Source organism: Pseudaminobacter soli (ex Zhang et al. 2022) (assembly GCF_014595955.1).
GTDB lineage: Bacteria > Pseudomonadota > Alphaproteobacteria > Rhizobiales > Rhizobiaceae > Kumtagia > Kumtagia pseudosoli.
Window position 1 is genome coordinate 57,672 of record NZ_JABVCF010000008.1, and the last position, 115,343, is coordinate 173,014.

At 64.0% G+C, this 115,343-nt stretch carries 94 protein-coding genes (2 of these 94 cut by a window edge); 48 read left to right on the top strand and 46 right to left on the bottom strand.

Annotated features, from left to right (window positions below; all coding sequences use genetic code 11):
* Positions 1-856, bottom strand: the 5' portion of a protein-coding gene (locus tag HUI96_RS15745) for an SDR family oxidoreductase (RefSeq protein ID WP_188255627.1). The gene continues 53 nt to the left of window position 1, outside the view; the window shows 856 of its 909 coding nt (coding positions 1-856); the start codon lies at positions 854-856; its stop codon lies off the left edge, out of view.
* Positions 857-947: 91 nt separating this feature from the next.
* On the opposite strand from HUI96_RS15745, the gene HUI96_RS15750 reads away from it, so the two are divergent.
* Positions 948-1,541, top strand: a complete 594-nt coding sequence (locus tag HUI96_RS15750; RefSeq protein WP_188255628.1) for a TetR/AcrR family transcriptional regulator — start codon at positions 948-950, stop codon at positions 1,539-1,541.
* A gap of 20 nt (positions 1,542-1,561) precedes the next feature.
* On the opposite strand, the gene HUI96_RS15755 is transcribed toward HUI96_RS15750, so the two are convergent.
* Both HUI96_RS15755 and pgi read right to left on the bottom strand, forming a co-directional pair.
* Positions 1,562-2,275 (bottom strand): HAD-IA family hydrolase, encoded by a 714-nt coding sequence (locus HUI96_RS15755; protein ID WP_188255629.1) that lies wholly within the window; start codon positions 2,273-2,275, stop codon positions 1,562-1,564.
* Positions 2,276-2,281: 6 nt separating this feature from the next.
* Positions 2,282-3,925 carry a glucose-6-phosphate isomerase gene (pgi, locus tag HUI96_RS15760; RefSeq protein ID WP_188255630.1) on the bottom strand — a complete coding sequence of 548 codons (1,644 nt, stop codon included), beginning with the start codon at positions 3,923-3,925 and terminating at the stop codon, positions 2,282-2,284.
* Between the two features lie 241 nt (positions 3,926-4,166).
* On the opposite strand from pgi, the gene HUI96_RS15765 reads away from it, so the two are divergent.
* A complete protein-coding gene (locus HUI96_RS15765) occupies positions 4,167-5,660 on the top strand; it encodes a PLP-dependent aminotransferase family protein (protein ID WP_188255631.1) in 1,494 nt (497 codons plus the stop codon).
* A 56-nt stretch (positions 5,661-5,716) separates the two neighbouring features.
* Here the strand turns inward: HUI96_RS15765 and HUI96_RS15770 are convergent, their stop codons facing one another.
* Positions 5,717-5,974, bottom strand: coding sequence for a hypothetical protein (locus tag HUI96_RS15770; RefSeq protein ID WP_188255833.1), 258 nt, complete (start codon positions 5,972-5,974; stop codon positions 5,717-5,719).
* Positions 5,975-6,255: 281 nt separating this feature from the next.
* On the opposite strand from HUI96_RS15770, the gene HUI96_RS15775 reads away from it, so the two are divergent.
* Entirely contained in the window at positions 6,256-6,474 is a 219-nt protein-coding gene (locus tag HUI96_RS15775; protein WP_188255632.1) for a hypothetical protein, read from the top strand.
* A gap of 245 nt (positions 6,475-6,719) precedes the next feature.
* Here HUI96_RS15775 and HUI96_RS15780 read toward each other — a convergent pair whose 3' ends face one another.
* Entirely contained in the window at positions 6,720-7,202 is a 483-nt protein-coding gene (locus tag HUI96_RS15780; protein WP_188255633.1) for a VOC family protein, read from the bottom strand.
* Positions 7,203-7,386: 184 nt separating this feature from the next.
* Between HUI96_RS15780 and HUI96_RS15785 the strand changes: the two genes are divergently transcribed.
* Positions 7,387-8,643, top strand: coding sequence for a sensor domain-containing diguanylate cyclase (locus tag HUI96_RS15785; protein ID WP_188255634.1), 1,257 nt, complete (start codon positions 7,387-7,389; stop codon positions 8,641-8,643).
* Between the two features lie 162 nt (positions 8,644-8,805).
* On the top strand, positions 8,806-9,981 hold the full coding sequence (locus tag HUI96_RS15790; RefSeq protein ID WP_188255635.1) for an Mrp/NBP35 family ATP-binding protein: 1,176 nt from the start codon (positions 8,806-8,808) through the stop codon (positions 9,979-9,981).
* Between the two features lie 21 nt (positions 9,982-10,002).
* Here HUI96_RS15790 and HUI96_RS15795 read toward each other — a convergent pair whose 3' ends face one another.
* Positions 10,003-10,473: a CoxG family protein gene (locus HUI96_RS15795; protein WP_188255636.1), complete on the bottom strand. Its 471-nt coding sequence runs from the start codon at positions 10,471-10,473 to the stop codon at positions 10,003-10,005.
* Positions 10,474-10,805: 332 nt separating this feature from the next.
* Here HUI96_RS15795 and groES point away from each other — a divergent pair, with 332 nt between their 5' ends.
* The 3 genes from groES to HUI96_RS15810 all read left to right on the top strand — a co-directional run bounded on the left by groES (position 10,806) and on the right by HUI96_RS15810 (position 13,418).
* Positions 10,806-11,120 carry a co-chaperone GroES gene (groES, locus tag HUI96_RS15800; RefSeq protein WP_188255637.1) on the top strand — a complete coding sequence of 105 codons (315 nt, stop codon included), beginning with the start codon at positions 10,806-10,808 and terminating at the stop codon, positions 11,118-11,120.
* A 56-nt stretch (positions 11,121-11,176) separates the two neighbouring features.
* Positions 11,177-12,805, top strand: a complete 1,629-nt coding sequence (gene groL / locus HUI96_RS15805) for a chaperonin GroEL (RefSeq protein WP_188255638.1) — start codon at positions 11,177-11,179, stop codon at positions 12,803-12,805.
* A gap of 196 nt (positions 12,806-13,001) precedes the next feature.
* On the top strand, positions 13,002-13,418 hold the full coding sequence (locus HUI96_RS15810) for a DUF982 domain-containing protein (protein WP_188255834.1): 417 nt from the start codon (positions 13,002-13,004) through the stop codon (positions 13,416-13,418).
* Between the two features lie 57 nt (positions 13,419-13,475).
* On the opposite strand, the gene HUI96_RS15815 is transcribed toward HUI96_RS15810, so the two are convergent.
* The 11 genes from HUI96_RS15815 to HUI96_RS15865 form a co-directional block, all read right to left on the bottom strand.
* Positions 13,476-15,065, bottom strand: coding sequence for a trimethylamine methyltransferase family protein (locus tag HUI96_RS15815; RefSeq protein WP_188255639.1), 1,590 nt, complete (start codon positions 15,063-15,065; stop codon positions 13,476-13,478).
* A 532-nt stretch (positions 15,066-15,597) separates the two neighbouring features.
* The gene (locus tag HUI96_RS15820; protein WP_188255640.1) at positions 15,598-16,914 is read right to left on the bottom strand and encodes an N-acetylmuramidase domain-containing protein; all 1,317 of its coding nucleotides are present in this window, start codon (positions 16,912-16,914) and stop codon (positions 15,598-15,600) included.
* A 126-nt stretch (positions 16,915-17,040) separates the two neighbouring features.
* Complete coding sequence (locus HUI96_RS15825) at positions 17,041-17,892, bottom strand: sugar phosphate isomerase/epimerase family protein (protein WP_188255641.1); 852 nt, start codon at positions 17,890-17,892, stop codon at positions 17,041-17,043.
* Between the two features lie 183 nt (positions 17,893-18,075).
* Complete coding sequence (locus HUI96_RS15830) at positions 18,076-19,503, bottom strand: gamma-aminobutyraldehyde dehydrogenase (protein ID WP_188255642.1); 1,428 nt, start codon at positions 19,501-19,503, stop codon at positions 18,076-18,078.
* 46 nt (positions 19,504-19,549) lie between these two features.
* A complete protein-coding gene (locus HUI96_RS15835; RefSeq protein ID WP_188255643.1) occupies positions 19,550-20,365 on the bottom strand; it encodes an ABC transporter permease in 816 nt (271 codons plus the stop codon).
* A complete protein-coding gene (locus HUI96_RS15840) occupies positions 20,355-21,323 on the bottom strand; it encodes an ABC transporter permease (RefSeq protein ID WP_188255644.1) in 969 nt (322 codons plus the stop codon). Before HUI96_RS15840 ends, HUI96_RS15835 begins: the two co-directional genes overlap by 11 nt.
* A 91-nt stretch (positions 21,324-21,414) precedes the next feature.
* Positions 21,415-22,413 carry an ABC transporter ATP-binding protein gene (locus tag HUI96_RS15845; RefSeq protein WP_188255645.1) on the bottom strand — a complete coding sequence of 333 codons (999 nt, stop codon included), beginning with the start codon at positions 22,411-22,413 and terminating at the stop codon, positions 21,415-21,417.
* Positions 22,414-22,613: 200 nt separating this feature from the next.
* Positions 22,614-23,771 carry an ABC transporter substrate-binding protein gene (locus tag HUI96_RS15850; RefSeq protein ID WP_188255646.1) on the bottom strand — a complete coding sequence of 386 codons (1,158 nt, stop codon included), beginning with the start codon at positions 23,769-23,771 and terminating at the stop codon, positions 22,614-22,616.
* Between the two features lie 177 nt (positions 23,772-23,948).
* Complete coding sequence (locus HUI96_RS15855) at positions 23,949-24,581, bottom strand: Uma2 family endonuclease (protein ID WP_237684155.1); 633 nt, start codon at positions 24,579-24,581, stop codon at positions 23,949-23,951.
* 46 nt (positions 24,582-24,627) lie between these two features.
* The gene (locus tag HUI96_RS15860; RefSeq protein WP_188255647.1) at positions 24,628-25,536 is read right to left on the bottom strand and encodes a LysR family transcriptional regulator; all 909 of its coding nucleotides are present in this window, start codon (positions 25,534-25,536) and stop codon (positions 24,628-24,630) included.
* 80 nt (positions 25,537-25,616) lie between these two features.
* A complete protein-coding gene (locus HUI96_RS15865; RefSeq protein WP_188255648.1) occupies positions 25,617-26,381 on the bottom strand; it encodes a DeoR/GlpR family DNA-binding transcription regulator in 765 nt (254 codons plus the stop codon).
* Positions 26,382-26,651: 270 nt separating this feature from the next.
* Here HUI96_RS15865 and HUI96_RS15870 point away from each other — a divergent pair, with 270 nt between their 5' ends.
* Together HUI96_RS15870 and HUI96_RS15875 are read left to right on the top strand one after the other, a co-directional pair.
* A complete protein-coding gene (locus HUI96_RS15870) occupies positions 26,652-27,131 on the top strand; it encodes a CAP domain-containing protein (protein ID WP_237684156.1) in 480 nt (159 codons plus the stop codon).
* Positions 27,132-27,333: 202 nt separating this feature from the next.
* Positions 27,334-27,579, top strand: coding sequence for a hypothetical protein (locus HUI96_RS15875; protein ID WP_188255649.1), 246 nt, complete (start codon positions 27,334-27,336; stop codon positions 27,577-27,579).
* Between the two features lie 96 nt (positions 27,580-27,675).
* On the opposite strand, the gene HUI96_RS15880 is transcribed toward HUI96_RS15875, so the two are convergent.
* From HUI96_RS15880 to HUI96_RS15900, 5 genes are all read right to left on the bottom strand, one after another.
* Positions 27,676-28,956: an amidohydrolase family protein gene (locus HUI96_RS15880; RefSeq protein WP_188255650.1), complete on the bottom strand. Its 1,281-nt coding sequence runs from the start codon at positions 28,954-28,956 to the stop codon at positions 27,676-27,678.
* Positions 28,953-29,897, bottom strand: a complete 945-nt coding sequence (locus HUI96_RS15885; protein ID WP_188255651.1) for an ABC transporter permease — start codon at positions 29,895-29,897, stop codon at positions 28,953-28,955. The genes HUI96_RS15880 and HUI96_RS15885 overlap by 4 nt, the downstream gene beginning before the upstream one ends.
* A complete protein-coding gene (locus HUI96_RS15890) occupies positions 29,897-30,946 on the bottom strand; it encodes an ABC transporter permease (protein WP_188255652.1) in 1,050 nt (349 codons plus the stop codon). Before HUI96_RS15890 ends, HUI96_RS15885 begins: the two co-directional genes overlap by 1 nt.
* 207 nt (positions 30,947-31,153) lie before the next feature.
* Complete coding sequence (locus HUI96_RS15895) at positions 31,154-32,716, bottom strand: ABC transporter ATP-binding protein (protein WP_188255837.1); 1,563 nt, start codon at positions 32,714-32,716, stop codon at positions 31,154-31,156.
* Positions 32,717-32,853: 137 nt separating this feature from the next.
* Entirely contained in the window at positions 32,854-33,888 is a 1,035-nt protein-coding gene (locus HUI96_RS15900) for a BMP family protein (RefSeq protein WP_188255653.1), read from the bottom strand.
* Positions 33,889-34,106: 218 nt separating this feature from the next.
* Here HUI96_RS15900 and HUI96_RS15905 point away from each other — a divergent pair, with 218 nt between their 5' ends.
* From HUI96_RS15905 to HUI96_RS15915, 3 genes are all read left to right on the top strand, one after another.
* Entirely contained in the window at positions 34,107-35,309 is a 1,203-nt protein-coding gene (locus HUI96_RS15905) for a glycosyltransferase family protein (RefSeq protein ID WP_188255654.1), read from the top strand.
* 125 nt (positions 35,310-35,434) lie between these two features.
* Positions 35,435-36,661, top strand: coding sequence for a glycosyltransferase family 4 protein (locus HUI96_RS15910; protein ID WP_425299226.1), 1,227 nt, complete (start codon positions 35,435-35,437; stop codon positions 36,659-36,661).
* Positions 36,646-37,791, top strand: a complete 1,146-nt coding sequence (locus HUI96_RS15915; RefSeq protein WP_237684157.1) for a glycosyltransferase family protein — start codon at positions 36,646-36,648, stop codon at positions 37,789-37,791. The genes HUI96_RS15910 and HUI96_RS15915 overlap by 16 nt, the downstream gene beginning before the upstream one ends.
* Positions 37,792-37,804: 13 nt before the next feature.
* Here the strand turns inward: HUI96_RS15915 and HUI96_RS15920 are convergent, their stop codons facing one another.
* Positions 37,805-38,479, bottom strand: coding sequence for a class I SAM-dependent methyltransferase (locus tag HUI96_RS15920; RefSeq protein WP_188255655.1), 675 nt, complete (start codon positions 38,477-38,479; stop codon positions 37,805-37,807).
* Positions 38,480-38,621: 142 nt separating this feature from the next.
* Between HUI96_RS15920 and HUI96_RS15925 the strand changes: the two genes are divergently transcribed.
* The 3 genes from HUI96_RS15925 to HUI96_RS15935 all read left to right on the top strand — a co-directional run bounded on the left by HUI96_RS15925 (position 38,622) and on the right by HUI96_RS15935 (position 42,839).
* Positions 38,622-41,336: an ABC transporter ATP-binding protein gene (locus HUI96_RS15925; RefSeq protein WP_188255656.1), complete on the top strand. Its 2,715-nt coding sequence runs from the start codon at positions 38,622-38,624 to the stop codon at positions 41,334-41,336.
* Between the two features lie 38 nt (positions 41,337-41,374).
* The gene (locus HUI96_RS15930) at positions 41,375-41,839 is read left to right on the top strand and encodes a cyclic nucleotide-binding domain-containing protein (protein ID WP_188255657.1); all 465 of its coding nucleotides are present in this window, start codon (positions 41,375-41,377) and stop codon (positions 41,837-41,839) included.
* Between the two features lie 190 nt (positions 41,840-42,029).
* The gene (locus tag HUI96_RS15935; protein ID WP_337918393.1) at positions 42,030-42,839 is read left to right on the top strand and encodes an MBL fold metallo-hydrolase; all 810 of its coding nucleotides are present in this window, start codon (positions 42,030-42,032) and stop codon (positions 42,837-42,839) included.
* Between the two features lie 10 nt (positions 42,840-42,849).
* On the opposite strand, the gene HUI96_RS15940 is transcribed toward HUI96_RS15935, so the two are convergent.
* A complete protein-coding gene (locus HUI96_RS15940; RefSeq protein ID WP_188255659.1) occupies positions 42,850-43,614 on the bottom strand; it encodes a polysaccharide deacetylase family protein in 765 nt (254 codons plus the stop codon).
* Positions 43,611-44,690: a glycosyltransferase family 4 protein gene (locus HUI96_RS15945; RefSeq protein WP_188255660.1), complete on the bottom strand. Its 1,080-nt coding sequence runs from the start codon at positions 44,688-44,690 to the stop codon at positions 43,611-43,613. Before HUI96_RS15945 ends, HUI96_RS15940 begins: the two co-directional genes overlap by 4 nt.
* A gap of 105 nt (positions 44,691-44,795) precedes the next feature.
* Here HUI96_RS15945 and HUI96_RS15950 point away from each other — a divergent pair, with 105 nt between their 5' ends.
* From HUI96_RS15950 to HUI96_RS15985, 8 genes are all read left to right on the top strand, one after another.
* The gene (locus tag HUI96_RS15950; RefSeq protein ID WP_237684158.1) at positions 44,796-45,950 is read left to right on the top strand and encodes a DUF3095 domain-containing protein; all 1,155 of its coding nucleotides are present in this window, start codon (positions 44,796-44,798) and stop codon (positions 45,948-45,950) included.
* A gap of 50 nt (positions 45,951-46,000) precedes the next feature.
* Positions 46,001-46,795, top strand: a complete 795-nt coding sequence (locus HUI96_RS15955) for an FkbM family methyltransferase (RefSeq protein WP_188255662.1) — start codon at positions 46,001-46,003, stop codon at positions 46,793-46,795.
* 15 nt (positions 46,796-46,810) lie between these two features.
* Positions 46,811-48,157, top strand: coding sequence for an adenylate/guanylate cyclase domain-containing protein (locus HUI96_RS15960; RefSeq protein ID WP_188255663.1), 1,347 nt, complete (start codon positions 46,811-46,813; stop codon positions 48,155-48,157).
* Between the two features lie 17 nt (positions 48,158-48,174).
* Complete coding sequence (locus HUI96_RS15965) at positions 48,175-49,104, top strand: polysaccharide lyase (protein WP_188255664.1); 930 nt, start codon at positions 48,175-48,177, stop codon at positions 49,102-49,104.
* Between the two features lie 178 nt (positions 49,105-49,282).
* Positions 49,283-51,184 carry an ABC transporter ATP-binding protein gene (locus tag HUI96_RS15970; RefSeq protein ID WP_188255665.1) on the top strand — a complete coding sequence of 634 codons (1,902 nt, stop codon included), beginning with the start codon at positions 49,283-49,285 and terminating at the stop codon, positions 51,182-51,184.
* The gene (locus HUI96_RS15975; RefSeq protein ID WP_188255666.1) at positions 51,184-53,082 is read left to right on the top strand and encodes an ABC transporter substrate-binding protein; all 1,899 of its coding nucleotides are present in this window, start codon (positions 51,184-51,186) and stop codon (positions 53,080-53,082) included. Before HUI96_RS15970 ends, HUI96_RS15975 begins: the two co-directional genes overlap by 1 nt.
* A 2-nt stretch (positions 53,083-53,084) precedes the next feature.
* Positions 53,085-54,083, top strand: coding sequence for an ABC transporter permease subunit (locus HUI96_RS15980; protein ID WP_188255667.1), 999 nt, complete (start codon positions 53,085-53,087; stop codon positions 54,081-54,083).
* The gene (locus HUI96_RS15985) at positions 54,080-55,258 is read left to right on the top strand and encodes an ABC transporter permease (RefSeq protein ID WP_188255668.1); all 1,179 of its coding nucleotides are present in this window, start codon (positions 54,080-54,082) and stop codon (positions 55,256-55,258) included. Before HUI96_RS15980 ends, HUI96_RS15985 begins: the two co-directional genes overlap by 4 nt.
* A gap of 53 nt (positions 55,259-55,311) precedes the next feature.
* Here the strand turns inward: HUI96_RS15985 and tagH are convergent, their stop codons facing one another.
* The 3 genes from tagH to HUI96_RS16000 form a co-directional block, all read right to left on the bottom strand.
* Positions 55,312-56,826 carry a type VI secretion system-associated FHA domain protein TagH gene (gene tagH, locus HUI96_RS15990; RefSeq protein WP_188255669.1) on the bottom strand — a complete coding sequence of 505 codons (1,515 nt, stop codon included), beginning with the start codon at positions 56,824-56,826 and terminating at the stop codon, positions 55,312-55,314.
* 105 nt (positions 56,827-56,931) lie between these two features.
* On the bottom strand, positions 56,932-57,480 hold the full coding sequence (locus HUI96_RS15995; protein ID WP_188255670.1) for a DUF6931 family protein: 549 nt from the start codon (positions 57,478-57,480) through the stop codon (positions 56,932-56,934).
* Between the two features lie 46 nt (positions 57,481-57,526).
* Entirely contained in the window at positions 57,527-59,326 is a 1,800-nt protein-coding gene (locus HUI96_RS16000; protein ID WP_188255671.1) for a type VI secretion system Vgr family protein, read from the bottom strand.
* Positions 59,327-59,630: 304 nt separating this feature from the next.
* Here HUI96_RS16000 and HUI96_RS16005 point away from each other — a divergent pair, with 304 nt between their 5' ends.
* The 9 genes from HUI96_RS16005 to tssH all read left to right on the top strand — a co-directional run bounded on the left by HUI96_RS16005 (position 59,631) and on the right by tssH (position 70,775).
* A complete protein-coding gene (locus HUI96_RS16005; protein WP_188255672.1) occupies positions 59,631-60,155 on the top strand; it encodes an OmpA family protein in 525 nt (174 codons plus the stop codon).
* 99 nt (positions 60,156-60,254) lie between these two features.
* Positions 60,255-61,586, top strand: coding sequence for an ImpA family type VI secretion system protein (locus HUI96_RS16010; protein WP_188255673.1), 1,332 nt, complete (start codon positions 60,255-60,257; stop codon positions 61,584-61,586).
* A gap of 76 nt (positions 61,587-61,662) precedes the next feature.
* Entirely contained in the window at positions 61,663-62,202 is a 540-nt protein-coding gene (gene tssB / locus HUI96_RS16015; protein WP_188255674.1) for a type VI secretion system contractile sheath small subunit, read from the top strand.
* Between the two features lie 41 nt (positions 62,203-62,243).
* Positions 62,244-63,743, top strand: coding sequence for a type VI secretion system contractile sheath large subunit (tssC, locus tag HUI96_RS16020; protein WP_188255675.1), 1,500 nt, complete (start codon positions 62,244-62,246; stop codon positions 63,741-63,743).
* A gap of 89 nt (positions 63,744-63,832) precedes the next feature.
* On the top strand, positions 63,833-64,315 hold the full coding sequence (locus HUI96_RS16025; protein ID WP_188255676.1) for an Hcp family type VI secretion system effector: 483 nt from the start codon (positions 63,833-63,835) through the stop codon (positions 64,313-64,315).
* Positions 64,316-64,425: 110 nt separating this feature from the next.
* A complete protein-coding gene (locus tag HUI96_RS16030) occupies positions 64,426-64,974 on the top strand; it encodes a type VI secretion system baseplate subunit TssE (protein ID WP_188255677.1) in 549 nt (182 codons plus the stop codon).
* A 15-nt stretch (positions 64,975-64,989) separates the two neighbouring features.
* A complete protein-coding gene (gene tssF / locus HUI96_RS16035; protein ID WP_188255678.1) occupies positions 64,990-66,942 on the top strand; it encodes a type VI secretion system baseplate subunit TssF in 1,953 nt (650 codons plus the stop codon).
* Positions 66,939-67,976, top strand: a complete 1,038-nt coding sequence (tssG, locus tag HUI96_RS16040; RefSeq protein ID WP_188255679.1) for a type VI secretion system baseplate subunit TssG — start codon at positions 66,939-66,941, stop codon at positions 67,974-67,976. Before tssF ends, tssG begins: the two co-directional genes overlap by 4 nt.
* 15 nt (positions 67,977-67,991) lie before the next feature.
* Complete coding sequence (gene tssH / locus HUI96_RS16045) at positions 67,992-70,775, top strand: type VI secretion system ATPase TssH (RefSeq protein ID WP_188255680.1); 2,784 nt, start codon at positions 67,992-67,994, stop codon at positions 70,773-70,775.
* 94 nt (positions 70,776-70,869) lie between these two features.
* Here tssH and HUI96_RS16050 read toward each other — a convergent pair whose 3' ends face one another.
* Both HUI96_RS16050 and HUI96_RS16055 read right to left on the bottom strand, forming a co-directional pair.
* A complete protein-coding gene (locus tag HUI96_RS16050) occupies positions 70,870-73,215 on the bottom strand; it encodes a peptidoglycan DD-metalloendopeptidase family protein (RefSeq protein WP_188255681.1) in 2,346 nt (781 codons plus the stop codon).
* A 70-nt stretch (positions 73,216-73,285) separates the two neighbouring features.
* Complete coding sequence (locus tag HUI96_RS16055) at positions 73,286-73,678, bottom strand: DUF1036 domain-containing protein (RefSeq protein WP_237684159.1); 393 nt, start codon at positions 73,676-73,678, stop codon at positions 73,286-73,288.
* Between the two features lie 284 nt (positions 73,679-73,962).
* On the opposite strand from HUI96_RS16055, the gene HUI96_RS16060 reads away from it, so the two are divergent.
* Genes HUI96_RS16060 through HUI96_RS16080 form a run of 5 tightly spaced genes read left to right on the top strand, consistent with a single transcriptional unit; the run spans position 73,963 to position 77,940 of the window.
* On the top strand, positions 73,963-74,388 hold the full coding sequence (locus tag HUI96_RS16060; protein WP_188255682.1) for a hypothetical protein: 426 nt from the start codon (positions 73,963-73,965) through the stop codon (positions 74,386-74,388).
* A 37-nt stretch (positions 74,389-74,425) separates the two neighbouring features.
* Positions 74,426-75,136, top strand: coding sequence for a MotA/TolQ/ExbB proton channel family protein (locus HUI96_RS16065; protein ID WP_188255683.1), 711 nt, complete (start codon positions 74,426-74,428; stop codon positions 75,134-75,136).
* A 1-nt stretch (position 75,137) separates the two neighbouring features.
* Entirely contained in the window at positions 75,138-75,581 is a 444-nt protein-coding gene (locus HUI96_RS16070; RefSeq protein WP_188255684.1) for an ExbD/TolR family protein, read from the top strand.
* The gene (locus HUI96_RS16075) at positions 75,578-76,009 is read left to right on the top strand and encodes a biopolymer transporter ExbD (protein ID WP_188255685.1); all 432 of its coding nucleotides are present in this window, start codon (positions 75,578-75,580) and stop codon (positions 76,007-76,009) included. Before HUI96_RS16070 ends, HUI96_RS16075 begins: the two co-directional genes overlap by 4 nt.
* On the top strand, positions 76,006-77,940 hold the full coding sequence (locus tag HUI96_RS16080) for a hypothetical protein (protein WP_188255686.1): 1,935 nt from the start codon (positions 76,006-76,008) through the stop codon (positions 77,938-77,940). The genes HUI96_RS16075 and HUI96_RS16080 overlap by 4 nt, the downstream gene beginning before the upstream one ends.
* 22 nt (positions 77,941-77,962) lie before the next feature.
* Here HUI96_RS16080 and HUI96_RS16085 read toward each other — a convergent pair whose 3' ends face one another.
* From HUI96_RS16085 to HUI96_RS16120, 8 genes are all read right to left on the bottom strand, one after another.
* Positions 77,963-80,107 (bottom strand): serine/threonine-protein kinase, encoded by a 2,145-nt coding sequence (locus HUI96_RS16085; protein WP_188255687.1) that lies wholly within the window; start codon positions 80,105-80,107, stop codon positions 77,963-77,965.
* A complete protein-coding gene (locus tag HUI96_RS16090; RefSeq protein WP_337918397.1) occupies positions 80,097-80,885 on the bottom strand; it encodes a PP2C family protein-serine/threonine phosphatase in 789 nt (262 codons plus the stop codon). Before HUI96_RS16090 ends, HUI96_RS16085 begins: the two co-directional genes overlap by 11 nt.
* Positions 80,886-80,930: 45 nt before the next feature.
* Positions 80,931-81,602 (bottom strand): type VI secretion system-associated protein TagF, encoded by a 672-nt coding sequence (gene tagF, locus HUI96_RS16095; protein ID WP_188255688.1) that lies wholly within the window; start codon positions 81,600-81,602, stop codon positions 80,931-80,933.
* Between the two features lies 1 nt (position 81,603).
* Positions 81,604-85,215 carry a type VI secretion system membrane subunit TssM gene (gene tssM / locus HUI96_RS16100; RefSeq protein WP_188255689.1) on the bottom strand — a complete coding sequence of 1,204 codons (3,612 nt, stop codon included), beginning with the start codon at positions 85,213-85,215 and terminating at the stop codon, positions 81,604-81,606.
* Positions 85,216-85,257: 42 nt separating this feature from the next.
* A complete protein-coding gene (gene tssL / locus HUI96_RS16105) occupies positions 85,258-86,886 on the bottom strand; it encodes a type VI secretion system protein TssL, long form (protein ID WP_188255690.1) in 1,629 nt (542 codons plus the stop codon).
* Positions 86,883-88,214, bottom strand: a complete 1,332-nt coding sequence (gene tssK / locus HUI96_RS16110; protein ID WP_188255842.1) for a type VI secretion system baseplate subunit TssK — start codon at positions 88,212-88,214, stop codon at positions 86,883-86,885. The genes tssL and tssK overlap by 4 nt, the downstream gene beginning before the upstream one ends.
* 224 nt (positions 88,215-88,438) lie before the next feature.
* The gene (locus HUI96_RS16115; protein ID WP_188255691.1) at positions 88,439-88,966 is read right to left on the bottom strand and encodes an invasion associated locus B family protein; all 528 of its coding nucleotides are present in this window, start codon (positions 88,964-88,966) and stop codon (positions 88,439-88,441) included.
* 1 nt (position 88,967) lies between these two features.
* Entirely contained in the window at positions 88,968-93,137 is a 4,170-nt protein-coding gene (locus HUI96_RS16120; protein WP_188255692.1) for a beta strand repeat-containing protein, read from the bottom strand.
* A 373-nt stretch (positions 93,138-93,510) separates the two neighbouring features.
* Here HUI96_RS16120 and HUI96_RS16125 point away from each other — a divergent pair, with 373 nt between their 5' ends.
* Positions 93,511-94,953 (top strand): caspase family protein, encoded by a 1,443-nt coding sequence (locus HUI96_RS16125; RefSeq protein ID WP_188255693.1) that lies wholly within the window; start codon positions 93,511-93,513, stop codon positions 94,951-94,953.
* A gap of 645 nt (positions 94,954-95,598) precedes the next feature.
* Here HUI96_RS16125 and HUI96_RS16130 read toward each other — a convergent pair.
* The 6 genes from HUI96_RS16130 to HUI96_RS16155 form a co-directional block, all read right to left on the bottom strand.
* Positions 95,599-98,247 carry a caspase family protein gene (locus HUI96_RS16130; protein ID WP_188255694.1) on the bottom strand — a complete coding sequence of 883 codons (2,649 nt, stop codon included), beginning with the start codon at positions 98,245-98,247 and terminating at the stop codon, positions 95,599-95,601.
* Between the two features lie 316 nt (positions 98,248-98,563).
* Positions 98,564-99,592 (bottom strand): histone deacetylase family protein, encoded by a 1,029-nt coding sequence (locus HUI96_RS16135; protein WP_188255695.1) that lies wholly within the window; start codon positions 99,590-99,592, stop codon positions 98,564-98,566.
* Positions 99,593-99,603: 11 nt separating this feature from the next.
* Positions 99,604-100,128, bottom strand: a complete 525-nt coding sequence (locus HUI96_RS16140; RefSeq protein ID WP_188255696.1) for a GNAT family N-acetyltransferase — start codon at positions 100,126-100,128, stop codon at positions 99,604-99,606.
* A 237-nt stretch (positions 100,129-100,365) separates the two neighbouring features.
* Positions 100,366-101,307 carry a 3-keto-5-aminohexanoate cleavage protein gene (locus HUI96_RS16145; protein WP_188255697.1) on the bottom strand — a complete coding sequence of 314 codons (942 nt, stop codon included), beginning with the start codon at positions 101,305-101,307 and terminating at the stop codon, positions 100,366-100,368.
* 5 nt (positions 101,308-101,312) lie between these two features.
* Positions 101,313-102,668 (bottom strand): aspartate aminotransferase family protein, encoded by a 1,356-nt coding sequence (locus tag HUI96_RS16150; RefSeq protein WP_188255698.1) that lies wholly within the window; start codon positions 102,666-102,668, stop codon positions 101,313-101,315.
* Positions 102,669-102,732: 64 nt separating this feature from the next.
* A complete protein-coding gene (locus HUI96_RS16155) occupies positions 102,733-104,367 on the bottom strand; it encodes a N,N-dimethylformamidase beta subunit family domain-containing protein (RefSeq protein WP_188255699.1) in 1,635 nt (544 codons plus the stop codon).
* A 171-nt stretch (positions 104,368-104,538) separates the two neighbouring features.
* Here HUI96_RS16155 and HUI96_RS16160 point away from each other — a divergent pair, with 171 nt between their 5' ends.
* On the top strand, positions 104,539-105,696 hold the full coding sequence (locus HUI96_RS16160; protein WP_188255700.1) for a fumarylacetoacetate hydrolase family protein: 1,158 nt from the start codon (positions 104,539-104,541) through the stop codon (positions 105,694-105,696).
* A gap of 235 nt (positions 105,697-105,931) precedes the next feature.
* On the opposite strand, the gene HUI96_RS16165 is transcribed toward HUI96_RS16160, so the two are convergent.
* Together HUI96_RS16165 and HUI96_RS16170 are read right to left on the bottom strand one after the other, a co-directional pair.
* Positions 105,932-106,777, bottom strand: coding sequence for a fumarylacetoacetate hydrolase family protein (locus HUI96_RS16165; protein WP_188255701.1), 846 nt, complete (start codon positions 106,775-106,777; stop codon positions 105,932-105,934).
* A gap of 20 nt (positions 106,778-106,797) precedes the next feature.
* Positions 106,798-107,532 (bottom strand): SDR family oxidoreductase, encoded by a 735-nt coding sequence (locus HUI96_RS16170; RefSeq protein WP_188255702.1) that lies wholly within the window; start codon positions 107,530-107,532, stop codon positions 106,798-106,800.
* A gap of 210 nt (positions 107,533-107,742) precedes the next feature.
* Here HUI96_RS16170 and sppA point away from each other — a divergent pair, with 210 nt between their 5' ends.
* From sppA to HUI96_RS16210, 8 genes are all read left to right on the top strand, one after another.
* Entirely contained in the window at positions 107,743-108,699 is a 957-nt protein-coding gene (gene sppA / locus HUI96_RS16175) for a signal peptide peptidase SppA (RefSeq protein WP_188255703.1), read from the top strand.
* A gap of 77 nt (positions 108,700-108,776) precedes the next feature.
* Positions 108,777-109,061, top strand: a complete 285-nt coding sequence (locus HUI96_RS16180) for an integration host factor subunit beta (RefSeq protein WP_188255704.1) — start codon at positions 108,777-108,779, stop codon at positions 109,059-109,061.
* A 32-nt stretch (positions 109,062-109,093) separates the two neighbouring features.
* Positions 109,094-109,420, top strand: a complete 327-nt coding sequence (locus HUI96_RS16185; protein ID WP_188255705.1) for a lipopolysaccharide assembly protein LapA domain-containing protein — start codon at positions 109,094-109,096, stop codon at positions 109,418-109,420.
* Between the two features lie 34 nt (positions 109,421-109,454).
* Entirely contained in the window at positions 109,455-110,420 is a 966-nt protein-coding gene (locus HUI96_RS16190; RefSeq protein ID WP_188255706.1) for an ornithine cyclodeaminase family protein, read from the top strand.
* A gap of 423 nt (positions 110,421-110,843) precedes the next feature.
* Positions 110,844-111,794, top strand: coding sequence for a class I SAM-dependent rRNA methyltransferase (locus HUI96_RS16195; RefSeq protein ID WP_237684169.1), 951 nt, complete (start codon positions 110,844-110,846; stop codon positions 111,792-111,794).
* Positions 111,791-112,627, top strand: coding sequence for a TrmH family RNA methyltransferase (locus tag HUI96_RS16200; RefSeq protein WP_188255708.1), 837 nt, complete (start codon positions 111,791-111,793; stop codon positions 112,625-112,627). Before HUI96_RS16195 ends, HUI96_RS16200 begins: the two co-directional genes overlap by 4 nt.
* A gap of 11 nt (positions 112,628-112,638) precedes the next feature.
* Positions 112,639-113,139, top strand: coding sequence for a signal peptidase II (lspA, locus tag HUI96_RS16205; protein ID WP_188255709.1), 501 nt, complete (start codon positions 112,639-112,641; stop codon positions 113,137-113,139).
* A 137-nt stretch (positions 113,140-113,276) separates the two neighbouring features.
* A protein-coding gene (locus HUI96_RS16210) for a response regulator (RefSeq protein WP_188255710.1) crosses the window boundary here: on the top strand, positions 113,277-115,343 show its 5' portion. 195 nt of this gene lie beyond the right edge of the window; 2,067 of the gene's 2,262 nt are visible here — the first part of the coding sequence; its start codon is at positions 113,277-113,279; its stop codon lies off the right edge, out of view.

Sequence of the window (115,343 nt, forward strand, 5' to 3'; positions counted from 1 at the left end):
TGTAGCGCCAGGCATCCGGCCGCGAGCCATCGAGGTCCGTGAAGCCGTAGACCTGAGCCAGGCCGCCGCTCGACAGCGACTGGCCGTTCCACCGCACCTTGTCGGGATCGGCGGCGAGCGCAGCGATGGCGCGGCCGACGAAACGCGGCGTCTCCGAGATCACGAAGTGCGGGACCTTCTCGGTCGCGTCGCGCCAGTTCCCCTCGCTGACGCCAAAGTGCTCCAGCATCATCTCCGAGCGCAGCCAACCCGGCGTGACCGAGACCGCGGTCGCGCCGTGCGGCGCGAGATCCTTCGCATGCGCCCAGGCCATTCGGTTCGCCGCCACCTTGGCGAGGTCATAGAAGGGCGACAGGCGGTAGTGGTCGGCGTTGTATTCCGCCGTGCCGTCAGTCACCTCCACAAGCAGACCGCCCGGCCGCTCGATCAGCAGCGGCAAGGCAAAATGCGCCGTGATCAGATGCGTGTCGACGCCGAGCCGCAGCAGACGCAGCCCGTTCTCAAGGTCATGGTCCCAGACCGGCTTGTTCCATTCGAACAGCTTTTCCCCGCCCCAGATGTCGTTGACGAGGATGTCGAGCCGGCCCTGCTCGGTTCGGATGCGCTCTACCAGCGATCTCACCTGATCGGGCTCGAGATGATCGACCTGCACGGCGATCCCCTCGCCGCCTGCAGCCGTGACCAGTTCCGCAGTCTCCTCAATGGTCTCCGATCGCTGGTATTCCGACTGGTGCTGCCGGGTGGTGCGCCCGGTGACGTACACTGTGGCTCCGGCCGCGCCGAGTTCAATTGCAATGCCGCGGCCGGCGCCGCGCGTGGCGCCGGCGACGAGCGCTACCTTCCCACGAAGTTTCATGTCGGTCTCCCTGGCAGGCGAGGATGAAACAGGCTGGCGCAGTCTGCACCAGCAATATATAAACAATCATTCGGTTATATTGGGAGTCAAGATGCCTCGGCCGAAAACCATGTCCGACGAGGAAGCGCTGCAGGCCGCCCTCGATCTAATTCATATCCGCGGCCCCGAGGCTCTGACCTTCGCCAGCCTCTCGCAGTCTTGCGGCCTTTCGCCGGCCACTCTGGTGCAACGCTTCCGAAGCAAGGAGGAGTTGAAGCAGAGCGCCTTGCTGCTCGCCTGGGACCATCTCGACGTGCGCACCCGGGCTCTCGCCCAAAGGATGCCGAAGACACCCGCGGGCGCCATCGCCCTGCTCGTTGGCCTATCGCGCAGCTATGGCGGGATAGAAGCCTATGCCGAAGGTTTGCTTGTGCTGCGGGAGGATTTTCGCGACCCCACGCTCAGGGCTCGCGGCGCCAAGTGGAAGCAGGAACTCTCACGCGCCCTGGACGTCTGCTTCGCCGATTTGAAAGGCGCCCCGGCAGGAATCGGCCTGCTTATGGCGGCGCAGTGGCAGGGAGCCCTGCTGTGGTGGGGTTTCGAGCCAGACGGCAAGGTGGAGGATTTTATCGCGCAGGTGCTGGAGCGGTTCGTCGGGCTGGTGGCGAGTGGATCGACAAGCAGCAACCAATACAAGGCCAAATGAGCGACGCTCAACCTTCTTAGTCAGCTCACTTCCACCCTCAGTAGGGCTGGCAGATCGGCCACCGAATCCAGCAGCACATCGGCCATCGGGGTGAGGCTCTCGCGCGTGCCGGTGCCCGACAGCACGCCGATGGCGAGGCCTGCGCCTCCGGCGCGCGCCATTTCGAGGTCGTGGCGATTGTCGCCAATGATCGCCACCTGCGAGGGTTTTAGGCCAGTCAGATCACAGAAGGCGTGCACCGCGTCAGGCGCGGGCTTCGGTCGGGCAACGGCATCATACCCGTAAGCTGCTTCGAACAACTGGGCGATGCCGAGCGCGGCGAGCGTCTTTTCCGCACCGCCAGTCGAGTCGTTGGTGACGACCCCCAGCTTGAGGCCCGAGGCATGCAGGGACGCGACAGCTTCGCGGCTCCCCGGCAGCGGGACGGATTGAAGCGCCCCCTCCTCCGCCGTGATGCGGTCGAAGGCGACCGTCATCTCAGCGCGCTCCGCCGGCTCTACTTCCGGATACCAGAGCGCGATGATTTCGGCGTTGGTGCCGGCCGCGAAGACAGAGTCCGCCTTGAAGCAGCGACGCTCGAAATCATAGCCGGCGATGTCGAGCAGCCGATCCGCTGCACTGCGATCCCCGCCTGCGGCCTGCAAGGCGAGCCGATCACCGACCGCAAACCAGGTCGCCTGGAAATCGACCAGCGTCCCGTCCTTGTCGAACAGGATCCCCTTGATGTCACGCACGTCTTGTTACCCGCCCTGCCTCAGCCGGTGGATATGGGCCACCAGACCGGCCGTCGAGGCGTCGCTACCAGCGGCATCCTTCTTCCCCTCCACGACGGGCTGCAGCGCGGTCGCCAGTTCCTTGCCGAGTTCAACGCCCCACTGGTCGAAGGCATTGATGCCGAACAACTGCGCTTCGACGAAGACGCGGTGCTCGTAGAGCGCGATGATGCGGCCCAGCGTGCGCGGATCGAGCATCCGGTAGAGGATGGTAATCGAGGGACGATTTCCCGAGAAGACGCGATGCGGCGCGATTTCTTCGATCTCCTCGGCGCTCCCGCCCTTGGCGCGCATCTGGCTCCTGGCCTCTTCGAGAGTGCGCCCCTTCATCAGCGCTTCCGATTGGGCCAGGCAGTTCGCGAGCAGCAGGTCGTGGTGGTTGCGAAGGTCCGGCTCGTGTCCCTCCGCCGCCGCCAGGAATTCGACCGGGATGATGTCCGTTCCCTGGTGCAGCAGTTGGAAAAAGGCGTGCTGCCCATTGGTCCCGGGCTCGCCCCAGACCAGCGGACCCGTGGGCGTCGACACCGGAAGGCCGTCGATGGTGACGCTCTTGCCGTTCGATTCCATGTCGAGTTGCTGCAGATAGGCGGGCAGGCGCGCGAGCCGCTGGTCGTACGGGATGACGGCGCGCGCCGGATAGTTGCAAACGACCCGGTGCCAGTAGCCGACCAGGCCCATGACGATCGGAATATTCTCAAGCAGCGGTGCCGTCGCGAAATGCCGGTCCATCTCGTGGGCGCCGGCCAGCAATTCGCGGAACCTCTCCGGACCGACCGCGATCATGACCGGCAGACCGATCGCCGACCACATGGAGTAGCGGCCACCGACCCAGTCCCAGAAGCCGAACACGCGGTCTGGCACGATGCCGAAGGCGGCGACCTTGTCCAGCGCGGTCGAGACCGCCGCGAAGTGCCGCCCCACGGCCTGGGCACCGAGCGCCCGCTCGATCCAGCGGCGCGCAGTGGCGGCATTGGTCATCGTCTCGATAGTCGTGAAGGTCTTCGAGGCGACGATGAACAGCGTCGTCTCCGGATCGAGCTCCTTCAGCGTGTCATGGATGTGCGCGCCATCGACGTTGGAGACATAGTGGGCGCGAGGCCCGTCGTGATAGGGGGCGAGCGCCAGGGTCGCCATCGCCGGTCCCAGATCCGACCCGCCGATGCCGATATTGACGATGTCGGTGATCGGCTTTCCCGTGGCTCCGGTGGCCGAGCCGTCCCGGACGGCTCGCGCAAACCGATCCATCGCATCCAGCACCGCCTGGACGTCCGGCATGACATCGACACCGTCGAGGACGACAGAGGAACCGGGCGGATTGCGCAGTGCCGTGTGGAGGACGGCGCGGTTCTCCGTGATGTTGATCTTCTCACCGGAGAACATGGCATCGCGACGGGCCGCCACACCCGCGGCCTCGGCGAGCGAAGCGAGCAGCCGCATCGCCTTTTCATCCACGGCGCATTTCGACCAGTCGAGAAGGAGGTCTCCATCGGCAAGCGAGAATCTCGCGAATCGATCGGGATCATCGGCGAACGCCTTGCGCATGTCACCCGGGGCATGGGCGCGATAGGCGCGAAGTGCGTCGAGCGCTTGTTGAAAAGCTGGCGAGGTCACGAGTGTTGCTCCGGCTTCGGCAGGGTTTGGCCACAGCCCTAGCACGGCCCGGCCTGTTCGGGGAGAGAACTTCCAGGTGGAGAAGGCGAGAGTTGGGCCAGAGGCGCCAGATTGCACAGTGTGGCATAACCGCAACCATCACTGGTACAAATCATAGCGATTAGAATTATTCATTGGCGCAGTCGATTGGACCAGCGATAGCTTCCTTTCGGTACACGCGAAATGCCGGGGAGGGGCGCCCATGTCGCAGCGAAACGATACGGCCATATGGTCTGGCCTCTTCCGGATCTCGCCGGAGTCCGGCCAGACGCTTCAGGCGCAGATCAGGCAGGCGATCGTCGCCGCCATTCTCGACCGGCAGATCGCAGCCTCGATGCCCCTGCCCTCTTGCCGCATCCTTGCGGAAAAGCTGGGCGTCGCGCGCGGCACGGTGGTGCTTGCATTCCAGCAACTCGTCGACCAGGGTTTTCTCATCGCCAAGGAACGCCGCGGGCACTTCGTCAATCCCGAGGTCCTCACCACGCCGGCGAAGCCGAGTGCCAAGCAGGCCGACAACGCCAACGAAGTGGATTGGAAGTCGCTCAGGCAGTTCACGCCAAGCGCGTTCCCGCGCCCGGCCAAGCACGAGAACTGGATCAAGTCGTCCTACCCCTTCGTCTACGGGCAGTTCGATCCGGCACTGTTTCCGACCGCGGAATGGCGGGAGTGCAACCGCATGGCGCTGGCGGTGCTCGAGATCCGCAACTGGGCCGCGGACATGGTCGACCGCGACGACCCGCTGTTGATCGAACAGATCCAGGCGCGCCTCCTACCCCGGCGAGGCATCTTCGCCAACCCGGACGAGATCATCGTGACGCTCGGCGCGCAGAATGCGCTCTACATGCTGGCGACGCTGCTGATGACCAAGGGCAGCAAGGTCGCGATGGAGGATCCGGGCTATCCCGATGCGCGCTCCATATTCCGGCTGGCCGGCGCGGACGTGCATGGCGCTCCGGTCGACAATGACGGGATCGTCACCTCATCGATACCCGACGATGCGCGTTTCGTGTTCGTGACGCCCAGCCATCATTGCCCGACCATGGTGCCGCTCTCGGCGGAGCGGCGGCAGGACCTGCTTTCGCGCGCCGCACGCAACAGCCAGATCATCATCGAGGACGGCTACGACAGCCAACTCATCGACGAGGCTCCGCAGCAGGCGCTGAAGAGCCTCGACCGCTCGGGCCGCGTCATCTATGTCGGCTCGATGTCGAAGACGCTCGCACCCGGCCTGCGCATGGGCTACATCGTGGCGCCGGCGGAACTGGTCGCGGAGTTGCGCGCGCTGCGCCGCTTCATGCTCCGACATCCTCCGGCCAACAACCAGCGCGCGGTGGCCCTCTTCCTGTCGCTCGGCCATCACGAGGCACTGGTACGGCGTCTTTCAACCGCGTTCGAGGAACGGCGCAAGCGCCTCGCTCAGGCGATCGGCGCCTTCCTGCCGGAATGGCGCACCACGGATTCCGCCGGCGGCACCTCGCTCTGGCTGGAAGGGCCGCGCGGAACCGACGCCCGCAGCCTGGCGGAAGCGGCATCGGCGCGCAGCGTCATCATCGAACCGGGCGACCGCTTCTTCGACATGACGCCGAAGCCGACACGCTTCATGCGGCTCGGAATCTCATCGATCTCGCTGCAGCATATCGAGCCGGGAATTCGGGAGTTGGCGACCGCGGCGGGACGGCGACCAGCCGCCGCCTGAGTTTTCGTTAAGGCCAGACCGAGTGCAGCGTAACGACCGCTGCCTCGCCAGTTGTGTCATTCCCTACTGATGGAACCGTCGCCAGGATCGATGGCTGGTTCATCGGATCCGCTCTCGATCACGCCGAAGTCGCGCGATCTGACGCCCGACTTGGCCATCGCGAAGCCTTCGGCCGCCAGTCCTCTTCTGAGCAGTTCGCGAACGGCCGCGGCGCGGCTTGGCATACGCTTCTCGAAGCGCCAGTTCTCCACCGCTTCCAATTCTTCCGCGCTCAGCATGATCTGCAAGCGCTCACCGCGTTCGAGTTCTGTCATGGTAGTGCCCGAGAGATCGAAGAATGCTGCCAGAGTGCGCAAAGTGAGTAAGTGGATAATTAGGTGGTTTTGAAGCTTTTGCAAGCATCTGTGGCTGGTGCCCCATGAGCAGCCGTTGACGCAACGACGCCTGCTCCGCAAGGGACTGGAGCAACCCCTTAGGCTGACAATGATAACTATCTGTTTTTTATAAGTAATTTTATGAAATCGGTTGCCCGTTCCAGCACTTCGTGATACGGTCTGTTTTCAACGTTTTCGGCCCATCCGATTGCGAGGGCGCTATGAAACGACCTTTCTCTCAATTGCTGAAATCCGACATTCTTCGGACTGCGCGGAGCGCTGCTTCGACGCTCGGAGTCATAAATATTCCGCTGCTTGCAGAGCAGGTTAGAAAGCGCAACGAAGCGGAGAATATCGCCCTCGAGGACATTGAATACGAGTTGCTCCAACAGGCGCAATTGCTGAACGTAGTGATGGAGTTCGATGCCGGCCGACGCTAGCCCGGCAAGCCGCGTGGCCCATCTTTAGCTAGCCGATCTCCTCGGGGGCACGATCGAAAGCAGAAGGATTGGTTAGCGGCAGTCCGATTGCCCTCCCCGGCCGAGGCGAAGACGCCGGCGAGCGCGGTCGCCTCAGCAATCAGTGCAGACGCGAGCGGCGTATGCGGATCGCGCTTCGTGGCGATCAGCCCGACGAGATGTCTGGCGTCGATCCAGCAGCGGCCGCACCACGAGGCCCGCGGTGGTCAACCCCTGGCCGCTTCCTCGAGCGTGGCAATGTCAAGCTTGATCATCTGCATCATGGCCCGCATGGCGCGCGCAGCCTTCGCCGGGTCAGGATCGCCGATGAGACGCGGAAAGATTCTCGGCACTATCTGCCATGACACGCCGTACTTGTCCTTAAGCCAGCCGCACTGCACTTCCCGGCCGCCATCTGCGGTCAACTTCGACGAGTATTCGTCGACCTCGGCCTGGTCGTCGCACATGACCTGGAACGAGATGCTGTCGTTGAAGGAAAAGTCGACCTTGCCTCCGTTCAACGCCACGAACGCCCTGCCCTCGATCTCGAACTCCGCGGTCAGCACGGCCCCCTGGGTTACATGAGGCTCGCCTCCGCCGGGCGCCCTGGTCACTGCGGTGACCTTTGCGTTGCGGAACACGGACGCATAGTATTGCGCGGCATCTTCGGCTTCCTTGTCGAACCACAAGCAGGTGATGATCTTTTCCATCGCTCTTTCCTATGTTCGTTGTCTTCGATCCAAGGACGGTCCGACAGGGCTCTTGCCGACATCCGCCGCCAATAAAATGTCCGTCCCGGCCATCCCCTTTGGTTAATTCGCCCGGTAACCTCTCGCTAAGAGTGCTCCTGCAGGTTGTCCCGAAGTGTGACGCCCGCCCTGCGGAGGTGCTGGATTGCTTCGCGAGCAAACGATCGGGGTGGAAGCGGAGCCGTCCGCGGCGGAGGCCGCCGAGCATCAACGCCTCGATGCGCTCGATCGCCTGGACGCGGTGGACGCGCCGCGCAACGAATCCTTCGACCGGATCGCGCGGCTGATCCAAACTATCTTCGAGGTGCCGATCGCGCTCGTCACGGTTATCGATGCCCACCGGCAGCTCTATAAGGCCTGCATCGGCCTCAACATCGAGCAGGTCGAGCGACGCGACACGATCTGCAGAATGACGATCCAACAGGAAGGTCCGATGATCATATCGGACACACTGGCCGACCCGAACTTCGCGACCCATCCGCATGTCACCGGCGGTCTGAAGGTACGCTTCTATGCCGGAGCGTCGCTGAGGACGCCTGATGGGCACAACATCGGGACGGTTTGCGCCATCGACACAAAGCCCCGCTCCTTCAGCGAACGCCAGACCCGCGTCCTGGCGGAACTGGCGGACATGACGGTCGAGTATATCGCGCTCCGCCAACTTGCTTCGATTGATGCGCTGACGGGAGCCCTGACCCGGCGGGCGTTCCGGGAAAGCGGCGAACGGGCCATCGCCCTGGCGCAGCGCCACAAGCACAATCTCAGCCTCATCGCTCTCGACATAGATCACTTCAAGAGAGTCAACGACAGTTTCGGCCATGCGGCGGGCGACCAGGTGCTGGCAGCGGTCGCCAGTGCCTGCGCCGCCAATCTTCGTCAGAGCGACGTGTTCGGGCGCATCGGTGGCGAGGAGTTCGCAATCATCCTGCCGCACACGCATCGGAGCGGCGCCTTGGAGGTCGCGGAGAAGCTGCGGGCAGCGATCGCCGGAACGGAGTTCCGGCTCGGCGGCGAGCCTTGCCAGATCACGGCGAGCTTCGGCGTCTCGACGCTGGACATTGCCACGACCGATGTCGACGGCCTGCTGGCCAATGCCGACGCCGCCCTTTACCAGGCCAAGGCGGAGGGGCGAAACCGCGTCATTGGCTGGCGGCCGCAGCCCTCGCCCGAGAGCCACGCGCGCCGGCGCGTGCTGAAAGCCGGCCAAATCCACTTCAACCGGCGCATGTCCACCGTGGATTGCACGGTCAGGACCTTGTCCGAGGAGGGCGCCGGCCTGGACCTGTCGAGCTCTTATGGTCTTCCCGAGAAGTTCAATTTGATGATCCGCTCCGACGGCATCGACCGGCCGTGCAGGATCGTTTCGCAGACGGAACGACACGTCGAGGTCGAATTCTGCTGATCCGGGCGACAAGGTCGGGAGGAGTCCAGCGGCGTCGCCAGGCCATCCGACGGCGCATGCATCTCTAGGTGCAGCGCTTGAGAGGAGCTTAAGTCGCATGCCGCTTGGTGTTCTGCCTTATCTGCATTATCTGGAGCGCATTAATCAGGAAAGAGCGCCGCCATGTCCGTCACCCGCGAAGCCGTCATCGAGAAGCTGAAGACGATCAAGGGTCCGGATCTCGAAGGCGATATCGTCTCGCTCGGCCTCGTCTCGGAGATTTTCATCGCCGATTCCAAGGTGTTCTTCTCGATCACCGTGCCGGCCGCGCGCGCCCAGGAAATGGAACCGCTCCGCGCCGCCGCGGAGCGTGCCGTCAAGGCCATTTCGGGCGTCGCAGGCGCCGTCGTGGCGCTTACGGCCGAGAAGAAGGGCGGCGGCATGGAAGCCCCCGTTCGCAGGCCGGCGCCGCAACAAGCCGGGCCGCGCCCGGCTAGTGCCACACCGAGGCCGGCGCCGCACGCGCCTGCCTCGCACGGCCAGGGCAAGCGCGGCATTCCCGGCATCGAGGCGATCATCGCGGTCGCCTCCGGCAAGGGCGGCGTCGGCAAATCCACCACGGCGGTGAACCTTGCACTCGGTCTCGCCACCCAGGGTCTTCGGGTCGGACTGCTCGATGCCGACATTTACGGGCCGTCCATCCCGCGTCTCCTGAAGATCCGTGGTCGTCCGCAGACCGTCGACGGCAAGATCCTGAAGCCGATGGAGAACTACGGGCTGAAGCTGATGTCGATCGGTTTTCTCGTCGACGAGGAGACGCCGATGATCTGGCGCGGACCGATGGTCATGTCGGCGCTCACCCAGATGCTGCGCGAGGTCGAGTGGGGCCAGCTCGACGTACTGGTCGTCGACATGCCTCCGGGAACGGGCGACGCGCAACTCACCATGGCCCAGCAGGTCCCGCTGGCGGGCGCGGTGATCGTCTCGACGCCGCAGGACCTTGCGCTGATCGATGCGCGCAAGGGGCTGAACATGTTCAAGCGGGTGGACGTGCCCTTGCTCGGCATTGTCGAGAATATGAGCTACTTCGTCGCTCCCGACACCGGCAAGCGCTACGACATTTTTGGGCACGGCGGGGCCAAGCGCGAAGCGGAGCGCCTTGGGGTCACCTTCCTGGGCGAAGTTCCGCTCGAGATGGCAATTCGCGAAAGCTCCGACGCCGGCGCGCCGGTCGTGGTCTCGGAGCCGGAGGGTCGCCACGCTAAGATCTACCGCGATATCGCTGGAAAGGTCTTGGAGCGGCTGCGCGAAGAGCAGGGCCGCACGGCGGCCGCGACGCCCGCGATCGTCTTCGAATAGGCTATCGAGCCACCGAGGGCTTCAGGCGCCGTCCACCTTTTCGGCGCCGCTTACTGTCTGGTTGAAGCTCGAGAAAAACTCGCCTGCCAGTTTCTTGGCGGTGGAACTGATCAGCCGGCTGCCAAGCTGGGCGATCTTGCCACCCACCTCGGCCTTTGCCGCATATTTCAGCAGCGTCTGGTCGGATCCGGTCTCCGAAATCGTGACGTCGGCGCCGCCTTTGGCGAAGCCGGCTACTCCGCCCTTACCCTCGCCAGTGATCGTATAGGAATGCGGCGGGTTGAGGTTGCTCAGCGTGACCTCGCCGTTGAACTTCGCCTTGATCGGCCCAATCTTCAGCACCACCGTCGCGGCCAACTCGGTGTCGGACTTCTTCTCGAGGCTCTCGCAGCCGGGGATGCAGGCCTTCAGGACCTCCGGGTCGTTGAGGCTGGTCCATACCTTGTCGATCGGGGCGGCGATCGTCTCCTCGCCCTCAATGATCAGCGCCATGCTGCTCCTCCCTTCGCGTACACGCAGGCGTAGCCGAGGCGGACCGCGCTGTCTATCGGACGAAGGTGCTTATGGGAGATGAACCATTCGAATGAGTCAGAGGGCTGGCGGCATATGGCTCTAGGCCATTCGGGCGAAAGTTTCACGATTACAGCGCGCTAGCACTCTAGGCAACCGAGTGCTAAGATGCTTTCGCAAGTCTCCTGAAATGCCAACATCGGCAAACCAGCTCGATTGCCGCCCGGAGCTTGCCGAAGATCGCATGCCGCTCCGGCCCAGCCGGACCGGAGCGGAGGAACTTCAGAAACTGTTTGTCCCGTGAGGAGAACGACATGACGTTCCGTCCATTGCATGACCGCATTCTGGTTCGCCGCATCGAAGCGGATGAGAAGTCCGCAGGCGGGATCATCATCCCCGACACCGCCAAGGAGAAGCCGCAGGAAGGCGAGGTCATCGCCGTCGGCTCCGGGGCGCGTGACGAGGCGGGCAAGCTCATTCCGCTGGATGTGAAAGTCGGCGACCGCATCCTGTTCGGAAAATGGTCCGGCACCGAGATCAAGCTCGAGGGCGCGGACCTGCTCATCATGAAGGAAAGCGACGTGATGGGCGTGATCGAGGACGCCGGCGGGCTGAAAAAAGCCGCCTGACGGCCTCTTCGAACCAATCAGTCACCGAAAGCTGCCTATTGAAGGGAGTGATCCAAATGGCTGCCAAGGAAGTGAAATTCCATTCGGACGCGCGCGAGAGCATGCTGCGCGGTGTCAGCATCCTGGCCGATGCGGTGAAAGTGACGCTGGGTCCCAAGGGCCGCAACGTCGTCATCGACAAGTCGTTCGGCGCGCCTCGCGTCACTAAGGACGGCGTCACCGTCGCCAAGGAAATCGAGCTTGTCGACAAGTTCGAGAACATGGGCGCGCAGATGGTGCGCGAAGTGGCATCGAAGACCAGCGAGGTCGCCGGCGACGGCACCACCACAGCCACCGTGCTTGCCCATGCCATCGTGAAGGAAGGAGCCAAGGCCGTCGCCTCGGGCATGAACCCGATGGATCTCAAGCGCGGCATCGACAAGGCAGTCGATGCGATCGTCGCGGAGCTGAAGGTCAATGCCCGCAAGGTGACCAACAACGACGAGATCGCCCAGGTCGGCACAATTTCCGCTAATGGAGACGATTCCGTCGGCCAGATGATCGCGGAGGCGATGCAGAAGGTCGGCAACGAAGGCGTGATCACTGTCGAGGAGGCCAAGACCGCCACCACCGAACTCGACGTGGTCGAGGGCATGCAGTTCGACCGCGGCTATCTCTCGCCTTACTTCATCACCAACCCCGACAAGATGCGCGTCGAGCTCGAGGAGCCCTACGTGCTGATCCATGAAAAGAAGCTTTCTAACCTGCAGGCCATGCTGCCGGTGCTCGAGGCCGTCGTGCAGTCCGGCAAGCCGCTGCTCATCATCGCCGAGGATGTTGAGGGTGAGGCGCTTGCCACGCTGGTGGTCAACAAACTGCGCGGCGGCCTAAAGGTCGCGGCCGTCAAGGCACCCGGCTTCGGCGACCGCCGCAAGGCGATGCTCGAGGACATCGCCATCCTGACCGGCGGCACTGCCGTCAGCGAGGATCTCGGCATCAAGCTAGACAATGTGACGCTGCAGATGCTCGGCCGTGCCAAGAGGGTGGTCGTCGAAAAGGAGAACACGACCATCGTCGACGGTGCCGGCCGAAAGGAAGAGATCCAGGGCCGCGTCGCCCAGATCAAGCAGCAGATCGAGGATACCACCTCCGACTACGACCGCGAGAAGTTGCAGGAGCGCCTCGCCAAGCTTGCAGGAGGCGTAGCGGTGATCCGCGTCGGTGGCTCGACCGAAGTCGAGGTCAAGGAGAAGAAGGACCGCGTCGACGACGCGTTGCATGCCACCCGTGCGGCGGTCGAGGAAGGCATTTTGCCCGGCGGCGGCGTCGCGTTGCTGAGGGCCGCGAAGGCAGTCGACAATCTCACCGTCGACAATGCCGACCAGAAGCATGGCATCGAAATCGTTCGCCGCGCGATCGAGGCACCGGTGCGCCAGATCGCCGAGAATGCTGGCGCCGAAGGTTCGATCATCGTCGGCAGGCTGCGCGAGAAGACCGAGTTCGGCTTCGGCTGGAACGCCCAGACCGGCGAGTTCGGCGATCTCTATGCCCAAGGCGTGATCGATCCGGCGAAGGTCGTGCGCGCGGCGCTGCAGGATGCAGCCTCCGTCGCCGGCCTGCTGGTCACCACCGAGGCGATGGTGGCCGAGAAGCCGAAGAAGGAATCCGCTGCTGCGGCAATGCCCCCGGGCGGCATGGATTTCTGAGGAGAGCGAACCGGCGCCCGCTCGCCCAGGGCGGGCGCTGCCCTATGAGAATCTCAGATTCATCGCCCGCTGGTAGCGGCCGCGACGGGAAAGTCCCGGCCGCGTGTCACACGAATGCACTGCGACTCGGTCAGACGAGGGAACCTCAAGGCACATGTACCGTTTCGGCGGGCTGCAAGTGAGTTGGAGTTTCTTCATGAACGACAGACGGTTCCCCACCCCCGTGGAGATTGTCGAAGGCCAGGCTAGGCGCGCCGTGGGGTCGGCGTGGGAAGCGCTGGAATGGCTGGAACAGCACAAGGCCATAGGCGCCAGCCGCAACTATCGGGCTGCTGTGAGAACCTGCCTTGACACGCTCGATGGCTGGGCGCCGCCGGCAAAGGCGCGTCGTCGCTTCCTCGCCGCGGTGCGCGAGTTGTCACAGTTAGTGGGCGAGCGGGGCCGCGCTGAGCGCCGGGTAAATTTAGGTGCTCCGGGCCAAGCCAAAAATTCCCGCTTATCCGCCTCCGCTTTGCTCGGCGGACCTCTCCCCTACGGGGAGAGGAGATCGCGGAGGCCGGCGCCTTCCTCTTCTCCCCAGCGGGGAGAAGGTGGCCGCAAAGCGGCCGGATAAGGGGGAAACATTCATCCGTGGGCCCTTATGGGCCCCGTGGAGGAGGATTGAAAACCTCTAGAGCCCCATCTGCCCTCTCGGCAGCTTGATCAGGTCGCCGAAGCGGGTGCGCAGGCGGTCATCGATCAGCTTCGAGACATGCCGCGGGAAGCGATCCACCAGAACGCGCTTCTTCTCGGCGATGGCGCGCGACAGGATGTCGGGCCGGCCCTTCTCGTTCCATTCCTTCGGCGAGAAGCGGTCGCCCACAGCCGGATAGAAATATTCCGTCTGCATGAGCCTCAGCGTCTGCTCGTGGCCGAGATAATGGCCGGGGCCGTTCATGCAGACATCGGCGATCGTCTGGACGGAGAGAGCCTCGTCAGTCACTTCGATGCCGCGCACGCAGCGCTGGCAATGGCCCAGCATGTCGTTGTCGATGATCAGGCTTTCCAGGCAGAAGCCGAGGAGCGAGGCGTGCATGCCGGCCGATTCATAGACCAGGTTCAGGCCGGACAGCCCAGCCATGACGTTGGTGATGCCCTTCTCGTAGCCCGACTGGATGTCGGGCAGCTTGGAGTCGGCCATGCCGGCGGCCGATCCGCCCGGAAGGTTGTAGAACTGCGCCATCTGTCCGCAGGCCGCGGTGAGCAGCGCCTGCTCGGCCGAGCCGCCCGACATCGCTCCGGTGCGCAGGTCGGAGACGAACGGCCACGTGCCGAAGATTGCGGGATGGCCGGGCTTGATGGCGTTGACGTAGATCAGGCCGGCAAGCACCTCCGCGACGGCCTGCACCACCGCACCGGCGATCGCGGCCGGGGCAGTCGCACCAGCCTGGCCGGCCGAGAGCAGCAGGATCGGGATGCCGCCTTCGATGCATGCCTCGAGCACGCCGCAGGCATCCTCGGCGAACTTCATCGGCGGCACGACGAAGCAGTTGGAGTTGGAGACGAAGGGGCGCGCCCGAAAATTCTCTTCGCCCCCGGCAATCGCGTAAAGCATCTCGAGGGCCGGAGCGACGTTCTCGCGGACCGTGAACGAGGTGCCGACATGCTTCGACGTGCCCATCACGCAGGCGTAGAGCGTGTTGAAGTCCATCGCCAGCGGGTCCGGAACGTCACGCGGAACCATCGGCCGCTGGAAGAAGTGGATGTTGTCGAGGCCCTCCACGAGCCGCGCCGCGTCATAGATGTCCTGCAGCATCGACTCGCGATATTCGCGCTTCTCGACGTCGACGAGATGCACGGCCGCGCCGGCGGTGCCGTAATGCACCCGCGAGCCCGATATGATCATATCGTGCTTGGGGTCTTGACCATAGAGCGTGAAGTCGCGCGCCGCGTTCTTGATGGTCGCTTCGACCAGGCCGCGCGGAAAGCGCAGGCGGCCGTCGCTGCCCATCTCCGCACCCACACGCGTGAGCGCTTCGATGCAACTCGGAATGGCATTGGCGAAACCGACCGTTTCGAGCAGCGTCAGCACCGCTTCGTGGATCCGCTCCAGATCATCTCGGACGAGAGGCTTGTACTGGCCGCCCTCGAGGCCGGGGCGGATTGGCCTAACGTCATCGGCCAGCGGCGCGGCCCTCATTGCCCGCCTCGCCTCTCGCCCTCCCGACCGGCGCGAGCGTGTTTCTAGTTGCACTTCCTGGGTTTCGACTGCGCTCGACATGTGTCCCCAATCACCTCCCGCAACGGCCCTCAAGGCGCGCTGCTCCAACACCGCTCAGCGTATCTCAATCCGAAGGCTCGCGGCAGATAGGCCAGCGCTATTCGTCGTCTGTGCCAATGGCGCTTCCGGCGGCTGAGTGATCGCACGTGACCGTTTTCTCCTCCGGCCCACCGCCCGCAATGATCCGCCGACCCGTTAGTCCCGGCAAGGCTGCGCAGGCCGCCGGCGCCCAATAGCAAGGGCGTAACATGGGCGAGCAGAAATCGGAGATCAGCACCTTGGAGAGCTATAGAGTGGGATAAGTTGGGTCTGCCGCGGGCGCAGCCCAATCGCCAATGCTAGAAAATTTTGAAGCGCGGGTCGGCGTGGAAGGGCGAGCCCGGAGCCGCTGTGCGGCGGCCATTTTTCAGCCCATGCTGATGTATTTGCAGCCCTCGCGGTATCCTGGCCAGATTTCATCGTCGGCGGCCAGGCGAGGCGAAGTGGGACATATCCCCGCCTCGCAAGAATGGCGGCCAAAACCGCAAAGGGATTACGGCATGATGCCGCGTGTTCCGTCAATCAGCATCTGACGAACATCTTTGCCCCAAGATTGCTTCTCCGCGTAGGGATACATCCAGTACATCCCTCCGCCTGGGGGTGGAGTGGTCCATTCGTCGAGATGTATGCCGCCGGTCGCCATCTCGAGTCCACAGCCGCCCAGGTTTGATGCCAGCCAATACTGCCCCAACTTAGCGAGATTTTTGCCGGTGAGCCGATCACCGTTCTTGTCGATGATCCAGGCATCCAGCGCTCTGCCGCCTAGGCCGTAATCATCATGCCGGATGCTTCCCGTGCGCTTTCCGGGGGTGCCGAACCTTGGCTGCCCGCCGCTGTAGATCTGCGCTTGCATGCCCGGGCCGAACACAGCGTGGACGGCAGATCCGAGGGCCTGGACCAGTTGCGTGGTGCACGGCCTGTTACGTATCGCCTGCTGATTTTTGTATACTACGTCAGCAACGCCATTGGGCTTGGCGTGTGCGCTATCGGCAGCGGTCCAGCCATCCAGCCTTGCCATGGTGATCGGTCCGGCTCGGCCATCGACCTGCAAGCCTGCGTCTCTCTGGAAATCCATGACAGCCGCTTCAGTACCTCCTCCGAAAACGCCGTCAAGGGCACCGTTATAGTATCTAAATTTGTGCAGCTTGTTCTGCAGGCTGCGCACCGATGCGCCCTTGGCGCCCCGTTCAAGCATCAAATCGACGGAATTCAGCGCGTACGCATAGCTTCCGGCATCCTTGACTATCTTTGCATAGGCCGCCGCCATCTTGACGTCGTAGCCGTTCTTGAGCGCGCCCTTGCCGTTGTACTTGAGCGCGAAGCTCGCCCAGTCCTTCCGGCGCAGTTCGTCGACCAGAAGATTCCGCTCGATGAAGCGCCCCATAAGCCGAACCTGGCCGGCTATCGATCCCTTCGCATCGGCTACCAGTTCCTGCACATTCTCGTATCCGAGGGATCTCCAATGGTCTCCCATGACCTGGCCGAGCCCCCAAGAGCAGCTTGCAAGCGCAGCTTCCTCGTCGAGGTCGATCATGCGCTGGAGTTGCGCATACCGATCAGCCATTCTCGCCGGGTTCTTGACCTTCCCGGCGTTGGGATCGGCGAGGCCTGCCTTTCTGGCTTGGTCGCGTTTCTCTTTGGGCAGCAGTCTGTAGAAGTAGTGCCCTACAATTCGGATAGGGCAAAGACCATCCCACAGTGGCCGTCCGCCGCTTTCAACCAATGTAACGGCGGCGAGGACCTCCCATTCGATCTTCAACCTCGCGGCTTCGTCCTTGATGCCGTCCAGCGTTGCGTCGTCGAAAGTCATTCGCAGTACCTCCCCCTAGTTGCGGTGCGGGATTAACCGTCTGGTGCACTCTCGTTATACGCGTCCAATTGATGCAATGCAACTTTAAGTCGCATCGCCGGGACTGATGTTATTGTATCGGACGACCTAGCTTGATGCCCTCTTCCAGCCCTTCCGGATGTGCTCGTAGCCCTCGCGGTACACCGCCTCGGGGCTCTCGGCGAAGTCGCGCCAGACCTTGGTGGCGGCCGCAAGGTCCTTCAGGCCGCGGCCGAAGGCTTCGATCGTGAGCCAGCCGTCGTAGCCGCTCTCGCGGATCGCCGTGAAAGTCTTCTTCCAGGGAATGTTGCCGCGGCCGGGCACGCCACGGTCGTTCTCAGATATGTGGACGTGGACGATATGGTCCGTGTGCCGCGTGAAGGCGCCTATCGGATCCTGCTCCTCGATGTTGCAGTGAAAAGTGTCGTACATCGCGCGGATGTTCGGATGGCCGATCTCGTCGAGATGGGCGCACAGGTCGGCCATGGTGTTGACGAGATAGCATTCAAAGCGGTTGAGCGCCTCCAGCCCGATCGTGACGCCCTTCGCCGCGGCATGATCGCCGATGGCGCGCTGTGAGGACACCGATCGACGCTTCTCGGTAGGCGTCGGGCCCGTGCCGGTGAAGCGGCCGAGCGTCGAATGGAGCGGCCCGGAGAGCGTGTCGGCGCCGAGCACTGCGACACAGTCGATCGCCCATTTCATGTAGGCGATGCCAGCCTTGCGCTCCTTTGACGTGCCGATCAGGTTCATGGCCGGATCGCCCATGGCCGAGACGGCCGTGCGCTCCAGCCCGATGCGGTCGAGCATCTCGCCCAGTCGCTTGTAGTCGTCCGGCTCGCCCTCGAAGATCGGGATCTCGACGCCGTCATAGCCGGTCGCCTTGATGTCCTTCAGCAGTTTCTCGTGCTTTCCCGTGACACTGGTCGTCCACAGGAACATGCAGAAGCCGATCTTCATGAATCCCCCTCCCGCAGCGGGGAAGCATAGCTCATCGCATCTGGTCGGACCAGGTGTATCAGTAGACGGGCCGGCATTCTCGCACCGGCCCAAACTCGGCTAGACGAAGGCGTTGATCGTATAGACATTGGACACCCGGTCGGATCAGCCGGCCGGGTCCATCAATGGGTTTCCCCTATCGGTTCAGCCATGCGCGACCATCACGTGGCGCACCGCGGTGTAATCCTCCAGCGCGTAAAGAGACATGTCCTTGCCGTAGCCGGACTGCTTCAGGCCGCCGTGGGGCATCTCGTTGGTCAGCATGAAATGGGTGTTGATCCAGGTGCAGCCATATTGGAGCCGCGCAGCCGTCGCCATGGCGCGGGAAACGTCCTTGGTCCAGACCGAGGAGGCGAGGCCGTAGTCGGAATCGTTCGCCCAGGCGACCGCCTCATCGACATCGGAGAAGCGCGTCACCGAGACCACCGGGCCGAACACCTCGCGCCGCACGATCTCGTCCTCCTGGAGGGCGCCTGCCACCACCGTGGGCTGGTAGAAGAAGCCGCTGCCTGCTCCCGGCTTGCCGCCGGTGGTGATCTCGATGTGCTTTAGCTCCGCCGCCCGCTCCACGAAGGAGGACACCCGATCGCGCTGGCGCTGCGAGATCAGCGGGCCGATCTCGTTCTCCGTATCGTCTGGCTGGCCGTACTTGATCGTCGAGACCACTGAGGACAGGTCCGCCACCAGCTTCTCGTAGATGCCCTTGCCGGCATAGATGCGGCAGGCAGCCGTGCAATCCTGGCCGGCATTGTAGTAGCCGAAGGCGCGCAACCCGGAGACCACCGCCTCGAGGTCCGCATCGTCGAAGACGATCACGGGTGCCTTGCCTCCGAGTTCGAGATGCGTGCGCTTCACCGACTTGGCGGCCGCCTGCAGCACCTTCTTGCCGGTGGCGACGTCGCCGGTGATCGAGATCATGTTGACCTTCGGATGGTTGATCAGCGCGTTGCCGACGGTCTCGCCGCGCCCCAGCACCACGTTCACCACCCCTTCCGGCAGGATTTCGGCGAGGATCTTCGCTAGCTTAAGTGCGGTCAGCGGCGTCTGCTCCGAAGGCTTGAACACGACCGTGTTGCCGCCGGCGATCGCCGGGGCCAGCTTCCACGCCATCATCATCAGCGGGTAGTTCCATGGCGCTATCGAGGCCACGATGCCGACCGGATCGCGCCGGACCATCGACGTGAAGCCGGGCAGGTATTCGCCCGCGACAACGCCGGGCATGGTGCGCACCGCGCCGGCGAAGAAGCGGTAGCAATCGACGATCGCAGGGATCTCATCGTTCAGTGCGGCGTTGATCGGCTTGCCGCAGTTCAGCGCCTCAAGCCTCGCGAATTCCTCCGCCTCGGCCTCGATGCGCTCGGCTATTCTGAGCAGATAGCCGGAGCGCTGCGCGGGAGTCGTGCGCGACCAGTTGGCGAAGGCGGCCTGCGCTGCGGATACCGCCGCATCGATCTGCGACTGGCTGGCTTCCGGCAGATTCAGGATCGTCTCGCCGGTCTTGGGGTCGAGGATGGCCTCCTCGGTCTCGGTGCCAGCCTCGAATTTCGAGCCGATCAGCATTGAGGTGTCCATGATAGGTTCTCCCTTAAAGGCTGCTTTGATTCCGGCGCATGCCAGTTCACTTTCCCGCCCCGGCAATCTGGTCGCTATCGCGGGTGAGGTAATAGGAAACGAGGATCGGCAGCGCAGTGACGAGCACCACAATCATCGCAACGACATTGGTGACGGGGCGCTGCCGCGGCCGCACCAGTTCCTCCAGCATCCAGATTGGTACAGTCTGCTGCTGGCCCGCCGTAAAGGTGGTCACGATCACCTCGTCGAAGGAGAGCGCGAAGGCGAGCATGCCGCCGGCCAGCAGAGCCGTGCCGATGTTCGGCAGGACGACATGGCGGAATGTCTGAAAGCCGTCGGCGCCGAGGTCCATCGACGCCTCGATCAGCGAGCCGGAAGTGCGGCGGAAGCGGGCGACGGCATTGTTGTAGACCACGACCACGCAGAAGGTCGCGTGGCCGAGCACGATGGTCCAGGTCGAGAAGGGTATCTCCATCAGGCTGAAGGCCGAGCGCAGCGCGATGCCCGTGATGATGCCGGGCAAGGCGATCGGCAGGATCACCAGCAGCGAGATCGTTTCGCGGCCGAAGAACCTTGTGCGACTGACCGCGGCCGCGCAGAGCGTGCCGAGCACGATGGCGATCACCGTGGAAAGGGCCGCGACCTTCACCGACAGCGACAAGGCCTGCCACACGTCGGGGCGGTTCCAGGTGACGGCCAGCCAGCGGAGGGTGAAGCCCGGCGGCGGCCATTGGTAGGTCTTCTCCTCGGTCGTGAAGGCATAGACGAAGATGAGCAGGATCGGCAGGTGCAGGAACAGCAGCCCGGCCGCGGCGGCGAGTTTTAGGGCAAGAGGCGCGGAAGTGGAGCGGTCAGAGCGCATCGAACGCCCCCATGCGCTTGGCGGCCCAGAGATAGAAGCCCATGATGACGATCGGGACCACGGTGAAGGCTGCAGCCAGCGGGATGTTGCCGGCCGTGCCCTGGTGCGCGTAGACGGCCTGGCCGATGAAGAGCCGGGACGTGCCGATGATCTGCGGGATAATATAGTCGCCGAGGGTCAGCGAGAAGGTGAAGATCGAGCCGGCGACGATGCCGGGCAGCGCCAGCGGAAAGACGACATGGCGAAAGGTCTGGCCGGGCGAGGCGCCGAGGTCGCCCGAGGCTTCTGTGAGGCTGACCGGGACCCGCTCCAGCGCCGCCTGGATCGGCAGGATCATGAAGGGCAGCCAGACATAGACGAAGACGATGAAAGTGCCGGTGAAGGAGACCGACAGCGAATTGCCGCCGACGATCGGCAGCGACAGCCACGCGTCGAGCAGCCAGGTGAGATGCAGCTTCTCCAGCAGCCAGCCAAGAATGCCTTCCTTCGCCAGGATCAGCTTCCAGGCGTAGACTTTCACCAGATAGCTGGACCACAAGGGCAGCATGACGCCGAGATAGAACAGCGCCTTCCATTTGCCGCGGGCGTAGCGGGCCGCATAATAGGCGATCGGAAAGGCGATCACGGCCGAAGCGACGGTCACCAAGGCCGCCATGGTGACGGTGCGCAAGATGATGTCGATGTTGGAGGGCAGCAGAAGCTCGCTATAGGTCTTCAGCGTGAACTCCCGGTTGATCATGCCCGAGAATTCGTCGATCGAGAAAAAGCTCTGCAGCAGCAGCGCGAGCAGCGCGCCCAGATAGACGATGCCCAGCCACAGAAGCGGCGGCAGGAGCATCAGCAGCAGCAGGAATTTCGGCCGGCGCCAGAACAGGTCCGACAGGCTGCTCAGGATTCCGCCGCGAGCCGGGAGAATGGCGGGGTTGGCCGGCGGAGACGTGATTGTCGCGGCGGTCATGAGGCGCTCCGCGCTTCCCCTCCCCCTCGAGGGGAGGGGTACGGGATGGGGGTGCCTCGGAGCGGCCGGAAAGTAACGGGGCGAGCAGTTATCACGCCCCCTCCTCCATCAGATGCAGTTGCTCGCGGTTGAAGGTGAGCGCCACGTGCTCGCCGGGTTCCGGGAGAGCGGCGCCGGCGGGGACGGTCGCGTGGAGACGCAGGCCGCCGGCGTCGAGAGAAAGGCGGGTCGCCGACCCCAGATAGTTCAGAGCAACCACCCGGGCCTGGACCCCCTCGCCCGCCGCCTGGCGCGCGACCCGGATCGACTCCGGCCTGAGGCTGCCCCAGCGCCTCTGGCCGGCATAGCGCTGGACGAAATCCGGCGGCAGCACGTTCGAGGATCCGACGAAGTCGGCGACAAAGCGCGAGCGCGGTTTCTGGTAGATGTCCTGCGGCGTGCCGACCTGCATGATGCGGCCTTCGTTGAAGACTGCCACCCGGTCGGCCATCGACAGCGCCTCACCCTGGTCATGCGTGACAAAGACGAAGGTGATGCCGAGCGACGTCTGCAGGATTTTTAGCTCCTCCTGCATGCTCTCGCGCAGTTTCAAGTCCAGCGCGCCGAGCGGCTCGTCGAGCAGCAGGACTTTGGGCCTGTTGATCAGAGCGCGAGCCAGCGCCACCCGCTGCCGCTGCCCGCCGGAAAGCTGGCTGGGTTTTCGCGCGCCGAATCCGGGCAGGCGAACGAGCGCAAGCGCTTCCTCCGCCGCCTTGTGGCGCTCGGCGCGGCCGATACCCCTGACCATCAGGCCATAGGCGACGTTGTCCAGCACGTTCAGGTGCGGGAACAGCGCGTAGTCCTGGAACACCGTATTGACGTTGCGCCGATAGGGCGGGACGCCCTGGGCTTCTTCACCAAAGATGCGGATGTGGCCCGCCGTCGGCTGCTCGAAGCCGGCGATCAGGCGCAGGCACGTCGTCTTGCCGGAGCCGGAAGGCCCGAGCATGGCGAAGAACTCACCCGGCTGAATCTCCAGGTCGACCGCGTCGACGGCACGCACGGTGCCGAAGTGACGCGAGACTTTTGTGAAGGATACGGCAGGGGTCATTTCGCAGGTGTCCATGCTTCACACGCAGTACTGCCCCTCACCTGCCTGCCGCCATCCTCGCCCCGTCGATGGGGAGAGGAAAGCTTGGCCGCGACGCTGACGCCCGCGCCCTCCCCGTTCTTCACGGAGGTCCGAAGGACGGGCGAGACAAGTGGCTTGCCCAGGCACGGGTAAGGGTGAGGGGCAATAGGCTGGCGAAACTACCGCCCGCCGATCACGCCGATATAGTCCGACACCCAGCGGTAATAGGGCACGCACTGATCGTTCTGGCTGGCGCATTTGCTCGTCGGCGTCGTCCAGAAGCGGATCTTCTCGAAGTCGTCGAAGCCGTTGGCGGTGCAGCCTTCCTTGGTCAGCATGCCGCGGCCATCGGTGCAGGCGGCCGGAACCGACGGGTTGGCGCCGAACCAGACGGCCAGGTCGCTCTGCAGGTTGGAGGAGAGCGAATGCTCGATCCACATGTACGCGCAGTTCGGATTGGGCGCGTCGACATGCATCATCGTCGTGTCGGCCCAGCCGGTCGCACCCTCCTCGGGGATGGTCGAGCCCACGGGCTGCTTCTCGGACTTCAGGAGGTTGACCTGGAAAGGCCAGGAGCCCGACGCGACCACGCCCTCGTTCTTGAAGTCGTCTATCTGGATGAACGCATCGTGCCAGTAGCGGCCGACCAGCTTGCGCTGCTGGCGCAGAAGGTCGAGCGCCGCCTTGTACTGGTCCTCGTTGAGCTCATACGGACTCTTGATGCCGAGATCAGGCTTGTGGTGCATCAGGTATTGCGCAGCGTCCGCGATATGGATCGGGCCGTCATAGGCCTGGACCCGGCCGGCATTCGTCTTGTCATCGGGCAGCGTCATCTCCTCGAAGACGACTTTCCAGCTCTTCGGCGCTTCCTTGAAGACATTGGTGTTGTACATCAGGACGTTCGGGCCCCACATGTACGGGACGCCGTAGTGGACGCCATCGACCGTATGCCAGGGCGCATTCTTAAGACGGTCATCGACGGCGGACCAGCTCTTGATCAGGTCGACATTGATCGGCTGCACCCGCTTGCCGGCCACCAGTCTGAGCGAGGCGTCGCCGGATGCGGTAACGAGGTCGAAGCCGCCCTCGTTCATCAGGGCGACCATCTCGTCGGAGGTGTTCGCAGTCTTCACGTTCACCTTGCAGCCCGACGCCTGTTCGAACTTGGTGACCCAGTCGAAGCTCTTGTCGGTCTCGCCGCGCTCGATATAGCCGGGCCATGCGATAATGGTGACCTGGCCCTCGGCCGGGCCGATCTCCTTGAGCTGGGCCATCGCCTGCCCGGACATGGAAAGCGCGACGGCCAAGGCCGTACATGACTTCAGAAATGCTTTCATCGTCATCTCCCATCGAGGACGTCGCCTTCCCCAGCGGCGACATGATCCTTTGTAGAAGGTGGCCCGAAAGCGCCGCGTTCGCAAATCCATTTGTCAGAACGGCGATATCGGTATTTCCGATACCGACGCGGGGATTTGAGTTAGCGCAGGCAACTAACCGTGCCTTTCGCTACCGCGTCAGATATCCTCCAGTTTCGAGAGCTTGACCGAGAGTCCCGGTACATGGGCCGAGACAAGGGCCTGGCCCTCGTCCAGCATGCGAACATCGCCATAGCCTTCCAGCCCTGGCGCGGCGTGCAGATGTGCTGTGCGGGACACCGCCTCGATCACCCAAAGCTCCGGGATGCCGAAGTTCGCGTAGATCCTCGCCTTGCGGCCAAGGTCCCAGGAAAGGCTGGAATCCGCGACCTCGACGGCGAGCAGGGCGGTGTGCGGATTGAGGTTGGCCAATCCATCGGCCTTCCGGAAGAAGATGAAATCGGGCTCGATGAAGCTGTCCTCGCTCAGGCGGAAGGTCGTCTCGACCGCGAAGCGGAACGCGCCCGGAAGCGTCGTGGCGAAGTGCAGATTGAGCGCATTTTTCAGAAGTTCGTGGTGGATGCCCTTGGCATTCATCGGCACGATCTCCCCCCCGATGAGCTCGAAACGCTCGTCCTCGTCGATGATCCCCGCGCGAACCATCGCCTCGATCTCCGCCACCGTCCACCGCCGGCGCATCAGGCCCTCGGCAGCCTGCGTGGTGGGCGACAGCTCGGGTGAGCGGAAGGGCTGGTTCATGGCGGCGAAGATAGCATCGACCGGCAAGTACAAGCAAACAGGCTTCCCTATCGGAAAGTCCCGCGAAGAGGCTTTTGACTCAGCGCTGCCGGATCGATCGCTGTCCCTGCGCGATGCCGATGAAGTCGCGCGCGGCCTGCGGCAGGCTGGAGCCACGGCGCCAGACCATGCCGACCTGAACCACCGGCAGCGCGCCGGAGATATCACGCGATTCGATGCGGTCGCCTTCCAGCGACCACGGCCGGTAGACGAGGTCGGGCAAGAGCGCGATGCCGGCGCCGGTGGCAACCAGGCTGCGCACCGCCTCGACCGAGCGGGTGCGGAAGGCGACATGCGGCCGGGCTCCGAGCGCCGCCAGAAGCTTGCCGGTGTTCTCCTCGATCTCGTCGACGGTGAGCATGATCAGCGGCTCGGAGACGATGTCGTTGATGCCGATGATCTCGGCGTCGCCTAGCGCATGGCCGAGCGGCAGCCAGAGGCGGTAGGGCGAGACCTCGAGGATTTCTGCCTGCAGCGCCATGCGGTCGCGCAGGTTGGAAATGACCATGACGGCGACGTCGAGCTCTCCGCCGACCAGCAGGTGCTCGAGATAGTCGCCATTGTCCTCGATCGCGCCAACGTCCACGCCGGGGAAGGCGCGGCGATAGCGTGCCAGCAGATCGGAGAGCACATAGCCGGCGACGAGCGACGTCACGCCCAATTGGAGCCGCCCCCCTGCCCACTCCTGTTCGCGGGAGAAGGTGGTTCGCGCGTCGGAAACCTCGGCCAGGATCTTGGTGGCGTGGCGCAGGAACTGATGCCCCTTATGGGTGATGGTCAGCCCACGCGGGTGACGCTCGAACAGGGTGACGCCGAGATCGCTCTCCAGTTCCTTGACTGCTTCGGTGACGGAGGACTGCGAGATCGACAGATTCTGAGCCGCGCGCGATACCGATCCCAGTTCGGCTACGGCCACGAAATACTGCAGTTGCCTCAGCGTAAACGCCATGACCCGATATAGACGGCCGGAGTGCGCGGAGGGAAGACGGGCAGCTTGCGCTTCGGATCCGTGACCATAGCGCTCCGGCCCTACTGGCCTGCGATCGTCAGCGTCGCGCCCGCCTTGTCCAGCGCGATGGCTATATCGCGCGGCGGCATCTGGTCCGTGACCAGTTCCCCTATGCCATCGAAGCCGCAGACCTGCACAAGGCCCTGGCGGCCGAACTTGGAATGGTCCGTGATCACGATGCGCCGCGCGCCGCGCGACAGCACCATGCGCGCGAACTCGGCCTCTTCGAGATTGTAGTCCATGATGCCGATCGAGGCGTCGACGGCGCCGGCGGTGATCACCGCATGGTTGACGCTGAACCGGCTCACGAACTCGACGGCCGAGCCGCCGAAAGCCGCGCCGGAATCGCTGCGCAGTTCGCCACCCGCCATGTAGACCTTGTTGCCATTCACAGTCGCCAGCGTGCGGGCGATGTCGGAGGAATTGGTGATGACGGTCAGGCGCCGATGGCTGAGCAGTTCGCGCGCGAGGAAACTGGTCGTGGTGCCCGTGTCGAGCATCACCGACTCGCCGTCCTGTATGGTTGCCGCCACGTGCTTCGCGATCACGCGCTTGGCCTCGGCGTTCTCGCGCATGCGGCGCTCGAACGGCGCCTCGCCGGCCAGCGCCGGCAGCCCGATCGCACCGTGCATCTTCAGGACGGAGCCGTCTTTCGTCAGCGGCTTCACGTCACGACGCACCGTCTCCAGCGAGACATCCAGCCTGGCGGCCAGTTCGGCGATGGTGATTGTGCCGGCCTCCTGAACGAGGCGGAGAATCTCGCCGTGCCGCTTGGAATGGTTCATTTGGCCTCGCCTGAGATATTGCCTGTTCCTAAGCGAGAAAGCGTCAGAACACAACAAATCGGGCAGGGCGCCGGTCAACAACGGTCGCAGCCGCCACAAAGCTGGATCTGCACCGCTGGGAACCTGCAGAATTCGAGCGGCGCTGGATCGTTATCGGGAAGACTACCGCGCACCCGCGGTACTTCCATAGCCAAGATAATTCTCGATCGCCACAAGCCCCCGAATCGCCATTATCAGTTCTATCTGTTTGGCGCTCAACGGAGCCCAACGATGACGAGTCGACGCAATTTTCTGGTAGCCGGCAGCGCTGTCCTGATGCTGCCTCTGATCGCCTGCAGCACCAGTTCCTACGATTCTGTCCAGGCCTCTCTCGCCACGAACGCTGGGCAGGATCAACTCGCCCGCATCCGATCCCAGCACGGCCTTACGCCGCTTGCCGCCGATGCCGATCTCGGCCGCGCCGCGCTCGAGCAGGCGAGATACATGGCAGCGAGCGGTCGGATGAACCACACCACCGGATGGGGCAAGGACTTCTCCTCACGCGTTCGCGGCAACCGTATCAAGGGCGCCGCGGCGGAGAATATCGCATACGGGCGGATGGAGCCCGACGAGCTGTTTTTGCGCTGGATGAACTCGGCCGGGCATCGTCGCAACATGCTCGATCCCCGCTTCTCGCGCTTCGGCCTGGCGCATGCGGGCGACCCCCGCAATTCCGACAGGCGCTACTGGGCACTTGTCCTCGGCAGCTGAAACGATTGCACCACCCTCAGCACGCGCATTCCAGCCGATACTTTCAACATCGAAGAATAGAGTAAGTTTTTGCAAACATCCTTCTTGATGCAGCTGAAAATTTCAGGCATCTTCCCAGAAGGTTGAGGCTTAAATCAACTGAGAGTTGGCCGGGGATGGGCCAAGGCAGCCAACGGCTATGACTCGGTAGATTGGAGTTGGTGTGTCCAGGAGGGGCCGGGCCGACATCAACTACGACAATGCCGGCGACCACTCCAAGGTCAGGCGACCGATCCGTTGGCTGCCAGTTCTCTTCAACCTTTTATATCCCGTTCTGATTGCCGGCGTGATTCTATTCATTCTCTCCCGGTACATCTCCCTTCCGTTCCTCCCTGAGCTTGCCGAGTACTCGGAACAGGGTCTGCGGGCCTTTAGGCGCGCCATCCTTCGCATGCTGGAGATCTTTTGAAGCGGAAGACTGCCCAGCGAGCCTGACTCAACAGCTCACCGGATGGTCCGGTCCAAGCGACGGCGCTACAACGTAAGCGGAAAGCCGGATCGTGGCCTACGGCAAGGTATGGCGCCGCACCACTTCCGCCGGCCGGCCCGGGAGCGCGAGCCGCGTCGGCCGCTTCGGACGTTCGGCAACAACTTTGCCGCGCGAGACTACGAACAGTCGCTCGGCGCGCAGCCGCAGCGCCTCGACCGGATTGCCGGCGTCGAGCACGACGAGGCTCGCCCGCTTGCCCACTTCCAGGCCGAGATGATCGAGACCCATGATCGCGGCGTTCTCGGCCGTCACCATGTCGAAGCATTTGCGCATATCGGCCGGGCTCGTCATCTGCGCCACGTGCAAGCCCATGAACGCGACGTCGAGCATGTCGGCGGTGCCGAGCGGATACCAGGGATCGAGCACGCAGTCCTGGCCGAAGCCGACGCGGATGCCGGCTTTCAGCATCTCGGGCACGCGCGTCATGCCGCGGCGCTTGGGATAGGTGTCGTGCCGGCCCTGGATGACGATGTTGATGAGCGGGTTCGGGCAGGCCGAGACCTGCGCTTCCGCCATCATCGGCAGCAGCTTCGAGACGTAGTAGTTGTCCATCGAATGCATGGAGGTGAGGTGCGAGCCGTTCACCCGGCCATGCAGGCCAAGCCGCTGCGTCTCGTAGACGAGTTGCTCGATGTGGCGCGACATCGGATCGTCGGTCTCGTCGCAATGCATGTCGACGCGCAGGCCGCGCTCAGCCGCGATCTGGCACAGCTCAGTCACCGAGCGGGTGCCGTCGGCCATGGTGCGCTCGAAATGCGGGATGCCGCCGACCACGTCCACGCCCATGTCGAGGGCGCGGATGGTGTTTTCGCGCGCGGTCGGATCGCGATAGAAACCGTCCTGGGGGAAGGCGACAAGCTGCAGGTCGATATAGGGCGCGACCTCCTTTCTCACCTCCAGCAGCGCCTCGACCGCGAGCAGCCGGTCGTCGCAGGTATCGACATGGGTGCGGATGGCGAGCAGGCCCATCGACACCGCCCAGTCGCAATAGGCGAGCGCCCGCTCCTTCACGGCTTCATGCGTCAGAAGCGGCTTCAGTTCGCCCCAGAGCGCGATGCCTTCGAGCAGCGTGCCCGATGCGTTGATGCGCGGGAGCCCGTAGGAGAGCGTCGCGTCCATGTGAAAATGCGGGTCGACGAAGGGTGCCGAGACGAGGTCGCCGGAGGCGTCGATCACCCTGCCCGCCTCAGCGTCCAGCCGCGGCTCGATCGCCGCGATCGTTTCGCCGGTGATGCCGATGTCGGCGGTGCGCCCGTCCGGCAGCGTTCCGCCCTTGACGATCAGGTCAAAACTCATCTCTCGCCTTTCTGGTAGGGGATCATCAGCGCCTTCGGGTAGGTCGCGCGGCGAGCCACCAGCACCAGCGCCAGGATGGAAAGCAGATAGGGCATCATAAGGAAGATCTGATAGGGCACGATGCCGCCGGTGAGTTGCTGCAGCCGCACCTGGTAGGCGTCGAAGGCCGCGAACAGGATCGCTCCAAGCAGCGCCTTGCCGGGCCGCCACGAGCCGAACACGACGAGAGCGATGCAGATCCAGCCGCGGCCGTTGATCATCTCGAAGAAGAAGGAATTGAAGGCTGACATGGTGAGGAAGGCTCCGCCGACCGCCATCAGCGCGCTTCCCGCCATCACCGCGCCGATGCGGATGCCGGATACGGAGATGCCCTGCGCCTCGACCGCGGTCGGGTTCTCGCCGGCGGCACGGACCGCAAGGCCGAGCGGCGTGCGGTAGAGCACCCAGGCGACGATCGCGACCGTCAGGAAGGCAAGATAAGTTAGCGGCGTCTGCGAGAACAACGCCTCGCCCAGGATGGGGATCTTCGAGAGACCCGGGATCGGCAGCGGCTGGAACGGCTCGATCTTCGGCGGCGAGGTCACTTCGGGAAGCGCCAGGCGGTAGGTGAAATAGGTAAGGCTGGTCGCAAGCAGGGTGATGCCGATGCCGACCACATGCTGCGAGAGGCCCAGCGGAACGGTCAGCGTTCCGTGGAGGAGGCCGAAGGCCGCGCCTGACAATGCCGCCACCAGCACGCCGGTCCAAAGATCGCCGCCGGAATAGACGGTGAACCAGCCGGCGAAGGCGCCGACGGTCATGATCCCCTCGATGCCGAGATTGAGCACGCCGGCGCGCTCGCAGATCAGTTCGCCCATGGTGGCGAAGATCAGCGGCGAGGCGATGCGGATCGCGGCGACCCAAAAGGAAGCGGTGAAGAGGATTTCCAAGGCTTCGGTCATCACGCCCACCTCAGCCTGTAGCGCGACAGCAGGATCGCCACGACCATAGTCAACAGCGCGGTGGCGACCATCACATCGGCGATGTAGCTCGGAACGCCAGCGGTGCGGCTCATCGCATCAGCCCCCACGAAAATGCCGGCGACGAAGATCGCCGCCGCCACGACTCCGAGCGGGTTCAGCATGGCGAGCATCGCAACCACGATGCCGGTGTAGCCATAACCCGGAGAGAGATCGAGCGTGAGATTTCCCTTCAGGCCCGCCACCTCGGAGAAGCCGGCGAGTGCGGCGAGACCGCCCGAGAGCAGCGCCGTCTTGGCGAGCACGCGGTTGACCGGGATGCCGGCGAAAAAGGCGGCTTCCGGATTGTGACCGACTGCCCGCATCTCGAAGCCGAGCGCGGTCTTCTTCATGATGATCCACACGACCACCGCCGAGACCAGCGCGAGCACGAAGCCGTAGTGCAGCCGCTTGCCCTGGATGATGCGCGGCAGCCGCGCCTCGGCGATCAACTTCTGCGACTGCGGCCAGCCGAGCCCCGTCGGATCCTTTAGCACGCCTTCGAGCAGCATGGAGACGAAGAGGATGACGACGAAGTTGAGGAGAAGCGTCGTCACGACCTCGTCGACGCCGAAGCGGGTCTTCAACATCGCCGGTCCGAGCAGGAGCAGCGCGCCCGCGAGCATGGCGGCGATGGCGATCAGCGGGATGAGCAGGAACGAGGGCAGCGGCAGCAAGCCTGTGCCCAGCACCACGGTGATGACCGCGCCGGCATAAAGCTGCGCCTCCGCGCCGATGTTCCAGAGCCGCGCCCGGAAGGCGACCGCGACCGCCAGTCCGGTGAAGATCAGCGGCGTTGCCCGCGTGAGCGTCTCGACGATGGCGAATTGCGAGCCGGCCGCCCCACGCGCGACAAGCGCGAAGACAGAAAACGGCGAGGCGCCGGCAGCCAGCACCAGGAGCGAGGCTATCACCAGCGTCGCGACGATGGCGCCGACCGGATAGAGCAGCGTCTCGGCGAGCGACGGAGCGGGTTTGGGTTCAAGGCGCATGATAGGCTCCGGCCTTCCCTCCCCCTTGAGGGGGTCCGAAGGACCGGCGAGGCAAGTGACTCGCCCAAGGCGGCGAAGCCGCCGGGAGGAGTCGCCGCTGCAAAGCTCGGCGGATGAAGGATGTCGAGCGCGGCCTGTCCGCCCGCCTCTGGCTGCTTCGCAGCCATCTCCCCCTCAAGGGGGGAGAAATCGTCGTGCTCTGACCACTCACGCCGCCGCCTCCAGCCCGTGTCCCGCCATCAGTTCGCCCAGTTCCCGGACCGAACGCTCGCCTCTCTTTGAAGACGGCGAGATGCGGCCCTTGAAGATCACCGCGACGCGATCGGAAAGGGTCAGGATCTCCTCGAGGTCTTCAGAGATCAGCAGCACTGCCGCACCATGGTCGCGGGCTTCGACTAGGCGGCGATGGACATAGGCAACCGCGCCCACGTCGAGCCCGCGCGTCGGCTGGTTCGCGACGATCAGCTTCGGCTTGGGATCGAGGGCGCGCCCGAGGATCAGCTTCTGCATGTTGCCGCCGGAAAGCAGGCGCACGCGCGCATCCGGCGAGGGGCATTTCACGTCGTAGTCAGCGATGATCTCGCGGGCGAACTCCTTGATGGCGTCGCGGCGCAGAAAACCCTGCCGGGAAAAGCGGGGGGAGCGATAGCTCTCCAGGATCAGGTTCTCGGCCACGCTCATGTCGCCGATCGTGCCGGTGGCGTGGCGGTCCTCAGGAATTCGCCCGATGCCGAGTTGCAGCGCCTCGCGGGTGGTCCAGGCGCGGTGCTCGTCCCCAAAGAGATGGATCGTTCCGCTGCGCAGCGTCTCGGTGCCCGAGATCAGTCCCGACAGTGCCGCCTGTCCGTTGCCCGAAACGCCGGCCAGGCCGAAGATCTCGCCGCTCTTCAGCGTCAGCGATGCGTTGTCGAGCGAAGCACCGGAACTCCTGCCAGCGGTCGAAACACCGTCCAGCACGAGCACCTGTCCGCCATAGGGCACGTCCCTGATCTGCGGCGGGGCGATCTCCTCGCCGACCATGAGCGCGGCAAGCTCGGCGCGCGTGGTCTCGCTCGTACGGCGTTCGCCGACGACCCTGCCGGCGCGCAGCACCATGACGCGGTCGCTGACACCCATCACCTCGGCCATCTTGTGCGAGATGAAGATGACCGAGAGTCCCTGGGCGACCAGAAGCTTCAGCGTCTTGAACAGCGCCTCGCTCTCGGCCGGCGTGAGCACCGCGGTCGGCTCGTCGAGAATGAGGATGCGTGCATTGCGGTAGAGCGCCTTGAGGATTTCGACCCGCTGCCGCTCGCCCACGGTCAAGGCGGCGACCACGGCATCGGGATCGACGGCAAGGCCGAAGTCGGACGACAGCGACCGTATCCGCGTCCGTGCGGCGACCCGGTCGAACCGCGCGCGCCACATCGGCTGTGTGCCGAGCGCGATGTTCTCCAGGACCGTCATGTTCTCGGCCAGCGTGAAATGCTGGTGGACCATGCCGACCCCGGCATCGAGCGCGGCACGCGGATCGCCCGGCGGCAGCGGCTTCCCGAAAACCTCGACCGAACCCTCATCGGCCACGTAATGGCCGAACAGGATGTTCATCAATGTGGTCTTGCCAGCGCCGTTCTCGCCCAGAAGCGCCACAATCTCGCCCGCCGCGAGATCGAGCGAGATCGCATTATTTGCCGTCAGCGAGCCGAAGCGCTTTGTGATGTTCTGGAGGCGGAGGACCGGGGCTCCGTGCTCCCCCCGCCCTTGAGGAGAGAGTGGCGGCGAGGCCGCCAGGTCGGGTTGCTGGGGCAAGGCTCGGCGTCCTTGATCGAGAATTTTCAAAGCCAAGGTGAGACGCGCGCGATTGCGGCGCCCCCCTCCCGGCCCGCTCCGTGGGTCACCCTCCCCTTAACGGGGAGAAGAGGGTCGCGCTAGCTCGACTTAGGCTCCGCGTCGTTGATTTCCACGGTGAAGGAGCCGTCCTTGATCGCCTTCTCCTTGTCGGCGACCAGTTTCATTGTCTCTTCCGGGACCTTGCCCTCGAAAGTGCCGAGCGGGGAGAGCGAGCAGCCGCCCTCCTTCATGAACGAGTAGACGCCGTAGTCTTCGGCCTTGAACGTTCCTGCCTTGACCTCGGCGATGGCCTTTGCCAGCGTCGGCTCGAAATGCCAGAGCGCGGAAACGACGACGGTGTCGGGATAATCCGCCTGCGTATCGATGACGTTGCCGACCGCCAGGACCTTGCGTTCCTTGGCGGCGTCGGAGACGCCGAAGCGCTCGGCATACATCAGGTCGGCGCCGGCATCGATCTGCGCGAAGGCGGTCTCCTTGGCCTTCGGCGGATCGAACCAAGAGCCGATGAAGGCGACCTGGAATTTCGTGTCGGGCGCGACCTCCTTCACGCCGGCCATGAAGGCATTCATCAGCCGGTTCACCTCCGGAATCGGATAGCCGCCGACCATGCCGATGTTCTTCGACTTGGTCATCGCACCGGCTACGAGGCCGGAGAGATACGAGGCATCCTGAATGTAGTTGTCGAAGGTGGAGAAGTTTGGCAGGGCCGGATCAGGCTTGAAGCTCGACCCCATGAGGAACGCCACGTCCGGATAGTCCGCCGCGACGCTGCGGGCGGCGTCCTCGACCCCGAAGACTTCGCCCAGGATCAGCTTGTTGCCGGCCTCGGCATATTCGCGCATCACGCGCTCATAATCGTTGTTGGCGACGTTCTCAGTGGCGACGTACTCGATCTCGCCGCGGTCCTTGGCGGCATTCGCGGCCTTGTGCAGACGGCTCACCCATTGCTGCTCGAAGGGAACCGTGTAGATCGCGGCCACCTTCAGCGGCTCCTGCGCGAACAGCCGGCTGGGCAGCCCCGCCGCGGAAAGAACTGCGCCGGCGCCGGCCGCCTTCAGAACGGTGCGACGGGAAACACCGGAGAAACCCCGGCGGGCATTGTCATTGCTCATCTTTGTCCACCTCTGGTTGGCAAGCCTCGGGACCTCAGGCGACCCGCATTATCGTGCGGTAAAGGCTATGCGAATTTCGCACAAGCGGCAAACCCCGGATGTCCTCACCTTTGGTAAGGCTGCAGCGAAGGCATAGACCGACTATATCGGCTTCGTATATCGTGGTGCGCTCGACGAGCGGAACGCCGCGGAGAGGCGACGACCAAGGTGACCCGGGGATGATGCGGCGCTTCGAACACGCTCGTGTTCTCATGTATAGCCACGACACCTTCGGCCTCGGTCATCTGAGGCGATGTCGCACGATCGCGCATTCGCTGGTCGAGGATTTCCGTGGCCTTCATGTGCTGATTATATCCGGCGCGCAGATCGCCGGAGCCTTCGACTACCGCGCGCGCGTCGACTTCGTGAAGATCCCGAGCGTGATCAAGCTGCGGAACGGCGAATACACCTCGCTGGAGCGACATATCGACGTGCACGAGACGCTCAAGATGCGGCAGTCGATCATCCGCCACACCGCAGAGACGTTCCAGCCGGACATCTTCATCGTCGACAAGGAGCCTATGGGCCTCAAGGGCGAGGTCGAGGAGACGCTTGGCTACCTGAAGATGCGCGGCACCACGCTGGTCCTGGGGCTCAGGGACGTCATGGACGCGCCGCACCTGCTCGACGAGGAGTGGGCCCGCCGCGACACGATGCGCAAGATAAGCCGCTTCTATGACCGGATCTGGGTCTATGGTCCGCCGGATTTCTATGACCCTCTCACCGGGCTTGAGGTTCCGGACTCGGTGCGGGCGAAGATGGACTTCGTCGGCTTCCTGCAGCGCAGCCTGTCTCAGGATGGCGGAGCAACCCACCGGCCGAAAGGAGACTATATCCTCGTCACCACCGGTGGCGGCGGAGACGGCGCGGACCTGGTCCATGACGTGATTCACGCGTACCAGCAGGAACCGGAGTTGACCCACAAGGCGCTGATCGTGCTCGGGCCCTACATGCCGGCGAAGAAGCGGGAGAAGCTGATCGCCAAAAGCGCCAAGATCCCCTACATCGAGGTCCGCGAATTCGACAACCGCATGGAGGAACTCGTCGCCGGCGCCAAGGCCGTCGTGGCGATGGGCGGCTACAACACCTATTGCGAGATCCTGTCCTTCGACAAGCCGGCGCTGATCGTGCCCCGTCTGGCGCCGCGCCAAGAGCAACTCATCCGCGCGCAGCGCGCTTCAGAGCTGGGACTGATCGACATGCTGCTTCCGGCTGAGTCTGCCGACGCGAAGCGCTTCGCCGCGGCACTCAAGGCGCTGCCGCACCGGACGCCGCCGTCGCGATCCCGGCCGGATCTCCGCCTGGAGGGCCTGACCCATATCTCGGAGATTGTCGGGGACTGGCTGGACGAGCGGCCAGCACCGCAGCTGTCGGTGGTATAGCGCCGGGGGTAGAACAAACTGGACCCCCTCGCCAACTCTCTGGACAATCAGAAATAGCACTCGTGGAATTCTCCGACTTATCCGGTCCAGACGCCGCGGAGCTCCGCCACACACGGCGGCGCACGATCGCGGTCCTCCTGAAGGGCTATCCGCGCCTGTCCGAAACCTTCATCGCGCAAGAATTGCTCGGCCTGGAGAGGGCGGGGATGGAGCTTGTGCTGATCTCGATGCGCCGGCCTACCGACAAGAAGCGCCATCCCGTCCACGACGAGATCCGCGCACCCGTTCTCTACCTGCCAGAATACCTGCACGAGGAACCCTGGCGCGTGCTCAAGGCGACAGCGCGCGGAGTGTTCACCGCAGGCTTCTGGCGGGCCTTTGCTCGCTTTGTTCCCGATCTTCTCCGCGATCCGTCACGCAACCGCGTCCGTAGGCTGGGTCAGGCCTTGGTGCTCGCGGCGGAATGGCCGAAAGGCGCGGAATGGCTGCACGTCCATTTCATCCATACTCCGGGCTCGGTGGGCTCATATGCGAGCACGATCACGGGTATTCCATGGACCTGTTCGGCGCATGCAAAAGACATCTGGACCTCCGAAGACTGGGACCTGCGCTCCAAGCTCAGCCACGCCTCATGGGTCGTCACCTGCACCCGGTCCGGGTTCGAGCACTTGAAAGCGCTGGCAAGCAAGCCATCAAAGGTGCACCTCAGCTATCACGGCCTCGACCTCGACCGGTTCGGGCCGTTTCACGGCGCGCGCTCCGGAGCAGACGGCTCCGATCCCGACAGGCCGGTCACAATCGTCAGCGTCGGCCGGGCAGTGGAGAAGAAGGGGTTCGATACATTGCTCGAGGCGCTTGCCTTGCTGCCGGCTCATCTCTCCTGGCGTTTCGTCCATATCGGCGGCGGCGAGAAACTCGGTGAGCTCAAGGTACTTGCGGCGAAGCTGGGGATCGCCGATCGCGTGGCCTGGAAGGGCGCGCTGGCGCAGGAGGAAGTGCTGGCGCACTACCGCCACGCAGACCTCTTCGCTCTCGCTTGCCGGATCGCCGCGGACGGGGATCGCGACGGCCTGCCGAACGTGCTCGTCGAGGCATCGAGCCAGCGGCTCCCCTGCGTGACCACTGCGGTCTCCGGCATCCCGGAACTCCTGACCGACGGCGAGACCGGCCTGCTGGTCGAGCCGGACGATCCGCGCGCACTGGCCGAAGCACTGGTTCGAGCGATCACCGATCCCGGCCTGCGGGAGCGGCTCGGCGCGGCGGCCGAGCACCGGGTGCGACATCATTTCGACCATCATGCGAGCATCGGCCAGTTGGTCGAACTCTTCGAAAAGGAATGGCAGCAAGCCTGATGCCCGGCCCCAAGGTTCTCTTCTACGTCCAGCATCTGCTCGGAATCGGACATCTCGCGCGTGCAAGCCGAGTGGCCTCCGCCCTGAAGGCGGATGGGTTCGAGGTGACGATCGTCACGGGCGGGCGCCCGGTGCCGGGATTCCCGTCAGCCGAGGTCGATCATGTGGCCCTGCCGTCAGTCCGATCGCGCTCCGAATCCTTCTCGGGCCTCGTCGACGACGACGGCAACCCGATCGACGACGCGTTCCGCGCCAGGCGGACGGATCTCCTGCTGCAAACCCTAAGGAAGAGCAGGCCGGACATCGTCATCCTTGAAGCATTTCCATTCGGACGGCGGCAGATGCGCTTCGAACTGCTGCCATTGCTCGACGCCATCCGGGACCTTTCTCCTCGGCCGCGCCTGGTCACGTCGATCCGCGACCTGCTGCAGGAGAAGGTCAAGCCGGGCCGCAACGAGGAGACGCTGGCGCTCCTCAACGATCACTTCGACCTGGTCATGGTTCATGGCGATCCTTCCTTCGCCCGCCTAGAGGACACCTTTCCGCTCGCCTCCGAAATCAGGCCGCGCGTCGGCTACACCGGACTGGTGGCCGGCCAGCCTCCAACGCCCGCCGGCGAGGCGTTCCCCGTATTGATCTCGGCTGGCGGCGGAGCCGCGGGTACGCGCCTCGTTTCCGCGACGGTCGAGGCAGCGCAATTGTTGCCCGAAAACGTCCCATGGGGGCTGATCACCGGACCGAACCTGCCGCAGGAGGCCTTTGACCGCGCCGCAGCCGAGGCGCCGCCGCACCTGAAGGTGATGCGCTTCCGCGAAGACTTTCCGAACCTTCTGGCCAGCGCCGAGCTCTCCGTGTCGCAGGCCGGCTACAACACGGTTGGGGACCTTCTGGGCGCCGGCTGCCGCTCCCTGCTGATCCCGTTCAGCGCGGGCGGGGAGACAGAGCAGACGGCCAGGGCCGAACGGCTGGCACAACTCGGGCTGGCCAGCATGATCGCGGAAGACGATCTCACGCCGGAGCGCCTCGCCGGCGCGATCGAGCGCGCCCTGGCGCAGCCGAAGCCGCCGTCCGCCCGGCTCGACCTCGACGGAGCGCGTGGCTCGGCGAGACTGCTCCGCACCTTGTTTTGAAATGGTGGCGGGGTTACACCCGCCCGATCAGCATAAAGCGCGTGTACTTCTTCTGCGGCAGCTCGCCGGCGAAATCGACGCGCGACAGCCGAGCCAATTTCTCGAATTCCGCCAACGAGTTCACGCATGCGACATGCGTCGGATGCGCGAAATAGTCGTTCGACTGGAGGAGCACGCGCGTCCCCGACGGAATCAGCGAAAGCCATGCCCGCAGGTCCGGGATGTGCTCGCAACTCGTATTGATCACGAGGTCGGGTCGCAGCCGCATGTAATCGAGCCTGTACATATCCGCGGTCAGAGCGCGGAAGCGATCGCCAAAGGCCTCGTTCAGCGTCTGCGCGATGGCAGCGACATCAGGATCGATGTCGCTGTTCTCGATCTGCCCGATCGTGAAGCGATGGTCCTCGAGCAGCATGCCCGCCAGCACGCCGTACCAGCCGCCGACGATGCAGATGCGGCCGAAAGCGCCGCCGGCGCATTCGAACAGCCTGTCGCGCGCCCACGTCTTGCAGGCCACCTGCTTGTGATTGAATGCATTGGCGATCGCGGCCTGCGGATAGCGGCCGATTACCCTGGCGACGCCCTTCAGCAGCGGACTTCCCGTATAGGCTGCAACGCCGCGCGCCAGGTCGAAGGCGTCGGCATGCCAGTCCTGTTCAGCTTCGGCGGGCCGGGTAGCTTCCTGCATCTTGGTGTTGTAGGCTGAAGGGCGGGGTCAGGCAATCGGCGGGCATCAGACAGGTCCATGCAGTTGAGCGATAGGCCGGGACATGACGGCATTGTCGACACGGCAGCTTCTGCCCCGGCCATACTCGGAGGGGCCTGAGAGCATGGACCCCAGCCTCGCCCGATATATCTGGGTCCACACCTGGCGGCAGCAGATCTGGATCCTGTTCGTCGTCGCCCTGTCGATGATCCCCTACTTCATGTCCTTCGATCTGCCCAAGCGGATCGTCAACGGACCGATTCAGGGCCAGGGCTTCGAGACCCCGGGCGCCACCCAGCCCTTCCTGGCGATCGACGTCGACGTGCCGCTGCTCGGCAGCCTCCATCTGTTCGACGGCTTCCAACTGAACCGCACCCAGACACTGGTCGGGCTGAGCTTGGTCTTTCTGGGCCTGGTGATCGTGAACGGCGCCTTCAAGCTCTACATCAACACCTACAAGGGCCGGCTTGGCGAGCGCATGCTGCGCCGGATCCGCTTCCAGCTTGTCGACCGGGTGCTTCGCTTCCCACCCGGTAACTTCAAGCGCATCAAGCCCTCCGAAGTCGCCACCATGGTGAAGGACGAGGTCGAGCCTCTCGGCGGCTTCATCGGCGACGCTTTCGTACAGCCTGCGCTGCTTGGCGGACAGGCGCTTACGGCGCTCATCTTCATCATCGTCCAAAGTTTCTGGCTGGGCATGATTGCCGCCTTCATCGTGGCCATCCAACTCGTGCTCATCCCGCAAATGCGCAAGCGGCTGATCCGGCTCGGCCGGGAGCGGCAACTGACGGCACGCGCATTGTCCGGCCGTGTCGGAGAACTCGTCGAAGGCATCGGCGCGATCCACATCAACGACACGTCGAACTACGAGCGCGCCGATATCGCGGATCGCTTGGGGCGCATCTTCAAGATCCGCTACGACCTCTACCAGTGGAAATTCCTCGTCAAGTTCATCAACAACTTCCTCGCCCAGGTCACGCCGTTCCTGTTCTACCTGGTCGGCGGCTGGTTCGCGCTGCAGGGCCGTCTCGACATCGGCCAGTTGGTCGCGGTCATCAACGCATACAAGGACCTACCCGGCCCCCTGAAGGAACTCATCGACTGGGACCAGAACCGGCAGGATGTGCAGGTCAAGTACGCGCAGGTCGTCGAGCAGTTCACTGTCGACACGATCATGGACGAAAAGTTGCAGATGCTCACTCCGCATCCGGTCGGGCCGATCACGGAGCCCCTCGCAACCTCGCATCTGAGCATGATCGACGACAGCGGCGCCAAGGTCCTGAACCGGGTTTCGGTGCAGATCCATCCCGGCGAGAAGGTCGCCGTGGTCGGAACCGCGGCAGGCGGAGCGGAAGCGCTGGCAGAGGCGTTTGCACGGTTGGCCTGGCCGGAATCCGGACGCATCAGCATAGGCGACAGGGATCTTCTCGAACTCCCCGAAGCCGTCACGGGAAGGCGCATAGCCTATGCCTCGTCGGACACCTACCTGTTCCAGGGATCATTGCGCGACAACTTTCTCTACGGCCTCAAGCATGCCCCGCTGAGCGAGCCCAAATACGACGAGGATGCATCGGCCCAACGCCGATGGCACATGGAAGAGGCCAAGATCGCCGGCAATCCCGATTACGATCCGAACTCGGACTGGGTGGACTATGCCGCGGCGGGAGCGACCGGCCCTGAAGACCTCTACTACGTGCTGCGTCCGGTGCTCGATGCGGTCGTGCTGACCCAGGACATACTCGACCTCGCGCTTCGCTCACGGGTCGATCCCAAGCTCCATCCGGGGATCACCGGGCGGATCGTGGAAGTGCGCCAGGCACTAAGACAACGACTGCACGAACAAGGCTTGAGCAGCCTCATCGCTTCCTTCGAGCCGAACGCGTACAACGTACATGCCACGGTCGGCGAGAACCTTCTGTTCGGCGCAGCGAGCGGTTCCGAACTCTCCGACAAGGAGCTGGCGCGCAGCGAATATTTCAAGTCCATCCTGAGGGAGGATAGGCTCGGCGAAGACCTCTACCTCATGGGCATAGCGATCGCCGAGAACGCGATCGAACTGTTCGCCGATCTTCCTCCGGACCATCCGTTCTTCCAGCAACTCGCCTTCATGGCACCCGAGGAGATCCCGGTCTATGAGCAACTGCTGCAGCGCCTTCGCGGCAAGCCCTTCGATGTGGTGAACCCCGAGGACAGGGTGAGGATGATCAAACTGTCCTTCGCCTATATCGAGCCGCGGCATCGCTTCGGCCTGCTCACCCCGGAGCTCATGGACCGGATCGTGGCGGCGCGTCATCGATTCCATAAGGATCTGCCGGAAGACCTGAAGCGCGCGATCGAGCGCTACGATCCGGAGAAATACACCACTGCCGCGACCCTGATCGACAATGTCCTGTTCGGGCGCATCGAGCACAACCAGCCCGACGGGCCGGAGCGCATCCGGTCGCTGGTGCGCGAACTCCTCGACACGCTCGGGCTTCACGACGAGGTGCTGGACATCGGGCTCGAGTTCAACGTGGGTGTCGGCGGCCGGCGCCTGACAAGCGCACAGCGCCAGAAGCTCGACCTGGCCCGGGCGCTGCTGAAGCGTGGTGACTTCCTCATCCTCAATAGGCCGCTTTCGGCGCTGGACCAAAGGTCGCAGGATGTAGTCACCAAGAACGTTCTGGAGGAAGTGACACGTGACGGTCGTAATCCTGCGGTCATATGGGTCCTGCCAAACGCGGGTCTCGCGAACCTTTTCGAGCGGATAATCGTTTTCCATGGGGGCGAGATTGTTCAGGATGGAACGCCGGAGACTCTGTCGAAGGAAAACGGTATGTTCATGCGACTGGTGGCATAAGGACACCGCTGGGCGATGATCTTCGGGGCTGGACGATCATGCTGCTAAACGACGAAGTTGGGACATTGCGGAAGATACCGCTTTTCTCGCGCGTCGCTCCGGCCAAGCTGAAGCTCCTGGCCTTCACCTCCGACCGTGTGACCTACAACGAGGGTCAGACGCTGTTCCATCAGGGCGACGAAGGAGACGCGGCTTACGTCGTGCTCTCGGGCAGGGCCGACGTCATCGTCGATTCCCCGACCGGCCAGATCAAGGTGGCCGAGGTGGAGCCGAATGAAATCGTTGGCGAGATCGCCATCCTCTGCGATGTCTCCCGAACGGCGACTGTTCGGGCAGCAGCCCCGCTCGAAGTGCTACGCATCCGCAAGGACCACTTCCTGCGGCTGCTCACCGAGTTTCCGGAGATGACGGTCGAAATCGTCAAGGTGCTGGCCGACCGCCTCAGTCACACGACGGCGGAACTGACGGCCGCCCGCAGCAAGGCGAGGCAGACAAATTCGTAGCGCGCGCGCCAAGCCGAGCCCAATCATGGGCGCAACACCCGCCAGCAGTCAGGCTGCCTCTTGCGTCCTGCCCAAAGCCGCCCCCGTGCGGAGCCTCCGGGCCGTCGACGCATCCCGGACCCAATCGCCAGCAGAGGCCGCGGGCAGAGACGACAGCCTTCAGGTACGGATATGGGGCGCGCGCGGCAGCGTGCCGGTCTCCGGAAGCGAGTTTCGCCGATATGGCGGCAACACCGCCTGCGTTGAGGTTTCATGCGGCGGCCGAACCCTGCTCTTCGATGCAGGGACGGGGATCAAGCCCGCCGGCATCCAACTGCTCAAGGAGGGAGTGCGCGAGGTGCATCTCTTCTTCACGCATTTCCACTACGACCACGTGCAGGGCTTTCCGTTCTTTGCGCCGCTGTACGATTGCGCCATCGGGGTCCAGATCTGGTCCGGCCTGACGGAGGTCATGACCACCGAGGAGATGCTGCGGGAACTGATGCAGCCGCCATGGTTTCCGGTCGGCATCGGGATCTGCAGCGCTTCACTAGACGCGCGGGACCTGAAAGCCGGGGACGTGCTCAATCCCTGGCCGGAGGTGACGATCCGGACGGCCCGCCTGAACCACCCCGGCGGCTGCATAGGTTACCGCGTGGAATTCGGCGGCCGGGCCGTGGCCCTTGTATTCGATACCGAGCACGTCGAGGGAAAGCCTGACGCGAACGTCCTGTCACTGATCGAGAAGGCCGACCTCGTCCTTTACGACGCCGCCTACACCGACGAGGAGATGGCCAAGTACCGCGGCTTCGGGCATTCGAGCTGGCAGGAGGGCGTTCGCCTGTGCAAGGCCGCGGGTGCACGCAGGCTCGGGTTGTTCCACCACGATCCTTTCCGGACGGATGCGGCGCTGGCGAAGATCGAAGCGAAGGCCAAGGCGGAATTCCCTGGCGCGTTCGCCGCGCGTGACGGCCAGTCGATCGAGATCGCCTCTGCTGAGGCGAAACAGGCAACAGCTTAGTCGAAAGCTCTTATCGGCTGCCCGGCGTCGCCGCATCCTCGGCGAGCAACTCATCGACATCGACCCAGCGGCAAAGCCCGGCAGTCTCCGCAAACAGCCGCTCCAAAAACACCCACGCCGCCTCGTCATGAACCAGGTGGTGGGTGAGCACTCCGATCGCCGGCGCGTGACCCACTCGTGCAGCTTCAAGCTGGGCGACGATCTCCGCCACGAGCGCAGCGTGCGGCCGGCAGCCGCGGGTGCCGTGCCAGTCCATGATGTCGATCGTCGAATTGACCAGCGGCAGGGCCGCCGGCTTGGGCGGGCCGAATACGGACAGGGCGGAAAATCCCACTTCGCGCAGGCTTGGTGTCAGAGCCGCATCAATCCGGTTCCACGGGGGCACGAGGACCGGGGACCACCGGGCGAACAGATCGTCCATCTTCGCCAGCGATTGGCGGAGTTCGTCCAACACCATCCCTGCCGGGCGATGGGGCCCGAGTTCCTGCTTCTTCTGATCGGCGGGCGCGTGGTTTTCGTGTGTCCAGCCGTGAACCACCGGCCGGACATGCTTCCTGCCATCAACGTAGCTTGCCAGTCCCGGATCGGCATGGGCAGGAATGACGGCGAGAGCGATGGGCACGCGAAAATCCGCTGTGAGATCGACCAGGCGCTCCATCGGTTTGGTTCGCTCGATCGCGTCGTCGTCACGCAGCCAGAACACCGGCTGCTGCCCGGAGTCGCGCCATCTCTGAAGGGCGTCCGCCAGGGGTTGCCAGACGTGATCCTCCGTCATGGCTCGAACCTCGCAAGCAAGGCAGAAAGACGGTCGGCCGCGCGGTCGAGCGATCGCTCGGCGAAGACGAAGCGGCGTGCCTGTTCGCGCAGCGTTTTGCGCAGGTCCGGCTGTTCATGCAGGCGCCTGATAGCAGCCGCATAAGCGTCCAGATCGCCTTCCCGAGTCAGAATACCGGTGGCGCCGTCGATCACCACCTCCGGAACCCCCGCCACGGCCTGCGCCACCACCGGCAGCCCCGCAGCCTGAGCTTCGAGGTAGGCCAGACCAAAGGCTTCTCCGATCCCCGGCCAGACGTAGAGATCGCCTTCGGCCAGAATCCTCGGCAGATCTTTGGGCGGCCTCTCGCCCAGCCAGTCGACCCGGTCCGGCGGGAAATCCGCAAAAAGTGATCGAACCTCATCCCCGGCCGCGCCGTCCCCCACGATGAAAAGTGTCCACGGCAGATCGAGGCATCGTCTCAGTGCTCGAGCCAGGAAACGGTAGCTTTCCAGCTTGTCGCCGGGCCGCATCATGGCGACCGTCATCAAGCGCGGCGGGAACGAGCCGGCTCTGGCAAGGGTGAATGCAGCGCAATCGATGAAGGGCGGCAGCATCGCCAACCGCTCCTCGGCAACTACGGTCCTGAGGCCTTCCCGGTCGCGTTGCGTAAAGCAGATGTTGAGTGCGGCCTGGCGCAACCCGGCTTCCACAACCGCCTGCGAGTGAGCCCAGGGCCCCTCCCCGCGGCGGCGTGAATAGGACGCCTCGGCAGTGACATAGGGAATGGCGAGCGCCGACGAGAGCAGCGGGCCGAGGAAGTCCGGCGCCTTGTAGTAGGGGTGGTAGCAGAAGAACAGATCGGGTGCACCGCTCCCGCGCCACTCGGTCAGAAGCCGCTCGGCTTCGGCGGTGCCGGCCGCTTGCCGTTCCGGAAACGTGTCTGGACTCGAGCCGTAGCCGCGAAGCTCCGACGCGACGAAAACCATATGGCCGACACGCCGCAGCGCCTCGATCAGCAGCCGCGCCATCAGCCGGTCGCCCGACGGAACGGGGTGATCCGGCGCCTTCATCGGCGCGTAGAAGGCGATCTTCATGCGCCTGCCTATGGCTGCGGCGGGTGGCCAAGTCAATTTGCGGATGGCGAGGCCCATCCGGGAGCACCATATGAGTGTGCCAAGAAGAGGCTGATGGAGCCGCACATGCCGGATGACCGCTTCCTCGCTTCCATCCCGACCTTCTCGCAATTCGAAGGGGTGGCGGATGTCCGAAACTACAGGCCCCTGCCGGAAGACTGGGCGTTGGCGACGACCGACATCGTCGGCTCGACCCAGGCGATCGACCGAGGTCGCTACAAGGCCGTCAACATGGCCGGGGCCAGCATGATCTCGGCGCTCCTCAACGCGCTCGGGCGGCGCGACCTGCCCTTTGTGTTCGGCGGCGACGGTGCCGTCGTAGCGGTCCCAGGAAGACTACGTAACATAGCGGTCACTGCGCTGGCCGCTACCCAGACCTGGGTGGCGGACGAACTCGATCTCACCATGCGCGCCGCGATCGTGCCGATCGGTGACATCAGGGCGCGCGGGTTGGATGTGCGGGTGGCGATGTTCAACGCGAGCCCGGGCGTGTCCTACGCGATGTTCACCGGCGGCGGGGCAAGCTGGGCCGAAGCAGAGATGAAGGCCGGCCGCTACGTGGTTCCTGCCGCCCCCGGCGGGACGAGGCCCGATCTCACGGGTCTCTCCTGCCGCTGGGATCCCATCCAGGCCACTCGCGGCGAGATTGTCTCCATCATCGCCGTTCCCGTGAGCGGAACGGCAACGGCGGCATTCCAGCAACTCGTCACCGACGTGCTCGCCATAGCCGGCCAGCAGCACCGCGGCGGACACCCGGTCTCAGTTGAGGCGCTGCACATCCGTTTTCCCCCAAGCGGCATCGATGCGGAAGCACGCGCCCTTGCACCCGCCGGCCGAAGGCTATTCGCCAAGATCCCCATCCTGCTCCAGACCGCAGCCCTGAATTTCTCGCGGGCGACCGGTCTGGGCCTCGGCAGGTTCAACGGCCGCCACTATGTCGAGGAAGTCACCGCGAATTCGGACTTCCGGAAATTCGACGACGGACTGAAGCTGACCCTCGATCTCGATGCGGCGGCCGTCGACGGGATAGAGCAGCGCCTGAAGCAAGCGGAGGCGGAAGGTGTCGCGCGATACGGACTGCACCGGCAGGATTCGGCTCTGATGACCTGCCTGGTGGCGTCGCCGCTCCAGGGCGATCACATGCACTTCATCGATGGCGCCGCAGGCGGTTATGCCATGGCCGCGTCCAACCTCAAGGCGAAGGCCGTCGCGGCTGCATGACGTAGTCAACCAGATCGGCCGGGATACATGCCGGCCATCTGCAGCAGCTTATGGGCGTTCGCGAATATATCGCGCCTGACGTCCGAACAATCGACGTCAGCTATTTTGGGCACACCGTCGCTCTGCCCGATCTCCCGGAGTATCGAAAATTCTATCTGCGGCTGGCTGCGCGAAGCTGGGAGCCCGGCACCTTCCGCGTCCTCGAACGCCACCTCGATCGGGAAACCGTGTTCGTCGACATAGGCGCCTGGATCGGTGTCACGCCCTTCTATGCCGCCGAAATTGCGAAATCCGTCGTCGCCGTCGACCCTGACCCGAAATGCGCCGCCCTGCTCCAGCGGCTGGCTCAGCGCCTGCCCAATGTCACCGTCCTCGCGGGCGCATTGTCGGATCGCCGGTCCGTCTCGGTGCATGCGGTGAAAGGCTTCGGCAGTTCCGAGACAAGCGTCCTGCCGATCGGAAACGGGGAATGCGCGACGGCCGAGGGTTTTAGCCTGCGCGAGATCATGGAGCATGCGGAGGGCGCTCCCTGCATGGTCAAGGTGGACATCGAAGGGTACGAATACGAGATGGCTCAGCAACTGGCGCAGCTAAGCGGATATCCTGCCAAGGCCCTCCAGATTGCCGTCCACCCGGAGTTGTTCGAGCGGACCCTGGCCGGCGGCCGCGTCATGCGCCGGCTCAGGACCGCTTTGGCAACCTGGCGCCTTGGCCGCATGTTCAAACCTCAATTTTGCGGCCCATCACTGGTTCACTATCCGGGTCTCCATTCCTACATAGCTTTCGGCATCATCCTGAGGTCCAGGCCGAAGGGTGCTGATCTCGTCTTCGAACAAAGAACCTGAACGAGCGGACACCGCATGGCTACCGGCACGTCGACCGAAGTCTCCACCATCCTGATGGACCGGGTGGCGGACTGGCTGACCCAATCCTCGCTTGCCGGGGACGACCTCGAAACGATCATCCGCGGATTTTGCGAGCGCGTTGCAGCGGCGGGCCTGCCGCTGGCGCGCGTGCATCTCACCTTTTCGATGCTGCATCCCCTCTACGACGCGCTAGGCTTCACCTGGGAGCGTGGCTCCGGCATGCGCGTCGAAGGCTTCCGGAACAAGCCGGGGGAGCGGTCGGAACGCTTTCTTCGCAGCCCCTACTACCACCTGCTGGCGAACAAGCTCGATCATCTCAGGCGCCGGATCGACCCGAACAGCCCATCGGAGTTTCCGATCTTCGACGAACTGAAGAAGCTCGAGATCACCGACTACATCGCCTTCAAGCACTATTTCGGGGCTGGGAAGGAACAGGGCATGATGGGGTCCTGGTCGACCGACAGTCCGACCGGCTTCAGCGAGGCGGTGATCGCCGCGCTGCTGCGCATCCAGAACAATCTTGCCGTGGCGGCGAAGATGGCGGTGCTGCACCGGCTCGCCGACAACATGCTCACAACCTATCTCGGACCCGATGCGGGCAAGCGCGTGCTCAATGGCAATATCCGCCGCGGCCAGGGTGACACGATCCGGGCCGCACTTGTCATGGCTGACATGCGGGGCTCGACCATGCTCGCCGAGCAGGAAGGCCGCGAGGCCTACATCGAGTCGCTGAACCAGTTCTTCGACGCCATAGCGGCGCCCTTCAACCGCAGCGGCGGGCAGATTCTGAGCTTCCTGGGCGACGGCTTTCTCGCAGTCTACCCCTGCGATCGCCATCACGAGCCATCGGAGATCGCCTGCCGGACGGCGCTCGCGGCGACTGCCAAGGCGACCGCCCGAATGCAGGTACTCAACGAACGAAGGCGGCTGCAGGGCCGCGCCGAACTCGGCTATGGCATCGGACTGCACGTGGGCAATGTCATGTTCGGCAATGTGGGACTGAACGACCGCCTGACCTTCTCGGCCTTCGGCTCGTCAGTGAACCAGGTGCAGCGGCTGCAGGCGCTCACCAAGAAGTATCCTCAAAGCGTCATAGCCAGCGAGGAATTCGCCAACTATTGCGGCGGCTCCTGGATTACGCTCGGCAGGGAGAAACTTCAGGGCGTGAAGGAAAAGCTGACGATACAGCACCCTGACATCGCCGACTTTTCCGAGCTTGACGATGATGGCTCAATCGAGATCAGCTATGACGGTGTTTCGGACGCTGAGCAACTGATGCTGCTCCTGCGCGACACTGCGGCAGGCCAGCCCGGATCAGGAAATGGGAAGGCGATCCAGTGAGGCTGAGAACGTTCGGCATGACAGCACTCGCAGCGTTCAGCATCGCAACGTCTTCGCTCGCCAATGCCAATGATCTGGTTCTGAAGGACAGCCTGGAGGGCCCGGATTTCACCGATGCGGGGGGACTCTACTACAAGGAGAACTATGAGCAGAGCGCCGGCACCTTCGAGTTCCAGCAGGACGTAATGCGCAACGGCAAAGGCGCGCTGAAACTCACCATCCGGCCAATCTGCCCGACGAGCAAGGACGGATGCAGCGAGCGCGCCGAGATCTGGGAAAGACCGGAACTGCGCGTCCCATATGACCAGGGCGTCTGGTACGGCTTCGCGGTCAAGTTCGCCGATCCCATCCCCCAGGACGACCATCGCTATCTGATCGCGCAGTGGAAGCGCGAGATCGATCCGGGGGCAGAGGGCGACTTCAGCCCTTTCCTGGCGCTGCGTCTGCGCAAGGGCAAACTCTTCGCGACCGTGGAGACGAACTATGTCGCGCAGGGGGCGATAGAAAAGCCCTCCGAACCGTGCGATGCCGGGGCAGTGCCGGTGTGGCTGCGCCCGGACACCAATCAGATGCGGGCGTTGGTCGCCACCGACACCGCCTGGACGCCGGAAGACGGCAAGCTCTATGCAAGCTGCACGTCGGCGATCCAGGTGATCGACCACGGTAACAAGCTGCCCGCGCCGAACTCCGGCTGGATCGACTTCGCAGTCTACACCAAGCCCGGCCCGGACGGATCAGGTCACATCGAGCTCTACGCCAACGGCAAGCCGATCGTCACCATCAAGGGACATATCGGGCACGCTGACCAGGGACTGGGGCCCAATCAGTATTTCAAGTTCGGGCCATACAGGGCGGCCAATGCGGGGGAATGGACGCTCTACTACGACGATTTCCGCCGCTCGCCTCACTGCAAGGATGTGCTCGTGGGGGCTCCCTGCAATTTCTAGTATTGGGCGCGGGCTTGCTGCCCAGCCGCGCCTCGCCCCTCCCTTCGCCGCTCAAACAACTTTGTTCGGCCGCCCGACATAGACTTGTCAAATCTCATCACTATGCGGGCCTTGCAGTTCCCCGGCTTCAAGTTACTGTCGAGGCTGGGGAAGAACAAAGGTGGGCGGCGAACAGCCGATGGATGTTTCTGGAAAGAGCGCGGGAGACGATCTCCTCCGGATCGAGAACCTCGGTATCTCATTCGCCGTAGTCGGCGGGCCGGTGCATGCCGTGCGAAATGCGAGCTTCCGCATCCTTCCCGGCAAGGTGACGGCGCTGGTGGGCGAATCCGGCTCCGGCAAATCGGTGATCAGCCAGGCCGTAATGGGCATCCTGCCGAACACGGCGAAGGTGCGCGGCTCAATCGTTTTCAACGACCCCAAGACCGGGCTCTCGACGGACATCCTGAAACTGCCGCGCGATGGTGCGGAGATCAGGGCCCTGCGCGGCAGTCGCATCGGCAAGATCTTCCAGGAGCCGATGACGTCGCTGTCGCCGCTCCATACGATCGGCAACCAGATCGACGAGACGCTCGGCATCCATTCCGGTTTTACGGCAGCCGAAATCAAGGCGCGCACGATCGAGATGCTCGGGCTGGTCGGCTTCCCGAAACCCGAACGCGCCTACGACATGTATCCGTTCGAGCTCTCCGGCGGCCTCAGGCAACGCGCCATGATCGCGATGGCGCTGCTCTGCCGACCCGCTTTGCTGATCGCCGACGAGCCGACGACCGCGCTCGACGTCACCATCCAGGCGCAGATCCTGCACCTGCTCAAGGATCTGCAGTCCAAGCTCAATATGGCGATGCTGCTGATCACGCACGATCTCGGGGTGGTGGCGAACATCGCCGACGAGGTCGTGGTCATCTACCACGGCGAGATCATGGAGGCGGGCACGGTCGAAGACATCTTCCGCCGGCCGACCCATCCCTACCTCAAGGGCCTCATGGCGGCAGTCCCGCACTTCGACATGAAGACGGGCGAGAGGCTGAAGGCACTACGCGAGGTCAAGGTCGATGTCGGAACACTGATCGGCCGGGCCGAGCGGAAGGAACAGGCAGCCGCGCCGGAAATTCTCGTCTCCGCCCGCGAACTGGTCAAATCCTATACCACGCAGAAGTCGAGCTGGCTCTGGAAAGGTACGGAGAAGCCCGTGCGTGCCGTCGACGGGGTGAGCTTCGACGTCAAGCGAGGCGAGTGCCTGGGTCTCGTCGGCGAAAGCGGCTGCGGCAAGACGACGGTCAGCAAGATCCTGATGCGGGCCGTCACGCCGGACTCCGGCGGTGTGCTCTTCAACAGCGGGAAGGGCCCGATCGATCTCCTGAAGGCGCAGGGAGAGGAACTTCGCGAAGTCCGTTCAAGGATTCAAATGGTGTTTCAGGATCCGGTGTCTTCGCTGTCGCCGCGCATGACGGTGCAGAACATCCTCACCGAGCCGCTCGAGATCCACAAGCGCGGCAATGCCGCATCGCGGAAGGACAAGGCCATATCGCTGCTCAAGGCCATCGGCCTCGATGAGCGGGCCCTCAACCGTTACCCGCACTCCTTCTCCGGCGGCCAGCGGCAGCGCATCGGCATAGCACGCGCCCTGGCGCTCGGACCCGAGCTTCTCATCTGCGACGAACCGGTTTCCGCTCTCGACGTCTCCGTCCAGGCCCAGATCCTCAATCTGCTGAAGGATCTGCAGCAGGAACTCGGGCTGACCTACCTGTTCATCTCTCATAATCTGGCGGTCGTCGACTACATGGCCGACCGGATCGCCGTCATGTGCGCGGGCCGCATCGTCGAAGTCGCCCCGCGCGAGACCTTGATGCAGCGGCCAATCCATCCCTATACCCGCTCGCTGCTGGCAGCAGTCCCCTTCCCCGACCTGGATCGGCCCCTCGACTTCAACACGTTGCAGGCAACCGGCGCGTCGGACCAGAGCGCATGGCCGCCTCAGTTCCGTTCCGATGGAGAGGACTCGCTAACGCCGGCGGATCTGGGCGAAGGGCACTTCGTCCTGGCACGCCGCTCGGCGGATGCGAGGGAGATGGTCTGATGATCACGCGCCGCACCGCACTCGGGCTGCTGGCGACGACGCTGATGCCGGCCAAGCTCCGGGCTGCGGGGATCGAGGTAGAGTCCCTGCTCCCGAAAATAGAGGCCGGCGAACTGCCGCCGATCGCGGTCCGCCTGCCCAAAACACCTCGCGTCATCAATCTCGCAGGAATGGGCAGACTGCCCGGGCGAAACGGCGGGAGCATTCGCACCATCATCGGCGGCCCGCGCGACATCCGTGTCATGACGATCTACGGCTATGCCCGACTGATCGGCTACAACGAAAAGCTCGAGTTCGAGCCGGACATCCTGGACAGCTACGAAGTCGTAGAAGAGCGCATCTTCACCTTCCGCTTGCGCGAAGGCCACAGATGGTCCGACGGGACTCCGCTCTCGGTCGAGGACTTCCGCTACTGCTGGGAAGACATCATCAACAACGAGGACCTGACATCCGGCGGGATTCCGATCAGCCTGCGTGTCAACGGCAAGGGGCCTAAGTTCGAGATCGTCGATCCCTTGACAGTCCGGTACAGTTGGGACGCGCCCAATCCTGACTTCCTGCCGAGCCTGGCATCGGCGCAGCCCCAGACCCTCGTGCTGCCCGCCCATTATCTGAAACAGTTCCACGGCAAGTACCAGAGCGAGGACAAGCTCAAGGAATTGATGAAGGAGCACAAGGCCAAGAAGTGGACCGGGCTCCATATCAAGATGTCGCGGACCTACAGGCCGGAGAATCCGGCGCTGCCGACGCTCGACCCGTGGCGCAACACCACGGAATCGCCCGCCGAGCAGTATGTTTTCGAGCGCAACCCGTTCTTCCACCGGGTCGACGAGAACGGGCGGCAGCTTCCCTATATCGACCGCGTGGTGCTGAATGTCAGCTCCTCCGCGATCGTGCCGGCCAAGACCGGCGCCGGCGAAAGCGACCTTCAGGCAACGGGCATCGACTTCGCCGATTACACCTTCCTGAAGGACGCGGAGAAGCGCTACCCCGTCAAGGTCAGCCTCTGGACCAAGATCCAGGGCGCACGCTTCGCCATCTTGCCCAACCTCAACTATGCCGACGAGGTCTGGCGTGGCATCATCCAGGACGTCCGCTTCCGGCGCGCGCTCTCGATCGCCCTCGACCGGCGCGAGATCAACCTCGCCTGCTTCTTCGGGCTGGGCAAGGAAAGCTCCGACACGGTTCTGCCCACCAGCCCGCTTTACCGGCCCGAATACGCACAGGCCTGGATCGGCTTCGACCGCGAGCGCGCCAACGCACTGCTCGACGACGTCGGCCTCGACAAGCGGGACGACGATGGCATCCGCATCCTGCCGGACGGCCGCTCGGCCCAGTTGATCATCGAGACGCCAGGCGAGAGCACGCTCGAGACCGACGTGCTGGAACTCGTCGCCGACCATTGGCGGCAGATCGGCCTGGCGATCTTCATACGCACCTCGCAGCGCGACATCTTCCGCAGTCGCGCGATTGCCGGCTCTATCATGCTCTCGCTGTGGTCGGGCATGGACAACGGCGTGCCGACGCCGGACATGAGCCCGGACCAGCTCGCGCCCACGGCCGAGGACAGCCTGCAATGGCCGATCTGGGGCATCCACTACATGACGGGCGGCGACCAGGGCCGCCCGCCGGAAATGCCGGAGGTGGTCGAACTGGTCGGACTGCTACGGAAATGGAAGGCGTCCGCCACCGTCGAAGAGCGAACCAAGATCTGGCACCAGATGCTCACGATCTACACGGACCAGGTCTTCTCGATCGGCATCGTCAATCAGACGCTACAGCCGATCCTGCGCTCGGCCAAGCTTCGCAACCTGCCGGAGGAAGGCCTCTACGGCTTCGACCCCACCTGCTATCTGGGCATCTACAAGCCCGACACCTTTTGGCTTGAGGACAGCTGACCGTGATCCGCTACATCCTTTGGCGCCTGGCGGTGATGGTGCCGACCCTGCTGATCATCTCCGCGCTGATCTTCACCATCATCGAGCTGCCGCCCGGGGATTATTTCGAGAGCTACGCCGCCGAACTCAGGGCGCAAGGCGAAGGCGTCGACATGGACCGGCTGAACCAGCTACGGGCCGAGTACGATTTCGATAAGCCGCCGGTGATCCGCTATTTCTACTGGCTGGGCGGCATGCTGCACGGCGACTTCGGCTACTCCTTCGAATACGAGCTGCCGGTGTCGGATGTCGTCGGCGACCGGCTGTGGCTGACCGTGCTGGTCTCCTTCTGCACGATCGTCTTCACCTGGCTGATCGCCTTTCCGATCGGCATGTATTCGGCCACGCACCAGTACAGCTGGGGCGACTACGGGCTGACCTTCCTCGGCCTGCTCGGCATCGCCATCCCGAATTTCATGCTGGCGCTCATCCTGATGTACTTCGCCAACATCTGGTTCGGCACCTCGGTCGGCCATCTAATGGACCAGAGGTATCTTGGCGAGCCGATGAGTTGGGACAAGGCGAAGTCGATCCTCGAGCACCTCTGGATCCCGGTGATCATCATCGGAACCGCGGGAACCGCCGGCATGATCCGGCGCCTGCGCGCCAATCTGCTCGACGAGCTTCAGAAGCAGTATGTGATGACCGCGCGGGCCAAGGGCCTTCACCCGTTCAGGACGCTGGTCAAATACCCGCTGCGCATGTCGCTCAATTTCTTCATCTCCGACATCGGCTCCATCCTGCCGGCGATCATCTCCGGCGCCGAGATCACGGCCATCGTGCTGTCGCTTGAGACCACCGGGCCGATGCTGATCAGGGCGCTGCAGAGCCAGGATATGTATCTGGCGGGCTCGTTCCTGATGTTCCTCGCCTTCCTCACGGTGATCGGCGTGCTCATCTCCGACATCGCGCTGGCGCTGCTCGATCCACGAATCCGACTGCAGGGCGGGAGCACCAAATGACCACCTCGTCGCTGCCCGCGCCCGGCGCCCCGCTCGACCATTACGTCTCCGACGCGCCGTTCGATCCCTACTCCGTCGAGGCGATGACGCCCGCCCAGGCGAAGGTCTACCAGGCCTCGCAGCGGCGCCTGATGTGGTGGAAGTTCAAGCGGCACAAGGTGGCGCTGTGGTCGGCGATGTTCCTCGCCGCACTCTATTTCATGATCCTGATCTGCGAGTTCGTCGCGCCCTACAACCTGCATACGCGAAACGTCGACTTCATCTACTCGCCGCCGCAGGACGTCCACTTCTTCCACGAGGGCAGCTTCGTCGGGCCGTTCGTCTACGGGCGCAAGATGACGCTCGACATGGACACGCTGAAGCGCAACTACACCGACGACACGAACGACGTGCAGAAGCTGCGCTTCTTCTGCTCCGGCGATCCCTACGAGTTCTGGGGCCTGGTCCCCGGCAGCTTCCATTTCGTCTGCCCGGCCAAGGACGGCCAGTTCTTCTACCTGGGCACGGACCGGCTCGGCCGCGACGTGCTTTCGCGCATCATCTACGGCGCAAGAATCTCGCTCACAATTGGCCTGCTCGGCGTCACCTTCTCCTTCGTGCTCGGCGTGATCATCGGCGGGCTCGCCGGCTATCATGGCGGCACCTTCGACCTGATCGTCCAGCGCATCATCGAGGTGCTGCAGTCCTTGCCGAGCATCCCCCTGTGGCTGGCGCTTGCCGCGATCATGCCGGTGACCTGGAGCCCGATCGTGGTCTATTTCGGCATCACCCTGATCCTCGGCCTGCTCGACTGGACGGGTCTCGCGAGGGCAGTGCGGTCCAAGCTCCTGGCGCTACGCGAAGAGGACTACGTACTCGCCGCCCAACTCATGGGCGCAAGACCTGCCCGGATCATCGGCCGGCATCTCATCCCCGGCTTCATGTCGCACCTGATCGCCTCGGCGACGATCGCGGTACCGGGCATGATCCTCGGCGAGACGGCGCTGTCCTTCCTCGGGCTGGGTCTGAGGCCGCCGATCACCAGTTGGGGCATCCTGCTCACCGAGGCCCGCAGCGTCAACGTGATCGCCTTCTATCCCTGGTTGCTCTACCCCATGATCCCGGTGGTTCTGGTGATCCTCGCCTTCAACTTCATGGGCGACGGCCTGCGCGACGCTGCGGATCCGTATAGGTAGGGCCGGCGGCGCCCTCCCGCTTGAAGAGAGGTGACGGTACCGAGCGGCTCTCTTCACCCCTTCTTGTTCGCCGCGTCGTAAGCTTCGGCGAAGTAGGCGAAGAACACGTCGAGCATGCCGTTCTCGTGCTCTGCTGTCTTCTGTTCCCAGCGCTCGACGAAGACCTCCCAGGACCGACTCTTCTTGGAGAAGGTGGCGTTGCCCACCTTGGCGGAAATCGTTTCGGGCGAGAGTTCGTCGAGCAGCTTTCCGAGCGCCTTCTGCATGGCGGTGTAGGTCGCGAGTTCGTGGCGCTTGAGGTCGGCGAAGCCGGACTCCAGGCTCCCTTTCGCGCTCAGGAAACCGGGGCGGCGGCGCGAGAACATCACGTCGATCGCTTCGGCGCTGCCCGGGATGAACTTCAGCGGATTATTGTGGGCCGAGCCAATCATCGTGCGGCTGGAGCTTTTGGTCATGGCCTTGGCCGCCGCGCGGGCGCGAAGCAACTGCGCCAACTGCTCGACGCAGACCTTCAGGGATTCGCCGATCTCGCAGCCGACCTCAGCAGGGTCGCGGCCGGCAAACGTTTCCGGACTGACCCCCGCTCCCGCTGCCAGTCCCTGGAGGAAGCGGGAAAGACCTGCGTCGCCTCCGGTCGGCGCCGGGCGCGCCGGCGGGAAGGGCTGCGCCGAAAACGGCGCGACGGAAACCGATGCCGAAGGGCCGGCGAAATTGCCGGCCGGTTCGCCTGCGAAACCGGGACCGGCGGCCGGCATCGGTCGGCTCCAAGCCGGCAACTGCTCGGGAACCCCTTGTGAGGGTGAAGGCGCAAGGGGCGGCGCCGAGGCGGGGCTCGATCCCGGCGCCGCCTGCGGGACAGAAGCCGCGGGCGCCAATGATGGCGGTACGGCCGGCGCGAATGGTTCGGGCGACGGGGGAGCGAATGCGGGGTGGAACGGCTGCTCCGATCGGGGGCGTGGCGCGACGGCATCGGGACGAAGCTGAAACGGAGTTTCGCCGGACCCGGAAAACGGGTCGGCCACCGCCCCGGATTGCGGCGAGCCTGCGGGCTGCATGTCAGGGAATTCAAGAAACTGCTCTGAGAAATCCGGCGCGCGGCGGCGGTTGACCGGTTCCGGCATGAGTTCACGTCGATCAATCGGCGCAGGAGCGGGTTCGCCGGTGCTCCAGATGTCGTCGGAAGGCGAAGACAAGGGCTCCGCCCGGGGCGAGGACTCCCTCTCATCATTGCAGTCGGACAGTTGCGCGCCGGGTTCGTCGACCGTGACGCTGACGATGTACTGACCGATCGCCAGCCGGTCCCCAGTGGCCAGTCGGTAAGGACTCTTCATCCGTGCGGAGGAGCCGTTCAGGAACGTGCCGTTGCTCGAGACGTCATAGAGCCAGTAGCCGCCCTTCTCAAACCTCACCTCGCAATGAAGACCGGAGATGTGCCGGCTTGGGTCGGGGAGCGTCCAGTCGAGATGCTGCTGGCGGCCGATCTGGAAGCCGCGATTGCGCGCCTGATAGGTGATCGGCCCGCCGTCTGGCAGGGAATCGACGCTCTCGATGGTAAGCGTGATGGTCATCCTGTCGCTTCGGTGCCTCCGCCCAGCTTCGATCGAGCAAGACTATAGGTCCCAACCTAAAGCGGAACATTAACCGAGGCGGGGTGGAAGGCGCAAACCTGGCCCTCAACTTTCGGTCATCTGTATGCCCATCGACACACAGGCGGACAGTACGGCTGCCCGTTGCTTGAGCGGAACGCGGGCGATCGCCGTCAGCACGCCGGCATTGACGGCGCGTGCGGTCAGGAACGGCGGAGGCAGCACCGGCGCCGTGCCGGGCGGTGACATCGAGCCGCCGCTCCAGCCGGCCGCAAGCGCGATCCAGGCGCCGGGTGTCTTGACGGGGGCTGCCAGGCCGGCGTCGAGAGCGGCGTAGCGGCGCTCCTCCTCCGGGTCGCGGACCCACTCCTCGGCAGCGGCAAGCAGCGCCCCGTCTTGGGTGGTCAAGCCTTCGGGCAAGCGTGTCAGGCACTGGTGGCCCCACCAGACGGCCACCCGCCGGGAAAGCAGATAGGCGCAAAAGGTCACCCCGTCCTCGGGTGTGCGGCTGGACAGCAGTCCGCGCAGGAAGTCGAGCGAAGGCTGTTCCGAGGGCTGCGCCGTCATATCCTCGGCCGCGGTCGGAAAGGCTTCGAAAAGTTCCTTCGAGGTGTTGAACCGAAGTCGACTGCTCATCTCGCCCGCCGCCCTGGATAGCCGCTTACAGCTCTAGAAGTGACACTCAGTTGATCTTCACCAGCGTGCCATTGATGATCATCATTGCCGAAGCCTCATGCTGGGAAAGCATCTTTGACGTCGACTTGAATTGCATGTCGGCGCTGATCTCGACCGTGAGCGCCTCGATCTTGATCGACGTCGGGTCCATGGTGATCGAGCTCTGGCCGCATTGAATGGTGATCTTCGTTCCCGCCTTGATCAGGATCTCGTTCGCCACCTTGAGAGTCTCGTCGTGGTCGACGGTCGTCGTCCGGTCATGCTTCACATGCCGGCTTTCGTTATGCTCGACAGTGGAATCCAGATTCTTCTGGGCGTGGAAGCGCACAAGTTCCGAACCCTTCGAATCGTCCAGCACCAGTTCGTTGTAGCCCCCGCCCCCCGTCGTCGAGTTCGACTTCCACCCAGAGATGTTTTTGGAGCCGGGCAGCTCGAAGGGAGGCATATTGTCGGCGTTGTAGACACTGCCGATGACGATCGGCTGGTCGGGATCGCCTTCTAGGAAGTCGACGACGACCTCGTGGCCAACGCGCGGAATGAAAATCGCGCCCCAGGACTGGCCGGCCGACACCTGAGCCACGCGCACGCGGCGCGACTTGTCGGATTTGCGATCCCAGTGGAAGCGCACCAGGATGCGGCCGTACTTATCGCAGTCGATCTCGCCATCGCCTACAACCACTGCCGTCTGCGGCCCTCGGATAAAGGGTCTCGCCGTGACGGCAGCCGGTGCGAATGTCTGGTCGGACCGCATGAACTCGTAGACGCCTTGATAGGCTTGAGATGGCCCGGCCCCGGAGCGGTATGACTGTTCCTTGAAGGAGTGCGAGGCTCTCAGGACGAAATACTGCTTGTTCTGATTTGAGTCAGGATGGTCGGTGAGGTCGACCAGCGTACCCGGATAAAGGGATGCGCAGTCGCCTTCGGCATGGAAGCGATTGTCCTCGGCCCGACTCATGTCCAGTCTGACCTGGGCATAGTCGATTCCTTCCGACTGCTCCGCATACCTCCCGGGATAGAGATAGCTCTCCAGCTTGCCGTGCTCGTATTTCGCGTCGCCGGTCTTCTCGGATTTCATGTTGGAAGACGGCTTTTCGAAATTATAATCGGTCGTCGCGACCTTTCCGGTCGTGAACCTGCGCTCGGGGCGCCACATCGACAGGTGTTCGGTGTCGCGGTTGTGCTGGGCAGCGATCGTTATGAACGGCCGTGAACCGCCCGCGACGGGCACTGATGCCGAACTGCTGTCGCCCATGATCATCTTGTGGGCGCCGACCGAGTGCCGGAAGAAATAGAAGATTCCCTCTTCCTCCATGAGCCGGCAGACGAAGTCCATGTCGCTTTCGTTGTACTGTGCACAGTACTCGCGCTTGCGGTAGCTCCTCGACAGCGACTGCTGGAAGTCGGCCAGCCCGCCATGTTCGGCCAGAACCTGGTCGATGATCTGCGGCGCGGTCTTCTCATGGAAGATCAGCGAGTTCACCCGCTTGGACAGCACCCAGAGCCAGGGACGCAGGATGAGTTCATAATGATTGCCTTCATCACTGACGTCGATCCATCTCGCCTCGGCTAGCATACCGTCAAAGATGCGCTCGCTGCCGTCGACCGTCTTCAGCTTGACCGTGCAATGCTTGCCGATGGCATCGTCGAAGGTGAGGAGGGCCTTCTCCGCATTGATCGCTTCGACGCGGTACTCGAATAGCCGGCTCACCGTCTCGCTGCCTTCAAATGAGGTCAGCGCGAGCCTGTCCGAGCCCAGTGGAGTGTCGAGCCTGCCGATCCGCTGTGCTTGCGTGTAGGGACTGGCCATCGCAGCGAATTCTCCCTTGGGCCGGACGCCGATCGGGCGCGGCCACCCTCGTCCGGCCGACCGTCACAGCTGTCGGCGTACAGTCCATAGATCTGGTTCTTTTCCACCCGATGTCTCGGCACCGGCACTTGGTATCGGCCATGATTCATGAGTGAGCCATGGAACAATCCCGGACCAAAACTCCTTCGACTTGCCACCTCCAAGTTACGATCTGACTTTCATTGACACAATCTGCCGTCACTTCTATCATTCGCCTTTGCACAGGGTTACCATATCTTTGCATCATCGAGGGAGTGAGGGTGTTATGCGCACGGCTATCTTTGCGTCGGTGCTCGCCGTCACCGGTTTTTGCTGGGCAGGTGTCTCCGTCGCCGGCCCACAGCAGACCGCCGACCAGATCGTCGACCATTTCGCCAAGACGGCGAACCTCGGCGCAACGCGCGGCATCTGCATTGGCACCACGGAGGAGTGCAACAAGGACCAGCCTGCACCGGCGGGACTGGACATGCTGATCAACTTCGATCTCAATTCGGCGGAGCTTACGGAGCAGGCGCGCGCCAACCTCAACGAGTTCGCGAAGGCACTCAAGGACGATCGCCTCCGCGCCGCCACCTTCATCGTAGAGGGGCACACGGACGCCTCCGGCGACGAGCGCTACAACGACAGGCTGTCGGAGCGGCGCGCCAAGGCGGTAACGGCATTCCTGCTCGCCAACGGCATCAGCCTCGACAAGGTGGAGGCGATCGGGCGCGGCGAGTCCAGTCCCCGCGTCGCGGATCCGTATGATGCGATCAACCGGCGCGTCGAGATGAGAATCAAGATCCAGTAACCGCGGCAGCGTTGCACGACACCAAGCTGAAACGCAGGGCGAGGTAACCTCCATCAGTCACCCGAATTGGCGGGTGCCTGAATTGCAATCGAAGTCGCCATGCGTTTCGACAGCCTGATCAACCCGGTTTCCGAGAGCGAGCCCTGCGGGCCCGATCTCGATGAGATCGGTGACGATCAGTACCTGAACTACATGATGGGCGCGGACAATCGCTTGCCCAGCCGCTACCTGGACGCAGAGACAGGTGCCCCGTTCGACCGGGCGAAGATCGATCTCAAAACTGAAACGCAGGCGATCGGCGGCTTTCTCGAACAATCGCGCGATCTTCGGTTGCTGACCCTGGAAGCCCGTCTCCAGGCACTCGCTGGCCAGATCATCGCCTTCTCAGAGTGCCTCCAGGCCTTGGCAGGCCTGCTGGAAAAATTCTGGGACGACGTTCATCCGAAGGACTTCGACGGGGACTTCACGCTCCGCCAGAACACAGTCGGCGTTCTGGAGGACCGTACGACCGTGATCCTGCCGCTGCAGTACGCGCCAATCGTGCGCGACCAGAGGGCTGGTCCGATCAGCCTGCGGGAGTACCTCGTCGCCACGGGCAAGGCGCAGCCGCGCGAAGAGGAGCACACGCTCGACGTCAATCAGATCATTGAGACGCTACGCAGCGAGGGCCATCGCGGCGTAGTGGATGCGATCCATTCATCGCTGACGGCGGGCTTCGGCGCACTCAGGACGATCCAGACAGTTTTCGACGAGGGAACCGACTACCAGTACTCGCCCAATTTCGACTTGCTCCGGGGCGTGCTGGGCGATCTGCGCAAGCTGATCGAGACGGCGCGGCCCGATCTGGGCAGCGGCAACGCGGAGGCCGAAGCCAGTCCTCAAGCCGAAGCGTCTACGACTACGGGCGGCGAAGTCACTCACATCGAATTAGCCGCCGCAGCGCGGCCCGCAGCGGCTGCCGTTTCCGTAACCAGTCACGCAGCCGCGTCTGCCGCCCTGCTGGCTGCCGAGCAGTATTTCGGCCGCTCGGAACCCTCGTCGCCGGCACTGCTTCTGGTCCACCAGGCGCGTCAGTTGATCGGCAAGCCCCTGGTCGCCGCGCTCGAAGCGCTCATGCCGGACTATGCCGAGTACGCTTCGATCGTCATCGATCCCTCGGTAGGCTTCGAGTTCAACATGACGAAGATGCGAGCGATCGTGGAAGATTACGCAGCCTCGGCTGACCACGCTGCCGAGGAGACCGAGATTCCCGCCTTCGAAGCCCGGACGCGGGCCGAAGCACTCGCGCTCATCAGCGGCGTCGGTGCCTTTTTCCGCAGCGTGGAGCCCTCCAGCCCTATCCCCATGGTGCTTGGCAGGGCGGAGCGCTTCATGAGCCAAAGCTTCCAGTCGATCCTAGCGGAACTCATGCCAAAGAAGGCCGCAGAGTGACTAAGCACACGCCTTGAAACAATTTGACAAGCTGCAAGAACTTCGTGTTCCATGCTGTTAGGAGAGGAGATGAAGTATGTCGGACAGCGGTCAAAAGTTCATTAAGCGGAACCGACCTCCTCGCGTTCAAATCTCTTACGAAGATCCGTACAACGCCGATAAGCAGGTCGAGCTTCCATTTGTGATGGGAATACTTTCTGATCTTTCCGGGAACGCCTCGCAGGTGGCCAAGCCGCCCATGGCCGAGCGAAAGTTCTCCAGCGTCGACATGGATAATTTTGAGGACTACATGGCCAGCGTCGCACCGGCCGTGTCGTTCCGGACAACCAACAAGCTGGGTGGCGAAGGCAACGAGCAGTTGGGGGTCAATCTCACCTTCAAGAAGATGGACGATTTCACGCCCGGCGCCATCGCCAGGCAGGTCCCTGCTCTACGCGCGCTGCTGGAGGCCCGCGAGCAGCTTGCCAACCTGCAGCGCTACATGGACGGCAAGGTGGCGGCCGAAGATCAGCTCAAGAAGCTCCTGTCCGATCCCGAACTCATGAAGACCCTCAAGGAGCGGCGCGAGCAGGCGATCGCGGCCCCTCCGTCGGCCGAGTCGGAAGACAACGCCTAACAAATCCCTGCAGCCGACAGCCAAAGCTGAGGACATGACCCGTGGCTACAGAACTTGACACTTACGAACGAGTTCCAGGCGGCGGCGCCGCGGTCCAGGAGACCGAGGACTTCTCCGCACTTCTCAAACAGAGTTTCAAACCGCGCAGCGAACGGGCTGCGACCGAGGTCGAGAATGCGGTCAACACCCTAGTCCAGCAGGCGCTGGCGGACTCCAGCCTGATCAAGGAGGACGTTCTCGACACCATCGATGAGATGATCGCGCGGCTAGACGAGAAGCTGTCGGCGCAGGTCAACGAGATCCTGCACAACGAGACGTTCCAGCAGATCGAGAGCGCCTGGCGCGGTCTCCATTACATCGTCTTCAATTCGGAGACGGACGCCACGCTGAAGCTTCGCGTGATGAACGTCTCCAAGCAGGAGCTCTACCGCGACCTGCGTCTCTACCCGGACGCGAAATGGGACCAGAGCCCGCTGTTCAAAGCGGTGTACGAGCAGGAATTCGGCACCTTGGGCGGGCATCCCTTCGGCTGCCTGATCGGCGACTACCATTTCGACCATTCGGCCGTTGACGTGCGGCTGCTGCGCGATCTCGGCAAGATCGCCGCGGCCGCCCACGCCCCCTTCATCGCCGGCGCGGCGCCGGGCCTGATGGGCATGGATTCCTGGACCGAGCTGATGAACCCTCGCGATCTCAGCAAGGTGTTCGACACGCCGGACTATGCCGCCTGGAAGTCGCTGCGGGACTCCGAGAACTCACGCTATGTGGGCCTCTGCATGCCGCGCGTGCTGGCGCGTCAGCCCTATGGCGCCAAGTCGCTGCCGGTGGAGGAGTTCGCCTTCGAGGAGCAAACCGACGGGCACACGGGTCAGAAGTATTCCTGGATGAACGCCTCCTATGCGATGGCGGCGAACATAAACCGCGCCTACAAGGAATATGGCTGGACGGTGCGCATCCGCGGCGTGCAGTCGGGCGGCGAGGTCATCAACCTGCCGACGCATACCTTCCCGACCGACGACGGCGGCGTCGACCTCAAGTGCCCGACCGAGATTTCGATCACCGACCGGCGCGAGAATGAGCTGTCGAGGTCCGGGCTCTTGCCGCTGATCCATCGCAAGAACACCGACAAGGCCGCCTTCATCGGCGCCCAGTCGCTGTACCGGCCGAAGAAATACGACAAGGAGGAAGCGACCGCCGCGGACAATCTGTCAGCGCGTATCCCCTACATGTTCGCGATTTCGCGCTTCAGCCACTACCTCAAATGCATGGTGCGCGATCAGATCGGCGAGACCAAGGAGCGGCAGGAACTGGAGCGCTGGCTGCAAAGCTGGATCAATCTTTACGTCGATGCCGATCCGGCGAACTCGTCGATCCTAACGAAAGCGCGCAAGCCGCTCGCGGCCGCCCGCGTGGACGTTTTCGAAGATGCGGAGAACCCCGGCTTTTACGGGGCACGGTTCTATTTACGCCCGCATTTCCAACTGGAAGGTATGGATATCGGCATGAGTCTGGTCTCCCGGCTCCCCGCCAAGGCAGGGTAACCGCACCGGTCTTTCGATAATCCAGGCATCTGCAACACACGGGCGACGCTCAAGAGAGCGTGGTGTCCCTATTTTTCAGGAGGACTGCCATGGCGCAAGACATGTTCATCAAGATCGGGTCCCTGAAGGGGGAATCCGAGGATAAGGAGTTTCCGGCCTGGATCGACGTTCTGGCCTGGTCGCTCGGCGGCTCGCAAAGCGGCACCGCCCATCAGGGCGGTGGTATGGGCGGCGGCAAGGTCAATCTCCAGGACTTTTCCTTTACCAAGTACACCGACATCGTATCGCCGAAGCTCTGGGGCAAGATGTGCACCGGCGAACACTACGACACGGTCGAGTTCAAGGCGCGCAAGGCGGGCGGCAAGCCATTCATCTATCTCGAGATCAAGATGGAAAACGTGCTCGTCACCAGCGTCTCGACCGGCGGCAGCGGCGGCGAGGACCGGACGACCGAGAACGTCACGCTCAATTTCAAGAAATACAAGATCAAGTACAGTCAGCAGGCGAAGACCGGCGGCCTCGAGGCGTCCGACGACTTCACCTACGATCTCGCCCAGAACGCCGAGGCGTGAGTTGCTGTCCGGCCTGCGGCCCGAACGAGCAAGTCATGCGAACTTATCGCGCTGCCGGCCTGGACAGGCCGGCAGTTGCGTTTCGCGGCGGCCATTGAAGACGCAGCCAAATGAAAACCCGACGTCGCGACACTGAATTCCAGGCTCCCCTGCTATCCGCCTTCCGCGAAGCCTTCGAGGCTCGCGACGCCGAGGAGAATCCGGTCAAGGTGGTCGATGGCGAGCGGGTGATCGAGGGGCGGCACGCGCGCCAGCGACGAAGCGACGAATTGGCGCTGAAACGGGACCTCTCGATCGACCTAGTCGCACTCCTGAATACGATCAATCTCGCCTCGGCCATCTCGCTCGATGGGCTGGATCATGTCCAAAACTCCATCCTGAACTACGGCCTGCCGGACATTTCCCACCTGACCAGCGACGAGCGAGCCGTCGATGCGGTCAGGGGTCAGATCGCGCAAGCCTTGGCAATCTACGAACCCCGGATCATCTCCGACACCATCAGCATCGACAAGGAGGTGCGGACTAACGAGGTGGACCAGCGCGTACAGTTCTCGGTTTCCTGCGAGATGTTTTGCGTGCCGGTCGATGTCGGCGTCAATTTCGTCGCCGAGCTCGAAGTGAGCTCCGGCAAGGTCAACCTGACCCGGCTGCCGGTCTAGGCGCTGGAGCCCAGGATGAACCGTGACTTCCTCGACCTCTACCAGTTGGAACTCAAGCAGCTCTATGAAAAGTCGCGCCAGTTCGCGGAGGAATACCCCGGCGTTGCCCGCCGCCTGGGTGGTCTCATCGAAGACAAGCTGGACCCGGGCATCGCCGGGCTACTGGAGGGCGCCGCGTTCATGGCCGCCCGCGTCCAGCTCAAGATCAAGAGCGAGTACGCGGAGTTCACTTCTGCGCTGCTGGATCAGGTTCTACCGGACTACCTTGCGCCAATCCCTTCCGCGGCGCTCATCGAAGCCGTGCCTGCCTTTGACGACGCTAACCTGAAGAACGGGCTGTCCTTCCCTGCCGGGGTCTATGTCGATGCGGTCTATGTAGAGCAGCAGAAGCGGACCTCCTGTCGTTTCCGCCTCTGCAACCGGCTGACCATATGGCCTCTCCATCTGGAGGCTGCGCAGTATTTCGCCGCGCCGCCGCCTCTGCAGGCGCTCGGCCTGGAAATCCTCCCGGGAACGACGGCGGGGCTGCGGCTTTCCTTCCGCAATCGCACGTCGAAGCTGGAGGATGACGAGCCCGGCGTCACGCCGTCCGGCGCTCCCGTCAACGGGTTGGCACTCGACGAGTTACCCATCCATTTGGTCGGTACGGATGTCGACGCGGTTGCTCTCTATGAGCAAATATTTGCGAACTGCCGGCGCGTTACTCTGCGCCATCTTGACGAGTTCGGCGATCCTCGCTTCATCGCGCTGCCGCCTGAGGTCATCGCGCAGATCGGTTTCGAGGACGGCGATGCTCTGTTCGACCGGCACGGCCGGGTTTTCCGCGGCTTTTCTTTGCTTCGCGACTTCTTCGCCTTCCCGCACAAGTTCATGGGCTTCCGGCTGGAGAACCTCAGGCGGGTAATCGCCTTGGTGCCGGCGCACGCATTCGATCTTCTGTTCGAGTTCGACGCCTCCATTCCGCGTCTGGCTTCCGTCGTGAAACCGAGGAGTTTCTCCCTCTACTCGGCGACGATTGCGAACGTGTTCGAGATGCAGTGCAGCCGGGTGCCGCTTCGCCGCAACGAGCCCGAGCATCATGTCGTGGCTGATCGGGCGCGCTGGATGGACTACGAGATCTATCGCGTACTCGACGTCTTCGCCCACTACAGCGGCACCAGCGAGAAAGTCAGGGTTTTTCCCCTCTACAGCCTGCCGACCGACAACACGCCCCTCAATGATGCGCTGTTCTACTCGATACGACGAATGCCGCGGCGGGAAACCATCGAGGAGCAGCGCATCGGCACCAGGACGAATTATGTCGGCTCGGAGGTTTTCCTGTCGCTGCGCGAGCCGGCGGACATCGATGAAAGCGACCGCGCGCGTGAGCTCAGCGTGCGGGCGCTGGTGTCGAACCGGCATCTGACCGAGCAGTTGCCGGTCGGAGAGGCCGGCACGGACTTCTTCCTCGCCGACGACATGTCCATACCCTTGCGCTGCCTCGCTGGGCCGACCCCGCCGCGCGAATCCCTGCTGACCGTGGAGCGCCGGCAGCGCGCCGGTTCGACTGCGGGCGCGACTGCCTGGAAGCTGATCAATTTCCTGTCGCTGAATCACCTCGGCTTGACCGACCGCAACGCCCAGGATCGAGCCGGAGGCTTGCGCGAGTTGCTTGGCCTCTTCGCCGATCTCTCGGACGTCGTGACCGAGCGGCGGATCCGCGGCATCGTGGGCATCTCCAGCAGGCCCGTCACCCGGCGCCTTCGCCAGGCCAACGGCTTCAACGCCGCACGCGGGGTCGAGATCACCGTCAAGTTCGACGAACGTGCTTTCGAGGGCAACGGCATCATGGTGCTGGGTGCGGTCCTCGACCGGTTCTTCGCCGAATACACCTCGATCAACAGCTTCACCGAGACCGTGATCGAGTCGACTCAACGGGGCGTCGTGAAGAGGTGGCCGCCACGGGCGGGCAATGGACAGCCGCTATGAGCTTCCGCAACGACCTTCGCGCCGATCCGTTCGCCTTCGATTTCTTCCTGACGCTTCGGGAATTCGAGCGCTCCAGCCCCGACAAGCCGCGCATCGGCGAAGGCAACGTCCTTTCCGAGGAGATCGTCAGGCTCGGTCAGGATCCGTTCCTCGAATTCCCCGCCTCGACTCTGAGCGGCTACGAAGACACCGCCGGCGGGCTGCCGCGCCTGCGCACGCGCTTCCTGGGCTATTTCGGACCGCAGGGGGCCCTGCCACTCAGCACCACCGACGAGGCCCTGCACTGGTCCTCGCAGCGCGATCCCTCCTTCGTCCACTTCACCGACATCATCACCAACCGGTTCCTGCAGCTCTTTTTCCGGGTATGGGCGAACGCACGGCCGATCGCCCAGGCGGACCGACCCGACCAGGACCGCTTCTTTCGATACGTCGGCTCCTTCGGAGGGACAGGCAGCGACCCTTTCCTGGACCGCGACAGGGTGGCCAACAACGTCAAAGTGTCAGTGGCGGGGCTGACGGCATCCCGGATCAAGAGCTCGGTTCGGCTGAGCCAACTGATCGAGGCTGTGCTGGGCGTCGACGCGCAAGTCGAGGAGCGGATCGGCAGCTGGCTGGTCTTCGAGACATCCGATCAGACTGCGTTGGGCACTCAGCACTCGAGCCTTGGTATAGATACAGCGCTCGGGATGCGAGACTACAGCATCAACGACAAGATTCGCATCCGGATTGTTGCCAATAATCTCGATCAATACCGGCTCCTTCTACCGAACGGCGATCTGTCCGAGGTGATGGCCGATCTCATCTTCTATTATATTGGTCATCGGTTCGAGTTCGACATAGAGTTGGGCCTTGACGCCGAATTGGCGCCGCCGGTGAAGCTGGGAGAATCGGGCGAACTCGGCTGGACGTCATGGATGTCGCCGAAGACGCCGCGCGAAGGCGAGCGGATCATCCTGCACGACGCCCGTTTCGATCCGATGGAGCGCCGCAGGGCGGCGGAGCGAAGTCATAGAGACGCAGTCGGGCGCACATAGAGCGGAGGGACGCCTGTGAGTGACATCAGCCTTGAAAACGTAACCGGGAAACTAAACCGCGTCGGCTATGATGCGTTCATGCAGGCGCTGCGCCACGCCAAGCGTGCCGGAAACCGTAATCTCGAACTAGCGCACTGGCTGCACCACATGCTCGCCAACGAGCGGTCCGACGTCTCACTCACCGTCGACCACTACAAGTTGGACCGAGCAAAACTCCTTAAGGAGGTCGCCGCCACCATCGACGGTTTCCGAAAGCAGGAAACCGAGATGCCCGGCATCTCGAACCAGATCACCGACATTCTCGATCGCGGCTGGTATTACGCGACGCTGTTCTTCGGGGAGACGCAGATCCGCACCGGGCATCTGCTCGTCGGCGCGCTGAAGTCCCGCGAGCTTCGCCGTGCGCTGCAGCAGCTCTCAGCCGAGTTCGGGAAGATCAACGACGACCTTCTCGCCAACGAATCCCGAAAGATCTGGGCGCAGTCAGACGAGGAGAACCTGCGCCCGATGGACGGCTCCGGCCTGACTGCCCGGCCGGCCGGCGAGGCGGCGGACGGCTCGCCAGCGCAGCGCGGCACCACGGCGCTCGACCGCTTCTCCGTCGACATGACCGCGGCCGCGGCAGCCGGGAAGATGGACCCGGTGGTCGGGCGCGATGAAGAGATCCGCCAGATCATCGACGTACTGATGCGGCGGCGCCAGAACAACCCGATCCTCACTGGCGAGGCCGGTGTCGGCAAGACTGCGGTGGTTGAAGGCTTCGCGCAGCGCCTTGCGGCGGGCGACGTGCCGCCGCAGCTCAAGGGCGTGCGGCTCTGTGCGCTCGACATCGGCCTTATGCAGGCCGGCGCCTCGATGAAGGGTGAGTTCGAGCAGCGTCTGCGTTCCGTCATCGACGAGGTGCAGGCCTCTCCGACGCCGATCATCCTGTTCATCGACGAGGCGCATACCCTGATTGGCGCCGGCGGCGCGCAGGGCACCGGCGATGCTGCCAACCTATTGAAGCCAGCGCTGGCGCGCGGCACGCTCAGAACTATCGGAGCAACCACCTGGGCCGAGTACCGCCAGTATTTTGAGAAGGATCCGGCGCTGACCCGGCGCTTCCAGCCGGTCAATGTCGACGAACCGTCGGTCGACAGGTGCGTGACCATGCTGCGCGGCATCCTCTCGCCCATGGAGAAGCACCACGGCGTGCGCATCTCCGACGAGGCGGTGGTCGCGGCGGTGTCGCTGTCGGCGCGCTACATCCCCGCCCGGCAGTTGCCGGACAAGGCTGTCAGCCTGCTCGACACCGCCTGCGCGCGTGTTGCGATCAGCCAGTCGACGACGCCGGCCGCAATCTCCGACCTGAAGGCGACGATCGAGGCAAAGCTCCGGGCGCTGAATGCGCAGGAGCGTGAGAGCGAACTCGGTCGCGTGGACGAAGAGCACATTGCCGAACTGAAGGCCGAAATCGAGGAGTCAGAAAAACTACTAAGGGGACGGGAATCCGAATTCGAGAAGGAGCGATCTATCATTGAAGAGGTCCTCGCGCTCCGAGAGAAGATCGGCGTAGCGGTCGGCCGAGCCGTTTCAAGAGTTCGCTCTATGGTCGATGGAACGAATGAAGCCGCGTCAACGGCAACGGAGCCCGCGTCAGCAACGAGTACTGCTCCAGCCATTTCCGAGCAATCGCTCGAGCACTTACCCGATGAAGGGTCCGATGATCTGACCGAAGAACACCGAGCGAAACTGACGGAAAAGCTTAGGACCCTCGATGAGCTCGAGCCGGACCACCGGATGATATATCCCCACGTCGATGAACTCGCCGTCGCCTCCGTCGTCTCCGACTGGACTGGTATTCCGGTCGGCCGCATGGTCAAGGACGAGGTCCAGACCGTGCTGCAACTCGCCGACATCATGGGTCGCCGCGTCGTCGGGCAGTCGCACGGCCTGGAGATGATCGCCAAGCGCATCGAGACCAACCGCGCCAAGCTCGACAACCCGAACAAGCCGATCGGCGTGTTCATGCTCTGCGGCCCGTCCGGCGTCGGCAAGACCGAAACCGCGCTGGCGCTCGCCGAGGCGCTCTACGGCGGCGAGCAGAACATGATCACCATCAACATGTCGGAATTCCAGGAGGCGCACACCGTCTCGGCGCTGAAGGGCGCCCCGCCCGGCTATGTCGGCTACGGCGAGGGCGGGCGGCTGACCGAAGCGGTGCGACGCAAGCCGTATAGCGTCGTCCTCCTCGACGAGGTCGAGAAGGCCCATCCCGACGTGCACGAACTGTTCTTCCAGGTGTTCGACAAGGGCCAGATGGAGGACGGCACCGGCCGGCGCATCGACTTCAAGAACACGCTCATCATCCTGACCTCCAATGTCGGGACCGAGGTGATCATGAAGATGGCCGAGGAGGGCAAGACCAGGCCGGATCCCGAGACGCTGAACCAGGCGCTGCGGCCTTACCTGCTCCAGGTGTTCCCGCCGGCCCTGCTCGGCCGCCTCGTCACCATTCCCTACTTCCCCCTCTCGTCGGAGTTTCTGGGCGGCATCGTCCGGTTGCAGTTGGAGCGGATAAGGAAACGGATCGACGAGAACCACGATGCGGAGTTCACCTATTCCGACGGGGTGGTCGAGCACATCGTGTCACAGTGCAAGGACCCGGATTCGGGCGGACGCATGATCGACAACATCATCACCAACACGCTGCTGCCCGAACTTTCCCGGCATTTCCTCAACCGGGCACTCGAGAAGCAGGAGATCACGCAGGCCGAGGTGGACTTGCGCGACGGGGCTTTTGTCTACGAGGTCGGCTGAGCGAGCGAATTGAACCTGCCTTGGGCTCCGCGCTTCATGCTCAACCGGTCAAGTTCCCTGGGCGTTCACATTCGATGCCCTCCGCGAGGCTCGCCTAACCCGGCTGCGCGGCGGCCGCCAAAGTGGCGACAACACCGCTGATCGCCGCCTTGTAGGCCAGGAACTCCGACGAGGCTTTCGCGATTTTCCTGGTCTCCACCACCGGCGCGGTGGGCGCTGGAGCGCCCCGGCTACGCATCTTGGCCTCCGCCCAGGTCTTTATGTAGGCCACGTTCTTGCCGCTTAGGAAGGGATTGGCCAAGATCACGGAGTCGCCAAGCACGGCCAGAAGGTCGGCATCGTCGGCGGATGACAGGATGGTGCTTGCCCCTTCCATGCCGAGGAAGTGGCACAGATAGAGCCGGCCTGCGGTGATCTGGTGACCACGAACGCGCAAGTAGGCCTCGCCCTCCTGTGCCAAGCGCCGCACCATCTCGCGCGACAGGGTCGGGTCGAACCGCAGAGCGAGGATATCGGCACGCGACAGCGAGCGCGCGAGATCGGGGCGGTAGGTGTTTATCATCCGCACCCAGGTACCTTCGATGAACTGGCCGAGGCCGGTGGCGGTCGAGAGCGGATTCTTGGCCGTCGCGCTGCCGCCGCTCTCGACCCGGATGATATGGTCGACAAGCAGTTCCACGGCCTCGTCCCCCGAGCCGGCAGCGACCGCAACCGTCGTCCCTTGCAGCGGATCGATCGCCTGCCCGCCCGCATAGAGCTCGAAGTGGAGGTGCGGTCCGGTCGACAGGCCCGTCGTGCCCACATAGCCGATCAGGTCGCCAGCCTTCACCGGCGCGCCCGCCTTGAGGCTGGGCGCGAACCGCGACAGATGGGCGTAGCGGGTCTCGCGTCCTCCGTTATGGGAGATGCGGACCAAATTGCCGTAGTCACTCCCGTCACCGAAGGAGGCAACCGTTCCGTTATAGGCGGCGAAGACAGGCCTTCCGACGGGTGCGGCCCAGTCCACCCCCTTGTGGATGCGGACCTCACCGAGGATCGGGTGTTTGCGCGGCCCGAAGGTGGACGTCATCACGCCATTCACCGGCGTGACCATGCCATTGGTGACGGTCAGCGAATAGACCTGATCCTCCTCGGTCACGCATGCGAAGTCGCTCGATCCGTCCGGACGGAAGACGAAGCATTCGAGGTTGGTATCGCCGCCCTTCACGGCCGCGTAGAGCACCCTGCCGGCCGCACCATCGGCCGATCGAGGCGTCTCCGAATACACCAAAATCAGCCGATCCTGCTGGGTCGCGAACACGTTCAGATCCTTGCCGCGCGACAGGAACAGGATGGCCTCGCCGATCACGCCGGCGGGCACGTTGTTGCGAACGGCGGTCGAGTAGATCGCGTCGAGCAGGCGGTACTGGCGTTGCGGCCCGGTCTGCTGCTCGAATCCGGAATAGTTCAGCAGATTTTCGCTCACCCACGGGTCGGCCGCTGAGACGAACTTGCCGTCGTCGGCTCGCGCCAGCGTCCCGACATACTCCGCATCCGCGTAGATCGACACCTGTACGAGCGAGAGTGCGGTCGCGTTCGGGGCCGATTTGACGCCGCGCATTGCGACCACATAGCCGGCCTCGATCTGGTCCTTCTTGAACAGCGTCTTCATCGCCTCGCCCGCGAGGCGGGCGTCATCAGGGGCGAAGTGATGCTCCAAAGCAAGGCTGTATAGCGTGCGCGCATAGAGGACCTTGTCGATGAAGTCCTCCTTCGCGGCCGAGCGCCCACGCTCGGGGCGGATCAGCGCTACGGACGTATTGTTCTCGATGCGCGTCTTGTCGAAGGCGGGAAGGCTCGCTTCACCGCCCTCTATGGTCGCGCCCCAGCCAGCCGCGCCATCCGAGAGGGCGGGGTCGCTCGGTTCGCCATGCGTGCCGGTGCCTTCGCCCGGACCTGCGCCGTTCGCGCTCTGCGAACCGCCCTCCATATCGGTGGACTGATGAATGCTCCGCTGGGCCTGGAAAAAGGCGAAGTCCTCAGGGCTCGACGGGATCGTAGTCATCAGCCGTTCGCTGCTACTTACCATCACGTCGGAGAGGACTCGGATCTTCTCCGGCACGCCGGGTTCAGCAAGTCCGGCAGGGCGCGGCACGTCGCGGACCTTCGGCGCAAAGGACGGGTCCTTGCCGATGCTGATCGTCATCGGGTCGCCGGCCAGATCCACGATCGCCGGCACGAATATGGGGACCTCGATGTCCCGCACCGCGCTGTCCACCTCGACCAGATCGTTGTCCAGCCCTTCGATCGACCACTTGTCGGCGGTGAGGTAGTAGCCTGCGCCGATCCCCAGGATTGCCGCCAGCGACGCGGCCCCGGCAAGCCGGAGCCGTCGCGTGCGCCGCTTGCGCGACGCCGCCGCTTCCTTCTTCTCGCGAAAGCTGGGGTCTATGCTGTGCATGACGCGACTGCGCGGAGGGCCGACGGCGCAGCCGCATCGGTCGCGACCGCCAACTCGGCACAGCCGCGGCTCATTGCAGACCGCCGGTGCTCAGGAACAGCGTCCAGCGCTCCGTCTTCTGCGTGTCCACCTCGTAGAAGGGCGCCTTCTGATGGCCGTTCGCCCAGCAGTCCCGATCTCCACGAATGACGAAGCGCCTAGGCCCCACGCACATGGAGGTCGTGCCGTTAAGCAGCGGCTGACCGAAGACGTCGGTCGCGTAGAGATAGATGTAGCGGTTGACCAGTTTGTCGCGGATGACGTTCACGCACTGGTTGGCCCCGACGGTCCACCAGCCTTCCGTCTGCCAGAACGTCTGGGTTTGCTCGCTTACTTCCTGCCCCACTGCGAGATTGACCACATCCAAGGTCTGGTTGCAGACGGCGAACTGAGCATGCGCCGAAACAACCGACAGCAAGTTCAAGGCAGTTGCGATTGCGGCTCCGGCGAGCACATTCGTTGCTGATGCACCTGGCCGTTCCACTTGCCACCCCCCGTAGCAGAAACCCGCCAACTCTAAAGGCCAACTTCGAGGTATCCAACAGGCCGGGCACTTCTTTGACAAGATCACCTGTGCTGTTCAACTTTAACTGTTCACGCCGGATATTATCCCGATCCGCTCGCCGATAACATCATCCATGCTGGACTAATTCTCGCCGGTAGATAACCTGCAGCGAGAAGCGAAAATCTTTGGCGGGAGGACGGCGAATGGCGACAGCTCCGAAGATCATCGCAGGGTTGAGCATTGCGCTCAGTCTGTGGGGGACGGCAAGCCTGGCGCAGGACAAGGCCATAGCGATCGAGTTGAACGATACGGTGAACATCGAGAATGCCTGCCGGCTCGTGTTCGTCGCCATGAACCAGAGCGGGCTAGTGCTCGAAAAGACCTCCTATGACGTCGTCACCTTCGACGGGAGCGGAAAGGTCGGGCGCTCGCTGACTTTCCAGTTCGGACGACTGCCGGTCGGCAAGACCAAGGTCGTGCAGTTCGACCTTCCCGGCCAGTCCTGCGACGGAATCTCCCGGCTTCTGGTCAACGACGTTGCGGAATGCTCGGTGGATGGCAAGGCCTCCGAGGTCTGCATCGATATGCTGAAGACCGTGACCCGAACCAAGATCCAATTCGGGTTGTGACATTCGAGCACCCGGCGAGTGTGAGCGGGCCGACAGCATGATCCAATTGCTATCCGAGCAACTCTCCTCCTCCGGTGGTCCGGTGCTGATCGCGCTGTTCGTGATCTCCGTTGCCGCCGGCGCGGTCGCGATCTTCAAGGCCATGCAGTTCTCGCGGATGGGGGTCGGCCGCTCTGTTGGAACCGAACGGTCACTTACGGCCTGGACAAGAGGCGACTTCGACGAGGCGACCCAACTAGCCCGCATCGACAGGTCGCCGGCGTCTGCAGCCGTTGCGGGCGCCATGATCTCGCTGCTCAACTATCCCGCCGACCGCGACCGGGCGAGAGAGGTGGCGGCGCATGTCGCACTGCATCACCTCACTCAGATGTCCAGACACCTCCGCTTCCTCGAGACGGTCGCGCAGGCCGCGCCGATGCTTGGACTGCTCGGCACCGTGATCGGCATGATCTCCGCGTTCGGCGAACTCTCGGCGAAAGGCGGCGCCATCGATCCATCTGCGCTGGCCGGCGGTATTTGGGTGGCGCTCATCACCACGGCTGCGGGGCTGACCGTGGCGATCCCGGTCTACTTCCTGTCGATGTGGTTCGAAGGCCGCGTCGATCACGAGCGCGCCTATATGGAGGCGGCAATCGCCAAGGTGCTGTTCAGCATCGCACCGCTGCGCCCCGCCGATGCAATAGTGGCCGAGCCTGAGACGAGCTTCAGCCTGCCGCGCGCTACCGTTCCAGCCTCACTGGGAGGATGAGTTGGCGGGCGGCACTCAACGCATTCTGCCTCCACCTCCGCGCAGATGGCGGCCGTCCTTCGTACTGACATCGCTGATCGATATCATATTCCTGCTCGTCATCTTCTTCATGGTGTCCTCACAAATCGTGCCCTACTCGGTCCTGCCGATCGGGCCCTTGGCGGGGGGCGGCACCCAGCACGAGACGGTCCCACAAACACCGGCAGGGCCGCCGGCGGTAGCCGTCCGCATCCTTCAGGGACGAGTCGTGATCGGCGGCGACACGGTAGAAATCGCCAACCTGCCGAGGGCTTTGGCAGAACTGAAATCGCGCGGCGTCACCTCCATCCTGCTCCTTCCCGGCGCCTCGGCGACCGTCCAGGACGTCGTCACCGCACTGGAGGCGAGCAAGGATGCGGAGCTAGCCAATGTGACCGTGCTCGGGCGCGGAGGGCAGCGGCGATGAGCATCATCCCCGTCCCTCCGGACCACCGCCGGAACGACTTCACGCTGACGATGATCAACATCGTCTTCCTGCTTTTGCTGTTCTTCCTCACGACGGGAAGCCTCACCAATCGCCAGGAGGCCCAGTCCACCGTCCCGGTGACCCGCAACCTGCCGCTCGAGCGCCTGCCCCGGCCGCTGCTGCTGATCGAAGAGGACGGGTCGCTGTTCCTCGACGGCGCGGCGGTGTACCGCGACGAGGTGGGCCCCGCCGCCAAGCGCGCACTGCAAACGATCGGCCGCGACGATGCGGTGCTCAGCCTGCTGGCGCAGCGCGACATGCCGGCCCGTCCGCTTCTCAACCTCGTCGAACAACTGCGGGCAGAGGGGCTGCCGCTGCAGTTGGTCACGCTGAGGCAACCACTGGACACGGGGGCGTCGGCCAAATGAGCGAGAACTCGGCAAAGGGTCTTTGGGCCACCGCTGCAGTCGCATCACTTCTCCTGCACGGCTCGATCGGCATGGCACTTTATGCCATGCCGATCCCCGAACCGCGAAAGCAGAGCCGCACCGAGATCGACGTTGCCACTCTGATGGGGGGCGCCGCGACCCAGTCGACCTCCACCGAGAAAGCCGTGATCGGCAATGCGCCCGGCGAGGTGGCCGTCGTTGAGCCTCGCGATCAAGCTTCGGCCGCAGCAGAAGCCGCGCCTGTGCTTGCCGCAGCGCAGCCGGAAGCGCACGAACTCGGCTCTTCCTCGCCTTTGGCAGTCCTCGAACCGGTAAGTTCTTCGGCCGAGCCCGCCATCGTGGCTCCCGACGCTCTGGCGCGCGAAGCCGCGGCGAAGAAGGAGGCTATCGCCGCAGCGCTCGCTGACCAGGTCGCGCCATCGGAACTCCCGGCCGAGGCCGCGCCGGTCGCATCAAGCGAGGCGACTCGGTCGGCCGAGATTGCAAAGGCGGCGGCTGGGGACGCGCAACCGGAGGCCGCGCAAGTCGCCGATCCACTCTCCACACCTGATCAGCCTAAGCTCGCCGCGGCCGCTCAGGTCGAGGCGCCTTCGGAAGCGGTACTGCCTGCGGCCTCTGCATCCATCCAGCCGGCGCCCGCCCCCCAGACTGCTACGGAAACAAGCGAGGTGAGCGCACGCACCGTACCCACCGAAGCGCCCCGCCTCGCCTACTCGGCCCAGACTGTAGAGCCTGCGATACGCAATGAGATCGAAGCCATCGCATCACTCAATGAGAGCACACCCACGATCTCGCTGAGCGAGGTTGCCATTGCGGCCGAAAGCGAGACAGCCGCGCCTCCGTCCTTGGAGTCGGCCCCTGCGCAGCCGAGCCAGCCGGCGCAGGCAGGTTCCGAGGCCCTCGCCGCGTCCAACAAAAGCGTTATTGCGGTTGCGAAGACTAGAAGGAATGGAGGCGCGCTTGCGGCAGCATCGTCGGCGCCTCCCGCATCAATTCTGCCGGTTTCTCCTCAGCCGAGCCTCGGGGAAGCGGGGCTGGCCGCGGTCGCGCCAGAGCCGGAGACTATTGTTGCCATCGCTTCACCGGCCCACCCGGATGGAGTGAGCCCCGAGGAGGCTATTAAGCTTGGGCAACAACTGGCCAGCGTGGGACAGGTCATTGACTCTCCAGCAACCCGCCAGTCGGCAACGCCGACCGATGAAAGTGCCGCGGCCGAGGAAATATCCACCGCGATAGCGGCCCTGCCGCGGACTTCCGTCACCGTTGACGACCGTGCGGGCGCGGCGGAGCCGAATCGACTCCCGATCACCGACTTCCTGGCCGAAAACGAGTACAGCGACTGCCTTCTCGCCATCCCGACCGGCACGGGTCCAACGGCCGCCAGCATAGAGGCCTTCGCCGTCGAGAAGAGCGCGGTCGAGCAGCTTGGCGCCGAGTATCAGCGGCTCTCGGGAATCCCCGTCACAGCCGATACGCGGCCGGTCTCGCAGGACCAGTGCAGTGCCCTCGCCTTCGCCCGCAGCCTGGCCCAGTATCCCAATTTTCCCCTGCGCGTCGCACTGGCCAAGCCAGTGATCGAGAGCGGGCAGGAACTTGTCGGCGTAGTTTCCGGTCTGCGCAAGGACACGATCTATCTTGTGGTCGTCGATGACGAAGGGAAGGCTGAACTTGCCAGCTCGTATTCGGGCCAGCGCGAACCGGTCGTCGATTTCAGTGCGCCCATGACCCTGACGTCCGGCCCGGTGTCATCCGTGCAGCTACTCATTGCCATCGCTTCGGACGGCCCGCTGCGAACCGTGCCGCACCGGCCCGGCATGCCGGCTGAGGATTTTTTCTCGAAGCTCGCAACCGAGATTGTCGTGGGGCAGCGCTCGGTCGCCTTCGGGATGACGTCCTTCGTGGTGAAGTGAGGCGCGTGTCTGCTTGGAGCGGCTATCCCCGTATGCGGAAATAGCGTGCCGTCGCCGTGCTCTCGATGCGCCTTTGCTCGATCTCCGCGCTGATCTTCGGCAGCAGTTCGGAGGCAGGGATGGAGTTGGAGTTCTGCAGGGCCTCCAGCGGCGAGGAAGTGGAAAGCGCGAGCAGGATCTGCGGAACCGCGCTCTGCTCATCGGTCTTGCCGGTGCCCAACCCGAGCGCGATGCTGAACGACGCCTTGTCGCCGGAACGCTTCAGAATCCGGTCTAGATTGTGGGCGATGCCGTCATGGTCGACGAGCAGCAGGTAGGATTTCCTGGACGGCTCGACCTGAAGCTCGCCGCTCATCGGATCGCGGTCGCGCAACTCGTATTTGGCGAGCGTCAGATCCGGCGGGGAACCGTGCCCGTTCGCAAGCTTGTGGAGGAATTGCGTCACGGTGCACTGCTTGGGCCGGATCAGGCGAACCCCGATCTTCGGCTCGGCCTGGAATTGCTGCATGAAGTCGTTCAACAGTTGCCGGAACCCGTCGACACTCTCGCCGAAACCCTCGATCTCCGTGTGCGTGCCGTTCACGGCAGTCGCCGTGGCGTAGAAGCAGTCGCCGCCGGAGTAGGTGCGCAGCCAGGCGATCTGCTTCGCGGCGCTATCCACCTGATCCGTGGGTTCGACCGGCTCTTCTGGCACGATGACCTCAGCGGGAGGTTGCTTGGTCGTCACTTCTTTCGCCGGCGGGACGACTTCCTTCGGCTGTTCGGCCGGGGGGCCCTCTCCGCCTTTCGGCGCCGGCGTCTCTTCGGCAGGCTTAGGCAGCGTCGCTTCGCCTCCAGCAGGCGCACCATCAGAGGCGGGCGGTCTTGGCACCTCCGCCTTTGGCACCTCCGGGCTTCGAGGCTCGACCGGCGTGGGTGGAGATGCCTCTTGCTGCGGCAAAGGATGTGGCCCGGAGAGCCACTGATCGGCCAAGCCGGAATACCAGATGGCGCCGACGCTTGCAGCGAGTAGCGTGAGCACGCCGCCTGCCACGACACCGCGCCGACGGCTCCGTCTCGGCGCGTCCGCCGAAGCATGGGCGGATGACGGCAGCAGTTCCGGAATATCGATCTTCGCCGGCCCGAGATAAGGGCCGAACGGGCTTTCGCTGGCAGGTTCGGCCGAGGGCTGTGCTGCGACCGCCCCGAGCGTAGTTCCGGCGAGGGTAAGTGCGGGCGCACCCGCCGTTCCCGACAGCATCACGCCGTGTTCGACAGGAGGGCCGCTTTCAAGGACAGTCGGGTCGGGCGCGGGCGGTTTTATCGGCTGTGCGGTTCTCGCCCAGCTCTCGATCTCGGCCATGCTGGCCGGGCGATGCTTCGGGTCGGGCTGCAGCATCGCCTCGAGGATCGGCCGCAGCATGGAATCCACGCCCGACAGGTCGGGGACCACGCGCCGCTTCTCGATCACCTCGACCTGGCTTCCGCTCATGTCGAGGGGCTTGCCGCGCAGCACGGCCGCCATGACGAGGCCGAGACTATAAATATCCGACTTCTCGGTGACCTCGGCGCCGTACATGCCGAGTTGTTCCGGCGAGACGAAATTGTATTTTCCGGCAAAGACGCCGCCGAGCAGCGTCTCGCCTCCGACACTCGCCGAGCGTGCGATGCCGAAGTCGATGATCTTGGCGCGGCCGACCTTGCCGCCCGGCAGGATGATATTGTCCGGCGACAGGTCGCGATGGATGATGCCGGCCTCATGCGCGGCCGCGAGGCCCGAGGCCAGCCGGGCAAGCAGCAGCCGAGCGTCTTCCGGCTGCATCGGCCCGCGCGCAAACATGTCGACTAGCGACAGGCCGTCGACGAATTCCATCGCCAGATAGGGGCGGCCGATCGCCTGGTCGATTGCGAAGACGTAGTAGCGGACGATTGCCTCGTGAAAGAGGTGATTGAGGATGGAGGCTTCCTTGCGGAACAGGGCGAGGATCATCGGATCGCGCGCGAACTCGGGAAGGACGATCTTGATCGCCACCGGATCGCCGGTCTGGATGTTGTGCCCGCGAAACACCTCGCCCATGCCGCCGGCGGCGACGCGTTGGTCGAGCTCATAGGTGCCGCTGAGCTGCGTCCCGACGGCGAGATCGCCAGGCGTGGGCGCCATGATGATCGTCCTGTCGTCATCCGCCATGACGCGCCCCCCATGCCGAAGCCGGAACGACCGTCGCTTCATCGGCTGATGCGTCGTGGCACTTCAGGACGATCACGGTGACGTTGTCGGTCCCCCCGCGATCTAGCGCTGTGTCGATGAGACGTCGGCATGCCGTCTCGGCATTGTTCTGCAAGACGCTCTCGAGGATTTCCGGCTCGGTCACATGCGCAGTGAGCCCGTCGGATGCCAGCACGAACACGTCGCCCGGAAAGATCTGCCCGAGCTCGATCTCGGTCGTGATCTCCTCTTCCGCACCTACGGCACGCGTGATGACGTTGCGGCGCGGCCATACGCGCGCCTCCTGGGGCGTAATGACCCCGCGATCCAGCAATTCCTGCACCTCGGTATGGTCACGCGAGACCTGCGTGATGCCGCCGTTGCGGGCGAGATAGACGCGGCTGTCGCCCAGCCAGATGCAGGCGAACTGGCGGTCGAAGGTGAGCAGCGCCGCGACCGTCGAGCCGATCGTGCCGCCGCCCCTCGCCTTGGCGATCGACCGGATCTCTGTGTTGGCCCGCTCGATCCGGTCCTCGAAACGGGCCCGCAGGTCCGGTGCCGAGCTGGCCACTCCGATGGTGGAGAGGTGCTCCACGATGGCCGAAGAGGCAATCTCGCCGGCATCGTGGCCGCCCATGCCGTCGGCCACCAGCCAGAGCCCGCTGCGGGGCGCGATCAGGTAGCGGTCCTCGTTGAGCTCGCGCACCCTCCCCGGATGACTAAGGCCGAAGCTCTCGAAGCGGATACCGGACTGGTTCACTGTCGTTCGCTCGTCAGCAAGGTGCGGCCGCGCACCGTTAAGTTCTCATTCTGTCACGACACGCAGCATGCGCGTATGGAAATACGGGTCGGGGAGCCCGTTTCGAGCATGGAGCACCGGGCCCCGCTCCTCGTTGCCCGGCACCCACCAGTAGCTTCTCCCACGGGCGACCTGGCGGTAATCATCCTCGAAGATGGCCGCGAGGAAGCTCGGAGTATCCGTGTCCTGCCCGGCCTGCCACACGGTTCCGCCCTTGAAATCGCTGCGTCGAGCGTTGGGTGCCAGTCTATCGAAAGCAGGGGGCGGTAGATCTGCAACGACCTCCGCGACCGCCGGCGCGGCGCCCTCGTCGAGCACGCCCAACAGGCGCACTTCCAATGCGGCGAACCATTTCTGCTGCGGCGAGTAGGAGGGCGGCGGCAGCGTCTCGCCCTCCTCGCAGACATAGATCGCCAGCAGCGGAAAGAAGCGCCCGACCCCATCCACCGATGGCATCAGCGCACCGGCGCAGGCCGCGCCGAGCACGTCCGCGCCGATCCAGAACCGCCAGATCGGGGCAACGAGGTAAAGCTCCTCCCATGCGCGGCCGAGTTCGCTGCGGCTGGCAGCCACCGCCGACTGCAGCCAGGTCTCGATCGGCGCGAGAACGTCACCGGCTATGTTGTACGCGATGAAATCGCGTTTCTGAGGCAGCTTGCCGAACAGCCCGAAGCCCATCTCACAGCCCCGTCGGGCAGGAGAACTGGGTCAGTTCCGGCAGCAGGAAGGGATTGGCCACCGATCCCACCTGGATGGTGTAGACGACGTCGCGGCCGCCGATGACGAAACGCGCGCGCATCCCGTCCGAGGTCTTGGAGACCGAGCCATACTCCAAGAGACGCATGAAGGCCCATCCGCCTTCCGTCAGCACGGTCGAGACGCGGCCCGGTATGTCCGGCGTGAGCGCGATGCTCACCGTTCCACCGGACATGCTTCCCGGCCACTGCATGGTGACCGGCAGGCCGCCGACCTGCGTGCTCTGCACGATCTGGCCATTGAGGTTGAGCAGGGCCATGTCGGCCTCGCCGTGCAGGGAGAAGGGCGTGATCGTCAGGCTAACCGCGGGCATGACCCCTCCCTGGGGGAAGAAGGCGTCGCGGATTTGGGCCGCGCGCTGGAACTCCTTGAGGGTCACCTTGGACAGTTCCCGGCCCAGGCGGGTATCCTCCTTCCAGACCCATTCATCGCCGGACATGTCCGCCATCGGGGCCAGGTTCTGGGCGAAGAAGCGGTCGATCACCCCATTCGGCGCAAAGATGCGGGCGAAATCCTGCATCTGCACGTCGCGCTCGCTGTTTTTAGCGAAGGGATAGCGATTGGAGATGACCGACTCGCAGGCGTGGGTGACGGTGCTGTTCAGCATCTGGTTCAGCTGCGCCAGCGAATTGCCGGCCGCGTCGCCTTCGAAATCGTCGACCGCCGCGTTCACCATCCTCGCCACCGGGCGCGGCAGGCGCGAGGCGTTTGCGCGCAGGTTCACCACCTGGATCTGCATGTTGGCGTTGGCGCGGTCTGCCTGCGAGGGGTTCGTCGCCGCCAGCACGAGGCTCTGATACACCTCGTAGAGGTTCTGGATCAACGCATCGATCGGCCGCTTGCCGGCATCGCCCTTCACCAATTCGTGGAACGGCCGGAACTGTGCCTCGATGTTGGCGCCCGGAATCTGGCGACCGGACGCGCCTGAACCGAAGGCCTCGCCGGCCCGGCTCTCCGATTTTTTCATCGCGAGCTCTATGCCGATGCGGGCCAGGCCGCTGGTGCGTGCGGCGGCGCGGTCGGCGGCATATTTGGCCACCGTAGCGGCTGCGTCCTTGGCGTCCGCGCTGGCCAACGGAATGTTCCCGGGCAGATCGGGTGACAGCTCGCCCTCGCCCGGCTCCCGCGTGAGCTGGGTCTCCACGCTCACTGCCTCGAACAGCTGGCGTATCGGCGATGTCGGCGACGAGGCTGCAGAAAGCGCCAGATATTGCGGCTTGTCGGCCGACATCGACTTGAACTTCAGATTGTCGAAAACGCCGTTCCAGGCGTCGATGAATTCCTTGCCGTAGCGCTCGATCAGCACGGGACCAAGCTGGCCGAACTGCTCCTCGATGCCCTTCTGGTCGGCAAATTCGCCCATCACCCATTTCTCGCCCTCGATCTTCTCGGCGACGGCGGCAAGCTGGGGGATGAAGAAGTCGTGAAAGCCGGGATAGGTGAAGAAACCCGGCACCACGAGCTTGTCGAGTTCGGTGCCGTCGACGGTCTCGAAAACCAGCGCAGTGTCCGGCCCACCCCGGTTGATCACCGAGAAGTTCTCGATGGGCGCCGCATAGGACGCCGTCTTGATCAGCGCATAGGCCCGGTCGGCCATGTTCATGCGGGCCAGCGAGCGCTGCGCGGACTCGACCAGCGGTCCGTTCAGTTCGAAGGTCGGGCGGTGGCTCGATCCGAGATGGAGCATGGCCCTGAGGTGAAGGAGAAGGTCCTGGCGCAGCTGGCGGTTGGTCGGCCCGGGATAGAGGTTCTCTTCCCAGTCCTTGCGCATCCAGGTCTCGACGAGGCTCTCGTCGACCTTCGGCGCCTTGCCGCCCAGCATCAGATAGACCTTCAGCGTCTCGTAGAGAACGAGCGGATCGTTCATGCCCGCCTCGATCTGCTTCTCCAGCCGCAGGATGAGGCGCGAGCGGAACATACGCTCCAAGGCGCGGCGGTAGGTCGTGTCGGTTGCCGAAACCAGCCGGCCGCGCTGCGCCAGGCCGAAGCTCTCGCGCACCGGCGTGGGCAGGTCGCGGTTGTCGTAGCCGACGGGCATGGTCCGCAGGATGTCGAGCACGCCGGCGACGTTCGAGAGCTCGACGTCGGAAACCGTGTTGCTCTTGAGGTGGCTTGCCGCGTTCACGCGATACTGTTCGGCCGCGCTGTCTGTCGCCGCGATCAGCGACTTGTTGCTGGCGAAGCTCACGCCCCAGGCGCCCAGGAGCCCAAGCGAAATCAAGCCTATAGCCGCGAGTGTCCCGTAGCGCAGGATCGCGGCACGGCGCACCGCGCTCATGTCGCGGGAAACCCAGCCGCGCTCGGCAAAGATGACCTTGGTGAGCAGATCGCGCAGGAAGAAGCTTTTACCCTGCCCGGAAAGCTGGGCGGAATGTGCCGTCTCTCCGAAGCTGCGCTGGATCGAGCCGAGCACCTGGTCGATCGGCGTGCCTTCCTGCGTGCCCGACGAGAAGTAGAAGCCGCGCAGATTGGCGTTAACCTGATAACGGGTGGGCTCGAAAATGCGGTTGAGGAAGCCCGCCACGCGATCCTTGAGCAGGGCGAACTGCGCGGGGAAGCCGAAGATCGCGATGCGCGCGATCGGGTCCGGCTCCTCGTGCAGGCGGTCGGAGACCTCCTCCGTCAGACGGCGTACCAGAAGATCGAACTCGGCCGGAACCTCGCTGACCATGTTCTTCTTGCGGTCTTTGGTCTGGAAAGTGGCTCCCCAGACTTTTCGGCGGCGCGCCTCGTTGAAGCTGCCGAAATATTCCGCGAAGCCGGCGATCAGATCGGCCTTGGTGAAGAGCGCATAGACCGGGAAGTCGATCCTGAGTTGCTGGTGCAATTCAAGCAGGCGCTTACGGATCGCGGTCGTGTGCTCCGCGAGTTGCTCGGCATCGAGCTTCAAAATATCCTCGACGCTGATCGCCAGGATGACGCCGTTGATCGGCTGCTTGGCGCGATGGCTCTTCAAGAGGGAGAGGAAAGAGAGCCAGCTCTTCTTGTCGAGATCGCTGCCGGAATCTTGCGTGGTGTAGCGGCCGGCCGTGTCGATCAGCACGGCCTCTTCCGTGAACCACCAGTCGCAGTAGCGGGTGCCGCCCGTACCGGCGACGGCCTTGCCGCCGTCAGCGCCCGCCAGCGGGAACTTCAGCCCGGAATTCACCAGGGCCGTTGTCTTGCCGGCGCCGGGAGGGCCGATGATGACGTACCAGGGCAGATCATAGAGATAGTTGCGCTTGCCGCTGGCGCGCTTCAGCGTCTCGAGCGCTTCGGCCATGCGCTCGCCGAGCGCCTTGGCGTCGCCTTGCCTGCCCTCGCTCTCCGCCAGTGCGGCTTCGAGCGCCTTGGCGGCGCGGCGCTTCAGCCAGTAGCGGACGCCATAGATGCCGGCGACGATGGCAAAGACGATGGCGATGATGGCGAGGCGCAGCCACACCGGCTCGAGCGGGCGCACGTCCTCGTAGCCGACCAGAGGGCCGGTGAACCAGATGATGGCCGCGAAGGCCATGAGGCCGAGGGCGACCGCGATCCTGAAGATCCAGACCTTCATGCGCCTGCCGTGCCCTGCCTAATCTTCCCCCTGCGCACAGCCCTATTCCTCCGCGCGAGGGATCATGACTTCGACCCGACGGTTCTTCGCACGTCCCTCGGGCGTCTTGTTGTCGGCAATGGGCTCGTCCTCGCCCTTGCCCTCGACCGAGATCCGGCCAGCATCGGTAAGTCTTGGCGCAAGGACGTTTTCGACCGCCTTGGCGCGCGCCACCGACAGGTCGAAATTCGACTTGAACGGGCTCGACGCCTTGGGTTTCACATTGTCGGTGTGGCCGATGACGTGAATGGAGCCGGGCTCCTTGTCGAGAGCCGAGGCGATGCGCTCGGCGATAGGCTCGAACTCGGGACGAACATCCGCCTTGCCCGAAGCGAAGAGCAGAAAGTTGTTCACCTGGACGACGATGTTCTCGCCGACCGGCTCGACTGCGAGGCCGCCGGCAGCGATGTCTTCCGCCAGCGCACCGCGTATGCGCTCGAGCTGGGTTGGCTTTATGGGATCCGGTGCCTTGAAGGGCTCGAAGGCGGCCCGCTCGATCGTCACCGCGTCCCCCGGATTGAGCGCCACCAGCCGCGCGGCGAGCGCGTCACCATCGTTGCTGATGATGAACCGCAACAAAAGGTAGACGCCGACCAGGCCTGCCCCGCACACGCCGGCGATCGCCCAGATCGGGATCGCCGCGCCGGTATCACGCATCAGCTTTGCCATGCCTTGCCAGCGTGGCGAGATGTCGTCGTCATTGCGCGGCTTGAGATGGCGTAGCGTCTGGTAGACATCGCGACGCCAGCGCTGCAGTTGCACGTCGCCGCCTGCCGCACCCCGATACTGCCCTTCGAAGCCCAGCGACAGGCAGGCGTGCATCAGCTCGAGCAGGTCGTAATGCGCGGCCGGGTTGGCAAGCAGCTTCTTCAACTCCTCGAAGAAGCCGACACCCGAGGTGCGCACCTGGAAGAACTGGGCGAGCATCGAGTACTGCATCCAGACGTGCCTGTCGGTGCCGGGCAGGTTCTGGACGATGTCGTCGGCCGTGCCGCAGAGCGCGTATTTGGCGACCATCACGTCCTGTGGCGCCGCGCCCGCTTCGGTTGCCCTGTTCTCGAACGCGCGTATCTCCTGCGCCACATGGTTCATCAGCGGCACGGCCTGCATGTCGACGATCAAAAGCCGCAGCCGGCCGAGGAGAATGAGCAGCGGCGCAGCGGCGGCGGTGATCGGGTTGGCAGCCGCGTATTCGCCGCCGTCCCTGGCGTTGAGCGCAACCTCGAGCGGGATTTTTTCGCGAGGCTCGGCGGGTGCTTGCGGCGCCTGCGCGTCCGGGAAGAAGACGCTGGCCCGGCCCGAACGCATCCAGTCGTCCGATTCCGGCAAGCCGTAGCGGCCGCTGTCGTACTGCCGTATCGGTGAGGCCGGCATCGGGTTCGGCGCAGGGTAAGGCGCGCGGGGCGGCACACCCCAGACGGACGGGCTTGATGCAGGCGTCGGCACGCCGAAGGAGGAAGGCGAGGCAATGACGGTGGCGTTGGAGGCCGGCGGCGGCGCGTTCGGTCCGGGGGGCGTCCCGGCGGGCAGTCCCTGCGCCGGACGAAGCGGATCGGGCCGCACCCGTCTGGCCGGATTGGGACGGATGACCGTCTTGCCGCCCGAGCCGAAGGGATCGTCCTTGCCGCTCATCTACGGTCTTCCACGATCGCCCAGAGGTCGAGCACGAGGCCCGGCCAGTCGCCGGCGAAATGCAGGCCCATGCCGCTCGCGACGCTGAATTCCGGCCACAGCATCGAGGACTTGTCCAGGTAGAAATAGACGTGATCGGAGATCGCCCGGATCTGCCGCGGTGGGGTCGGCATGTGGACGAGTTCGATGCCCGGAAGGTGGGTCTGCACGATCTCGTTCATCTTGGTGTTCGGGCCGACCTTGCAGAGCGCCGGGAACTGCTGCTGGACCTGCGAAAGCGGCTTGTTGGCGGCGACCTCGATGACGAAGGTGGCGTTGCGGAAGAGCGCCCTGTCCGGGACGGTGGCGACGAAGGCGTTCGGCGCCTTTTCCACCAGGTTGAGGCGGATCGCCCGGCCGATGTCGAGGCTGAGCAGGCGCTGGATGTCGGAGAGCACCGGCTCGAACACCGTATCGAGCGCATCCTGGTCGTAGTCGGCATATTCCGGCGCGAGGCGCTTGGGAGAGAAGGTCCACAGCTCGCCGGAGATGCGCAGGAGTTCCTTATAGAATTCTACCGGATGGACGAACTGCGAGGCGCGCATGTGCTTCACCACATTGATCTCGCGGTTCAGCATCTGCAGCATGAAGTAGTCGAAGGTCTGCAGCCCTCCGCCAGAGCTCGGGTCGGCGGCGTAGCGCGACAGCGTTTCGAGCTTGGTGTCCATCCAGCCGATCACCCGCTCGATCCAGCCGGCCACCACCGGATGCGCCTGCGTGGCGATCACCGGCGGCGCGAAGGTCTCGTCGAAGATGATCGTCTTGTCGCGCACCTCGAGTATGCGCGCGACCCTGAGCGAATGCGCACCAGGCTTCGGCGTCTTGCGGATCTCGAAGGTCACACGCGGGTGGGCGACCTCGATCTCCTGCTCGACATGCATCCCGGCCGAGGAGTCCACCACCGTCTCGATATCGCGCACGTAGCGGCTGCCGGAGGTGCCCTCGGCCATGTCGACCTCACGGCCGTTCACGACAGCCGCCGGCAGCACCATCCAGACGATCTGCTTGTCCGCGCCGGCGGGAACCTCGATGGGCGCTGGAAGTGGGCTGGAGCCCGGCATGTCGAAGGGCGTGCCGTCCTGGAAGACGCCGCTGGCGCGCCTCAGCGCGAACTTGTTCTGCTGGGCGAGGTCGCGATCAATCTCGATCTGTGAAAATCCCCAAGGATAGGGGCCAAGCTGGCGGACCCGATTTTCCAGGAGCCGTTCAAAATAGCGGTCGTTCTGCTGGAAGTGATGCTGGCGTAGGAAAAGGCCCTCAGACCATGCTAGCTTGCTATACCATGACATCTTGTCGGCCAGTCTCCGGCAGCCTTTTACGTCAGGCATTCTTCCTTAGAATCTTATGGTAATCCAGTGATTGTCAGAATGAAACCATTCGAGTTTTCTGCAACAATCCTACTTCACTCGCACGAATCTTGACAGATTCAAGGTGAAACGTCTTCAGCTCCGACTGAAATGCTCAGACCGGAAACATCAGCTCGACCGCAGAACTTAGACGAGAGCCTGCGACCTCAGAGTCGGGCAAATCCGGCAGAAAAGCTTTCTAGGGAAAGCTGCAGGATGATCTCCTCCCCGGCGTAGGCCTTCACGGCCACATTGAGGAGCTTGCCCTTTCTGAGCGCCGCGAGCAGTTTGTGGTCCAGGCCGATGACTGCGTAGCTCCCCTTCTGGTCGGCGGTCGCGATCTCGAAACTCTGCCTTGGTGCTTCGTCCACCCACAACGAGACTCCCTTCGGCAGGTCGAGCCCGTGCGGCAGGCCAAGGCTCAGGACGGGCTTACCGTCCTGGCTATTGACCACGGCCGTCAGCACCCGCTGGCCCTTGCCCTTGAGGACCAGCCTCTGGGTGAGCGTGCAGGTCAGTTCAGCATCACCTGCCGGCCCCGAGCAGTTCAGGTTCCACCCCGGCCTGGCCGGAGCCTGGGCCTCGCCGTCCTGCTGGGCCGAGGCTTGCGAACAGCCCAGGACAAGTCCGGCAAGGACCATGGCGGTCACCGCCCGAGCAGCCAATGCTGCGACACGTCCAATTGCGCCAGGCACGTCAGAATCTCGCCTTCAATCCGATTTTTCCGGCCAGCGTGTTGCTGTCCTCCGAGAGCTTGCCGCGTACCTCGGCGCTGATCGTGGTGACCTTGGAAAGCTGGTAGTTGAAGCCCCCGGAAAGCGCCGCGGAGAGATCCGCGTCGTCGAACTCGAACTCGGTACCTTGGACGCTCGCCGTGTTCTCGTAGCCGAAGCGCTGCTGCAGATCGAGGCGCAGGTACGGGCTGAAGACTTTGCCGTTCTCCAGCGGATAAAGGCCGAATATGCCCGGCTCGAACTTGAGGGCGCCGAAAGAGATGCGGGACTTGCCGAAGTCCACGCCCAGGCTGTCGGTGAACTCGTCGCCCTGGAAATAGACCCCCAGCAAGCCGCCGCGCAAGTCGAACCGGAGATTCTGGTCGATCTGGTAGATATCCCCGGCGCTGCCCGTCACCGCCACGCCCGCGGTGTCGTAGTCACCCCTCGATCCCAGCACGCCATTGTTGATGTCCGTGTTGCCGAAGAAGCCGGTGACGGAAACGAGGCCATAGCTCGTGCCCTGGCGGTAGAGGCCGTAGCCGCCGACGAAACCGCTGTCGTTGTCGCCGGAGCCGAAACTGTCGAAGAGGTCGGTCCCGTCGAGGTCGACGGAGGAAGACGTGTAGCCGCCGAAGAAGCCGATATCGAGCCCGTGGGCCTGGTCGAAGCCGAAATACTGCGCCGCATCGAATTCGAGGCTCGCGGCAACGGAGAAATCGTCTGCCGTGAAGCCCGGACCCGTTCCGGAGAAGCCGCCGCCGGAGACCTGGAAGCCGTCGTGGTTGACCCGAGCGGCCTGGCCCGACGCGTAGATGCCGAAATTCGGCGCGGCGTCGGCACGATTGCCGCTGACCAGAAGCCCGAGATTGGTGAATACGGCTTCGTTGAGGATATCGTAGACGGCCTCCGTGACCGTGTTGATCGGCTGGGAGTCGATCGCAACGCGAGGCAGTAGCACCGCCGCCGGATCTTCGGGGGTGACGAGCAGGTAGAGCCCGCCGTCGCTGCCGGAAATCACCTGGTAACTGAACAGCGCACCTGGCGTGGAAGGTATGCCCTGCACCGTGAAGAGCGGCGAAGGATCACCGCTCCCCGGGGTCGTCTCGCCTTCGACCGGGGCGATCGGGATGACGCTCGAAAGGAGCAGTTGCGGCGTTCCGACGAGGTTCACGAAGACGGTGTTGTCGCCCTCCGCGATGAAACCGCCGGCCGCCTTGATCAGGTCCGAGACGCCGCGATCCGCATTCACGTCGATGCCGATCGTGGCGCCGTCGAACTGGACGGTTCCGACATGGAAGGTGTCGGTCGGATCGTTGTTGATCATGCTGATCGCGGCATTCTGCACGACGAGCGTCCCCAGTCCGCCTTCAGGTGAGCGCAGGGTCGAATTGCCGGAGACAAACAGGGTCGAGCCGTCGAGGACGGACAGGGCTCCGATCAGTTGCGCGCCGTCATGGAAGGCGAGCGTCGAGGCGCCGTCGAGGGTGAGCGTGGTGAAGCCGTCGAAGTTCTGGTTGCCGAGGCTGGCGAGATCAGTGCCCGTGATCGTGCCGACCACATCGGTGCCCTGGAACAAGACGCCGTCGCGCAGGGATAGATCGGCAGCCTCGATCACCAGCGTGTGGTCGGACAGGCCGGTAATGTCGCCTCCGATGCTGCCGCCATTCAGGGTGACCGTCTCAGCTTGGATGCCGCCTTCGATCCTTCCGCCCGAGACGGTGACCCGGTCGTCGCCTCCTCCGCCAACCACCGAGCCGCCGATGGTTCCGGCCTGTACCGCAACGACGTCGTCGCCGCCCTCGCCGAGGACGGCACCGGCGATATCGACGGTACCGCCGATGGTGATCTGATCGGCACCGTCGCCTCCGGCCACCGAGCCGCCGATCGCCCCTCCGGTCAATCCGATCGTATCGGCTCCGGCACCGCCGCTTACATCCAACGCCACGGAGCCGTCGGTTATCGACAGGACGTCGATCCCATCGCCCAGATCGACGCCGCCCTCGATGGCGCCGCCCGAGACGGCGACCCGATCGTCGCCACCTTCGCCCAGGACGGAGCCGGCGATGTTGACGGTGCCGCCGATCGCAATTGCGTCGTCGCCCAGCCCGCCGTTCAAGGAGCCTCCAACGGAACCGCCGCTCAGCGTGAGAGCGTCGTCTCCGCCTCCGCCCGCCACGTCGAGCGCAATGGAGCCTCCGGTCAGCGAAAAAGTATCGTCACCATTCTCCAACTCGACCCCGCCACCGATCGTGCCGCTCTCCACCATGACGGCATCGTCGCCCGATCCGGCCCGGACCGAATATGCGAGGGCTCCGCCACGAATGGCGAACAGGTCGTTGCCATTGCCGAGGTCGACCGACTCCAGGTCGATGTTGCCGAAACCGATCCGGGCAGTGCCCGACACGGTCACGGAATCATTGCCGCCCCCTGTGAAGATCTGCCCCTCGATCGAACCGCCCGAAACGTTAACGGTGTCGTTCGCCTGGGGGAACTCGGCATCGTCGGTCACAACCGAGCCTCCGATCGTTCCGCTGGAGAAGATCATCGTGTCGGCGCCGCCGCCGCCGAACACCGACTGCTCGATGGTGCCGCCCGCGACGCTGATGCTGTCATCGCCATTGCCGAGGTCCACGAAGGTGCCGATCGCGCCGCCGCTGATGCTAACCGTGTCGTCGCCGTCCTCGGCCGTGACATGGCCGCCGATTTCGACCGTGCCGGAGATGCTGATCGTATCGGCCCCGCCGCCTCCGGCGACGAAGGTCCCGACACTTCCGCCGGACAGCGCCAACGTGTCGCTGCCTTCGCCGCCACTGACGGCACCGTGGAGCGTGCCGCCGAGCATCAGGAAGGCGTCGTCGCCGTCCTCCAGGCCGACAGAGTCTATGATCCCCGCCCCCGCGGCGATCCCGATCTCGGCACCGGTGAAGATCTGGACCCTATCGTTGCCGCTTCCGGTGAAGACCGACCCACCGATCGTGCCGCCGGATAAATTGATCTCATCGGCCACGATGCCGCTGGAGTCGCCGACCACGCCTCCGATCGAAATGGTGTCGCTGCCCGCGCCGGAGAATATCGAGCCGCCGATATTGCCGAGGGAGACATCGATGGTCCCGCTGTGGACGCTGACGCCATCGCCGAGGATAACTCCCAAGGTGATGGTGTCGTCGCCATCGCCGGTGTCTACGTCGCCACCTATGCTGCCGGCGGAAACGTTGATCGAGTCGCTGTCGACGCTGACGTTGTCCCCGATGACGAAGCCCAGCACGACGCTGTCGTTGCCCGCGCCGGTCTCGACCGAGCCTTCGATCGTGCCTGCCGACACGTCGATCGGCCCGCTCACAATACTGACGCCGTCGTCCACAACGAAACCCAGCGTGACGCTGTCTGCGCCGTCGGCGGTGAAAACCGAACCATTCACGGTGCCGCCATGCACCGTCAGCGGTCCGCCTTCGGTATTCTCGTCCGCATCGGAGGTGAAGCCGAGGACCACGTCATCATCACCTCCGCCGGTGAATATGGATCCGCCGATCGTTCCGCCTGAGATAAGCACGGTATCCGCGCCCTGTGCGCCGCCCCCGTCGGTGAAGACATCTCCCAGTATCGTGCCACCGCTAAGGTCTAGTTCATCGTCGCCGGCACCGAGTTGGATGCCGCCAAGGGTGCCGCGGCTCACATCGACAAAGTCGTCGCCATCGCCAGTGTCGAGCACCCCGTCGATTCTTCCGCCGCTGATGTAAGCGACGTCGTTTCCTCCCAACAGGTTCAAAGTAGCTGTGGGGCCGTTCAGAAATATGTCGGGATCGCTGAAGACGGTCGGCGTCGAGTAGTCAGTCTCGTTGCTGATTGTCCCGCCGTCCACGAACAGGAAATCGGCGCCGGATCCATCATAGGGTTCGTAAGTCGTTGTCGATTCGGAGCCGGACCCACCGGGGTGCGCTGTCTCGAAAAGCGAGGATTCGTCCTCATCCTCACAAGTGACGGTCACGAAATTCGTGGTCACCAGGGCAGACTCGCCGTCACCCGGAAAAGTCGTAGTGGTGTCTGCGGTCGCGGTGCATGCTCTCGCTTCACCGTTCGGCAGCAGGGCCGCCGCCGCCAGCGCGAGAGCGGAGACACCGGCAAGGTTCGCTAGCCAAGACGCCCTGCGCATCCCCCCTCCCATCGCCGATCCACCGCCCGCCCAAGCCGCCGGCCGGTCCTCATTGATCTACAAAGAATGCCTAATCGATGAATACAGGACCTGCAACGGAATTGAGAAAACGTTCTTCATGGATTCCGCAAGAATCGATCAGTTGTTGTTGTAACGCAACTTTTCCTCTTGCATTCGCCTTAAGCTGTTCGTCAACACAGAAACTGCTGCTCCTCGATAAAGCCCTAGATAAGTTGCGACACTTCTTGACTGCAGCGTGCCGCCTGACTCTCAGCATGCGACCTAGAAAGTCATATTCATGTACAATTTGGGCGCGATGGAATAATATGTCGCCTTACCGACCTAAGGCCGTGACTCGATGGGCAGACTGACGATGAGCGTTTTCAGACAGCTTCTGAAGATCCTCTTTGTGATCTCGGCCACCTCAGCTTGGATCACGCCTTCGACAGCCGCGACCAGTCCGGGGGACCCTGCACCGGGCAAGGCGCGTCTGGCCCTGGTCATCGGCAACTCGAATTACGTTAGCGCCCGCTACGAGGACCTGGCGAACGCGTCCAACGACGCGGCGAGACTCGGAGAGACGCTCAAGCGGCTGAATTTCGAGGTGGACGTCGGGCTCAATCTGACCGCGGCCGGGCTCGACCAACTGTTCCGGCGCCACGAGGGGCGGCTCGGCGACTACAGCGCGGTTTTCATCTTCTACGCCGGCCACGGCATCCAGCTGAACGGCGAGAATTTCCTCCTGCCCACCGACACGCTTGACCCGGAGTCCGTCGAAAAGCTGACCGAGCGCGCCGTCAGGCTCAACGATGTCATCGCGCGCTTCGCCGATCGCGATCGCCAGACCTTCATCTTCCTGGACGCCTGCCGCAACAACCCGATGGGCTCCGGGAACGGTCTGGCCCAGGTCGAAGTGGGCGAGAACACTTTTGTCGCCTTCGCCACCCAGCCGGGCAATGTAACCGTCGACGGAACCGGCTCGAACAGCCCCTTCACGACGGCTGTTCTGCAGAGCCTGGAAATTCCGGGGCTTAGCGTCTCGGACATGATGATCCGGGTGCGCAACGAGACGGAGCGCCTGACGCTCGGGCGCCAGGTGCCGTGGGACCAGTCCAACCTGCGCGAGCAGTTCTACTTCACCGAGCAGCAGGTGATCGACTCGCGCGAACTCAGCGCCACGCTGAACCGCATCCTCGAGGTGCCGAACATGAAGGAGAAGCTGCTGATCCAACTCGCGTCCGCCGAGAGCGACCTGCAGAGCACCGTTCTCATGCTCGGCAGGGAACTGCCGGCAGTGCGCTCGATCGAGATGCCGGGACAAGAGCAGGGGCAGCAGGTCGCAAGCCTGTCAATCGGCGACGGATCGGGCAAGTCCGTGGCCTCCGATCTGCAGGCGCTGCTGGTATTGGGAAAGGAAAAGCGCGGCGATGACAAGAGCGCGGCGTTCGACCTCAACCACCGCGTCCAGACGGAGCTCTCGCGTGTCGGCTGCTACCGCCAGGCTGTGGACGGTGTCTGGGGCCCCGGTTCGCGCAAGGCGCTTGGCGAGTACCTGAGAAGGACCAGCCAGAAAGAGGACAGGCTCGAACCCAACGTGGAAATCCTGAGCGACCTCTTCCTGCGCTCGGGCCGCATCTGCAGGCAGCCTGTGGCCGCGCCGAAGCCGGTCAAGACCGCCACTGTAAGCGGTGAAGGACAGAACAAGGCGGCTTCAGGACGCGGCGGTGGCGGCAAGAATAGTGCCCCAGCACGCAGCAAGCCGGCTGCCCCGCCACCCGATATCGGCGCCGGGATCGGCATCGGCGGGGTGTTTTAAACACCAATTGACGGAAGGCGGGGATGGCGGAGCCTGCCGCAACACGCCGCGGGCCTGTAGGATATTCACTGCCGCCCACTCTCCCGTCGGGCCGCGGCCAAACGAACTCTGGCGCACTCTGGCTATTTTAGTGACGCTCAGGGGCTCGATGGCGGCTGGACTGGATCAGCCGCCATCAAACCTTATCAGGCTCTATCTCGTTGCGGCCGCTGCCCAATGTGCGAATCGGCTCAATTTTGCTTAATCCCAGCTAGGGTCGCCGCCCGGCCCTCCCGGATCGCCCCCGCCCGGGCCACCCGGATCGCCGCCGGGACTCCCTCCCGGGCTCCCGCCAGGACTGCCGCCCGGACTTCCCCCAGGGCTTCCGCCGGGACTACCCCCAGGGCTTCCGCCAGGGCTACCACTGGAACTTCCGCCGGGGCCGCCCCCGCCTGATCGCCCACGGCTATTCGAGCCGGAACGAGATAGTGAACTCCCAGATGAATAGGATGTTTGCGCGACCTTAGTCTTGGGCGCATCTTGAGTCCGCAGCAACGGTCCGCCTCTCGTACAGGCAGCGAGCGCACATGTCGCGACGCCCGCCAACAACGAAACCAGTATTTTCAGCATTCTATCGCTCCCCTTACTGCGTCTTCTCGATAGGCATCACAGCATGTCCAGACGCGGGGTGGAGGCTATCCACTCCTGCTGCACCAGATCGGCATAGAGGTCCAGCATGCCCGAGGGCGGCTTGCGGCCAAGGATTTCCGCGGCGGCGGCACGTACCCTAGGCCCGAGCTTGCCGTCGACCTCGATGCCTTGCGCGCCCATTCGCACCAGCGCCTTCTGGGACTCGCGGGCCAGGCGCTCTGCAGGAACGGCCTTCAGCCGCGCCTTTGCACCCTCCGACGCCTTTCCGGACTTGCGCGCCACCGCCAGTCCATAGAGGCGAATTGCCTCGTCCGGGTCCTTCGCCAGCGAGGGTTGGGTGCTCACGATCTCGGCGGCATAGAACGCACCCCACCCGTCGCCCCTGGCGGCGCTTTCCCGATAGAGCGCAAGCAGGCCGGCCTCATCCTTGCGGCCCTCCTGCTTATCCAGCGCGGCCATAAGCGTGGCCGCATAGGGGTGCAGATTGCGATTGGCCTCTTCGAAGAGCTGATATGCCCGCTGCTTGTCCTGCTTCACGAACACGCCGTCGCGATACATCAGCCCGAGATTGACCGCGCCCCACACGTCGCCACGCTCGGCCGACTTCTCGAATATGACATAGGCTCGCTCAACATCCTTCGGCACCCGAGCGCCGCTGAGGTACTCCCCGCCAAGCTGGTTCAATGCGTAAGTATGGCCGGACTCAACTGCCTTTTGGAGCAGTTCCAGCCCTCGGCGCACATCACGCCTCACTCCATTACCCTCCAGGAGCGCCTTCCCAAGAGTATGCTGTGCGTACGGGTCTCCCCGTCGCGCCGCCGCCTCAAGGGGCGGTATGGCCTTTTCAGGAGCAAGCTCCACGCCGGCGCCGAGTTGATAGAGGCGAGCCACAATCTGTCCGGCCCGAACATGGCCGCCGTCCAGGGCCTCCCGCAGCATCTTCAATGCTGTCTGATATTCCCCTTTTGCGTATAGGACGCGACCGTACTGAAACTTGAACCTCGGGATTTCGGGGAAGTCGGCGACAGCCTTCCGACATGCAGCCTCGGCCTTCGGAACGTCGATATCGTTCGGCAGGACGCCCTCGGTGACGGCCTGTATGTCCAGCGGTTGAGCGGCCAGTTCGTCGCAGGCATTTACCTGCGCCTCGACCTTGATGACCACCGGCTTGGACTCGGGTACGACCACCGCCGGCGTGAGGACCACCTGTGCCTCCTCGTTGCTCCTATGGATGGCCGGACGGATCTTCACCTTCGGAAGGTCCTCGGCCTTGACCAGATCGCCCAACATCAGAAGTTCGTCGCCCACCGCGACCTGGGCCGAGGGGTCGCGCTGCTCCAGCCTGAACCAGCCGGTCGGCCGGCCGCCTGCCCCGAGTTCCAGGGCGGGAACGGGCTTGAAGCCGGTCCCGACGTCTGCATTCAGCGTCAAATTGATCGGCACCGCCTTCGTGACGCTCTCGCCGTCGTCGTTGGAGGCGACCTGCAGGGATGTATCGGGCTGTTGCGGAATGGCCGGATCGAAGACGATCGCCACGGCCCCGTTGGCCTTCTGGCCCGTATTGGACTCGATTTTGTAAGGGAGAAGCTCGACCGACTTCTGCCCGGGATCGCTGACGTAGACAATATCGCCCATCCGCTGGGCATCGATCGGCTGGTTCGGCTGGATCGTCTTGTCGTCCAAAAGCAGCATGCCGGCTTTGGGAAGCTTTTCGAAGGACGCGGTGAGTTGCAGCCCCTTGCTGGCGATCGGCGGTTGAATGTCGAGCCGGACGCGGGTCGCGTCCGGGGAGACCCGCACCTCGGTCACGCTTTCGCCAAGCATCAGGACTTCCTGAGCCGAGACGAAGTAGAACTGCGAGGTCAGGCTGGAAACATCCCAAGGAACCTGCCGGCCGCCTGTCCTTTGCATCACCGCGTTGCGGACCAGTGTCAGCATCTCGCGGACTTCCTTGTTGGGGCTGAGCAGGTTGTCGGCCAAGGCGCCGGCAAATGGGCTGAGATCGCCGCCACCGTCGTAGGCGACCTGGTCCGGCGCGGTCGAATAGACGATCAGCGAGCCCTGCTTGGGCGTCAGGGAGGCCAATCCCTGCTTGCCGCCGACATCCACCTTACTGTCACCGAGGTAGTAGTACTCGTTCCTGAAGGGATTGTCCCGGCACGCATCCAGCACCAGGATCTGCAGGCCGGACGTCGCTCGCATGTAATCCAGCAGGCTGGTGACGTTGTAGCTCTCGACCTCGAGATCGTAGGCGGAGCTAAGGTTGGCATCGACGGGAATGATGAAGTTCTGGTCGGCCACCTGAACGGCGTGTCCGCTGTAATAGAACAGCGCGACGTCGCCGTCGTTCAGGGTCTGCAGGAACTCGCGCACGGTCTTCTCGAGACCGGCCTTGGTGAGATCGCTGCCGATCGTCACCTCGAAATTGGCGTTGCGCAGGACCTCGCCTATGCGCTTGGCGTCGTTCACCGAATTCGGCAACTTCGGCAGGTTCACATAGGCGGAATTGCCAATCACGAGCGCCGCGCGCCGGCCTTGCACATGATCCTGGGCCGCAAGCGCACCGACGGCGGCCAAGGCGAATATCGGAAGCGACAGAAGGATGATCAGAGCGAGACGACGAAGCGCGTTGCTCGGTCTGCAAAGGGCGAAGACAGCTTCCATCACACGACCTCAGTCCGGCCGGACTCCGAATCCTATGGCCAGTCTGGGTAACATACAGATGATTCAGGGCGGTGTCGCGCCGCGGAAGAGAGTGTTGCGAAGATTCGGCTAGTTTGTTCTGCCCGCTTAGGAAAAACTGCAGCCGCCCCCGCAGGGAGGCAGGAAGAAATCTTCACCAAGCTTTTCCGGCGATGCAGGCACGTTCCTTATTCTAGCAAGCACTTGGTCGTAACGAGCAAAATGATCGCTTCCACCTTTCCCTAGCGGGGCATGAAACGCCGCGTTCCTTTCGGGCGTTTCCAGTTCAACCAGTCAATCAGCGCAGCGCGCCACCAAAACCGGTCAGGAACGACGTCAGATTGTCCGCGAGGGCGTCGCACAGATATCCCCCCTCCTGGACAATCACCGTGGGAGGGCCGAGCCTGGCGATTGCCTCGCCGATGCGGGCAAAGCCCGGCGTGCTGACCGAGAGCCCGCCGAAGGGATCGTCCTCGAAGGCATCGAGTCCGAGTGCCACCACCAGCGCCTCCGGCGCAAAGGCGCGGATGCGACGCAGCCCACTCTCCAGCGCCTGCAAAAACGCCTCGTCGCCGCTCTTTCGCGGCAGCGGCAGGTTGAGATTGTAGCCGAGACCAGGACCCTCGCCGCGCTCGTCCGCATGACCCCAGAAGAAGGGATAGAAGCGGATCGGGTCGGCGTGGATGGAGACGGTGAGCACGTCCGGCCGCTGGTAGAAGATGCCCTGCGTGCCGTTGCCGTGGTGCAGGTCGACGTCCAGGATGGCGACGCGGGCGGCCCGACTCCTTAGGCGTTGCGCGGCAATGGCGGAATTGTTGAAGAAGCAGAATCCGCCGGCCACATCGGCAAAGGCGTGGTGCCCCGGCGGCCGGCAAAGCGCATAGACGGCGCGCTCGCCCGCCAGCACGGCGTCCGCTGCGGCAACAGCCGACCAAGCGCTCCAGCAGGCGCTGTCAAAAGTCTCGGCCGAGATCGGGCAGGAGGTGTCGGCCATATGGTAGCCCGCCTGTCCGACCGCCGAGGCCGGGTAGGTGCCGTTGCGGGCGATCGGGTGGATGTTCGGAATCACCTCGGCCGAGGCGCCCTCGATCCGCTGCCAGCGCTCGTAAATGCGCTCCAGGAAATCGATGTATTCCGGTGTGTGCACCGCCGCGATCGGTCCGAGCCCAAAACTTTGCGGTCGCTCCACGTTGCACCCGGCCGCCTTCGCGCCGGCGAGCAGCCGCTCGACCCGCTCCGGCTGCTCCGGATTGGGTTGCGGCGCCCCGCTCGACAGGAACGCCTTGGGGTCGTGGCGCTTCTGCTCTTCGGCGTAGAAGACTTTCATGTCGGCTCCATTCAACCGCGAGTTTCTACTACCGGCGTGCTGTCCGCGGCGGCCAGATTGAGAAACGCCTCGCCATAGGCGGCGTGGATCTGCTCGCTGTCCGACCAGGCGACGTCGAGACGCTGGTAGAACTCCTGCGCCGCGCGGTTTTCGGTGTCCACCGACAGTCTCAGATAGCAGCCGCCGCGGTCACGTGTCATCGCCGCGACGCGGCGCAAGAGCTTCCGGCCCACGCCCAGGATGCGAAAGCGGTCATCGACGTAAAGATCCTGCACATAGACGCCGGGCCTTCCCAGCCAGGTCGAAAAACTCGGGAAGAAGATGCACATGCCGGCAAAGGTGCCGTCCACCTCGGCGATGACGGCTTCGAAGCGGCGCTCCGGCCCGAAGCCCCAGCGAACGAGGTCCTCCGCGCTGGACTTGAGTTTCGCGACGCCATCGACCGCACGGGCGATGCCGAGCAGCGAGGCGTGGAGTTGCGGTGCGTCGGCGGGTTCGGCGGGACGGAGGGTTATCGTGGGAGCGGGCCTGGTCATGGAAACAGTGGCCGCCAATGGGAAAGGCAGCGCCCCTTCACACCCCCCTCTGTCCTGCCGGACATCTCCCCCACAAGAGGGGAGATCAGCCGGCCGCTTTGGTTTCGCCAATCGCCAGCGTTGCAGGAGAGGGGCCGAGCGTGAAGCTGCCGATCTCCCCCCTTGCGGGGGAGATGTCCGGCAGGACAGAGGGGGGTAACGTAGGGCGCGGTCATTGCCAATGCAGGGACATCCAGTTCAAAACGCCACCCTGTCCGCTCCCTTCAGCGCCAGCATCTCGCGCGCTTCGGCGGGCGTGGCGACTTCGAGCGAAAGGCTCTCGAGGATCGATCGGATGCGACGGACCTGGTCGGCGTTGGACCGAGCGAGTTCGCGGCCGTCATAGAGGCTGTCCTCAAGCCCGACGCGGACGTTGCCGCCCATGGCAGCAGCCATCGTGATCAAGGGCATCTGCGCTCGCCCGGCAGCGAGCACGGAGAAGCGGTAGTCGTCACCAAACAGCTTGTCGGCGATGCGCTTCATATGGTCGAGGTTTTCGGGATCGGCGCCGATGCCGCCCAGGATGCCCAGCACGAACTGGATGAAGAAGGGCCCTTCCACCAATCCGCGGTCGCGGAAATGCGCGAGCGAATAGAGGTGGCCGACGTCGTAGCATTCGAACTCGAAGCGGGTGCCGAAGCCCTTCCCAAGGCGCTCCAAAATGCCTTCGATATCGGCAAACGTGTTCTTGAAGAGGGTCGACCGGGTGGCCTCGAGAAGCTGCGCCTCCCAGGCGTGCTTCCACTCGCGCGGGCGGTCGAGCATGGGAAAGAGGCCGAAATTCATCGAGCCCATGTTCAGCGAGCACATCTCGGGCTGCGCCTGCGTGGCGGCGGCGAGGCGGTCGTCGAGCGTCATCAGTGAGGAGCCGCCGGTCGAGATGTTCACCACCGCATCGGTCGCCTGCTTGATGCGCGGCAGGAAGCGCCTGAACACTGCCGGATCGGCGCTCGGCCGGCCGTCCTCGGGGTTGCGCGCATGCAGGTGCAGGATCGCCGCGCCCGCCTCGGCAGCGGCGATCGCCTCCTCGGCGATCTGGTCGGGCGTCACCGGCAGGTAGGGCGACATGGACGGCGTGTGCACCGAGCCGGTCACCGCGCAGGTGATGATGACCTTCCGTCCCCCCTTGCTTTGGGTCATCGCGCTCAGCCCGCCACCGGGAGGTCGAGTTCGCGGGCGACCGCCTCGAGCGAATCGCCCAGGATCGAGACGATCTCGCGGACTTCGTCGGCGGTGACGATCAGCGGCGGCGCGACCATCACATAGTCGCCCTGGACGCCGCCCTTGACCCGCCGCGAATAGAGGATCAGCCCGCGCTCGTAGGCGCGATCGAGGATCTTCTGGTTGGTGTGGTAGCTTGCCGGCAGGGGCTGCATGGTCTGAGAATCGGCGACCAGTTCGATCGCCGCCATCAACCCTTTGCCGCGCACATCGCCGATGAAGGGGAAGCGTTTTGCGAGCCCGCCAAGCTCTTCCAGAAGCAGGTCTCCCATCTTCGCGGCATTGTCGACGAGATCGAGCCGGTCCATCTCCTGCAGGATGGCAAGGCCCGCGGCGCAGGCAAGCGGATTGCCGGCATAGGTGTGCCCGTGCTGGAAGCCGCCCATGTCGAGCACCGGCTTCACGATCCGCTCGGGTGCCGCCAGCGCGCCGAGCGGCACATAGCCGGAGCCGATGCCCTTCGACAGCGAGATGATGTCCGGCCGGCAGTTCCAGTGGTCGCCGCCCAGGAATTTGCCCGTGCGTCCGACGCCGCTCATCACCTCGTCGTGGATCAAAAGGATCCCGTAGCGGTCGCAGATCTGGCGGATGCGGCCGTAATAGCTGTCGGGCGCGACCAGGGCGCCGGTCGCTGCACCGCCGATCGGCTCCATGATGAAGGCGAGCACCGTCTCCGGGCCCTCCGCCAGGATCCGCTCTTCCAGCATGTCCGCATAGCGGAGGCCGCGCTCCTCCAGCGAGAGGTTGTCGCGGTCGCGGTAGGCCGTGGGCGCGGGCACGGTCGGCATCACCCGCATCTGGTCGGAGAAGGTGTCAGTCAGCAGCCCATCGCCGGTAACGGCGAGCGAGCCGTAGGTGCCGCCGTGATAGGAGGGCATGCGCGCAATCACCTTCCAGCGGCCCGGCTGGCCGGTGGCGACGGCCCATTGCCGCGCCAGCTTGATGCAGGATTCCACCGCCTCCGAACCGCCGGAGACGAAGAAGATGCGGTCGAGATAACCGAGTTTCTCGGCCAGCGCGGTGGCCAGCTCTTCCGCCGGCTCGTTCTCGAAGTGCAGGCGGTAGGCGAAGGTGGTGCGCTCCATCTGCCGCTTCATAGCCTCGATCACCGCCGGATTGCTGTAGCCGAGATTGACGGCGATCGGACCGCTGGAGCCGTCGATGAAGCGCCGGCCGTCCTTCGTCCAGAGATAGATGCCCTCGGCGCGGTCGACCACCGGCCGGCGAAGTCTGGAGAGATAGAAGAGGTTTGAGGGACGGTGAGCTGATTGCTGGTCCATGGAGCTTCCAGAATTTGTGTCCGAGTGCTTCGTAGCGTGAACAATCGCTGCGAGTCACTGGCAGTTATGCTTGCAAATACCGGTCCAGCACATTGCGCGTGACGATCTCCACCATCGCGTCCTGCCGCAGCAGGCCGGCGACCCACTCGCATGTGCCGGCGTGGAAGACCTCGCCTTTCCCCTTCGGGAAGTTCACGATCATGCCATTGCCACGCTTGACCTTGTCGATCGTCTCGGACGTCGCCTCGCCATACAGCGTCTCGGCGGTGAAGACGGCGTCCTCGTTGTTGAGCCAGCCCGTCGGCACATCAGGATTTTCTTCGATGAGCGAGGCCATGCCCACAGCCAGGATTTGCAGCCCGTCCGGCGGCGAGCCCACGCCTGTCGGCTCCGGCAGGCCGTTACGAAGGGTAAAATCCAGCCCGTCGACCTCGTAGCCGTAGATATGGCTCTCCTGCCCGAGGATGTCGCCGTAGTAGAGGCCGGTGCCGCGAAACGCCCAGTGCTCGGGGCGGTAGATCGGAAAGCCGCGCGCGCCGCGCGGCGTGCAGCCACCCCAGCCGGCATACACGCCTGAGGTGGAATTCAGCCCGAACGTCTGGGCGCCCGGCCGGCCGACCTCCGGCGCCTCCCAGGCATTGGTGGTGCGGCTCTTGTCGGCGCTGCCATAGACCGGGTCCTCGGCTCGTGCCCGGTACTTGTAGCAGACCTGCCTGCGGCCCCCATCCTCGAGCCGCGTCTGCCAGAGGAAATTGCCGGCGAACCGGGCAGCGCGCCCTCCCCGCTCGACATAGCGGTCGACCGCGTCGCGCATCTCCCAGGTCCAGTATTCGTCATGGCCGACGAACGCGGCGCAGCCGTAGCCGTCCAGGATCTCGGGCTCGAAATGCAGCTCGTGCTGGGTGGCGAGATCGATTTCGTAGCCCTGCCGTTCGGCCCAGCGGAAGAACGGGCCGTCATAGCTCGCCCAGCCCGACGAAGCGTATTTCTTGCAATGGCCGGTGGCATAAGCCCATTCCATGTGCGGATAGCGCGGAGCGGCGAGTGGCGGCAGCGCGACTTCCAGTGGAACGCGCGGGGCGTCAGGCGGCAGCATCACGAAGCCGCGGCACCACGGCCGCTCGATGCTGACGGTGGTCGCGAACTGGTCGCGGTTCGGCCCGGTGATGCCCTGGTAGTGGTTGGAGCCGCCCCAGGTGTTGTAGGCCGTCCAAGTGCCGGTGGCCGCGATGTGGATCAGGCGGCGGCCGTCGCCGGCGCCCAGTTTCGGCCGCACGATGAAGAGGTGATGGCAGACGATCGGTCTTCCGTCGCGACCTTCGGCGCTGAGCGTCATGCGGTACGCGCCGGAGCGCCAGGCCTCGTCTATCCTGAGCTCGAAGGTGGCGGACCAACCGCACCCCTCGACCGAGCATTGGTCGGGCGTATCCTGCCAGCGCGCGGCGATGCCGGAACGGGCAAGGACCTCGACCAGTTCCGCCCCGTCGCGCTCGAGTTTCATGTCGAAGTTCGGCGCGGTGGAGCTTACGAACAGGATCGCAGTATCGCCGGGGCGATAGGAGAAGCGGTCGGTGTAGCACCAGATCTCGCCGCGCTCTCCGTCCATGCCCGGATATTCATAGTAGTGCCCGTAGACCGCCTCGCGGCGCTGCTCCGGCGTCAGGCCGAAGTCGGGATACTCGGTGGGCAGGCTGGACATGAGGTGACCGTCGCTCGGATATGCAGCGCGTATGATCGGCAGGCGCCTGGTTCGGTCAAGCGCTGGACAGGGGACAATCGCCTGTCTTTCTTGGTCCAGGCTCGCGAGGCGGCAGAAAACGCGTAACATGTTCCGCTGGCCGAGGAAGCCGGGCAGAAGGGGAGGAGATCCATGGCCGATTTGATGAGGCTGCCTTCGGACGGCACATTCGTAGGACGCGCCCGCGTCGCCGATCGCGCTCATCCGCTGGTCGTCACGGTTCGCGACGACCATATCATGGACATCACCTCAAAGGCCGCGCCGACGGTTCGCGACATCTGCGAGATGGACGATCCAGCGGCTTATGTTGCCTCAGCCGAGGGCCGCCCGATCTGCACGCTCGGCGAGATCGCCGAGAACAGTTTTGATGCGCGGCGCGATGGCTCAAAACCGTTCCTGCTTTCGCCAGTCGACTTGCAGGCGGTGAAGGCCTCCGGCGTGACCTTTGTCCTCAGCCTGCTGGAGCGCGTCATTGAGGAGCAGGCCCGCGGCAATCCCGACAAGGCGGAAGGGATCCGCGCCGACATTGCAAAACTGATCGGCCACGACCTCTCCAAGCTGAAGCCCGGCTCTCCGGAAGCCATGGAGATCAAGCAGAAGCTGATCGAGCGGGGCGCCTGGTCGCAATATCTGGAAGTCGGTATCGGGCCGGACGCCGAGATCTTCACCAAATGCCAGCCGATGGCCTCCGTCGGCTTTGGCGCGGATGTCGGGCTGCATCCGATCTCGACCTGGAACAATCCCGAGCCTGAGGTCGCGGTGATCGCCTCCAGCAAGGGGCGGATCGTCGGCGCCGCGCTCGGCAACGACGTCAACCTGCGCGACGTCGAGGGCCGCTCGGCGCTGCTGCTCGGCAAGGCGAAGGACAACAATGCTTCGGCTGCCCTCGGCCCCTTCATCCGCCTGTTCGACAGGACCTTCTCGATCGAGGACGTGAAGACCGCAGAGGTGCGGCTCAGGGTGGAAGGCGAGGATGGCTTTCTGCTCGAGGGCTCAAGCTCGATGAGTGAGATCAGCCGCTCGCCGGAGGAACTGGTCGCCGCGACCATCGGCGCGCACCACCAATACCCGGATGGCATCGCCCTCTATCTCGGCACGATGTTCGCCCCCTCGAAGGATCGCGGCGAGGCCGGCAAGGGCTTTACCCACAAAATCGGCGACATGGTGACGATCTCGACCGAGAAGCTCGGCGCCCTAGTGAACCGCGTCCAGCTTTCGACCGAATGCGCTCCGTGGACATACGGGGCCAGCCATTTGATGCGGGATTTGGCGAAGGCGGGGTTGATTTAGCCAGATCTGGTTACGGGTGCCCACGTTGTAGGCCGTCTCAAAGCCCCCTTCTTGGCGCAAGCCTTTGGCTTCGCCAGGCCTCGTACTCGAAACCGCAAAGCCGAGGTAGAAACAAGCGTCGGCCGAGAGGCCCGGCAAGGGGAGAACTGGACGAATCGAAGTGAGGCCGGTGTTGGGATGCTTCGGGTAGCCCCAACTTACCGGCCTCTCAAATAGGAACTATGACCTACAAATCTCACTCGTCCGCGACGAAGCGCTGCTTCTGCGTGCCCAACCCCTCGATGCCGAGTTCGACCACGTCGCCGGCCTTGAGGTAGCGCGGAGGCTTCATGCCCATGCCGACGCCGGGCGGAGTGCCGGTGGAGATGACGTCGCCGGGAAGCAGCGACATGAACTGGCTGAGATAGGACACCAGATACTTCACGCCGTAGACCATGGTCTTGGTCGAGCCGTTCTGCATGGTCTCGCCATTGACCTTGAGCCACATGGGCAGGTTCTGCGGATCCGGCACCTCGTCCTTTGTCACCAGCCAAGGGCCGGTCGGGCCGAAGGTGTCGCAGCTCTTGCCCTTGGTCCACTGGCCATGCCGCTCGGTCTGGAAGGCGCGCTCCGACACGTCGTGGCAGACGCAGTAGCCGGCAACATAGTCCAGCGCCTCGTCCTCGGTGACGTATTTCGCCTTGCGGCCGATGACGATACCGAGTTCGACCTCCCAGTCGGTCTTCTGCGATCCGCGCGGGATGATGACGTCGTCGTCCGGGCCGACGATGGCCGAGTTCGCCTTCATGAAGATGATCGGTTCCGGTGGCACGGTGGCGCCGGTCTCAGCGGCATGGTCGGAGTAGTTGAGCCCGATGCAGATGTACTTGCTGGTCCCGGCGACGCAGGGCCCCAGGCGTGGATTGCCGGAAACTGCGGGCAGGCTGGACGTGTCGATCCTGGCGAGATCGGCGAGCGCAGCGGGATCCAGCGTCTTGCCGGACAGATCCCCCACGTGAGCGGAGAGATCGCGCAACTTTCCGGTGGCATCGATCAAGCCCGGCTTTTCCTGACCCGCCTCTCCAAAGCGAACAAACTTCATCAAACTTCTCCCAATTGACCTCAGATCGTCCAGCCGCCGTCTATGGCATAGGCTTGGCCGGTCGTGTAGGTCGCGCCCGCCAGATAGACGGCAAGATCGGCAATTTCCTCGGCAGTTCCGATGCGCCCGATCGGCTGGCGCGCCACGAAGGCAGCGCGAGCGGCTTCGTAGTCCCCTTGCGCACGCAGCCGGTCCTGCAGCGACGGGCTGTCGACGGTGCCCGGGCAGATGGCATTGCAGCGGATGCCCTGCGCGACATAGTCGGCGGCGACAGACTTGGTCAGGCCGATCACAGCGGCCTTGGTGACGCCGTAGGCGAAGCGGTTGGGCACTCCCTTGGTGCTTGAAGCGACCGAAGCCATGTTGATGATCGATCCCTCGCCGCGCTCCAGCATGCCGGGCAGCACCGCTCGGATGGTGCGCACCATCGCCCGCACGTTGAGGTCGAAGGCGAAATCCAGGTCGGAATCCTTCATTTCGAGGATCGACCCTGAATGAACGTAGCCAGCACAATTGAACAGCACGTCGACACGGCCGATCTCGGCGACGAGAGCGTTCACGGCTGCATCGTCGAGCACGTCCAGCCGGCGGGTGGCGACCCCTTCCTGGCCGCGGAGCTTCGCCAGTTCGGCTTCGTTGATGTCGGTGGCGTAGACCATCGCGCCTGCTCTTGCGAAGGCGAGAGCGCTCGCCCTGCCGATGCCCTGGGCCGCGGCCGTGACCAGAACGGTCTTGCCCTCGAGTGTGTCCTTCATGAATGAGCCCTCCCCACTTTTGTAGTACCTGGCGTGGTGCAGCCGCGGCATCATCCCTGCCATAGCATGGAGGAACCGCCTCCGCGATGTCGATCGGTGGGTATGCTCGCGGGTTCATGAACGAGGGCGATCTTCCGCGCGGCATTGTTGGCGGTAGCGGCAGATCGAACCATGCGCTAGATAACTCCCTTCCCGAGTGCGAGGACGGAAATGGCCGCGACAGCCGAGGACCTGATCGACCGACGCCGGCTGCGGCGCAAGGTTACCTTCTGGCGCGTGTTCGCCTTGGCTGTCGCCGCGCTGGCGATCATCGGCATCGCCTGGGCGCTCTATGACGGCGGGGCCGCCGGCAAGTCGGTCGACCACATCGCCAAGGTGAAGATCGAAGGGACGATCCTGGAAGACGAGGATCTGCTCCAGCTTCTGGAGGACCTTCGCAAATCCCCGACCGCGAAGGGGGTGATCGTGTCGATCGACTCTCCCGGAGGAACGACGGCGGGCGGCGAGGCCATCTACGAGGCGGTTCGCGCCGTCGCGAAGGAAAAGCCCGTGGTTGCGCAGGTCGGCACGCTCGCCGCCTCCGCGGGTTACATGATTGCCAGCGCCTCCGACCAAATCGTCGCCCGCCAGAGCTCGATCGTTGGCTCGATCGGCGTGCTGGCGCAGATCCCCAACTTCTCCAGACTAATGGACAAGATCGGCATCAGCGTCGACGAGGTAAAGTCTTCTCCGCTGAAAGCCGAGCCCTCGCCCTTCAATCCGACTACCGAAGAGGAGCGCGCCATGCTCCGCTCGATGATCATGGACAGCTACAACTGGTTCATCGGCCTCGTCGAGGAGCGCCGGCCGCTCTCCCGCAGCGAAGTGCTGGCGCTGGCCGACGGCTCGGTCTTTACCGGCAGGCAGGCGCTTTCGCGCAAGCTGGTGGACCGCCTGGGCGGGGAAAAGGAAGCGATCGCGTGGCTTGGCGAAAAGGGCGTCTCGGCGGACCTGAAGGTGATCGAGTGGAAGCCGAAGAAGAAGGGATACAGCCTGCTTTTCGGCAGCGACGTCGGTAAAGCGATCGGCAGTCTGATCGGCTTGCCGGGTGCCGGTTCGGACCTGCTTCGCGAGACTGGAGCCGACCGCTTGTTCCTTGACGGCCTCATATCCCTCTGGCACCCTTGAAATTGGGTGGGGTCTTCGGGAATTGAATAATAACGTCAGCATAGTTTCAGAAATATTGGCTGGAGGGGTCAGCGCTTATGATCAAGTCGGAGCTTGTACAAATAATCGCCGCTCGCAATCCGCATCTTTTCCTTCGCGATGTCGAAAACATCGTCAATGCCATATTCGATGAGATCACAGAGACCCTGGCCGAGGGTAATCGGGTGGAACTACGCGGCTTCGGCGCTTTCTCGGTCAAGAACCGCCCCGCACGCACCGGCCGCAACCCGCGCACGGGCGAAACCGTTGAGGTCGAGGAGAAGTGGGTGCCCTTCTTCAAGACCGGCAAGGAACTGCGCGAGCGCCTGAACGCAGAGAAGTAGCGGCCACACAAGGCCGTCAGTCACGGAAATCCATGATCAATCGCATCGTCCTCGTCGTCATCCTCGTTCCGCTGGCGATCATCCTGATCGCGCTTGCCGTGGCCAACCGCACTCTCGTGGCCTTCACGCTCGACCCGTTCAATCCCGGCAATCCAGCGCTGACGACAGAGATGCCGCTGTTCTTCCTCATCTTCGGCGCGCTTGCCATCGGCCTGATCATCGGCAGCTTGGTTACGTGGATCAGGCAGGGCCGCTACCGCAGGCAGGCAAGGCAGAAGGCGCTCGAGGCCCAGGCAGCCCGCGAGGCGGTAATGCGCCAGCACCCCCAAGGCACGGCGCTGGCCAGGACCGGGGCGTGAGACCGGCTGGGCTATCGGTTACAGGTAAACATTCATGCGCATGATTTCAGCGGCCGAGGTCGACCGCAGCCTCAGCTTCTCGGGCCTGGTCGAGACGTTGAGAACCGCGTTCCGCCTCGGCGCGGTCCAGCCGGTCCGGCATCATCATACGATCGAGCGGCCGGATGGGGCGGCATCCACACTCCTGCTGATGCCGGCCTGGAGCGATTTCGTCGCGCTCGGCAACTCGGACGACGGGCATATCGGCGTCAAGATCGTCACGGTTTCTCCCGACAACAACGCGATCGGCAAGCCGGCGGTCATGGGCCTCTACCTGCTGCTCGACGGCAGGACGGGCGAGCCGCAGGCGCTGATCGACGGGCAGCGGCTGACGCAATGGCGGACGGCCTGCGCCTCCGCGCTGGCGGCCAGCTACCTGGCGCGCGAGGACGCCTCGAAGTTGCTGGTCATCGGCGCCGGCGCGCTCTGCCCGTTCCTCGCCAAGGCGCACTCGGCGGTGCGGCCGATCCGGGAAGTCCGAATCTGGAACCGCACTTTTGCCAATGCCGAGAAGGCGGCGGAGGCGCTTCGCGCGAACGGCCTCAATGCCATCGCCGTGGAAAATCTCGAAGCATCGCTCGGCTGGGCGGACATCGTCTCGTCCGCAACGATCACCAACGACCCGCTCGTTTCCGGGCAGAACCTCAGGCCGGGCACCCACGTCGATCTCGTAGGCGGGTTCACGCCGACCATGCGGGAGGCGGACGACGAGACGATCCGCCGCGCTCGCGTCTATGTCGACACCCGCGCCGGCGCCACCAAGGAGGCGGGCGACATCGTCCAGCCGCTGCAGTCCGGCGTGCTGAAGTCCGACGACATCGTGGCCGACCTGCACGAACTGACCCGAGGCCAGAGACAGGGCCGGCAGAGCGACGACGAGATAACCCTGTTCAAGTCGGTCGGAGCTGCTCTGCAGGACCTCGCGGCGGGCATCGCCGTCTACGAGGCGCTTTCCGGTTGAGCGTGCCCGGTTAAGGCTGCATATCGCCCCCTCTCCGTCTCGGGCTAAAGCCCTCGACACCTCTCCCCCACTTAGTGAGGGGAGAGGACGGGCGTCCAGCCTGGCTTCCGTCCGCTCCCGCGGTACGGGGGAGCGGTGCCGAGCGCAGCGAGGCGGAGAGGGGGCATTTGATCGAGCCCTAACTGAAGCCCATTCCCATTTCCGAGAAGCGCGCCGGCCGACCCGCTAACCCGAGATTGGTGCCCAGTGTTCAGTTGCGACCCGGTGGTCGCTGTGCCAAAAGCCCCTCACCGACGGAGAAGCACCCGCTTGAAGCCCACGCGCGAAAAAGTCCATGCGAGCCGTCCGCAGCCGTCCGGGCGCGCGGGCGAGACCCGCAGCGCGCAACGCGCGGAACAGCGTTCCACTCCCGCCAATGCAGGTTTGCGACAGTCGCCCTCGCCTGAACGGCCCATCCCTTCTCGCAGACAAGGATCGCTGCCCGCAGAAAGACTGCCGGTCATCCTCGAGGTCCTGCCCAATGAGGACTACGCGCTGCTCGACAGCGGCGACGGCCAGAAGCTGGAGAAGTATGGCGCCTATCGCATCGTCCGGCCGGAAGGCCAGGCGATCTGGCGCAGGGCACTCGGCGAGCAGGAGTGGCAGAAGGCGGACGCCATCTTCACCGGCGACACCGACGAGGAAGGGCTGGGCCGCTGGCGCTTTCCGAAGCGGCCGCTCGGCGAGACATGGCCCATGCGCCACGACGGAATCGATTATCTCGGCCGCTTCACCAGCTTCCGCCATGTCGGCGTGTTTCCAGAGCAGGCCACGCACTGGGACCACATGGCCGGCCTGATCGAAAAGGCGCGGCGGCCGGTCAAGGTGCTCAACCTCTTCGGCTATACCGGGCTGGCTTCGCTTGTCGCGGCGAAAGCCGGAGCAGAAGTCACGCATGTCGACGCCTCCAAGAAGGCGATCGGATGGGCGCGCGAGAATCAGCAGGTAGCTCGGCTCACCGACAAGCCCATCCGCTGGATCTGCGAAGACGCGATGAAGTTCGTGGAGCGGGAGGAACGTCGCGGCAGCCGATACGACATCATCCTGCTCGATCCGCCGTCCTACGGGCGCGGTCCCAAGGGCGAGGTGTGGCAGTTCTTCGAGGACGTGCCGCGTCTGGCCGACCTCTGCCGCTCGATTCTCACTCCCAAGCCGCTCGCCGTCGTGCTCACTGCCTATTCGATCAGGGCCTCGTTCTTCGCCATCCATGCGGTCATGCGGGACACCTTCGCCGGCATGGGCGGCACGGTGGAATCGGGCGAACTGGTGATCCGCGAAAAGGGCGCGGGCCGCGCCCTCTCGACCTCCCTTTTTTCCCGATGGATCGCGCCGTGAACGAGGACAGGAGCAGAGCGCCCGGACGGGTGAAGGAGGTCACCAGCCTTTCCAATCCGCTGGTGAAGGACCTCAAGGCACTGGCGCTGAAGAAGTTTCGCGATCAGCAGCACGCCTTCATCGCCGAGGGCCTGAAGCTGGTGATCGACGCCCTCGATCTCGGCTGGCGCATCCGCACCCTCGTCTTCGCGAAATCCGCGCTGGGCAATGCCGCGGTCGAGAAAGTCGCGGCCCGCACGATCGCAGCCGGCGGCGACGTCCTCGAGGTCTCGGAAAAGATCCTCGCTGCAATCACCCGGCGCGACAACCCGCAGACGGTGATCGGGGTATTCGAACAGCACCTTGCCAAGCTCGACGGCATCAGGCCGAAACCGGGCGATGTGTGGGTCGCTCTCGACCGGGTCCGCGATCCCGGCAATCTCGGAACTGTGTTGCGCACGGTGGATGCGGTCGGCGCCAAGGGCGTCATTCTGATCGGCGAAACGACGGACCCGTTCGCGTTGGAGACAGTCCGCGCCACGATGGGGTCCATCTTCGCGGTTCCGATCGCCCGCGCCACGCCCGAGGCCTTCATCACTTGGCGAAAGCACGTTGCCGGACTGGTAGTGGGCACCCATCTCAAGGGCGCGGTCGACTATCGCAGCATCGACTACGCGGAGAAGCCGGTGCTGCTGCTGATGGGCAATGAGCAGCAGGGGCTGCCGGACAACCTCACGGATGCCTGCGACCGGCTCGTGCGCATACCGCAGGCAGGGCGTGCGGACTCGCTCAACCTTGCCGTCGCCACGGCCGTGATGCTTTTCGAGATCCGCCGCTCCGCACTGAAGCTGTAGACTGAGGGACCATGACTGCAGGACGCATCTCCTGGCCGATCTATGCCGTCATCGTGGCAGTCGGAATCGCGCTCGACCAGTGGATCAAGTGGCTGGTCGAGACGAGGCTTACCTTGCACGAAGCGGTTGAGGTGCTGCCGTTCCTGGCGCTCTACCGCACCTACAACACCGGCATCGCCTTCTCGATGCTGTCCTCGTTCGGCGACAAGGGCCTCATCGTCATCTCGGTCGGCGTCATCGCGTTCGTGCTCTACCTTGCCGCCCGCTCCGAGCCGGGACAGGTGCTTGCCCGGGTAGGTTTTGCCCTCATCATTTCCGGCGCCCTGGGCAACCTCATCGATCGCTCGATCTACGGGCATGTGGTGGACTATATCCTCTTCCACACGCCGGTCTGGTCGTTCGCGGTATTCAATCTGGCGGACGCATTCATTTCCGTCGGCGCAGCGGCGATCGTGCTGCAGGAACTCCTCGCCTGGCGCGAGACAAAGCAGGCGGCTGGCACGGACGAGTAGGTTAACCCGCCACCCCTCCCCTAAAGGTGCGGAAAAGCTCCGCGCATCAGGTTTCGGAGCGCCACTTTCAGCGGAAAGCTAAAATCCGAACAATTTGCGGAAAAGTTCGGGAACGACGCGGCCGCTAAAATTGCGGCATGACGGCTCCCTTGGTCCACACTTCCCTTGCTGGCGAAAGCGTTGATGGCGGATCGATCCTGCCTGTGACGAGGCAGGCCAGGCCTGCTCCTTCTGCGCTTCCAGAGCCGGCTCCGCGAAAGACTCTGCCGAGCTTCATCGTAATGACGGCCTTCGGCATGGCTGCCCTCTCTTCCATTCTCCAGGCCCCGATCGTCGCCAGTCTCGGGTTCTTCATGCTCGGCCTAGCCGGGCTTCTGGTCCAGGCTCGCCGAAGCCCCGCACAAGTGCGGGCGGGCGCCTCCCCCCAGAACAGCGCTCCGGCCGCTCGGCTCGAATCGCTTGCGGACCGCATGTGGGAATTGCACGAAAGCGAGGAGCACTTCCGCGGGCTGATCGATGCGCTCGGCGATCTCGTCATCCATCGCGACCGCGACGGCCGCATCGTCCATGCCAACAAGGTGTTCGCCAAGTTGATCGGACGAAGGCCGGAAGAAGTTGTCGGGCAGCGGCTCGCGGACCTCGGGATCGAGATCGGAGTGGTGCCGGACGCCGCCTTCTCGAACGGGGAGTGCCTGAGTTCGACCGACGTGGCGATCAACACTCCCGATGGAACGCGGTGGTTCTCCTGGATCGAGCTTTCGGCGCGCGACACTGCCAGCAAATCCGTGTCGCACCGCGCCATTGCCCGCGACATCACCGCCCGTAAGCGGGCCGAACTCGCGCTTATCGGCGCCAGGGAGCGCGCGGAGTACGCGAGCCTGGCGAAATCGCGCTTCCTCGCAACGGTGAGCCACGAGATCCGGACACCCATGAACGGCATCATGGGAATGGCGAAGCTGCTTGCCGACACCAGCCTGTCGGCCGAGCAGCGGACCTATGTGGGGGCGATCTCCACGTCGGGGAGCGCCCTCCTGGCGCTCATCGAGGATCTTCTGGATTTCTCCAAGATCGAGGCCGGGCGCTTCGTGCCGGAGCCCCAGCCGATCTCGCCGCGGGAGCTTGTGGAGAATGTGGTCGAACTCCTCGCGGCACGCGCCTATGGCAAGGGGATCGGGCTCGGCTGTCACGTCGTACCGGACGTGCCCCATAGCATCACAGCCGATCCCGGCCGACTGCGACAGGTCCTGCTAAACCTGGTCGGCAACGCGATCAAGTTCACCGACGCCGGCGGAGTTCTCGTCACCGTGACGCTCCGCCCCGATGCCGCCGGCCGGGAGATGGTACGCTTCGCGGTGGCAGACACCGGACCCGGGCTCAGGCAGCAGGATCTCGAGCGCATATTCGAGGAGTTCGAGCAGGGGGACACCAGTTCGACGCGCGAGCATGGGGGTGCCGGACTGGGGCTCGCCATTTCCCGGCGCATCGTCGAGGCGCTGGGCGGGACCATATCCGTCACAAGCGATTTCGGCCTCGGCTCCGAATTCGCCTTCGAGATACCCGCCTCGGAAGCATCCGGATCGGGACTCGCCCGTGGCGCCGTCCTCGAAGGTCATCGCTCTGTCATCCTTTCCCGCAACGAGGTGGAATGCGAGGCGATCGCGCGCACCATCCGCGCCTATGGCGGCTCGGTCGAGGTGGTCTATTCGATCGATCAAGCCGTCGAGTTGAGCGGGCCGATGGACGCATTGCTGATCGATGCGGCGCTTGAATCCACCGATGGCAAGCTTCTCAGGCGGCTGAAGCAGGCTGGGTTTGCCAGCAGCCATCCGATCACCCTGATCGCCCCTACCGATCGCGGCTCGCTCGGGGATTTCCGCGCCAGCGGGTATGCCACCTTCCTGGCAAGGCCGGTGAGAGGAGAGACGCTTCTTCGCGTCCTGGTCGCGGGTGCCGCCAGTTCCATATTGGTCCCGATCGCATCCACTCGCCCCGGCCCGCGCAGCCGAACGGCGCGGGTGGCCGGGCTCTCGGTCCTGCTTGCAGAGGACAATGAAATCAACGCCCTACTCGCACGCACCACCTTGCAGAAGGCGGGGCACCGGGTGGAGGTGGTGACCAACGGCAAGGCCGCGGTGGAGGCGGTGTCCGCAGTGAAGAGCCGGTACGACATGGTGCTCATGGACCTCCACATGCCGGTGATGGAC

Excerpts from the sequence above, each read along its gene's own strand:
- HUI96_RS15750 (WP_188255628.1), top strand. The coding sequence starts at position 948 with ATGCCTCGGCCGAAAACCATGTCCGACGAGGAAGCGCTGCAGGCCGCC.
- HUI96_RS15765 (WP_188255631.1), top strand. The coding sequence starts at position 4,167 with ATGTCGCAGCGAAACGATACGGCCATATGGTCTGGCCTCTTCCGGATC.
- HUI96_RS15770 (WP_188255833.1), bottom strand. The coding sequence starts at position 5,974 with ATGACAGAACTCGAACGCGGTGAGCGCTTGCAGATCATGCTGAGCGCG.
- HUI96_RS15775 (WP_188255632.1), top strand. The coding sequence starts at position 6,256 with ATGAAACGACCTTTCTCTCAATTGCTGAAATCCGACATTCTTCGGACT.
- HUI96_RS15780 (WP_188255633.1), bottom strand. The coding sequence starts at position 7,202 with ATGGAAAAGATCATCACCTGCTTGTGGTTCGACAAGGAAGCCGAAGAT.
- HUI96_RS15790 (WP_188255635.1), top strand. The coding sequence starts at position 8,806 with ATGTCCGTCACCCGCGAAGCCGTCATCGAGAAGCTGAAGACGATCAAG.
- HUI96_RS15795 (WP_188255636.1), bottom strand. The coding sequence starts at position 10,473 with ATGGCGCTGATCATTGAGGGCGAGGAGACGATCGCCGCCCCGATCGAC.
- groES (WP_188255637.1), top strand. The coding sequence starts at position 10,806 with ATGACGTTCCGTCCATTGCATGACCGCATTCTGGTTCGCCGCATCGAA.
- groL (WP_188255638.1), top strand. The coding sequence starts at position 11,177 with ATGGCTGCCAAGGAAGTGAAATTCCATTCGGACGCGCGCGAGAGCATG.
- HUI96_RS15810 (WP_188255834.1), top strand. The coding sequence starts at position 13,002 with ATGAACGACAGACGGTTCCCCACCCCCGTGGAGATTGTCGAAGGCCAG.
- HUI96_RS15815 (WP_188255639.1), bottom strand. The coding sequence starts at position 15,065 with ATGTCGAGCGCAGTCGAAACCCAGGAAGTGCAACTAGAAACACGCTCG.
- HUI96_RS15820 (WP_188255640.1), bottom strand. The coding sequence starts at position 16,914 with ATGACTTTCGACGACGCAACGCTGGACGGCATCAAGGACGAAGCCGCG.
- HUI96_RS15825 (WP_188255641.1), bottom strand. The coding sequence starts at position 17,892 with ATGAAGATCGGCTTCTGCATGTTCCTGTGGACGACCAGTGTCACGGGA.
- HUI96_RS15830 (WP_188255642.1), bottom strand. The coding sequence starts at position 19,503 with ATGGACACCTCAATGCTGATCGGCTCGAAATTCGAGGCTGGCACCGAG.
- HUI96_RS15835 (WP_188255643.1), bottom strand. The coding sequence starts at position 20,365 with ATGCGCTCTGACCGCTCCACTTCCGCGCCTCTTGCCCTAAAACTCGCC.
- HUI96_RS15840 (WP_188255644.1), bottom strand. The coding sequence starts at position 21,323 with ATGACCGCCGCGACAATCACGTCTCCGCCGGCCAACCCCGCCATTCTC.
- HUI96_RS15845 (WP_188255645.1), bottom strand. The coding sequence starts at position 22,413 with ATGACCCCTGCCGTATCCTTCACAAAAGTCTCGCGTCACTTCGGCACC.
- HUI96_RS15850 (WP_188255646.1), bottom strand. The coding sequence starts at position 23,771 with ATGAAAGCATTTCTGAAGTCATGTACGGCCTTGGCCGTCGCGCTTTCC.
- HUI96_RS15860 (WP_188255647.1), bottom strand. The coding sequence starts at position 25,536 with ATGGCGTTTACGCTGAGGCAACTGCAGTATTTCGTGGCCGTAGCCGAA.
- HUI96_RS15865 (WP_188255648.1), bottom strand. The coding sequence starts at position 26,381 with ATGAACCATTCCAAGCGGCACGGCGAGATTCTCCGCCTCGTTCAGGAG.
- HUI96_RS15870 (WP_237684156.1), top strand. The coding sequence starts at position 26,652 with ATGACGAGTCGACGCAATTTTCTGGTAGCCGGCAGCGCTGTCCTGATG.
- HUI96_RS15880 (WP_188255650.1), bottom strand. The coding sequence starts at position 28,956 with ATGAGTTTTGACCTGATCGTCAAGGGCGGAACGCTGCCGGACGGGCGC.
- HUI96_RS15885 (WP_188255651.1), bottom strand. The coding sequence starts at position 29,897 with ATGACCGAAGCCTTGGAAATCCTCTTCACCGCTTCCTTTTGGGTCGCC.
- HUI96_RS15890 (WP_188255652.1), bottom strand. The coding sequence starts at position 30,946 with ATGCGCCTTGAACCCAAACCCGCTCCGTCGCTCGCCGAGACGCTGCTC.
- HUI96_RS15900 (WP_188255653.1), bottom strand. The coding sequence starts at position 33,888 with ATGAGCAATGACAATGCCCGCCGGGGTTTCTCCGGTGTTTCCCGTCGC.
- HUI96_RS15905 (WP_188255654.1), top strand. The coding sequence starts at position 34,107 with ATGATGCGGCGCTTCGAACACGCTCGTGTTCTCATGTATAGCCACGAC.
- HUI96_RS15915 (WP_237684157.1), top strand. The coding sequence starts at position 36,646 with ATGGCAGCAAGCCTGATGCCCGGCCCCAAGGTTCTCTTCTACGTCCAG.
- HUI96_RS15920 (WP_188255655.1), bottom strand. The coding sequence starts at position 38,479 with ATGCAGGAAGCTACCCGGCCCGCCGAAGCTGAACAGGACTGGCATGCC.
- HUI96_RS15925 (WP_188255656.1), top strand. The coding sequence starts at position 38,622 with ATGGACCCCAGCCTCGCCCGATATATCTGGGTCCACACCTGGCGGCAG.
- HUI96_RS15930 (WP_188255657.1), top strand. The coding sequence starts at position 41,375 with ATGCTGCTAAACGACGAAGTTGGGACATTGCGGAAGATACCGCTTTTC.
- HUI96_RS15940 (WP_188255659.1), bottom strand. The coding sequence starts at position 43,614 with ATGACGGAGGATCACGTCTGGCAACCCCTGGCGGACGCCCTTCAGAGA.
- HUI96_RS15945 (WP_188255660.1), bottom strand. The coding sequence starts at position 44,690 with ATGAAGATCGCCTTCTACGCGCCGATGAAGGCGCCGGATCACCCCGTT.
- HUI96_RS15950 (WP_237684158.1), top strand. The coding sequence starts at position 44,796 with ATGCCGGATGACCGCTTCCTCGCTTCCATCCCGACCTTCTCGCAATTC.
- HUI96_RS15955 (WP_188255662.1), top strand. The coding sequence starts at position 46,001 with ATGGGCGTTCGCGAATATATCGCGCCTGACGTCCGAACAATCGACGTC.
- HUI96_RS15960 (WP_188255663.1), top strand. The coding sequence starts at position 46,811 with ATGGCTACCGGCACGTCGACCGAAGTCTCCACCATCCTGATGGACCGG.
- HUI96_RS15965 (WP_188255664.1), top strand. The coding sequence starts at position 48,175 with ATGACAGCACTCGCAGCGTTCAGCATCGCAACGTCTTCGCTCGCCAAT.
- HUI96_RS15970 (WP_188255665.1), top strand. The coding sequence starts at position 49,283 with ATGGATGTTTCTGGAAAGAGCGCGGGAGACGATCTCCTCCGGATCGAG.
- HUI96_RS15975 (WP_188255666.1), top strand. The coding sequence starts at position 51,184 with ATGATCACGCGCCGCACCGCACTCGGGCTGCTGGCGACGACGCTGATG.
- HUI96_RS15985 (WP_188255668.1), top strand. The coding sequence starts at position 54,080 with ATGACCACCTCGTCGCTGCCCGCGCCCGGCGCCCCGCTCGACCATTAC.
- tagH (WP_188255669.1), bottom strand. The coding sequence starts at position 56,826 with ATGACCATCACGCTTACCATCGAGAGCGTCGATTCCCTGCCAGACGGC.
- HUI96_RS15995 (WP_188255670.1), bottom strand. The coding sequence starts at position 57,480 with ATGAGCAGTCGACTTCGGTTCAACACCTCGAAGGAACTTTTCGAAGCC.
- HUI96_RS16000 (WP_188255671.1), bottom strand. The coding sequence starts at position 59,326 with ATGGCCAGTCCCTACACGCAAGCACAGCGGATCGGCAGGCTCGACACT.
- HUI96_RS16005 (WP_188255672.1), top strand. The coding sequence starts at position 59,631 with ATGCGCACGGCTATCTTTGCGTCGGTGCTCGCCGTCACCGGTTTTTGC.
- HUI96_RS16010 (WP_188255673.1), top strand. The coding sequence starts at position 60,255 with ATGCGTTTCGACAGCCTGATCAACCCGGTTTCCGAGAGCGAGCCCTGC.
- tssB (WP_188255674.1), top strand. The coding sequence starts at position 61,663 with ATGTCGGACAGCGGTCAAAAGTTCATTAAGCGGAACCGACCTCCTCGC.
- HUI96_RS16025 (WP_188255676.1), top strand. The coding sequence starts at position 63,833 with ATGGCGCAAGACATGTTCATCAAGATCGGGTCCCTGAAGGGGGAATCC.
- HUI96_RS16030 (WP_188255677.1), top strand. The coding sequence starts at position 64,426 with ATGAAAACCCGACGTCGCGACACTGAATTCCAGGCTCCCCTGCTATCC.
- tssF (WP_188255678.1), top strand. The coding sequence starts at position 64,990 with ATGAACCGTGACTTCCTCGACCTCTACCAGTTGGAACTCAAGCAGCTC.
- tssG (WP_188255679.1), top strand. The coding sequence starts at position 66,939 with ATGAGCTTCCGCAACGACCTTCGCGCCGATCCGTTCGCCTTCGATTTC.
- HUI96_RS16050 (WP_188255681.1), bottom strand. The coding sequence starts at position 73,215 with ATGCACAGCATAGACCCCAGCTTTCGCGAGAAGAAGGAAGCGGCGGCG.
- HUI96_RS16060 (WP_188255682.1), top strand. The coding sequence starts at position 73,963 with ATGGCGACAGCTCCGAAGATCATCGCAGGGTTGAGCATTGCGCTCAGT.
- HUI96_RS16065 (WP_188255683.1), top strand. The coding sequence starts at position 74,426 with ATGATCCAATTGCTATCCGAGCAACTCTCCTCCTCCGGTGGTCCGGTG.
- HUI96_RS16075 (WP_188255685.1), top strand. The coding sequence starts at position 75,578 with ATGAGCATCATCCCCGTCCCTCCGGACCACCGCCGGAACGACTTCACG.
- HUI96_RS16080 (WP_188255686.1), top strand. The coding sequence starts at position 76,006 with ATGAGCGAGAACTCGGCAAAGGGTCTTTGGGCCACCGCTGCAGTCGCA.
- HUI96_RS16085 (WP_188255687.1), bottom strand. The coding sequence starts at position 80,107 with ATGGCGGATGACGACAGGACGATCATCATGGCGCCCACGCCTGGCGAT.
- tagF (WP_188255688.1), bottom strand. The coding sequence starts at position 81,602 with ATGGGCTTCGGGCTGTTCGGCAAGCTGCCTCAGAAACGCGATTTCATC.
- tssM (WP_188255689.1), bottom strand. The coding sequence starts at position 85,215 with ATGAAGGTCTGGATCTTCAGGATCGCGGTCGCCCTCGGCCTCATGGCC.
- tssL (WP_188255690.1), bottom strand. The coding sequence starts at position 86,886 with ATGAGCGGCAAGGACGATCCCTTCGGCTCGGGCGGCAAGACGGTCATC.
- tssK (WP_188255842.1), bottom strand. The coding sequence starts at position 88,214 with ATGTCATGGTATAGCAAGCTAGCATGGTCTGAGGGCCTTTTCCTACGC.
- HUI96_RS16120 (WP_188255692.1), bottom strand. The coding sequence starts at position 93,137 with ATGCGCAGGGCGTCTTGGCTAGCGAACCTTGCCGGTGTCTCCGCTCTC.
- HUI96_RS16125 (WP_188255693.1), top strand. The coding sequence starts at position 93,511 with ATGAGCGTTTTCAGACAGCTTCTGAAGATCCTCTTTGTGATCTCGGCC.
- HUI96_RS16130 (WP_188255694.1), bottom strand. The coding sequence starts at position 98,247 with ATGGAAGCTGTCTTCGCCCTTTGCAGACCGAGCAACGCGCTTCGTCGT.
- HUI96_RS16135 (WP_188255695.1), bottom strand. The coding sequence starts at position 99,592 with ATGAAAGTCTTCTACGCCGAAGAGCAGAAGCGCCACGACCCCAAGGCG.
- HUI96_RS16140 (WP_188255696.1), bottom strand. The coding sequence starts at position 100,128 with ATGACCAGGCCCGCTCCCACGATAACCCTCCGTCCCGCCGAACCCGCC.
- HUI96_RS16145 (WP_188255697.1), bottom strand. The coding sequence starts at position 101,307 with ATGACCCAAAGCAAGGGGGGACGGAAGGTCATCATCACCTGCGCGGTG.
- HUI96_RS16150 (WP_188255698.1), bottom strand. The coding sequence starts at position 102,668 with ATGGACCAGCAATCAGCTCACCGTCCCTCAAACCTCTTCTATCTCTCC.
- HUI96_RS16155 (WP_188255699.1), bottom strand. The coding sequence starts at position 104,367 with ATGTCCAGCCTGCCCACCGAGTATCCCGACTTCGGCCTGACGCCGGAG.
- HUI96_RS16160 (WP_188255700.1), top strand. The coding sequence starts at position 104,539 with ATGGCCGATTTGATGAGGCTGCCTTCGGACGGCACATTCGTAGGACGC.
- HUI96_RS16165 (WP_188255701.1), bottom strand. The coding sequence starts at position 106,777 with ATGAAGTTTGTTCGCTTTGGAGAGGCGGGTCAGGAAAAGCCGGGCTTG.
- HUI96_RS16170 (WP_188255702.1), bottom strand. The coding sequence starts at position 107,532 with ATGAAGGACACACTCGAGGGCAAGACCGTTCTGGTCACGGCCGCGGCC.
- sppA (WP_188255703.1), top strand. The coding sequence starts at position 107,743 with ATGGCCGCGACAGCCGAGGACCTGATCGACCGACGCCGGCTGCGGCGC.
- HUI96_RS16180 (WP_188255704.1), top strand. The coding sequence starts at position 108,777 with ATGATCAAGTCGGAGCTTGTACAAATAATCGCCGCTCGCAATCCGCAT.
- HUI96_RS16185 (WP_188255705.1), top strand. The coding sequence starts at position 109,094 with ATGATCAATCGCATCGTCCTCGTCGTCATCCTCGTTCCGCTGGCGATC.
- HUI96_RS16190 (WP_188255706.1), top strand. The coding sequence starts at position 109,455 with ATGCGCATGATTTCAGCGGCCGAGGTCGACCGCAGCCTCAGCTTCTCG.
- lspA (WP_188255709.1), top strand. The coding sequence starts at position 112,639 with ATGACTGCAGGACGCATCTCCTGGCCGATCTATGCCGTCATCGTGGCA.